Here is a 96,939-nt window from a genome sequence, read left to right on the forward strand (position 1 = left end):
GGGACCCCAACCTGGGGCCGGGGGCCCGGGTCCACCCCCCCACTGGGGGATGGGCGTCGTAACACCCCCCCCTTGGGGCGTTGGGGTCGCTCCCCCCCCCCCCACGCCACATTGGGGTTGTTTCGCTGGCCGGGGACGCTGTGAGGCAGGTCGAGTCAGGCGTCGGGCGGGCCGGGGGAGCGCTCGACCTGCAGGCCCGACCAGCCGGACTCCTCTATCGCCTGCAGCCCGGCCGCGATGATGGACTTCGTCAGCGCCACGGCCAGCGGGGCGTCGCGGTCGCGGTAGGCCTCCAGGAGCCGCTCGTGGTCGTCCACGGAGCGCGTGAGGCGGCCGGGCAGTGACAGGCTCACGTGGCGCAGCTGGAGCGTGCGCAGGCCCAGTGAGCCGAGCAGGCGGGTGAGCTGGTGGTTGCCCGCGACCTCCGCCTCGGCCTGGCGGAAGGTGACGTTGTGCCAGAAGTAGGAGTCCACGTCGCCGTGTTCGGCGTCCTCGCGCAGGTGGGCCTGCCAGTTTTCCAGCACGTCGAGCGCGCTGTCGGGGGCGTTGCGCACGATCAGCTCGCTGACCAGGCCGTGCAGGCTCGCGCGGATCTCGTACATCTCGCGCGCCTGGCTCAGCGTCACCGGAGCCACGCGCGGGCGCCGGCGGGCCGGGATGTCCACGAGGCCTTCGCGCTGCAGAGTCAGCAGCGCTTCGCGCACGGGCGTGCGGCTGCTGGTGTAGCGGCGGGCGAGCTCGACGGAGTTCACGTCGGCGCCCGGCGGCAGGCGGCCGTCGATGATCTGCACCGCGAGGTCCTCGACGATGCGGTCCACGAGCGAGATCTCGGTGCGCCCGTCCCGCAGGATGCGGCGCAGGACGTCGGTGCCGGGCCGTTCGCCGGTTTCGTCCGGCACGGTCACGGGGTCTCCTCGGGGGTCGTGGCCGCGCGCAGGACGTCGAGCATCTGCTGTGCGGCCGGGGGGTGGCTCGCGTTGAGCAGCCGGACGGCCGCGATGCGCCGGCGCGGCGCGGGACCGGCGATGTCCACGGCGACGACGTCGGGCCGCAGCGCCACCAGCGCGAGCCGCGGCGCCGCGCTGATGCCGACGCCCGCCGCCACCAGGCCCTGCGCCGACAGGTAGTCCTCGGTGGCGAAGCCGATGTCCGGTTCGAACCCGGCGAGCCGGCACAGCGTCGTGAACGCCTCGTCGTACGGCGGCCGGTGGCTGCGCACCACCCAGCTCTCGCCCGCGAGCTCGCGCAGCTCCACTTCGGACTCACCGGCCACGGGGTGGTCCACCGGCACGAGCACGCACAGCGGGTCGTCGGCCAGGTGGATCCACTCGATGTCGGCGGGCACCGAGCGCGGGTCGAAGTCGTAGTCCCAGGCCAGGCCCAGGTGGATCGAGCCGTCGCGCAGGTTCGCGGGCATGTCGGAGGCGTGGGCCGAGCGCAGCACGATCTTCGTGTCCGGGTAGCGCTCCTGGTACGTCCGCACCACGCGCGGGATGAGGTCCGCGCCGGCGGTGGGGAACGCGCCGAGGCGCACGTACGACTGCTGCGCCTTGAGGTCCTGCATCTCCTGCTCGATGTTCGCGATCGTGCCGAGCAGGCCCGTGCTGCGCTCGGCGAGGATGCGCCCGGAGTCGGTGAGCTCGATGCCGCGGGGGCCGCGGATCATGAGCGGCACGCCCAGCTGCCGCTCCAGCAGCGCCATCTGCTGCGACACGGCGGAATGGGTCATGAACAGGGCTTCGGCCGCCGCGGTGAACGAGCCGCGTTCGGCCACCGCCGAGAAGATCTGCAGTCGCCGAGCTTCGAGCACCCGAGTCCTTTCCCGACCGCTCGCGCGGTCCCGCCGTCAGCCACCGTGGGTGAGAGCGTCTTTGCGTCTGGTCACGTCACCGTCCCACGCCGGGGGAGCGAGCTCCCACAGGCCCACCCGGGAGAGCGCGCGGCGAGCGGTGAAGTCCACCAGGTCGTCGATCGTCTCGGGTCGAGAATAGAAGGCCGGGACCGGGGGCGCGATGATGGCGCCCGCTTCGGCCGCCGCGGTCATCGACTTGAGGTGCCCGAGGTGCAGCGGCGTCTCGCGCACCATGAGCAGCAGCGGCCGGCCCTCCTTGAGGCACACGTCGGCGGCGCGGGCGACGAGGTCGTCGGTGTAACCGGTGGCGATGGCCGAGAGCGTCTTGATGGAGCACGGGGCCACCACCATGGCCTCCACGGGGAACGAGCCCGACGCGATGGTCGCGCCGATCTCGCCGGGCCGGTGCGTGACGTCGGCCAGCTCGCGCACGTCCTCGGCGGACAGGTCGCACTCGTGGCGCAGCGTCACGATCCCGGCCTTCGACAGGATGAGGTGCGTCGAGAAGTCCGGACGCTCGCGGAGCAGTTGCAGAATGCGCACGCCGTAACACGCACCGCTCGCCCCGGTAATGGCCACGACGACGTTGCGCCGCGGAAGTCCTGTCTCCGTCAACGGGTACCTGCCTTTCGCTGTCACCCGGTTGTGGTGCCGGGCTCGGGTCATCGCATCACGCCGGGCCCCGCCCGCGCGAGGGGGCCGCTGTAAGAACTGCTTACCGGGGCCGACAGCAAAGCGCGCTGGTTGCCCCTGTCCTGGGCACCTAGCGTCGAGGACCAGCGAGTTTTCCCACACGTGGTCTTCGGCACTGAGAGGTGAGTCGGACGGACAGCGACGAGATCGTCCCCTACCCGGTTCTCGACACGCACGCGCACATCGTCCCGCCGTCGCTGCTCGCGGCGCTCGAGAAGGCGCCCGCGTGCGGCTTCAGCGCCCGGCGCACGGAGAAGGGCTGGGTCGTCGACGTGCCCGGCATGGGCGAGACCCGCCCGATCGGCGCGCGGATGAACGAGACCGGCCCGCGGGCCGGCTGGCGCGCGCAGACGGGTGTGGCGACCCAGGTCATCTCGCCGTGGATGGACATCCAGTCGGCGTTCCTGGAGCCGCCCGCCGCGCGCGACTGGGCCCGCACGGTCAACGACGCGATGGCCGAGTCCGTGGCCGAGCTCGGCGGCGGTACGACCGCGCTGGCGTCCGTGGCCACCGACGACGGCGAGCAGGCCGCCGCCGACCTGCTGGAGGCGTGGAAGCGCCCCGAGTTCACCGGCGTCATGCTGAGCACCGACCCGCTCACCGGTTCGGCGCCGCACGAGGAGAACTTCGAGCCACTGTGGACGGTCGCCGCGCGCGAGGAGATCCCGGTGGTGCTGCACCCGCCCACGTACGGGCCCTCGGGTGAGCTCGCCACGCTCGGCACCATGGGCAACGTCCACGGCCGGCTGATCGACAACACCGTCGCCGTGACCGAGCTGATCCTCCACGGCCTGCTCGACCGCCACCCCGGCCTCAAGGTGATCCTCGTGCACGGCGGCGGGTTCCTGCCGTACCAGGCGAGCCGGCTCGACGGCGGCTACCGCACGAAGGAGGCGTTCGCGGGGGAGCTCGAGCGGGAGAAGCCGTCGGACTACCTGCGCGACTTCGTCTACGACACCGTCGCGTTGTCCGCGCCCGCCATCCGCTTCCTCACCGGGCTCGTCGGCTCCGACCACGTGGTGCTGGGAAGCGACTACCCGTTCGCGCTGGGCGACCCGCGCCCCGTGCACACCGTGCTGGACGCCGGACTGTCCGAAAGCGACACCGAGGCGATCCTGCGCACCAACGCCGAGAAGATCTTCCGGAGGCCCGCATGATCCCGTCCACCTCGACCGCGGGTCCGCTGGCGGTCCGCCGCTGGGGCGCGGGCGAGCCCGTGGTGCTGCTGCACCCGCTCGCCACCTCCGGCGAGCTGTGGACGCCGCTGGCCGAAGCGCTCGCCGACGAGTTCCAGGTGTTCGCGTTCGACCTGCGCGGCCACGGCGAGTCCTCGTGGGACGGCAAGCCGTTCTCGATCGCCGACCTGGCCGACGACCTCGGCGCCGCGCTCGACTCGCTCGGGCTCGAGAGCGTGTCGCTGCTGGGCCTGTCGATGGGCGGCAGCGTCGGCGTGAACTTCGCCGGCCGCTTCCCGGGCCGCGTGCGTTCGCTCGTGCTCGCCGACACCACGGCGTACTACGGCGACGGCGCGCCGCAGGTCTGGGCCGAGCGCGCGGAGAAGGCCGTGTCCGTGCCGCGCTCGAAGCAGGTCGCGTTCCAGCTGGACCGCTGGTTCTCCCCGGAGTTCCGCGAGGCGAACCCGAACGAGGCCGACCGGATCGTGAAGATCTTCCTGCGCACCAACAGCGAGGCGCACGCCGCGGCGTCGATCGCGATGGGCGAGATGGACTCCCGCTCGCTGCTTCCGTCGGTCACCGCGAGCACGCTCGTGCTCGTCGGGGAGCACGACTACGCGACGCCGCCGGAGATGGCGGCCGCACTGGCCGAGGGTATCCCCGGCGCCGCGCTGGAGGTCCAGACCGGCCTGCGGCACATGTCCCTGATCGAACGGCCCGCGCTCGCCGAGCGCGTGCGGGCGCACCTCAAGACCGGCAAGACCGGCACGGAGACCGCATGAAACCCGGCAGGTTCACTTACCACTCGCCACGCAGCCTCGACGAGGCGCTCGCGACGCTGCAGGTCTACGGCGACGACGCCAAGATCCTGGCCGGCGGCCAGAGCCTGATGCCGATGCTCAACTTCCGCCTGGCGCGCTTCGAGCACCTGGTCGACGTGAACCGCGTCGGCGCCGAGTACGCCGAGCCGACGTTCGGCGACACGCGCATCACGATCCCGCTGCTCGTGCGGCAGCGCCGCGTCGAGCGCTCGGCCGAGGCCGCCGCCGTGCTGCCGGTGCTCACCGAGGCGTTGCAGCAGGTGGCACACCCGCAGATCCGCAACCGCGGCACGATCTGCGGCAGCCTCGCCCACGCCGACCCGGCGGCGGAACTGCCGAGCGTGCTCTCGGTGCTCGACGCGACGTTCACGATCGCTTCGTCCCGCGGGGTGCGCGAGGTGCCGGCGGAGGAGTTCTTCCTCTTCCACCTCACCACCTCGCTCGAGCCCGACGAGCTGCTGCTGCAGGTCAGCGTGCCGCGTCCGCCGGCGAACCAGTTCTCGGCGTTCAGCGAGTTCGCGACGCGGCGCGGGGACTTCGCGCTCGCCGGCGTGGCCGCGGTGTGCGAGGTCGACGCCGCCGGCGTGGTCACCGCGTGCCGCATCGCCGCGGCCGGCGTCGCGCCCACCCCGCACCGGCTCACCGAGGTCGAGGCGCTGGTCACCGGCGCGTCCCTGAACGACGACCTGTTGCCCGAGGCCGAAGCCGCCGCCCGCGCGCAGGTCGACCCGACGGGGGACATCCACGCGAGCGCCGAGTACCGCAGCCGGCTCACCGGCGTGCTGGTCAAGCGCGCGCTCGCCGACATCCGAGGAAAACTGGAGGCCACCCGTGCGTGACCACGCGACGGAGTTCCCCACCCGCACCCAGGACGAGACGCACACCGTGGGGTGCACGGTCAACGGCCGCGAGTACGAGGCCGTCGTCGACCCGCGGATGACGCTCGCCGACTTCCTGCGCGAGAAGCTGCGCCTCACCGGCACGCACCTCGGGTGCGAGCACGGCGTGTGCGGCGCGTGCACGGTGATCGTCGACGGCGCCGCCACGCGCTCGTGCCTCATGCTCGCCGTGCAGGCCGACGGTGCCCAGCTCGAAACCGTCGAGGGCCTGGCCGAAGACGGCGAGCTGTCGCCGCTGCAGTGCGCGTTCAAGCGCAATCACGCGCTGCAGTGCGGTTTCTGCACGCCCGGTTTCCTGATGAGCGTGACGGCGGCCTTGCGCGAGGAGAGCGTGACGACCGAGGAGCAGGCCCGCGAGGTGCTGTCCGGCAACATCTGCCGCTGCACCGGCTACACCGGCCTCGTGAAGTCCGTACTGGAAGCCTCTGCCGGAAAGGACGCCCAGGCATGAGCGACACCCTGGTCCCCGAAGGCACGATGATCGGCCGGCGCCTGGAGCGCCGCGAGGACGAGCGCCTGCTGACCGGCCACGGCGGTTACCTCGACGACCTCGACCTGCCCGACGCGCTCGCGGCCGCGTTCCTGCGCTCGCCTCACGCCCACGCGAAGATCCTCTCCTTCGACGCCACCGAGGCGCTCGCGCTGCCCGGCGTGATCGCCGTGTTCTCCGGCGCCGACCTGATGGAGATCCAGAAGCCGCTGGCGCCGAAGGTGCAGCACCCGCAGCTGCGCGACTACCCGCGCCTGCCGATGCCGCCGGCCGAACTGCACTACGTCGGCGAGCCGCTCGCCGTGGTGATCGCCGAGTCGCGCTACATCGCCGAAGACGCGATGGAGCTCATCGAGGTCGACTTCGAGGTGCTGCCCGCGGTCGCGTCCACCGCCGTCGCGTTGCAGGAGAACGGCCCGCTGGCCCACTCCGGCGACGAGACCAACGTCGCCGTCCTGCTCAGCCAGAGCGCGGGTGACGCGGCCAAGGCGCTCGCCGAGGCGCCGAACGTGCTGTCCGACGAGTTCTTCGTGATGCGCGGCGGCGGCCACTCGATGGAGACCCGCGGCGTCGCGGCGCGGTTCGAGGCGGCGACCGGGCAGGTCACCATCTGGGACACCACGCAGGCCCCGCACTACGCGCGCCAGCAGCTTTCGGTCATCTACGAGATGGCCGAGGACGACATCCGCGTGATCGCGCCGGCCGACGTCGGTGGCGGGTTCGGCCCGAAGGCCCAGTTCTACGGCGAAGAGGTCGTGATCCCGTGGGTCGCGATGAAGCTGGGCCGCGCGGTGAAGTGGGTCGAGGACCGCCAGGAGAACATGGTCACCTCGATGATGGAGCGCTCGCAGACCCACCGCGTCGACGTCGGTTTCGACAACGACGGCAGGCTGCTGGCGGTCAAGGACGTGATCGAGCACGACCAGGGCGCGTACTGCGCGGGCCTGCAGGTCCCGTCGATCACCACTTCGACCGTGCCCGGCCCGTACCACGTGCCGAACATCGCGATCGAGCTGCGCGCGTGCTACACGAACATGGTGCCGACGTCGTCGGTGCGCGGCGCGGGCCGCCCGCAGGCGGTGTTCGTGATGGAACGGATGATCGACCGGATCGCCGAGCACCTCGGGCTCGACCCGGCGGAAGTGCGGCGCCGCAACCTGATCCAGGCCGACGAGTTCCCGTACAAGGTCGGCATCATGTTCCGCGACGGCAGCCCGCTCACCTACGACAGCGGCGACTTCCCGACGCTGCTGGAAGGCACTCTCGAGCGCATCGGCTACGACGAGGCGCGAGCGCTGCAGGCCAAGCTCCGCCAGGAGGGCCGCTACCTCGGTATCGGCCTGTCGGTGTACATCGAGGGCTGTGGTCTCGGCCCGTACGAGGGCGCGAAGATCCGGCTGACCAACAAGGGCCGCATCCTCGTCACGCTCGCGGCGGCCGGGCAGGGCCAGGGTTACGAGACCGTCTACGCGCAGATCGCCGCCGACGGCATCGGGCTCGACATGGACTACATCGAGGTCAAGACCGGCGACACGGCCCGGATCCCGTTCGGGCAGGGCACGTTCGCCTCGCGCATCACGGCCACCTGCGGGCCGGCCGTGATGGACGCGGCGAAGCAGATGCGCGAGCGGCTGCTCGACACCGCGTCGGTGCTGCTCGGCTGCGACGCGTCCGAAGTGGACTTCGTCGGCGACAAGGCCTGCCTCGGCGGGGACCTGGAGAAATCCGTTTCCCTGCAACAGCTCGCGCAGACGGCGAACATCGGCAAGCACGGCATCACGATGCCGCGCGGCATCAAGGCCGGTATCGAGACGTCGAGCTACTTCTCGCCGGAGCGGGCCGCGTACGCCAGCGGCGCGCACGCCGCGCTCGTGGAGGTCGACCCGGAGACCGGCGAGATCGAGATCGTCAAGTACGTGATCGGCCACGACTGCGGCAACGTGATCAACCCGCTGCTCGTCGACGGTCAGGTGCTCGGCGGCTTCGCCCACGGCATCGGCAACGCGATGTACGAGGAACCGGTCTACGACGTCGAAGGCCAGCCGCAGGCCACGAGCTACCTCGACTACGCGCTCGTGTCGGCCACCGAGGTGCCGCCGGTCGAGCTGTTCCACATCCAGACCCCCAGCCCGCTCAACCCGCTCGGGGTGAAGGGCGCGGGGGAGGGCGGCACGATCCCGGCGCCGGCCACGATCGCCAACGCTGTGGAGGACGCGCTGCGCCCGCTGCGGGCCCGCATCACGCGCGCACCCATCACCCCGGCGCGCATCGTCGACGCCATCGTGGCCGCGGCCGCGGACCAGGACTGAAAGGCACCGGATGCTCATCGAAAACTCCTTCGACGTCTCCGCCGACCCGGACGAGGTCTTCACCTTTCTGCAGGACGCGCACAACGTCGCCGCCTGCTTCCCGGGCGCGGAGCTCGTGGAGGACCTGGGCGACGACTCCTACCGCGGCAAGGTGAAGATCAAGGTCGGCCCGGTCACGGCGGCCTACCAGGGCGTCGCGAAGATCGTGGAGAAGGACGGCGCCGCCCGCGTGGCCGTGCTGGTGGCCGACGGCAAGGACACCCGCGGAGCCGGCACGGCGAAAGCCAAGGCGACCATGCGCGTGACGCCGGCCGAAGGGGGAGCGCACGTCTCCCTCGAGACCGACCTGACCATCTCCGGCAAGCTCGCGCAGTTCGGCCGGGGCATCATGTCCGACGTGTCCGGGCGGATGGTCGGCGAGCTGGCTTCGCGGGTGCGGCAGCGGATCGAAGCCGGGGAAGAAGCCCCGGCCGTGGCTCCCGCTCCCGCCCCGGCCGCCGCGGTCAACGGTTCGGCCGCTCCCACGCCCGCCGCGACCGCTACGGCGACCCCGCCGCGTCCCGCTCCGCAGTTCGACGAAGCACCGCCGATGAAGGCGTCGGTGCTGATCCGCATCGTGCTCGCCGGTTACCTCGAAAGGTGGGCCGCGCGCCTGCGCAAGTCCACCGAAGCCTGACCCGGCCACCGCCCGACCGATCCACGCTCCGCTCCCCGTCCCCCCGCTCGATGGCCGCCGCAGCCGTCCGTCATCGCTTGGAGCTTCCCCCATGGCCGTCACCGCCGCCGCCACGGCTCCTGCCACTCCCGAAACCGAACCCGTGCCGATCTTCGACATCGGGATCGACGACAAGGTCAAGGTCTCGAGCTCGATCGGGCTCGGGGTCCAGAACATCCTCGGCATGGCCGGGCTGCTGATCTTCCCCGCCCTGATCGGCACCGCGTTCAAATTGTCGGCCACCGACACCGCCTACCTCTACGGCGTCACGTTCATGACGTCCGGGCTCGTGGTGATCCTGCAGTCGGTGTTCCTGCTGCGGCTGCCGATCGTGCAGGGCCCGTACGCCGGTTCGCTGGCCGCGCTGCTGGCCGTGGGCCACGGCAAGGGCGGGCTGGGCGCCGCGTTCGGCTCGATGGTCGTGGCCGGCCTGATCTGGTGTGTGCTCGCGATCCCGATCAAGAAGTACGGGCTGGTCACGTACCTGTCGAAGTTCGTGCGCGACCCGATCATCTGCGGTGTGCTGGTGCTGATCCTCGCGACCCAGCTCACCAGCACCGCGTTGCCCAACGTGCTGGGCACCCCTGGCAGTCCCGGGTTCCCCGGCATGAACCTCGTGTCGGGGTTGGTCACGGCGCTGGTCGTCATCCTGCTCACGTTGCTGCCCAAGGGAACCATCCTGCGCCGCGGTGCCGTACTGGTCGCGGTGATCGTCGGGACGGTCGTGTATGCGATCTTCGAACCGACGCATTTCGCGGGCGTGGTGCACAACGTGGGCTTCACGGTGCCGCGGATCTTCCCGTTCGGCTTCTCGGTCGACGGCGAGCTCGTGCTGATCTTTTTCATCACGCTGTTCCCGGCGATCGCGGAGAGCATCGCGACCTACGACATCGTCGCCGGTTGGGGCGGCCAGGAGCTGTCCGGCTACCGCGTCTCGCAGGGCGTGTTCGGCGAGGTCGTGGGCAGCACCGTCGGCGCGGTCTTCGGCGGCATGTCCACGCTGGCCTACCCGGACAACATCGGCCTGCTGCGGGTGACGAAGGTCGGCTCCCGCTACGTGACGCTGGCGACCGGGGTCATCCTGCTCGTGCTGGGCGGTCTCGGCCCGTTCGACCACCTGCTGCAGGCCGTGCCCCTGCCCGTGCTCGCCGCGGCCGGCACCGTCCTGTTCGGAGTGCTGTTCGCGAGCGCCATCGACGCGCTCTCGGGGGTGCACTGGTCCCGCGACAACCTGATGCTCGCGGGCTTCCCCTTCATCACCGCGATCGGCGGGCTGTTCGTGCCGCCCGCGACGATGAAGGTGCTGCCGCAGGTGGTGCAGCTGATCCTGCAGCAGCCGCTGATCCTCGGCACGGTGCTGCTGCTCCTGATGAAGGCCGGGTACGGCTTGCGCCGCAAGGAGTCCTGAGGTTCCTGACGCTCGGTCACAGTGAGCAGGCGGTGGCCAGCTCCGCGGGAGTCGCACCCGCGGGGCGGGCCACCGTCGCCGAGACCGGCGGCTGCACCCCGCGCAGCCAGCCCGCGAGCGCGGTGAACGCCGTGCGGAAACACGGGGCGATCGGCCGGAGCCGGTCCGGGAACGTGTCGACCAGCCCGTCGACGTGGTTGCCGTCCTGGATGCGGTAGTAGCGGTGCAGCGCGCCCCGGCCGGCGCGCTCGACCATCCGGTCGTAGACGTCGGAGTCGCGGCTGATCGGCAGGAGGCTGTCGAGCGTGCCGTGCAGGGTCAGCAGCGGACGGCCGATGCGCCCGGTCAGCGCCACGCGCTCCACCGCGCGGTGCACCGCGGCCGGTCGCGCTGCATAGTCGTAGTCGGCGTCGCATGCCGGGGTTCCGCTGGTGCAGAACGGGATCCCCGCCGCGAGGGTGCCGTCGAAGCCGGGATCGACCTCGGCGCGGTAGGTGCGTTGCGTGAGGTCCCAGTAGACCTGGTCGTGGTAGGGCCAGAGGAACTCCGAGCCCGGCGCGAAGCCCGCGTCGAGGATCGCTTGGTGCGCCTGGGGATCGCCGGCGGCGTAGGCCGGGTATTCGCGCAATGCCGGGGGCAGGAACGTCAGCAGGTTCGGTCCGTCGGCCGTCCAGAGCGTGCCCTCCCAGTCGACACCGCCGTCGTAGAGCCACGGCCGGTTTTCCAGCTGCCAGCGCACGAGGTAACCGCCGTTGGACAGCCCGGCCGCGATGGTCCGCGCCGGTGCGCGGCCGTAGTGCCGGGCCGCGGCGAGCTTCGCGGCGACGGTCAGTTGGGTGACGCGGTCGTTCCACTCGGCGAGCGCGTCGCCGGGACGCCGTCCGTCGGCGTAGAAGTCCACGCCGGTGTTCCCCTTGTCCGTGGCGGCGAACGCGTAGCCGGCGGCGAGCACCTGATCGCCGATCGCGCGGTCGTTGGCGTACTGGCGGCGCGTGCCGGGGGAGCCGGAGACCACGAGCCCGCCGTTCCAGTGGTCCGGCAGGCGCAGCACGAACTGAGCGTCGTGGTTCCAGCCGTGGTTGGTGTTGGTCGTCGACGTGTCGGGGAAGTAGCCGTCGACCTGAACGCCGGGCACGCCACTCGGCGCGGGCAGCGCCGCCGAGGTCAGGCCCGCCCAGTCCGCCTGGACGGTGTGGCCGGTGGCGAGCGTGCCGGTGGTGGTCAGGTCGTCGAGGCACGCCTGTTCCTGGTGTGCCGCACCGGGAACGGGGACCGGCGCGCACCGGGCCGCGGTCGCCGCCGGGGCCGCGAGGACGGTGCCGGCGAGCAGGCCGGCGAGGACGAGGGGGAGCCGCCGCGTACGCATGCCGGAACCGTAGGTCCGGACCACTGCGGGCGGTATCCGGCGGGACCACACAAACCGGGCGCGAGTTGTGGTGGTCGGCACCGTGGGAACGCGGAGTCGGCGTTCCTACGCTGAGCGTGACGGTGCTCACCGAGGTCACAAGGAGGTGGTCGGTGTGCGGAAGGTCCTCACCGGGCTGCTGGTGTCGGCTCTGCTGGTGCTCCTGCCCGGGTTCGCGTCGGCGGCGGCGATCAAGGAGGTCACGGGGTTCGGGGCGAACCCCGGCGCGCTGAAGATGTACGAGTACGTGCCCGACGGGCTGCCCGCCGGGCGGCCCGTGGTGGTGGCGTTGCACGGCTGCACGCAGAACGCGACGGGCTACGGCCAGGGCACTGGCTGGGTCGAGCTGGCCGACCGCTGGCACTTCTCCCTGGTGCTGCCGCAGCAGCAGTCCGCGAACAACATCACGAGCTGTTTCAACTGGTTCCAGGCTTCCGACACCGCCCGCGGGTCGGGGGAAGCCGAGTCGATCGCGCAGATGGTGCGGCGCGCGGTCGCGGACACGGGTGCCGACGCGTCGCGGGTGTACGTCACCGGTCTGTCGGCGGGCGGGGCGATGACGTCGGTGCTGCTCGCCGCGTATCCGGAGTTGTTCGCCGGCGGCGCGGTGGTGGCCGGTCTGCCGTACGGCTGCGCGTCTTCGGCGCTCGACGCGTACTCGTGCATGTACCCGGGCAAGAACCTCACGCCCGCGCAGTGGGGTGCGAAAGTCCGTGCGGCGGCGCCGTTTTCCGGCGCGCGGCCCACGGTGAGCCTGTGGCAGGGCACGGCGGACTTCACCGTCGCGCCGGTGAACCTGCGTGAGCTCACCGACCAGTGGACGAACGTCGCGGGCGTGGCCGCCACACCGTCCACAACGGACACTGTCGGCGGTTTCCCGCACGCGGTCTACCGCGACGGCTCGGGCCGCGCCGCGGTCGAGACCTACTCGATCACGGGTATGGGCCACGGTCAGCCGGTCGCTCCCGGCGCCGGCCCCGACCAGTGCGGGCACGCCGGCGCGTACCTCCTCGCCGTGGGTGTCTGCGCGGCGGCGCAGGTCGGAAAGGCGTGGAACCTGGCCTCCTGACGCGGGGACCGGGTCGCCTCCGCTTGATTCCGCCGCGCCACGGGCGGATGATGGGCGACTCGGTATCCCCGAGGTCAGGGAGGCGCGCGATCGCCGGTAACGCTGCCGAACCCGGGCGCACGGTGCTCAGCCGTGCGTTCGCGATCCTGGATTCGTTCCTCGACGGCCGCCCCGAGCAGACGCACGGCGAGATCACGCGAGCCACCGGGTTCGCGCCCGCCACGGTGTACCGGCTGCTCGCGGAGCTCGTCGGCTGGGGCGCGCTCGAACGCACCGGCCGCGGCCGCTACCGCGTCGGCCTGCGGCTGTGGCAGCTCGGCTCACAGGCGCCGAGCGGGCGGGAGTTGCGAGACGTCGCGCTGCCGTTCCTGCAGGACCTGCTGCAGGTGACCCACGAGGTCGTGCACCTCGTGGTGCTCGACGAGGGCCGCGCGCTCTACCTCGAAAAACTCGAGGCGCACCCGGACGTGGTGGTCACGTCGCGCGTCGGGAAACGGTTGCCGCTGCACGCGACCGGACCCGGCAAGGTGCTGCTCGCGCACGCGCCCGCCGAGTGCGTCGACGAGGTGGTGTCGGCCGGCCTGGACCGGCGCGCCAGCGGCACCATCACCGATCCCGCGCAGCTGCGTGGCGTGCTCGCCGAGATCCGCCGCTCCGGTGTCAGCATCTCGCGCGACGAGATGACCGACGGCGCGTCGTCGGTCGCCGCGCCGGTGCGCGGGCTCGCCGACGAGGTCATCGCGGCCATCTCCGTGGTCGTGCCCAGCAGCACGCCGAACCTCTCGCCGCTGATCCCGGTCGTCCGGATGGCCGCGCTCAACGTCTCGCGCGCGATCCAGACGGCCTGAATTTTCCGTCCAGTGAGAGTAGGGCTGGGCGCGACAGACGGACGTACCGGACACTCCTGAGCCACACACGCCAGGGAGGTTCCTTGCCCGCCACCGTCCGAGACGCCGCGTTCGACGTCCTGCGCCGCTACGGCGCGACGACGTTGTTCGCCAACCCCGGCTCGACCGAGATCACGCTGCTCACCGACCTGCCGAGCGACTTCGAGTTCGTGCTGGCGCTGCACGAGGGCTCGGTGGTCGGGATGGCCACGGGCTGGGCGCTCGCCGCGGACCGGCCGGCGGTCGCGATCCTGCACACCACGGCGGGCCTGGGCAACGCCGTGGGTGCGCTGGCGACCGCGCGCGTCAATCGGGCGCCGCTGGTCGTGCTCGTCGGGCAGCAGGACCGCCGCCACCTCGCGCTGGAGCCGTTCCTCGCGGGCCACCGGCTCGACGACGTCGCCGCGCCCGCACCCGTGTGGGTGGGGGAACCGCCGCGGCCGCAGGACGTGCCGGGCGCGCTGGCCCGTGCGTGGCACGAGGCCCGCGACCACCGCGGCCCCGCGCTGGTGATCGTGCCGATGGACGACTGGCTCGCACCGGCCGCCGACGACGAACCGCTGCCGGCGCCGGCGCGGCTGGTCCGGACCACGGCGGCCGAGCCGGAGGTCGTCGCCGAGCTCGAGAAGTTCTTGGCGGAGGCGGAAAAACCGGTGCTCGTGGTCGGTGCCGGCGCGGACGACGCGGAGACCTGGCACGCGCTGGAAGCGCTCGCCGAGCGGCTGCAATGTCCGGTGTGGCAGGAGGCGTTCGGCGCCCGCGCCGGGTTCCCGCAGGACCACCCGCGGTTCGCCGGGCACCTGCCCGCGGGCCGCGCGGAGCTGCGCAAGGTGCTCGCCGGCCACGACGCGGTGCTCGCCGTGGGCGCGCCGGTGTTCCGGCAGTACCCGCGCGAGCCCGGCCGGCTGATCGGCCCGGGCACGCGGATCGCCGTGGTCACCGACGATCCCGACGAGGCCCACCGCAGCCCGGCCGACCTCGCGGTGCTCGCGCGGCCCGCCGCCGTGTGCGGTCCGCTCGCGTTACGGCTGCCTGCGCGTCCGGCGTCCGCCGAACCGCCGGGACGCAGGATCGACCTGCCCGAGCCACCCGTCGACGGGTTGGCACCGGAGCACGTGTTCGCCGCCCTGGCCCGGCGGATTCCGCGCGACGCGGTGCTCGTGGAGGAGACCCCGTCGAGCCGGCCATTGCTGCACGCGCTCGTGCCCGCTCGCGCGCCGCTCGGTTTTCTCAGCGCCGCCATGGGCGGCCTCGGTTTCGCGGTGCCCGCGGCGATCGGCGTGCGGATGGCGCGTCCGGACCGCCCGGTGGTCGCGGTCGTCGGCGACGGCTCGTCGCTGTACGCGATTCAGGCGCTGTGGAGTGCCGCGCATTACGGCGTGGGCGTGCTCGTCGTGGTGCTCGCCAACGGCCGGTACGCGATCATGGACGAGCTGGCCGCCCGGCACGGTGAACGCTCGGCCGCGCCCGGTGCCGCGCCGTGGCCCGCGTTCGACGAGATCAGCGTGAGCGGTCTCGCGCGCTCGCTCGGGTGTCCCTCCCGGCGGGTCGAGACCCACGAGGAACTGGAGTCCGTTTTGGACGAAGTACTGCCCGCGCTGGCGCGGGCCACCCGGCCGCTCGTGCTCGACGTGGCGGTGGTGCGGTGAGCGCCCCGCCCGGCCCGCTGCTCGGCGGGGTCCGTTGGCAGGGAAGGATCTTCTCCGGCGGCTGGGTGCCCGGGTCCGGCGGCGAGTACGACTCCGTGGAACCGGCGACGGGTCAGGTGCTCGCGCGCGTCGGCGCGGCGTCGGCCGCCGACGTGCCCCAGGCGTCCGAAACCGCGCGGCGCGCACAGCAGGAGTGGGCCGCGCTGCCCTACGACCAGCGGGCCCGGGTGCTGCGCCACGCGGCGCGGCTGTTCGAAGATCACGCCGACGAGATCGATGAGTGGCTCGTGCGCGAGTCCGGGGCCACGCGGCCGTTCGCGCGGTTCCAGACGGGCGCGGTCGCGGCCGAGGAGTGCCACGAGGCCGCGGCGCTGGCGGCCCACCCGTACGGCGAGCTGCTGCGCTCCAACCAGCCGCGGCTGTCGATGGCGCGGCGAGTCCCGGCCGGGGTCGTCGCCGTGATCTCGCCGTTCAACGCGCCGATCATCCTCTCGATTCGCGCGATCGCGCCCGCGCTGGCGCTGGGCAAAGCCGTGCTCATGAAGCCCGATCCGCGCACGGCTGTGTGCGGGGGCGTGGTGCTGGCCCGGGTCTTCGAGGAGGCGGGCCTGCCCGAAGGTCTGATCCACCTCTTGCCGGGCGGGGCCGACGTCGGCGGGGCTTTGGTGGAGGACCCGCTGGTGCGGGTGATCGCGTTCACCGGCTCCACGCGCGCGGGCCGGCAGATCGCCGCGGCGGCGGGGGAGCGGCTCAAGCGCGTCCACTTGGAACTGGGCGGGAACTCGGCACTGCTGGTGCTCGACGACGTCGATGTCGAGCAGGCAGTGTCCGTCGGCGCGTTCGGCTCGTCCAACCACTCCGGGCAGATCTGCATGGCCACCAGCCGCCATCTCGTGGCGGAGAAAATCGCCGCCGATTACGCGGCCGCGCTCGCCGAGCACGCCGCCCGCCTGCCCGTGGGCGACCCGGCGCGGGCCGACGTCGCCGTCGGCCCGATCATCGACGCCGGGCAGCGCGACCGCATCCACGAGATCGTGACGAGCAGCGTCGACGCGGGCGCGAAGCTGGCTACCGGCGGCACGTTCGAGGGCCTCTTCTACAGCCCGACGGTGCTCACCGATGTCCCGCTGACCGCGCCGGCGTACGCCCAGGAGATCTTCGGGCCGGTGGCCCCGGTCGTGCCGTTCTCCACAGTGGACGAAGCGGTCCGCCTGGCCGGCGGTACCGAATACGGCCTGTCACTCGGCATCCTGACCCAGGACGTCTCGAAGGGGCTCGCGCTCGCCGAGCGGATCCCGTCCGGACTCGTGCACATCAACGACCAGACCGTGAACGACGAGGCGCTCGCGCCGTTCGGCGGGGTCGGCGAGTCGGGCACGGGCTCCCGCCACGGTGGTGCGCGGGCCAACCTGGAGGCGTTCACCGAGACCCAATGGGTCACCGTGCGCGGTGACCTCCCGCGCTATCCCTTCTGACGCACCGGTTCCCCAGTCCCCTCCGACGACGCAGGTGATGACATGACGGTCTCCTCCCCGATCGACCCCCGGGCCAAGTACGCGCGCTGGGTCGCCCCGCTCTGCTGGACGGCGGTGGCGCTCGAAGGGTTCGACCTCGTGGTGCTGGGTGTGGTGCTGCCCGCGCTGCTCAAAGTCCCGAGCTGGGGCCTGGACCCCAACTCGGCCTCGCTGATCTCCGTGGTCGGCCTTCTCGGCGTGGCCGTGGGCGCGCTCACCATCGGCCCCGTGAGCGACCTGTTCGGCCGCCGCGGCACGATGCTGCTCACGGTCACGAGCTTCTCGGTGTTCACGTTGCTGTGCGCGGTGGTCGACGGCCCCTGGCTGTTCGGGCTGCTGCGCTTCCTCGCCGGGCTCGGCCTCGGCGGCGTGCTGCCGACCGCGCTCGCGCTGATCACCGAGTACGCCCGCGTGGGCCGCGGCGGCAGCTCCACCACGGTGCTCATGACCGGTTACCACGTGGGCGCGGTGCTCACCGCGTTGCTCGGGATCCTCGTGGTGGAGCGGTATGGCTGGGAGTGGATGTTCGTGATCGGCGCCGCTCCGGCGGTGATCCTCGTGCCGCTGATGGTGAAGTTCCTGCCGGAGTCGGCCGAGTTCCTCAAGGCGCGCGGCACCCGCGCGGCCCGGCCGCCGCGCGAGCGCAACCCGATCGGCATCCTGTTCCGGCACGGCTACGGGCGCGCGACGATCGCGTTCTGGGTCACGTCGTTCATGGGGCTGCTGCTCGTGTACGGCCTCAACACCTGGCTGCCGCAGATCATGCGCGAGGCCGGCTACGAGCTCGGCGCGGCGCTCGCTCTGTTGCTGGTGCTCAACGTCGGCGCCGTGATCGGCCTGCTGATCGGCGGCCGCGTCGCCGACCGCCTGGGCTACCGCCGTTCCACCATCGTCTGGTTCGCCGCGGCGGCCGTCTTCCTCGCGTTGCTGAGCATCAAGCTGCCGGGCTTCACTGTGTACGTCGGCGTGCTGCTCGCGGGGATCTTCACCTTCAGCGCGCAGGTGCTCGTGTACGTCTACGTCGCCCGCGTGTACCCGGCAGCCGCCCGCGGCACGGCCCTGGGCGCGGCCAGCGGCATCGGGCGCTTCGGCGCGATCTCCGGCCCGCTCGTCACCGGCTTCCTGCTCACGGCCGGGCTGGCCTACCCGTGGGGCTTCTACCTTTTCGCCGTGGTCGCGGCCGTCGGCGCGGTCGCCATCGCGATCGTCAACCGCGATCCGGCGCCGGACGCGCCGCTGGAGGTGACGGCGGAGCAGTCGCCTGCTTCGCGGGCGGAGTAGCGGCCTGGGTGTCGTCCGACGACGTTGTCGATGACCGACCCGCGTGCTGACGCGCCGCGCGATCGTCGAGTCAACCGACACCGGCGTGGCCGGCTGGGCTGGTCGGTGGGCCGCTCGAGTACCTGAAGCGGGCGGCCGGGTACTGACCGAGTCCTTTCTGAACGCCTGCGCCGGCGGGAAGGGACGAATCACCCGCCGGCGCAGGCGTTCAGCCGAAGTTCAATCGGTCGCCACCGGCCGGATCACCCGGGGATCAACCGCGGCCGAAAGCCTGTCGGAGCTCCCCGCCGTGCCCGAAGCCGGAAGGATTCCGATGACCGAGACCCCGGAGAACGACAGAGCCGGTTTGACCCGCCGCAGGCTGTTCGGCGCCGCCGCCGCCGGTGGGCTGGCCGCCGCCGCGGCAGTGCTGCCGCCGAACGTCCGCACTGCCTTGGCGTCCCCGCCTCCGGCCGGTGGTCACCTGCGCGACATCAAGCACGTCGTGATGCTGATGCAGGAGAACCGCAGCTTCGACCACTACTTCGGCACGCTGTCCGGCGTGCGCGGGTTCGACGACCCGCACGCCCTGCGGCTGCCCGGCGGGCGTTCGGTGTTCCACCAGCCCGACCCGACGCACCCGGACGGCTACCTGCTGCCGTACCGACTGAACACGAAAATCAGTGCGGCGCAGGCGATCCCGTCCACGAGCCACGCATGGGGCGTGCAGCACCAGGCGTGGAACGACGGGAAGATGGACAACTGGCTGCCGGCGCACCTCGCAGCCGACGGCGCCACCAAGGGTCCTTACACCATGGGCTACTTCACGCGCGAGGACATCCCGTTCCAGTACGCGCTCGCGGACGCGTTCACCATCTGCGACGCCTACCACTGCTCGGTGCTCGGCCCGACCTGGCCCAACCGCTTGATGTGGCTGTCCGGCACCATCGACGCGGACGGCGAGTTCGGCGGCCCGTCGCTGGAGACGGGGAAGGTGCCCGACGGGCACTTCACCTTCAAGACGTACCCGGAGCGGCTCACGGAAGCGGGCGTCAGCTGGAAGGTCTACCACTCGCCGGGCGGCGCGACCGGGCTCCCGCCGTTCAGCGCGATCAAGCAGTACGCCGAGGCGAAACCGGGCACGCCGCTGTACGACCAGGCGATCGCGCCCTCACCGCTGGGCCAGTTCGAGTACGACGCGCTGCACGACCAGCTGCCCACCGTCAGCTGGCTGCTGCCGCCCAGCGCGTATGACGAGCACCCCGCCAACCTGCCGGCTGCCGGAGCCACGTTCGTCGCCGGCAAGATCGACGCCATCGCCGCCAACCCGGAGGTCTGGGCCAAGACGGTGTTCATCCTGTCCTACGACGAGAACGACGGGCTGTTCGACCACGTTCTGCCGCCGACTCCGCCCCCGGGCACGCCCGGCGAGTTCGTCACCGGCACCTCACCCAGCGGGGTCAAGGGCGGCGGCTTGCCGACGGGGCTGGGTTACCGCGTGCCGTGCATCGTCGTCTCGCCGTGGACCGCCGGGGGCTGGGTGAGCTCGGAGGTGTTCGACCACACCTCGCAGCTGCAGCTGCTGGAACACGTCACCGGCGTGCGCGAACCCAACATCACCGACTGGCGCCGGCGCACCACCGGGGACCTCACGTCGGTCTTCCGCTTCCACGACGCGACCAAGCACGCCCCGACCCTGCCTGACACCCAGGGCCAGTACTCCCTGGCGCAGTACGAGGTCGCGCAGCTGCCGAAGCCCGCCGCGCCCGCCGGCGGGCAGGAAGTGCCGCACCAGGAACGCGGCCACCGGCCGCAGGTGCGCTGAGCCCGCGCCCGGGTCTTCCGGTCAGGTGACTGTGTCCCCGTGCCGGTGGGCCACGCGCCACACTCCGTCTTCGCGGCGGTAGACCTGCGTCGCCCGCAGGGTGTACGTGCGTGGCTCACCGTTCACGGACACCGTGGTGTGCTCGAAACCCGTGGTGTAGGCCATGTCGCCGACGACGTCGCAGGCCAGTAGTTCGAAGCGGTAGGCCGTGCAGGCGGAGAAGGTCTCGCCCAGCGCCGTGAAGAGGCCGTCGACCTCGCGCCGGCCGTGGGCGTTGCGCCACGCGCCCAGCACGCTCACGGGCTCGGCCCGCGACCAGATCGCACGCCGGGGCGCCGGGTCTCCGTTGTGCAGCGCGAACTCCGCGTCGTGCAACGTGGTCTCGACCCACGCGAGGAACTCGTCGCGATCGCTCATCGCCTCATGGTGCGCTTCGGCGACGGCGAAAGCACCGGACCGGATTTCACCGGGGGTCCGACGTGGATTCGGCCGGACGGCGGGAAGGCGCCGTCCGGCCGAGGGTTCGGGGAACGCTCAGTTGTAGAAGTGGATGTAGCGGAAGTCGCCCTTGGTGAGGTCGTGGACGAGGTAGTGGCCGTCGCCGGCCCAGTTGTAGTCCTCGACCGTGACGGTGGAGCCGTGGACGCTGTCGACGACGGCGACGTGGCCGAAGCGGCCCGCGTCGGTCTGGGCGATGGCACCCGGGGTGGGTGTGTTGTCGACGCGGTAGCCGTGCTTGCGGGCGTTGTCGTCCCAGTACTTGGCGTCGCCGTAGTTCGAGGCGCTCTCGCCGTGGCGGTCGATGGTGAACGCGGCCCAGGAGACGCACTCGCGGTTGTACATGTTCCAGTCGTCGACGACGGAGTCCTGCGGGATGTTGCGCCACTTCGCGGGGTAGTTGTCGCCGATGAGGTTGACCTCGGCCGACGGCGCGAGGGTGCCGAGCCGGGCGGCCATCGACATCGGGCGCTCGGCCGCGGTCGCCGTGGCCGGCGTGGGCGCGGTCGGCGTTGTCGGCACAGCGGCCGAAGCCGGCACAGCGGCCGCCGCGCCGGTGGCCGTGAGCGCGGCCGCGGCGGCGAGAGTGGTCAGGGTCCGGGTGAGACGGCGCATGGGCGGTGCCTTTCCGGGGAACGGGGGATCGGGGGAGTGCCGTGGCGGACGGTAACCAGCCGCGGACCGCGCGTTCCAGACCGAAGTGGACAGCCGGTGCCCGGCACCGAGGATTCGCAGGTCGGCGGCTCGTGTTCACAGAATTGGCGTCACCACGTCCAGCACGCGCCGTGGATGCCGGGCCGCGCGTCGCGGGTGGCGAAGGTGACGGCGTGGGTCGTGCCGACGCGCAGCGGGTCGCCGGTGTGGCGGGGCCCGTCGGGGCCGCGGCGTTCGAACGAGCGGACCCGTCGCGGCAGCCGCAGGCCGAACTGCACCTGGCACACGTACTCGCGCACCGGCCGTGTGAAACGCCGGCCGTACTCCTGCGCCGGCGTGCCGGGCGGCAGCAGGATCTCGTACTCGACGGCCGTGACCTCACCGGCCGCGAGCACGCGGTCGAGCAGCAGCTCACCGGCCGTCATGCCCGTCTCGCGGTCCACCCGCACGCGCCCGACGCGCGCGAACCGCACGCCCTGGTAGCGCGGTTCGGCCGGCAGGGGGCCGTCGGCCTGGTGGTAGGTCATCATGCGGTCGACGCCGTCCATCGTGGCCTCCGCGACGAGCCGCACGTGCAAGGCCCGCTCGCACCCGTCGTCGTCGATGGCCACGCGGTCGTGCACCGACCAGAACGCGAACTGCCCGTCCGGCGGCGGTTTGAGCTCCACCGTGAGCGGCCGCAGATCGGGCCACAACCGGCGGCGCTCCACGCGGTCGGGCGGGTGGCCGAGCCAGCGTCCACGCGGCGCGCGCGGGCCGAGCAGCGACGTGAGTGACCCGGGGGAGAGCTCCAGCACGGCTTCGAGCTGTGTCACGGCGTTCAGCGACGCCTCGCGCTCGGGCCGGGAGCGGCCGCGGCGCCAGTAGGACAGGGCGGAGCGCGAGAGCGTCACGCCTCGGGTGGCGAGGTGGTGGCGGACCCGGTCGAGGGAGAGCCCGGAGTCTTCGATCGCGGCGTCGAGCGTGACCGCGAACGAGCCGGGGTGCTGCGCAGACACGCTTTCAGCATGATCAACAGGGCCGTTGTCCGGAACCGACGAAAGTCGGGGTCACCGCCCGTGACGTGCCGCTTGGTCTCAACCTTTCGCGCGCCCCACCCGTCGGTCGGGGAGGAACTGTCACCGGAGAGCTGGGGAAGTGCGTGGCGCAGGACGAAACGCGGGCGCGGGAACCGTTGCGTGCCTCGTGGAAACCGTTGCCGGAGCGGAGATCCGCGAGGAGGAAGAAGGGCTTCCTGCACACCTACGGCTGGCGCGTCTACGCGCTGCCGGTCATGGTCGTGGTCACCGTGCTGGTGCTGGTCAACACGGCGACGACGTCGGCCCCGTCGACGGCGGCGCAGCAGCAAGCCCCGGCTCCCGGACACGCCCGCGCCGAGTCCCGGTCCGAGTCCTCCGTGGACTCCCTCGAGCCGGGCGTTCCCGAGAATCCGGCGAAACCGGCCGATCCCAACGCCCCCACCGCCGACCTGCCCGCCGGCGGCCCGTACACGCAGGCCGGCCGGGGCAAGTGGCACGTGATCCCCGGCTCCGGCCCGAAGATCGGCACCGGTCGCCTCTACCGCTACACCGTCGAAGTCGAGGACGGCATCGACCCGGCGAGCTACGCCGGCGACGACAGCTTCGCCACCGCCGTGCAGGGCATCTTGTCCGACCCGAAGAGCTGGACCGCTGACGGCAAGGTCGCACTGCAGCGCGTGGACGCGAGCGACCCGCACCCGGACTTCCGCGTCAGCCTCTCCACCCCCGACACCACGCACCGCGCCGACGCCTGCGGGTTTTCCATCACCTACGAGGCTTCCTGCTTCCGCCGCAGCATGCGCCGCGTGCTGATCAACCTCTCGCGCTGGGTCCGCGGCGCGAAGGCCTATGGGGCGAACATGACCGCCTACCGGCAGTACGCGATCAACCACGAGGTCGGCCACGCGCTGGGCCACTCCCACGTCGGCTGCGGCGGCACCGGCCAGCCGGCGCCCGTGATGATGCAGCAGACCTTCGGCGTCGCCGACGACTACGTCGCCCGCCTCAACAACGTCCCCGGCGGCGACCAGGGCGCCGTGCCGGCCGACCACCGCGTGTGCGCCACGAACTCGTGGCCGTTCCCCTAGGGCCACCGAACTGTATAACGACCTACACGGCGGCCGGTGAGGCAGCGGTCAGCACCGAGCAGTGACCAGCACACAGCAGTGGCCGGCAAACGCGCACCGATCAGAACGGTGCCGTGGTACACGCCGGCGGGCCGATTTCCTTCCACTTTCCGTTCTCGCGTGCCACGAAACGCAGGCACACGAGCTCGTTCTTCACCACCTGCTGTCCGATGTGGATGATCTGCGCCGCGGTGGTGCCCGAGGATGTCGGCCCGCGGCTCCACCCGCGCCCGAAGACCTGGAAGTACCCGTACTTCGCCTTGATCGGCTGTTGCCGCAACGCGATGACCTGGTTCACGTACAGGCCGCTTCCGTCCGTGGTGTTGCAGAACGACGCGGTGCAGTTCTTTTCGGTCTTCGCCGACGCGGTGCCGGTGAACAAGGTTGCCGCCACTGCGGACAGTGCGCCGATCACGGCGATCTTCCTGGTGATGGACATGGTCCCCTCCGGTGTCGCGGTCCACGCCCCTGAGCGAAGTGGACCATCCGGCTGAAACGTAGATGATCACCACCCTCGATGTTGCACTTTGACTCGAAGTGTCACACCATCGTGCGACGACTGAGCGATCACGGGTGCGATAACGGGAGGACGGCGACCGCCACCTTCGCGAGCCGCTCCGGATCCGCGATCACCTCGTACGCGGCGACCTGCCCCGCCGTCACCGACACCTTGAGCACGCCCGTCAGCCGGCCGTAGGGCGCCAGCACCAGCCCGACGGTGCCGTCCACCAGAGCGGGCTCCGCGAGGCGCGCGCGGTCAGCGAACGCGGTGGTGCCGCGCGCGACGGCGTCGGCGCCGCGGAGGACGGCGGCGGCACCCGGCGGCAACGCGGCCGCGTCGGCGTGCCGGACGACGTCGGGTGCCAGCAGTTCGAGCAGCGCGGCGAGATCACCGCCGCGGGCCGCGGCCAGGAACGCCTCCACGACCTTCCGGTGCTCGCCGAGCCCGGACCCGGCCGCAGGAGTGCCGCGCACCCGCAGCCGCGCGCGGCTCGCGAGCTTCTTCGCCGTCGCGGGCGAGCGGTCCAGGATCGGGCCGACGGCGTCGAACGGCACCGAGAACAAGTCGTGCAGCACGAACGCCACGCGCTCGGCGGGCGCGAGCGTCGCCAGCACCACGAGCAGGGCCCGGCCGACCTCGTCGGCGAGCGCGAGGTCCTCCTCCGGGCCCGCGACGCCGCGGTCCGGCAGCCGCTCGAACGGCGTCTCCCGCCGCGCGCGCAGCAGGTCGAGGCAGATCCGCGAAACGACGGTGGTCAGCCACGCTGCCAAGTTGTCGACCTCGGATGCCGACGCCAGCCGCAGCCAGGATTCCTGCACGGCGTCCTCGGCTTCGGCCGCCGAGCCGAGCATCCGCCGCGCCAGCGCGCGCAGCCGGGAGCGTTCCGCTTCGAACCGGGCCGCCAGGGTTTCGGGCATCGGTCACCTTTCCTCTTCGCGGTGCGTCGGGGTGGGTGAGTGAGCCCGACCCGCTGGACCTGACGAGAGGAACCGGATGACCGACATGCTAGCGCCCTTGCTGCGCGTCGACTCGAGCGCCGACGGCGCGGAGTCCGTGACACGGCGGCTGACCTCGCTGTTCGTGCGGCACTGGCACGGCGAGGTGCGCCACCGCGACCTGGCCGCCGACCCCGTGCCGCCGATCCGCGAGCCCTACGCCCGCCTCGGCCGCCGCGTCGAACGCCGGGGGAGCGTGCCACCGGACGACATCGCCGCGCTGGCCGCCGACGACGCCGAACGCCGCGAATGGGCGCTGACCCAACCGCTGGTCACGGAGCTGCGCGAAGCCGGCACCGTGCTGCTGGGCGTGCCGATGTACAACTTCTCCGTGCCCGCCGCGCTGAAGGCGTGGATCGACCGCGTGACGTTCCCCGGCGTGTTCGCGAACGCCTTGGGGGCCACCAGGTTCGTGGTGATCACCGCACGCGGCGGCGCGTACGGCCCGGGTACGCCGCGCGAGGGGTACGACTTCCAGGAACCGTACCTGCGGGCGTACCTCACGAACCTGGGCGTCAGCCCCGAAAATCTCGCGTTCGTGCACGCGGAGCTGACGCGCGTCGGCGACATCCCCGCGCTGGCCGGACTGGAGGACCTGGCGGAGAAATCCCTTGCCCAGGCTCGTGAACGGATTCTCGAACTGACCGCATGACAGTGCTCACCCAACAGTGCTCACCCAACAGCGCGGGGCGCTCGCGGGAGAAATCCCGCGAGCGCCCCGGCGCTCACCTCACGTCAGATCCGAACACTTCACAGCGTCCGGATCTTTCGCTCCGCCTGGCGACCACCTCACGTTCGCGAACGACGCCGAGAACGCGCCGTCGGTGTAGACCAGGAACGGCGTGTTGACGTTCTCGAAGTCGAGCCCGTTCGCGAAGCACGACAGCGGGATCTTCACCGTCGACTTCTGGCCCGCCGGCAGGTCCGTGAACAGCTTGGTGGCGTTGACCTCCGAGAAGCACGGGTAGACGCAGTGCATGCTCACCACGGTGCGGTTCACCGGTGGCGAGTTCACGATCACGTCGAACTCGAGCGCCCCGTCCGCGTTGGGGTACCCGCGCAGGTCGCTGGTCGCGGGGCTCTGCAGGTACAGCTGTGCCGCGCCGGAGCCGGTCCACGTCGTCTTGAGGCCGTCGGCCTGCACGTTGACGTCGGCGGGAGTGACGGTGATCTCCGGGTGCTCCGCGGTGCCGTCGGGGCCGATCTCGGTGCCGCCCCAGTTCGAGGCCGAGCCGATGTAGCTCTTGTACGGCGCGATGTCCGTGCGGTCGAAGATCGACAGGTCCTCGGTCGCGGTGCCCCCGCCGCCGGTCGACCCGCAGGTCGTCGGGCCCTCGGTCTCGTCGAGCTTCGCCACGGTGGCGCGCTGACCGGTCTTGAGGCCGTAGCCGAGCGCGAACAGCGGGTCGTAGTCCGGGCTCCACGGGTTGAGCGGCGTCTGGCACGCGCTCTTCGGCCACGAGTAGGACAGCTTGCCCTGGTACCCCGTGCCGTCCTTGCCCTTGACCATCATGTCCGCCACGCCGCCGCCCTCGGTGCCGGGCAGCCAGGCCGCCACGAACGCGTCGGAGCGGTTGATCTCCTTGTTCAGGTACAGCGGACGGCCGCCGACGTAGGCGGTGACGACCGGGACACCCTTGCCGCTCACCTTGTCCAGCACGGCGAGGTCCTCGGGGTAGAGCTTCGCGGCCTCCAGCGACTTGCGCTGCAGGTCGCCCACGCCCTCGGCATACGGCGTCTCGCCGATCACGGCGATCACCGCGTCGTAGCCGGTCGGGTCGACGTCGCCCTTCTCGCTGAAGGTGACGTTGGCGTCGCCGAGGTCTTCCTTGAGCCCGCCCAGGATCGAGGTGGCGTTGGGGAAGTCGGCGTTGGTGTTGCCCGTGCCCTGCCACGACAGCGTCCAGCCGCCGGTCTGGTTCTGGATGCTGTCGGCGCTCTTGCCGACCACCAGCACCTTCGACTTCGGCTTGAGCGGCAGCACGTTGCCGTTGTTCTTCAGCAGCGTCTGCGACTCGCGCACGGCGTCGCGGGCGAGCCACTTGTCCGTGAGCGCCTCGTCGGAGTTGGCGTAGGAGCGGTCCGACGGCTTCTGCTCGTCGAGGATCCCGGCGCGCAGCTTCACGCGCAGGATGCGGGTCACGGCGTCGTCGATGCGGGCCATCGGGATCTGGCCGTCGTTGACCTGCGCGACGGTGTTGGCGATGAACGCCTTCCAGTCGGCGGGCACCATCACGAGGTCGACGCCGGCGTTGATCGCCTGCGGGCAGCTCGCGTTGGTGCAGCCGGGAACCTGGCCGATGCCGTTCCAGTCCGACACGACGAGGCCGTCGAAGCCCATCTTGCCCTTGAGGATCTGGTTCAGTGCTTTGTCGCTGCCGGTGAGCTTGCCCTCGTTGATGCCGTCCTCGGCGTTGGTCCAGCTGTTGAACGACACCATCACGGTCTGGGTGCCGGCGGCGAGTGCGCCGTAGTAGCCCTGGCCGTGGATGTTGATCATGTCGGCCTCGGACGAGGAGTTCACGCCCTGGTCCTGGCCCTTGATCGTGCCGCCGTCGCCGATGTAGTGCTTGGCGGTGGCGATCACGCCGTTGTAGGTGATGCGCTTGGTGGCGCCGTCCTGCAGGCCGTTGATGGCCTCGTAGCCGTAGGCGCGGGTGATGCGCGGGTCCTCGGAGAAGCCCTCGTACGTGCGGCCCCAGCGGTCGTCCTGCACCACGGCGAGCGTGGGGGCGAAGGCCCAGTCCTGGCCGGTGGCGCGGATCTGGCGCGCGGTGGCGTTCTCGACGTCTCGGACCAGGCACGAGTCGTGGGCGGCGCCGAGCGCGATGTTCTGCGGGAAGACGGTGGCGCCGTAGACGTTGTTGTTGCCGTGCACGGCGTCGATGCCCCAGATCACGGGGATCTTCGTGCGGCTGGTCTTCGACGCGCTCCAGTACGCGTCGGCGAGGTTGAGCCAGTCCTGCTGCGTGGCGTGCTTGTTGCCGCCGGGCCACGAGCCGCCGCCGTTGAGCACCGAGCCGATGGCGTACTGCTTGACCTCGTCGGGGGTGATCGCGTTGATCTCGGGCTGTGTCATCTGCCCGACCTTCTCCTCCAGCGTCATGCCGGAGAGGATCTTCGCGATGCGCGCCTCGTCTTGCGGGTTCTTCTGCATTTTGCTGTCGACCTTCGGCCAGTCCGAAAGCGTCGGCAGGGTGTTCTCGATGCGCGCGCAGCCGTTCTTGTCGAGCGCGGGTTGCCCGATCTCGGGCTGCGCGGCGGCCGGTGCGGCCGGCGTGGCGGGGGCGGGCGCCGCGTTCGCCACACCGCCCAGCAGGGTGAGGCTCGCGAGCGCGGCGAACGTGGTCCTTCGGGCCCGGGACCACCCGGGGGATCTTCTGGCCATCGACAGTCCGTTCTGCAGAGGGCGGCGGGGACGGGCCCAAAGCGGGCCTTGGCGATCCTGACCGGACAAAGAGGATGGCGTCAAGAGGTCCGGACCCTACGGAAGTCCGTTATTTCTCGACTCGAATTAAGGTGTGATCGCACCTGGGTCACGGATGGACCAGACCAGTGCGCGTCCCGGGCAGATTCGGGTGGCCGCGAAGGCAGACTTCGCGGGACCGTCAGCGGATCGCGTCGGTGGGGAGTACCGCGTGCACGCCCCAGGTCTGGTTGGCGATCTGAGTGACGCGCAGGTCGACCACCGGGCTCGCGAGCGCCAGCGCGGTGGGGCGGTCGAGGTCGTAGAGCTTCTCCAGCCACGTGAGCATCGCGCCGAGCGCCTCGGCGGTGGCCTCGTTGAGGTCGGTGTGGAAGCCGAACGTGATGCGCCCGGCGGGCGTCTCGGCGTGGATGCCGGGCACGGGCCGGTCGGTGGTGAGGTCCAGGGTGAGCTCGGTGGTCATCGGGCATTCGATCGCGGTGCCGCCGACCTCGCCGTCGCCCTGGGCCGCGTGCCCGTCGCCGGCGAGCAGCCGCGCGCCGGGCACCGTGACGGGCAGGTACAGCGTCGAGCCCGCCACGAGCTCGCGGCAGTCGATGTTGCCGCCGCCTTCCGGGCGCGGCGGCACGGTGGAGTGGTCGCCCGGCTCGGCCGGCGGCAGGCCGATCACGCCGAGGAAGGGCGCGAGCGCCACGGTCTGGCCGCGGTCGTTGGTGCCGGTGCGCTCGCCGGCGTCGAGCTCCCACAGCAGCCGTCCGGGCGGGCCGCCGGCGACGCCGAGCTTCTGCGTGAGCCAGTTGTCCTTCGACGCCGACACGGTCCAGCCCCAGTCGCCGGGCCGCAGGTCGTCCAGGTGCACGGCGAGCACCGTGCCCGGCTCCGCGCCGCGCACGGCGATCGGGCCGGTGAGGCAGTGGCCGCGGCTCGGGTCGATCATCCGCGGCCGCTGTTCGCCGGGTGTGCGCTGGCGTTCCAGGAACCCGTGGCAGTCCAGCGATCCGACCACGACCGTGTCCCCGGGGTCGACGGTCAGGACGGGCTCGGTGTCCCGGTTGAAGACGTCGATCGTGGTTTCCCGGGTCGGGTCGAGGTGGTGCCGGGCCATGTGCGCGCTCCCTGGGGTCGGTGCTCGCCCCGGATCGTCGCACGGACACTCGTCCGCCGGTGCCGCCGAGTGAGAAATGCCGCCAGGCGGCCGAGGCGTTCGCCGGAGTCGCGGTGGTCGCGGGGCGTCTGATGTTCGAGCTGCCAGGCCAGGTTCGGGGTGATCACGGTGCGCTCCCTTGTCGTCGGGCTGTCGTGGGGACGACAAACCGGAAGGCCCGAAACCGACACCGCACGGCTAACTCGTGCGATTCGCCCGTTCAACGGCGGCGCCGGCGACCACCGACGCGAACACGCTCAGCGCCACGATCAGCTCGGCCCAGAGGAACGCCGTGTAGTCGAGCAGCGTGCCGATCGGCGGCGAGCCCGGAGCGGCGTTGCGGAAGGAGGCCAGCGCGAACAGCGACGCGGCCATGAACCCGAACGCCGGCCACACCAGCCCGCGGCGGCGCGCGACGAGGTGGCGCGCGCCGAGCGCCACCGCGACGGCGATCGCCCACATCGCGAACATCATGAACAGCGCGAACACGAGCACGCTCGTCGCGCGGGTGAGGCGGATGTCGAGGCCGCCGGAGCTGTCGGAGCCGGTCACCGTGAGGCCGAACAGACTGTCGACCTTGACCAGCGTGAGCAGCACCGGCACCGGCTTGCCGTCCTGCACGGCGGCGAACTGGATGTGGCTCTCGTAGCCGTCGAACGGGTAGTCGGTGATCGCGCCGCCCGTCAGCGCGATCGGCAGGTCGGCGCTCGCGATCCGCTCGTGGGCGGGGAACGTCTGGTCACCGCGCAGGCTCGAGGAGTTCAGCAACGTGAGGTCGCTCGCCGGCGCGACCCCGTCGTCCTCGCCGAGCCGCCCGCGCGGCACCACGAGCACCCGCAACGTCACCTCCCGCGCGACGGCGTCGACCTTCTGCACCGTGGCGTTCACGTCGATCCGGTCGGGCTCCTCCGTGCCGATGGAGTGCCACGTGTCCCCGGCCGTGCGCTCGGCGGAGTGCACCCACACCCCGGCCCCCGCCGAGAGCCCGATGCCCACCAGTACGCCTGCGGCCCAGGCCACGCCTTTCCATCTCATGGCGGTGATGGTGACACCGGCGGTCCCGGCGCGCTCCTCCGCTCACGCAGGCGGGTGACCCCGGACAGCAGGGGAGACGAACCGGTTCGTATCCTCAACCCATGGCGTTCTTCACGGTGGCCCGCCACGGGCGGTGGACGTTCTCCGGGCCGGACGGCGAGCCATTCCCGTCGATCGGGGTCGCTCACGCGCACGACACGAACCTCCGATACCCGCACAATCAGGACATCTGGCGCACGCGCTACGGCGGCTCGCGCGAGAAGTGGCTTCGCGACGGCCCAGGCGCGGACCTGCGCGCCTGGGGGTTCACCACGGTCGGCTCGACCGCGGAGTACATCGGCGGCACCGGGCTCGGCGTCACGGGCACCGTGGTGGACCTGGGGCACGCGGAGGACCTGCCGGGCGCGGACGTCGCCGAGGCCGGGTTGCCGTACGTGCAGGCGTTGCGGATCGCGGAGATCGAGTCGTGGAACGGGCACCCGGCCTACCGCGATCCGCGTTCGCCCGCGTTCGCCGAGTACTGCGAGCACCTGGCCCGCACGCTGTGCCGCCCGGAGGATCCGTTGCTGCTCGGGTACTTCCTCGTCGACGGGCCGGCCTGGGCGCGCCACCCGACGGGCGCCGGCTGGCCCGGCCCGCTCGCCGAGACGGCCGAGGCGTACTACGCCACTGCCACTGCGGCGATCCGCCGCCACGACCCGAACCACCTGATCCTCGGCGACCGCTTCGGGACGAAAGCGGGCGCACCGGACGAAGTCCTCGATGCCGCCGCGAAGCACGTCGACGTCCTGTCGGTGCAGACGTTCCCGGGCCCGGGCGCGCTCGACACGGCGCTGGAGACGCTCGAACGCTGGCACTCCAAGACCGGCCTGCCGGTGCTCGTCGCCGACACCGGCAACTGGTGCCCCACGCGGCTGAGCCCGCACCGCACCGGCAGCATGCGCGACCAGGCCGACCGCGCCGCCGGGTACGTCCGCACCGCCGAGGCGTTCGCCGCGCTGGACTGGTGCCTGGGCTGGCACTGGTGCGCCTACGTCGAAAACCCGCAGCGTGGCTGGGGCCTGAAGGATCCGTGGGACGAGCCCTACGCCGACCTCGTCGGCCCGATCACCGAGGTCAACCGGCGCGTGGCCGCCGGTTGGGCGGTGCGCGGTGCCTGACGCCACCCGCCGCAACCCCCAGACCCACCGCGCGATCCTCGACGCCGCCTGGGACCTCACCGTCGCCGGCGGCTGGGCCGCGGTGAGCGTCGACGCCATCGCCGCGCGTGCCGGCGTCGGCAAGCGCACCGTGTACCGCTGGTGGACCGGCAAAGCCGCCGTGGTGCTCGAAGCCTTCCTCGACCACGCCCGCGCCAACCCGGTCACCACGCGCGCCACCACCGCCGAAGGCCTGCTGCGCGCCCACGCCCGCCACTTCGCCGACCTCTACGTGGACACGGTGCTGGGCCGCGTCTTCACCGGCCTGCTCGGCGCCGCTCAGCAGGACCCCGACCTCGCCGCCCGCCTCGACGAGCACTGGTTCGAGCCCCGCCGCGCCCCCGTCCGCGCCGCGGTACGCGAGATCGTCGGTCCCGACGCCGACGTGGACCTGCTGCTGGACTTGGTCTTCGCACCCCTGCACTACCGCTTGCTCACCGGCCGCCGCCCGCTCGACCACGCCTACGCGGACGCCGTCGTCACGGCGGCTCTGCACGGGGTACTAGGTTGACGATCGAGAGCCAGCAAGCTGATCGACAGGAGTGACATGCGCAAGGAGAAGGTGGACGTCCCGGCCGCCGACGGGGTCGCCGACTCGTACCTGGTCGTTCCCGACGGCGGGCCGCACCCCGGGGTGCTGCTGTTCATCGACGCGTTCGGGCTGCGGCCGCGGATCGAGGAGATGGCGGAGCGAATCGCGGAGGCCGGCTACGCCGTGCTCGCCCCGAACCTGCTCTACCGCGGCGGCCCGGCGCCGCAGATCGACGTTTCGGAGCTGGGCGATCCGGACAAGCGGGGCGAGATCTTCGGCAAGATCATGCCGCTGATCCAGGCCCTGGGCACGGAAAACGCGATCCAGCGTGACGCCCAGATGTACCTCGACTTCTTCGCGGCGCAGGAAGGTGTCGCGGAGGGACCGGTCGTGATCACGGGCTACTGCATGGGCGGCACCAACGCCCTGCGCGTGATCGAGGCGTTCCCCGAGCGCGTCAAGGCGATCGCGGCGTTCCACGCGGGCGGGGTGGTCACGGACGGGCCCGACAGCGCGCACCTGGGCGTCGGCTCGATCACCGGCGAGGTGTACTTCGGGCACGCCGACCGGGACCACTCGATGTCGGCCGAGCAGATCAAGACGCTGGAGGCCGCGCTCGACGAGGCCGGGGTCACGTACCGCTCGGAGGTCTACGAGGGCGCGACCCACGGGTACACCATGACCGACACGGCGGCCTACGACGAGGCCGGCGAGAAGCGGCACTGGGAGAACCTGTTCGCGCTGCTGGAGCGCGTGAAGTGAGCCAGGGGCGGGGCGGCTCGCGAAGAGCTGCCCCGCCCGCTGGTCAGTCCCGACTGCGGTGGAAGATCATCCGGTAGCCGACGAGGATGATCAGCGCGCCGAGGATGGCCAGGCCCCACGTGCGCAGGTCGAAGAACGTGCCCAGCTGCACGTGGAACAGCGTCTTGCCGACCCAGCCGCCCACGAACGCGCCGCCGATGCCGAGCAGGATCGTGATGATGCAGCCGCCGGGGTCCTTGCCCGGCATGAGCGCCTTCGCGATCAGCCCCGCGATCAAGCCCAGCACGATCCAGCTGATGATTCCCATGACTGTCCTCCCGGCCGCGGTGCGGCGTCGAACTCCGGCGCGAACCGCGCGTTCTTGAGCGCACAGGATGGCAGGCACCCGAACGGGTGGCGCGGCGAGTGGACCGGACGTGACCTGGATCTCACCCGGAGGCTCGCTGGTGGCCGGATCGAGAGTATCCACAGTGGACACGCGGCCCGCTCGATCGGCGGCGGGTGCGGACATCTGGGACCGTGGAGGTATAGACCCCGTCCGACCCCCCGCACGCGCCGAACAGAGGAGCGGTCCATGACCCAGCCCGTACCGGTCACGAAGAATCCCGACAAAGGATATCTGGCCGTGCTCGGCTGGAGTCTCAACGCGATCGAGGCACTCGACCGATTCGACCGCCGCTACATCGTGGTCGCGCCCGACTGGGCGGAGCAATACTGCGCGGAACACGACATCCCTTACCTGCCGTGGAACTTCGAGAGACTCAACGACCGGTCGATGGAGATCGCCGAGACCCTGAAGCAGGAAGGGGTCGACGTCGCCATCCCGCTGTTCGAGGAGACGGTGGAGTGGGCCGGCGCGATCAACTCCGTGCTGATGGACAACCCGCGCCTGTTCGGGCAGGCAATGTTGTTGCGGGACAAGGCTTTGATGAAGCGCCGCGCGCAGCTGGGCGGCATCCGCGTCGGCATCTTCGAGGAGGCCCACGCGCGTGACGACGTGGTGCGGTTCCTCAAGCGCGTCAACCAGACGCTGCTCAAGCTCGACGGCGACCCCAACGACCCGATCCACCTCAAGGCGTTCGACAAGGCCGGCTGCCTGGGCCACCGCGTGATCCGCACGCCCGACGAGATCGACATGATCCCGGAGGAGGAGTTCCCCGTCCTCATGGAATCCCACCTCGACGGCTGGGAGTTCGCCGTCGAAGCGTGGATCCACGACGGGAAGATCAAGTTCCTCAACATCTCCGAGTACGTCACGCTCGGGTACTCGGTGTTCGTGCCCGCGACGCCGGAGCTGGAGCGCTACCGGCCGCAGATCACCGCACAGATCGAGAAGCTCGTGAAGACCTTCGACATCGAGTTCGGGTTCGTGCACCCCGAGTACTTCGTGACCAGCGACGGCGAGATGTACTTCGGCGAGGTGGCCTACCGCCCGCCGGGCTTCAAGGTTTTCGAGCTGCTCGAACGCGCCTACGGCTTCAACGCCTACCAGGCGTTGGCGCTCGCGTTCGACCCGAAGACGACCGAGGAGGAGATCGACGCGTTCTTCCCGCGCGAGGTCGTCGACGCGGCAGGTGTCGCCGGCTGCTTCGGGGTCTACCCTCGGCGGCGGGTCGTCAGCGAGCTGAGGATCCCGGAAGAAACCGAAGACGACGACTACTACGAGTCCCACGACCTGTCGGCGCCGCCGGAGGAGACGGTGACCAAGCGGACCGCGTTCGGTACCCACTGGGGACTGCTGTACTTCTTCGGTGACGACGCCTACCGGATGCGCGAAACGCTGAAGAAGCAGGAAGAGCTCGACTTCTACGTCTGAGCACCAGACGGGAGAGCCGACCGGGGTAACACCAGTGAATCCGAACGCCGACGCCACGAAGGGCACCACCCTCGCCAAACGGGTGGCTTCGCTCGACGACGCCGTCCAGGCCATGGCCGAGACGCGCGACTTCGGCAAGCACACGAAGCTGCGGCGCGTGCTGGAGGCCCTGCGGCGCGTGCTGCTGCAGCCCGGCGGGGCCGCCGCCGTGCAGGCCCGCGCGCAGGCGCTGGACGAAGCCGGTCTCTACCAGGGCACCGACTGGGCCTCGCCGGAGATCCTCCTGCCGGCGCTGGTCGGCCCCGGGCTGCACAGCGGGGAAGCGGACACCGTCGTGATCGAGGCGGCGAGCGAGCTGCGCATGCTCGCCGTGGCGCTGGGGGAGTACACCCACCCGACGCTGTCCGCCGAGGATGCCCGAGGGTTCCTGTCCCAGGTCCTGGCGATGAACCTGGAGCTGCTGTTCACCCCGCCCACCGAGGCCGAGCGGGCGCACGAGGGCCGCACCGCGCAGCTCATCCGCGCGCTGTTCCGCCACGTGGCCGACGGGATCGGCTACGCCAGCGTGCTCGACAAGCTGGTCGAGGAGATCTGGCGGATCCTGCGCCAGCGCCCGATCCAGGTCGAGCAGGTGCAGTCGCTGATCACGCGGATCTCCGTCTACCGCGGCGACCCCGAGGTCGACCTCGGCCCGAACTCCGGGCAGGGGCTCGACCGGCTCATCACGAGCCTGTTCGGCACCACCGAGGCCTGCCGGGAGGACCCGGGCTTCGAAGTCTTCCGCTCGCGGCTCGAGGCGATGGACGCCGGTGGCCTGCAGTACGAGGCGTCCGGCTTCGCCCGCGCGATGCACGACACCGGGCTGGTTTCGCCGTACCACGCCGAGCTGCTGCGGTTCGTGCGCCACGAGGGCGACTACCTCGTCGCGGAGGCGCTCGGGCTGTCCGACACCGGCCGCAACTGCCTGCTGCGCTACCGCGATCTCGTGCACCAGCTCATCGAGGAGGCCGTGCACCCGGAGACCGCGCAGTGCGTCTACGGCCTCGCGCTGCTGCTCGACCGCGGCATCCTGCACGAGCCCCCGGTGGTTCCCGCGTTGTGGCGCCAGCTGGCCCTCACCCTCGGACCGGCCGCGCGTGAACGGCTCACGGCCGTGTTCGGCCCCGCGCCCGACGCGAAGGCGCGCCTGACCGCCGGCGTGCTGTCGATGCTCGGCCTGCCGCTCGGCGTCGGCCAGGGCGACAACCCGACCTGCCAGTCGGCCCGCGCGCTGTCGATGTGGGCGGGCAACGACCCGGACTACCTGCTGCAGATGGTCGTGTGGGCGGCCCGTGACGACGAGATCACCATGCACTTCGAGGGCCAGCCGATCTCCTCACGCGAAAGCGAGGGCGGCATCGCGCGCAAGCTGCCCGTGGACCTCGACCCGGTGTCGTTGCTCGTGGTGCCCCACCTCGACCGCATCTACGCCGAGATGGGCCGGCGCTGCGTCGACCGGCCCGGCGACCCGCACCGCTGGGTCAACCCCGAGTTCCACGGCTGGTGGGCGTTCCGCGGCTTCCGCATCAACGTCGACGTCGCCACCGGGAACCTCATCGACCTCGACGAGTTCCTGCGCGCCTTCCACGCCAGCTACCACCCGGCCTACAACGGCGACCAGCCGCTGATCCACCCGCAGCCGGCCGGCGTCGCCGTCACCGACAGCGCGGCCCGCTACGTCGGCTGGCACGCGATCACGATCCTGCGCGTCGCGCCCGACCCGCACGACGTGATGCGCGTGTACTTCTTCAACCCCAACAACGACAGCGGACAGGACTGGGGCGACGGCGTGGTCGTCTCCACCGCCGGCAACGGCGAACGCTTCGGCGAGGCCTCACTGGCGTTCGACCAGTTCGCCTCGCGGCTCTACCTCTTCCACGTGGACCCGCTCGAACACGGCGAGCCGGAGAAGGTGCCAGCCGAGGACGTCGAGCGGATCGTCGGGTACCTCGAGCGCAGCTGGGGCGCCGACCGGCTGCCGGCGGGGAGCCTGCAGGCCGCGCCGCCGCCTCACTGAGCCAGATAACCCCCGTCCACGACCAGCTCGGAACCGGTCACGAAGCTCGACTCGTCGCTGGCCAGGAACAACGCGCCGTTGGCGACCTCCTGGGGGTCTCCGGCGCGGCCCATCGGGGTCTGGCCGATCACGAACTCGTTGATCTCCGGGTCCTGCGCCTCGGTGAGCGGCGTGCGGATGAAGCCGGGGTGCAGGGAGTTCACACGGATGTTCTCGCGCGCGTAGGTGATCGCCGCGCTCTTCGACATGTTCCGCACCGCGCCCTTGGTCGCGTGGTAGGCGTGGGCGCCCGCGACGGCGACGGAGCCCCAGATCGACGAGACGTTGATGATCGAGCCGCCGCCGTTGCGCTGCATCAGCGGGACGACCTCGCGCATGCCGAGCCACACGCCGGTCTGGTTGATCGCCACCACCTGCTGCCACTTCTCGAGCGAGAGCTCGTGCAGAGACTCGTACGCGATCACCCCGGCGTTGTTGGCCAGCACGTCGACGCGGCCGTGGCGGTCAGCGACGTCGCCGACGACGCGGGCCCAGTCGGTGTCGCTGGCGACGTCGAGGCGGTGGTACTCGACGCCGTCGGCGAACCCGTTCGCCTCGGAGCGACCGGTGGCGATCACGGTGGCGCCTTCGCGGGCGAAGGTGTCGGCGATGGTGCGGCCGATGCCGCGGCCGGCGCCGGTGACGAGGGCGACCTTGCCCTGCAGACGGTTCATGGTTCCTCGCTCGAAGCACGGAAGAGGGGAGGCTGTCCGGCTCAGCTTCGCCCGTCGCGGGGATGTCGTGGTCGCTCAGTGTGAGACGCGGATGTGTCATTTTGCGACGGCGCGTGGCGGGCGGCTCCCGCGTGGTGATGCTGGGTGGACCGGCGCCCGGACGGGCACCGGACACCCCTGTGACCTCGCTGCCGAAGCGGATTCCCCTCCAGGAGAGCCCATGACGTTGCCCGAGCCGACGGACCTGCTCGGCCAGATCTACGCCGGGTGGGCGGTCGAGATGAACCGCCACCCGGACATGTCGGTGGAGCTGCTGCGGATCGTCTTCGACGACTGGCAGCGCGCGACCGCCGAACCCGAGGGCGTGTCCTACGCCCACACCGAACTCGGTGGCGTGCCCGGCATCTTCGTGACGCCCGAGGGCGCCGACGCAGACCAGGTGCTGTTGTTCTTCCACGGCGGCGGCTTCGCGCTCGGGTCGTCCGCGAGTCACCGCAAGCTCGCCGGCCACCTCGCGAAAGCCTGTGGCACCACGGCTTTCGTCGCCGACTTCCGCCTCGCGCCCGAGCACCCGTACCCGGCGGCGCTGCAAGACGGCGTCAAGGCGTTCGACGCGCTGCTCGCGCGCGGCCACCGCGTCCGCGACATCACGCCGGTCGGCGACAGCGCCGGCGCGAACCTCGCCGTCGCCACCGTGCTGAAGCTGCGCGAAGACGGCCGCGAGCTGCCCGCCCAGGTCATCACGCTCTCGCCGTGGCTCGACATGGAGAACAGCGGGACCACGATCGAGACCAACAACGACACCGATTTCCTCATCGCGCGCGAAGGCCTGCAGGCCAACATCGACCGCTACCTCAGCGGCGGTGCCGACCCGCGCGACCCGCTCGTGAACCCGCTCTACGCCGACCTCACCGGCTTCCCGCGGCTCTACATCAGCGCCGCCGACACCGAGTCGCTCTACGAGGACAGCGTGCGGTTCCACGCGCTCGCCACCAAGCACGGCGTCGACGTCACCTTCGTCGTCGGCGAGGGGATGCAGCACGTCTACCCGTTCCTCGCGGGCCGCCACCCGCGCGCGGACCAGGAGATCCGGACCATCGCGGACTTCTACCGCGCGGGCCGCTGAGACTTTTCCACCATCACCGAAGGGATCACCATGCCGTCCACTCAGGACACCAGCTTCGACGCCATCGTGATCGGCGCCGGCTTCTCGGGGCTGGCGATGTTGCACCACTTCAACCAGCTCGGCCTGCGCTCGGTCGTGCTCGACTCCGCGGACGGCGTCGGCGGCACGTGGTACTGGAACACCTACCCGGGCGCCCGCACCGACAGCGAGTTCTACTACTACTCGTTCTCCTTCTCGAAGGAGGTCCGCGAGGAGTGGACGTGGCAGGAGCGCTACCCGTCGCAGCCGGAGGTGAAGGCGTACCTGGAGTTCGTCGCGCGCCGGCTAGACCTGTACAAGGACATCCGCTTCGGGACGAAGGTCGAGACGGCCGCCTACGACGAGGACGCGAACCTGTGGTCGGTGACGACCGCCGACGGCCAGGTCCTCACCGCGGAGTACCTGGTCAGCGGCATGGGTGTGCTGTCCGCGCCGAACCTGCCCGACATCCCGGGCGCGAGCACGTTCGCCGGCGAGAGCTACCACACCTCGCGCTGGCCGCGTGATCGTGAAGTCGACCTGCGGGGCAAGCGCGTCGGTGTGCTCGGCCTCGGCGCGTCGGGCGTGCAGCTGGTCCCGGTGGTCGCCGAGACCGCCGGTGAGCTGTTCGTGTTCCAGCGCACGCCGAACTACGTCGTCGCGAGCTCCAACCGGGCCGTCGACGAGCAGTGGATGAACGAGGTCCGCGAGAACTACGACGAGAGCTTCGAGAAGGCGTTCGACCACGGGTTCGCCGTGCCGTTCGTCAAGCCGGAGCTCGGTGCGAAGGACGCGAGCGCCGAGGAACGCGAGCGCGTGTTCGAGCAGGGCTGGGCCGAGGGCGGCTTCCACTTCATGCTGGAGACGTTCAACGACCTGGCCGTGGACCAGGAGTCGAACGACCACGCGTCGGACTTCATCCGGCGCAAGATCCGCGAGACCGTGACGGACCCGGCGACCGCGGAGCTGCTGTGCCCCAAGGACTACCCGTTCAACGGCAAGCGCCCGCCGGGCGGCCACAGCTACTACGAAGCCTACAACCGCGAGAACGTGCACCTGATCGACGTGAAGACCCGCGGCATCGACGAGATCACGCCGGACGGCATCGTGGTCGGCGGCGAGCTGTACGAGCTCGACGTGCTGATCTTCGCGACCGGCTTCGATGCCATGACCGGCACGCTCACCCGCATCGACATCGTCGGGCGCGACGGCGAGGTGCTGCGCGAGCACTGGGCCGACGGCATCAAGACCAACCTCGGCCTCTCGGCCCACGGCTTCCCGAACTTCTTCATGATCCTCGGGCCGCAGACGCCGTACGCGAACCTGCCGGTGGCCATCCAGGCCGGCGTGGGCTGGATCGCCGACGCCGTCGAGTACGCCCGTGAGCACGGAATCGAGCGGCTGGAGTCCACGGCGGAGGCCGAGCGCGAGTGGGCCGAGGAGGTCAACCGCGCCGGCTCGGCGACGATCATGGCCAGCGGCGCCAAGGCCAACGCGTGGTTCATCGGCGCGAACATCCCGGGCAAACCACTGGAGTTCAACGTCTACATGGGAGGCGCGGACGCGTACTTCCGCCGCTGCGCCGAGATCGCCGACGCCGGCTACCCGGGGTTCGTGCCCCAGACCGCCGACGCGTGAGACAGGAGACGGCCATGCCCCGCTTGGCGGGCAAGACGGCGATCGTGACCGGTGCGTCGTCCGGGATGGGCCGGGCGACCGCGGAGCTGTTCGCCGCGGAGGGCGCGCGGGTCGCGCTCACCGACGTGGACGCGGACCAGGGCGTGGCGGCGGCACGGGAAATCGGCGCCGCCGCTCGGTTCTACGCGGTGGACGTGCGCGACGAGAAGTCGATCGAGCGCGCCTACACCGAGATCGTGGCGGAGTTCGGCAAGCTCGACATCCTGGTCAACTGCGCCGGCGTGATCGGCGTGGACAAGCCCACGCACGAGGTCACCGAGGCCGAGTGGGACGCGCTGTTCGCAGTGGACGTGAAGGGCGTGTTCTTCTCGACCAAGCACGCCGTGCCGCACCTGATCGAGAACGGCGGCGGCAGCATCGTCAACTACTCCTCGATCTACGGCCTCGTCGGCAACGACGAGTTCACGCCGTACCACGTGGCCAAGGGCGCGGTGACGATGCAGACGCGCCAGGACGCGGCGATGTACGGCAAGTACGACATCCGCGTGAACTCCGTGCACCCGAGCACCGTGCTCACCCCGCTGGTCGAGGGGATCGCCGAGGCGTACGAGGGCGGCCTGCCCGCCTACGAACGCATGATGACCGCGAACCAGTCCCTGCGCCGGCTCGGGCGCCCGATCGACGTTGCCTACGCCGTGCTCTACCTCGCCTCCGACGAGGCCGCCTGGGTCACCGGCGTGAACCTCCCCGTCGACGGCGGCTACACCGCGCGCTGAGCGCGCCGAGAAAGGACGACAACCATGACCGCACTGGCCGAATCCCCGGCCGGGCTCTTCGCCGGGCACGAAGTACCGCTCGGGCTCTACCTCAACGGCGAGTGGACGCACCCGGGCAAGACCTTCGAGGTGCTCAACCCGAGCACCGGGAAGCCGCTCGCCGAGGTCGCCGACGGAGGCCCGGAGCACGCGCTGGCCGCGCTCGACCACGCCGTGGCGGCGCAGGACGCGTGGCGGCACTGGTCGCCGCGCGAGCGCGCCACGCTGTTCCACCGCGCCCACGCGCTGCTCGCCGAGCGGGCCGACGCGTTCGCCGACGTGATGGTGCTGGAGAGCGGCAAGCCCCGCACCGAGGCGGCGGGGGAGTTCGCTCTCTCGGCCGGGTTCTTCCTCTGGTACGCCGAGCAGATCGCGCACCTGCACGGCACGTACGCGCCCGGCTCGCCCGGCGGGTACCGCGTGGTCACCACCCACCAGCCGGTGGGTCCGAGCTTCCTCGTCACGCCGTGGAACTTCCCGCTGCTGATGGTGGCGCGCAAGGGCGGCGCGGCGCTCGCGGCCGGCTGCACGGTCGTGGTCAAGTCGGCCAAGGAGACGCCGTTGACGGCGGCGCTGTTCATCCGGACGCTGCACGACGCCGGCTTCCCGCCCGGCGCGGTGAACCTCGTGCACACCAGCGACTCCGCCGCGGTGTCCGACGTCGTGCTCGCCGACCGGCGGCTGCGCAAGATCAGCTTCACCGGGTCGACCGGCGTCGGCAGCCTGCTGCTGGCCAAAGCGGCCCAGCACATCGTGAACTCCTCGATGGAGCTCGGCGGCGACGGGCCGTTCGTGGTGCTCGACGACGCCGACGTGGACCTGGCCGTGCGCGAGGCGATCGCGTGCAAGTTCCGCAACGCGGGGCAGGCGTGCGTCGCGGCCAACCGGATCATCCTGCACCGCGCGATCGCCGACGAGTTCACGGAGAAGTTCGTCGCGGCCACGCGGGCGCTGCGCGTCGGTGACGGGTTCGAGGACGGCGTTGACGTCGGCCCGATCATCACGCCGCTCCAGCTGGAGCGTGTGCAGTCGCTGGTGGACACCTTCACCGCGGCCGGCGCCGAGCTGCTCGCCGGCGGAAACCGCATCGAGTCGGCCGGCAACTTCTACGAGCCGACCGTGCTGCGGCTGCGCGAGGCGGATCCCGCGCTGTGCAACCAGGAGCTCTTCGCCCCGGTCGCCGCGCTGTTCACCGTGGACTCGGTGAGGGAGGCGCTGGACTTCGCCAACGACACGACCTACGGACTCGCGTCGTACCTGTTCACGAAGGACCTGTCGCGCGCCTTCGCGATCGCCGAACGGCTGGACTTCGGCATGGTCGGCATCAACCGCGGCATCATGGCCGACCCGGCCGCCGCGTTCGGCGGCGTCAAGGAGTCGGGCCTCGGGCGCGAGGGCGGCCACGACGGCATCTACGAGTTCCTCGAGCCGAAGTACCTGGCCGTGACCGTGAACGAAGAGGAGGTGGGCGTGTGAGCTCCGAAACCCTGGGCCTGCTGCGCCAGCCCAAGACCGTCCTGTTCGGACCCGGCCGCCGCGCGCAGCTGCCGTACCTGGTGAAGCCGCTGGGCCGCACGGTGCTGGTGTGCACCGACGAGCGGATGGCCGGCAGCCCCGAGTTCGCCGGGATCCGCGACTCGCTGACCGGCCAGGGTCTCGACGTGCGCGTGTTCTCGCGCGTCGAGCCGGACCTGCCGCGCGAGAACGTGGAGGCGCTGCTCGCGGAGGTGGACGGCGGGGAGATCGACGCGGTGATCGGCCTGGGCGGCGGCAGCTGCCTGGACTTCGCCAAGGTCGCGTCGATCATGCTCAAGCGCGGCGGGAACGTCGCGGACCTCTACGGTGAGAACCTCGTCGAGGGCCCGGGCCTGCCGCTGGTCACCGTGCCCACCACGGGCGGGACCGGCGCCGAGGTCACCTGCATCGCCGTGGTGTTCGACGCGGACAAGGGCATGAAGGTCGGGGTGGCGAGCCCGTACCTCGAACCGTACGCGGCGGTCGTCGATCCGGAGCTCACGCTGAGCTGCCCGCCGGGGCTGACCGCCGCCACCGGTGCCGACGCGCTCTCGCACCTCGTCGAGTCGTTCACCGCGCGCGAGAAGCACCCTGACGCCGAGCACCTGCACCGCCACCTCTACGCCGGCAAGAACGTGCTGACCGACCTGTACGCGTTGCGCGGCTTCACGTTGCTGGGCAGCTCGCTGGAGCGCGTCGCGAAGGACCCGGCGGACCTGGCCGCGCGGACCGACACGATGCTCGGCGCGCTGAGCGCGGGCATGGCCATCAACACCGCGGGAACGGCGGCCGCGCACGCTATCCAGTCCCCGATCGGAGCGCTCACGCACACCGCGCACGGCTTCGGCGTAGGGGCGCTGCTGCCGTACGTGATGCGCTTCAACCTCCCCGGGCGGGAGGCGGAGTTCGCCGAGATCGGGCGGGCGTTCGGCATCGCCGATCCGGCGTTGTCGCAGACGCAGCGCGCGCGGGCGGCGATCGAGCGGATCGAGGAGATCCTGGGTGCGCTCGGCGTGCCGCTGAACCTGAAGGACCTGGGCCTCGAACCGGACCGCTTCGGGTTCGTGGCCGAGCAGGCGATGCTCGCCACGCGGCTGACCGCGAACAACCCGCGCGAGCTCACGGAGTCCGCGATCGTCGAGATCCTCAAGCGGGGATACGCCGACGACCGCACGTGGTGGGAGCTGTGACCGATGACCCCGTCGAACCGGTCGCGGTCATCGGCACGGGCGCGATCGGCGTCGGGTTCCTCGTGCTGTTCGCCCTGGCCGGGGTCCCGGTGCGGGCGTGGGACGCGGACGCGGCGGCCTACGACCGGGCCCGCGCGGCCGTGGCCGATCGACTGGCGCTGCTCGGGAAACACGGCCTGCTCCCCGGGAAACTCGCGGAGATCTCCTACTACGAGCAGCTGGACGAGGCTGTCGACGGCGTCGCGCTGGTGCAGGAATGTGCGGCCGAGAATGTGGTGGTGAAGCGCGCGTTGTTCGCCGACCTGGCCGCTCGCGCCGGTCCGGACACGGTGCTCGCCAGTTCCAGCTCGGCGCTGGTCCCGAGCTCGTTCGGCACGGGCTTCGGCGGCCGGGTGCTCGGCGCGCACCCGGGCAACCCGCCGTACCTGCTGCCGGTCGTCGAGCTGATCCCGGCGCCGGACACGCGCGCGGACATCCTGGCCCGCGCGCGGGCGCTGTACGAGCGGGCGGGGATGAGACCCGTGCTGGTGCGCAAGGAGGTCGAGGGTTTCGTGTTCAACCGCCTGCAGGGCGCGCTGCTGCGCGAGGCGTACTGCCTGCTGCGCGACGGCGTGGCCGACGTCGAGGACATCGACGAGGTGGTGCGCAGCGGGCTCGGTCCACGGTGGAGCGTGATCGGTCCGTTCGAGACCGTCGACCTCAACACCCGCGGCGGCATCGCCGCGCACGCCGCGCGGATGGGCCCCGCCTACGCGCGGATGGGCGCGGAACGCGGGCAGGACGATCCGTGGACCGACGAACTCGTCGCGCTCGCGAGCAAGCAGCGCAGAGCCCTCGTGCCGCTGCACGAGTGGGACGCCCGCGTGAGCTGGCGCGACGAGCGGTTGATGCGGCTGCGGGCCGCCATGAGACCGCGCGACTGAACACGGCGAAAAACCAACAAGGCGAAAAAGCCGGAGCCGCCCCGACAACCGGGGAGGCTCCGGCTTTTTCGTGTGCGCCGGAGATCCTTTACCCCCTCGCGCGGAAAACGGTCGGGAAATCTCCGCGGCGTGTGTCAAATTGACACAGCCGCGTCTCACACTGACCGGGTCCGCACCCCCTGCGGTAGCCGACACTTTTGCCAACTCGGGGGCGGAATATCGGGAAGGCGAACATGGCGATCAAGAAGAAAACCGCGGTTGCGGCCGTTTCGGCCGCGCTGTTCCTGGGCGGCTGCGCCACGGGCGCTCCCACCGGCCAGGGCGGGAGCGAGGCCGGCGCGGACAACGCGGCCCTGCAGCAGAAAGTCGGGGTCGTCGGCACGCAGGACCAGATCCAGGACGTGGGCAAGTTCTGCGGCACGAAACCGCTCACCGTCGCGTTCGCCGACGGGTTCGGCGGCAATTCCTGGCGCAAGATCACGCGCAAGCTGTTCGAGGAAGAGGCCGCGAAGTGCCCGAACATCAAGAAGGTGCTTTACACCGACGCGCAGGGTGACACGCAGAAGGCCATTTCCGACCTCAATTCCCTCGTCGCGCAGAAGGTGGACGTGATCGTCACCTTCGTCGACGGCGGCGAGGCACTGCTGCCGACGATCAAGAAGGCGACCGCGGCCGGGGTCAAGGTCGTGCCGTTCGTGGGTTCGCCCGGTGGGGTGCCCGGCAAGGACTACGTGGACTTCGTGTCCGAGGACATCAAGACCTACGGCTCCGCCCTCGCCGAGTGGACGGTGAACGCGATGCACGGCAAGGGGAACCTGGTGATGCTCGGCGGCATCGCCGGCAACTCGTACTCCCAGGGCGTGTACCAGGGCGTGCTCGACGCGGTGAAGAAGCACCCGGACGTGAAGCTGCTCAACACCGACGGCCCCGTCGCCACCGACTGGGAGCCGGGCAAGACCCAGCAGGTCGTGGCCGGGCTCATCACCAAGTACGGCACCATCGACGGGATCGTGTCGGACTACGGCGGCGGCTCGGTCGGCGGGGTGCGGGCGTTCATCGCGGCGAACAAGCCGCTGCCGGTGTGGTCGGCCAACGACTCCAACGAGTTCGGCTGCCTGTGGTACCAGTACAAGGACTCCCAGCCGGGCTACCAGATCGCCACGGAGTCCTCACGCAACTGGATCGTCAACGTCGCCCTCCACAAGGGACTCGCCGCGGCCAACGGCATCGCCGACGACGAACCGTCCACTTACGACCTGAAGATCATCGAGGACTCGACCGATCCGGCCAAGCAGCCGAAGTGCGAGAAGTCGCTGCCGCCGGACGCGATCCTCTCGTCCGGGCTGTCGATGCCCGACCTGCAGGCGCTGTTCAAGTGAGCGCACCGGCCCGAGGAGAAGAGGGGCGACCGTGACGCAGTTCGAAGTTCCCGTCGTCGGAGAACGCGCCGGCGAGCCGGCCGGGACCGTCGGCGCGGCCGCACCGGCGGTACTGAGCCTAACCTCGATCTCGAAGTCGTTCGGCCCCGTCCGGGCGCTGTCCGACGTGGACCTGGAGATCCGGGCCGGCGAGGTGCACGCCCTGGTCGGTGAGAACGGCGCGGGCAAGTCCACGTTGATGGCCGTCGCGTCGGGGGTCCTGGCCCCCGACGCGGGGACTGTGGTCATCGGCGGCGAGCGGCTCACGTCGGCCTCGCCCCAGCTCGCCCGCGAACTCGGTCTCGGCATCGTGCGGCAGGAGCCGGCGCTGCTGCCGGACCTGACCGTCGCGGAAAACATGGCCGTGGCGGTCGGCTACGCGCGCGTCGGAGGTCTGCGGCGCGCCCCGGCGTGGGCGCAGGAGCAGCTCGACCCGTGGGGCATGGGCATCCGCGCCCGCAGCCGCGTGGCCGAGCTGAGCGTGGAGCAGCGGTTCGTGGTCGAGATCGCCAAGGCGCTCGCGCTCGGGCCGAAGGTGCTGATCCTCGACGAGCCGACCGAGCACCTCAGCCTCGACGAGGTGCAGACGCTCTTCGACCGCGTCCGCGAATGCGTGCGCGCCGGCGCGGCCGTCGTCTACATCTCCCACCGGATCCCCGAGGTGAAGCTCATCGCGGACCGGATCACGGTGCTGCGCGACGGAGCCGTGCGCGGCACGTTCGCGGCGTCCGAAGTGGACGAACAGCAGATCGTCGAGCGCGTGATCGGCCGGGCGCTGGAGACGGTGTTCCCGCCGAAGGGCGGCGGCACCGGGGAAACCGGGCTGCTGCGGGTCGAGGGACTGTCCGGCGCGGACTTCGCCGACGTGGCCTTGACCGTGCGGGCCGGCGAGATCGTCGGCCTCGCCGGCGTGCAGGGCAACGGGCAGAGCTCGGTGCTGCGCGCGCTGGCCGGGCTGGAGCCCGCCACCGGCACGGTCACGGTCGCCGGCCGGCAGGTGCGGCTCGGCAGCAACGCCGCGGCCGCGCGAGCCGGGGCGGTGTACGTGCCCGCCGACCGGCACGGCGAGGGGGTCTTCGGGCCGCTCGCCGTCGGGGAGAACACCGTGCTGGCGACGCTGGACGAGGTCACCACGGCCGGGCTGGTGTCCGGCCGGCGCGTCGACGCCGTCGCGCGCGGCGAGGTGGAGCGGCTCGGGGTGAAGACCCCGGGCGTCGCCACGCCGATCTCCGCGCTGTCGGGCGGCAACCAGCAGAAAGTCGTGCTGGCGCGCGCGATGCTCGCGAAACCACGCCTGCTGCTGGCCGAGGAGCCCACGCAGGGTGTCGACGCCGGCGCCCGCGTGGACATCTATCGGATCCTGCGCGAAGCGGCCGACGCAGGCGCGGCGGTCTTACTGCTCTCCTCGGACGGCGTCGAGCTCGAAGGGCTCTGCGACCGCGTGCTCATCATGTCGCGCGGCTCGATCGTCGCGGAGCTGGCGGGCGACGAGGTCTCGGAAGCCGCGATCACGCAGGCGGCCCTGACCGCGACCACCGTCCGGGCGCGCGTCGCGGCGCGGGCCGGGCGGTGGCTCACGGCGCACCGGTGGCTGCGCGGCGACCACACGCCCGCGGCCGTGCTCACGCTCGTGTTCCTCCTGCTCGGCCTCGTGGTCGGGGCCGGGAGCACCAGCTACTTCTCCGAGTTCAACCTCTACAACCTGCTGTTCGCCGCGGCCCCGCTGATCCTGGTCGGGACCGCGCAGCACGTGGTCGTGCTCGGCGCCGGGATCGACCTGTCCGTCGGCCCGCTCGTCGGGCTCCTGGTGGTGATCGCGTCGTTCTGGGTCGTCGCCGGGGGACCGGCGGGCATCGGGTACGCGCTGATGTTCGGCGCCGCGCTGCTCGTGGGCGTGGTCAACGGCCTGCTCGTCACCAGGTTCCGGATCAACGCGGTGGTGGCGACTTTGGCCACGTACATGGCGCTGCAAGGCGTGTATCTGACGCTGCGCAGCACCCCGGGCGGGGTGTTCCCCGACGGCGTGACGGCCCAGATCTCGCTGCGCGTCGGGGTGCTGCCGGTGGTCACGATCGGCGCGGTGGTGCTGATCGTGGTCCTGGAGTGGGCGCTGCGGCGCACGCGCTGGGGCGTGGAGCTGCGGGCGGCCGGCTCGAACCGCACGGCGGCCGAGCAGCTCGGCGTCCGCGTCGGGCGCACACAGCTGCTGTCCTACGTGGCCTCGGCGCTCCTGTGCTTCCCGGCGGCGGTGATCGTGATGGCGCAGATCGGCATCGGCGACGGGCGGCCCAGCCTCACCTACACGCTCTCGTCGATCACGATCGTCGTGCTCGCCGGGGCCAGCGTGTTCGGCGGGCGCGGGTCGTTCCTCGGCGTGCTGGCGGCGGCGCTGCTCGTGCAGCAGCTGGTCACGGCGTCGCCGTTCCTCGGGCTGTCGCAAGCCTGGTCGTACTGGCTGCCGGGACTGATCACGCTGGGCGCGGCCCTGCTCTACGCCCGGCTGCGCGGCGGAAGGAGCCGGGCATGACTCGACATTCGAGTGTGGACACTGTGGACACCACGCCCGTGGACCGGGTGTGGACGCGCCTTCTCAGCGGCCGGTCCGCAGCCATCTGGGTCGCGTGCGTCGTGCTCTTCGCGATCAGCCCGCTGGTGGCCCCGGGCAGCCTGGGCGCGGCGCCGATCCTGAGCATGCTCCCGTTCGCGGCGGTGCTCGCGATCGCCGCGGCGGGACAGACGCTCGTGGTGCAGCAGCGCGGCCTGGACCTGTCGGTACCGGGGATGATCGCGCTGGCAGCCGCGCTCGGTACCGGGCTGCCGCAGAACCACGGCTGGCCGGTTTCGGCCGCCGTCGCGGCCGGGGTCCTGGTCCCGGCGGTGGCGGGCCTGATCAACGGCCTGCTGGTGACCGTCTTCCGCGTGATGCCGCTCGTCGTCACGCTCGGGATGAACGCCGTGCTGCTCGGCACGGTGTTCGCGGTGGCCAACGGCACGCCCGCCGGTGCCCCGGAAGGGCTGAACCAGTTCGCGCTCGACCGCACGGCGGGCGTGCCGAACACGGCGCTGATCGCGATCGTGGTCGTCGGCGTCACCGGTGTGGTCGCCCAGCGGTCGGCGTTCGGGCACCGGCTCACCGCCGTCGGGGTGAGCGAGCGCGCGGCCGCCGCCACCGGCATCCGCGTGCCCTCGCACCAGCTGCTCGCCTACGGGTTCGCCGGCGTCTGCTACGGCCTCGCGGGCGTGCTGCTGGCCGGCTACACGAAAACCCCGCCGCTGTTCCTCGGCGACTCGTACCTGCTGCCGACGGTCGCGGCGGTGGTGCTCGGCGGCACGGCGCTCACGGGCGGGCTCGCCAGCGTGGTCGCCTCCGGTGCCGCGGCGCTGTTCCTGACACAGCTCGGCCAGCTGCTGCGCGCGGTCGGCTGGCCCGACTCGACGCAGCTGATCGCGCAGTCGGTGGTGCTGGTGGCGGTGGTGCTGGCGCGCGAGCTGGTGCCGGAGTTCGTGCGGCGGTTGCGTCGGCCGGGCCCGGCGCTGCCGGCGGTGATGTGATGGTGGTGGGTGGGTTGTGGGCCGGCCCCGGTCGCGAGGTGCAGCTGATCGCGCAGTCGGTGGTGCTGGTAGCGGTGGTGTTGGCGCGCGAGCTGGTGCCGGTGTTCGTGCGGCGGTTGCGCCGGTCGGGCCCGGCACTGCCCGCGGCGGTCTGACCGTGATGCACCGGGGCCTGCCGGCTCGCGGCGGGCCCCGGTCACGCCGTGAGCCGGTAGGCCTTCATCTTGCGGTACACCGTGGCGCGCGAGATGCCGAGGATCTCGGCCGCCTTGCCGCGGTTGCCGCCCGCCTCCTGCAGTGCGCGCTGGATCGCCTCGAGCTCCATCCGCTCGATCATCGTGAGCGTCTGCGCCTTCTGCAGCGCCCGCGGCAGGTCTGCCGGCTCGACCGGGCCCTTGCCGCGGCTCTTGACCGCCTGGGTGAACACCGACTTCAGCTCTCGGACGTTGCCGGGCCACGGGTAGGCGCGCAGCAGTTCGAGGGTCTCGCGGCTCGGCACGAGGCCCGTGCCGGGCGCGGCCGCGAGCGCGAAGGCGTGCCACAGCACGGAAATGTCTTGCGGGCGCTCGCGAAGCGGCGGCACCCACAGGTGAGCGATGCCGAGCTTGAGCGCGAACGCCTCGGCTTCGGCCTCGTCGGCCGCGGTCAGCGTGAGCACCACCGGCCCGCGCGCGGGCGTCGACTCCACCACCGACCGCAGACCCGCCAGGACCTTCGCGTCGAGCGTCTCGACGCCCCGGACGACCAGCGGTCCGGCTTCCGCCAGGCGGCTCGCCACCTGCTGCAGCCAAGGCGAGGCCCCGCAGACGTGCGCCTCGGCGGCGTCGGCGATCCGGCCGCCGCGCGCGTGCGCCTCGGGCCGGAACGGGGTGCCGAGCGCGAGCGAGGTCTTCCCGGCGCCGGGCTCGCCCGCGACGATCAGCGGGGTGCCGGCCTCGCGGTGCGCGGCCACCTCGCGCGCGGTCCGCAGCCAGTCCGCGGAGTGCCCGGCGAGCTCGTCGCGCCGCGGGCGCTCCGGCGCCGGTGCCTGCCGCGCGACCGGCGCGCCCGCCTCACGGGGGAGCAGCACCACGATCCGGTTGCCGGGGTCGAGGTTGGTCACGGAGATCGTGGCCGTGCCACGCGAAAGCGGCACGGAGTGCTTGCCATCGCGCATCCCGTCCTCGCACAGCTCGCGGATGAGCCCGATGTCCTCAGTGGACAGACTGCCCGACTGCGGGTTCTGGATCAGCAGCCCTTCGGGGCCGAACGCGAGCACGGGCGCGGTCTGCGTGCGCGTGGCGCTGAGGAACGCGTTGAACGTGTGCCGGGCCGAGGGCTGCTCGACGTCGAGCACGTGCTGTTCGAGCTGCGTGGTCACCGATCGCAGCAGTGGCCGCAGGAAGTCGGTGCCCGGGCGGACGTCGCACGAGACGGTGACGACCGCGAGGAGCTTGCCCGTGGCCGGGTGCAGCACGGGCGCGCCGGTGCACACGGCGTTGCGGTAGAGCTCGGCGAAGTGCTCGACCCCGCGGATCTGCACGCTCTTGCCGGTGACGGCCACCGTGCCCACGCCGTTCGTACCCACCGCGTTCTCGGCGAGCACCGCGCCGCGCGAGGTGCCGATGCGGTCGAGGTGTGCGGCCGCCGTGGTGTCGTGGCACCAGCGCTGCAGGATCCGGCCGCTGGAGTCGGCGAGCAGCACCGCGAGACCGGTCCCGTCGAGGCTCTCGGAGAACCGCGCGAGCGGCGCCTGGAACATGTCGAGCAGGTGCGCGTCGAGCAGGTCCTCCCGCACGTGGGGCACGTCGATGACGTTCTCCGGCGTGCCGATGGCCAGCTGAGAGCGCTGCCAGGAGCTCATGAGCTCGACGTTGTGCCAGCGTTCGGGTGCTGCCGTGGCGAGGAAGTCGTCCTTCGCCTTCTGGATGCGGCTGACTTCGTCGTCATGGGCCACGGTCGGACTCCGGCGGTAGGCTGGGGACGGGAGCGTAATACGATCACACAATCATACGAGGGGGCGGGGATGAACACAAAGGTGACCGTTCCGAGACCAGGGTGTCACTCCCAGGGATGGAACGAGGTCGGCTGCTCATGAGCCTCGAGCGGCACGCCGCTCCGCTGCGCCAGCAGGTCGTCCGGCAGCTGCGGGGCGAGATCCTGGACGGGGTACGCAAACCGGGGGAACGGCTCGTCGAGACCGCGCTCTGCGAGGCGTACGACGTCTCCCGCACGGTCGTGCGCGAGGCGCTGCGCCAGCTGGAGACCGAAAGCCTGATCACCATGCGGCCCAACCGTGGGCCCATCGTCACGGTCCTGACTCCGGAGGACATCGAAGCACTCTACGAGGTCCGCCAGAATCTGGAAGGGCTCGCGGGGGAAAAATTCGCGCAGCGTGCGTCGGAGTCCGACGCCGAGGCGCTGGTGGCCCAGCTGGACCACATGGAGTCGACGTTCCTCGCGGGCGACGTGACCACGCGCGGCCGGGAGAAGGACGAGTTCTACCGGCTGCTGCTGCTCGGCGCGCACAACCCGGTGCTCGCCGACCAGCTGCGCGGGATCCACTCGCGGATCAGCATCTTCCGGCACTTCGCGTTCGTCGACGACCGGCGGGCGGAGCTGTCGCTGCGCGAGGTGCGGGCGATCGTCACGGCCGCCGCGGTGCGCCGCGACCCGGCCGAGGCCCGGCGCGCCTGCGAGGAGCACATCCGCCTGGCCGGCGAGCTCGCGATCGTCGAGTACGAGACCCGCCGCGAAGGCGGCACGGTCGCGGTCTGAGCCCGGCCACCGTGACATCATGGACAGGCGGAACACTGTTCCGTTCAGGCCGGCGAGGAGAGCTGTGGTGAACGAGGAGCCCGTCGCGCGAACGAAGCGGGCGGACGCGCGGCGCAACGAGGAGTCGCTGCTGGCCGCGGCGGCCGCGGTGTTCGTCGCGTCCGGGGTCGACGCGCCGGTGCGCGACATCGCGGCGAAGGCCGGCGTCGGAATGGGCACGATCTACCGCCACTTCCCGACGCGGGCGGAGCTGATCGTCGCCGTGTACCGGCACCAGATCGAGGCGTGCGCCGAGGCCGGGCCGGAGCTGCTCGCGGCGGGCCCGACGCCGCACGTCGCGCTGGGGCGCTGGATCGAGCTGTTCGTCGACTTCCTCGTCACCAAGCACGGGCTGGCCGGTGCGATGCAGTCGGACGAGGTCGGGTTCGAGGCGCTGCACTCGTTGTTCCTCGATCGCCTGATGCCGGTGTGCGCGCAGCTGCTCACCGCGGCGGCCGAGGCCGGCGAGATCCGCGCCGACGTCGAGGCCTACGAGCTGATGCGCGGCGTCGGCAACCTCTGCATCGGCGCGGAGAACGACGACCGCTACGACGCGCGCCGCCTGGTCTCGCTGCTGGTCGCGGGGCTGCACACGTAGTCCTCCGGTGCCGGCTGGACCGGCCCGGCGCCCGGCGCTACGCTCCGCGTGGCCCGAGTCGGGCCGATGCGGAAAGGTGCAGATGACTGCGTCGACGACGATCCCGCACCGGGAGAAGCTGCTGCGCGAGGGCATGCGCCGGCTCTACGTCCACGGCTTCCACGGAACCACGATCGACGCGATCCTCGAGGGCGCCGGCGTGCCGAAGGGCTCGTTCTACCACCACTTCGGCTCGAAGGAAGGCTTCGCGAAGCAGGTGCTCGCGCGGTACGTGCAGTTCCAGCTCGACCAGCTCGGCGAGTGGAGCGGCCGCGCGGACCTGACCACACCCGCTGTGCTGTCGGGGTATTTCCGCGCGATGGCCGGCCGGTTCATCGCCTCCGGGCACCGGGACGCCTGCCTGGCGGGCAAGCTCGCCACGGAGCTGTGCGCGGAACACGAAGCGTTCCGCGCACAGCTGGCAGAGGACCTGGGTGTCTGGAAAGGACGGATCGCCGAGCTGCTGCGCCAAGGGCAGCGGCGCGGTGACGTGCGGGCGGACCAGCCGGCCGAGGTGCTCGCCGACGCCGTGCTCGCGTTGCTGCAAGGGGCTTTTGTCGTCGCGCTGGCTTCGCGCGACGACGCTTCGCTGGCGTCGGTGAGCACGGCGCTGGAACTCTTGGTCGCTCCGCCCGGCTGACGTCCTTTGTGGACTCAGAACACGAGCACGCCCTGCGCGGCGGGCTGTAGCGTGCCGACCTCCACGGACTTGATCGGGAACTGGGGCACCTGAACGGTTTGACCGTCGAGGCCGATGAGGTCGATGTTCGTGGTTCCCGTAGCGCCGGGCGGGGTCGCCTCGAAGTTGCTGGCCACGAACGCGTCGGAGTCGGCCTTGTCGCCGAGGGTCCACTTCACGCCGGCGAACGCGGTCGTGCCGGGCTTGAGGGTGACGGGGATGGCCTCGCCCGGGATCTCGACGTCGTGGATCGGGAAGTCGAGCGGCGAGCCGTCGGCGCCGAGGAACCGCAGCTTGGGCCAGCCTTTGAGCGTCACGGTGGTCTTGCCGCGGTTCTCGAGCGTCAGGAGGGCGACGTTCTGGTCGGGCTGCAGGGTGAGCTCCGCGTGGAACGTCTCGGCCGCGGTGGCGCTCTGGACGGGCGGTTTCGCGGACGTCGAAGGGGCTCGGGTGGTGGCCGGAACCGTGACGGGCGCGGTGGCCGACGCCGTGGCGTTGCGGGCGACGAGCGGGTCGGGCGAGGCCGCGCCACCCGTCGAGCCGCTGCACGCGGTGAGGGACACGGCGAGCGCGGCGAAGGAGACGACGGTGGCCACGGTGGTGACGCGCATGGGGTACGAACCCTTTCTCGAGGTGCCGGATCGTCCGTCCGGCTCAACGCCCATCACGGACGCCGGAGGAATCCGGTTCACCGCAAGGGTTTCCCGGTCTGTGACCAGGCACGACGCGCCGATGGACCAGGGTCGGGAGGTGGGCGTGGGCGAATGCGCCTACGCTGTACGGCCATGGCGGATCGCGCGCTGTGCCTGGAGCCACTGGAGCTGTCCGGGCGGGAACGATCGGTCCTGCGGAGCGTTGCGGTCCGCGGGGCGTCCTCGTCGTTGTACTGCGAGCTCGAAGCAGAACACGGCCACGAGCACGTCGCGGGCGTCCGCGGTGACGGGCCGGGCGGCCCGAGGTGGTGGTTGCGCTGGTGGCCGGGCCGGCGCGTGCTGGAGGCCCGCGCGGAGTGCGGCGCGCTCGCCGAAAACGGCGCGGTGTGCCGCGTACCCGGTGGGCACGAGGGCGGTCATCCGTCTGACCTCGTGAACCTCGAGCACGTCGAGGAACTGGCCGACGCGGCGAGGCCGGGCGGACCTCGGTAGAGTCGCGATTCATGCGCGAAGGTTTCAAGGACGACCTCGACCGGCTCGACGAACGGCTCGCCGGGATGGGTGATGCCGCGGCCGCGGCGATGCGGTCCGCGACTCGCGCGTTGCTGACCGCGGATCTCGCGCTCGCCGAGCAGGTCATCGGCGCCGACTCCGCCCTCGACGGCCAGCGCGCCGAGTGCGAGGAAGAGGCGTACTCGCTGCTCGCCCTGCAGGCCCCCGTCGCCGGTGACCTCCGTGGCGTGCTCGCGGTGGTGTACTGCGCCGAGAAGATCGAGCGGATGGGCGACCTGGCCGCCCACATCGCCAGCACGGCCCGGCGCAGCCACCCGGAGCGCACCGTGCCCGCCGACCTGGAGCCGGTCTTCGCCGAACTGGGTGACGTCACCGCCCGCATGGCCGACCGCCTCACCCAGTTCATCCGCGGCGGCGGCGTCGAAGGCGGCTACGCGGAGCTCAGCCGCTCCGACGAAACTGTCGACGCCCTCCACGCCCGCGTCCTCGCCACGATCACTTCGGCGCAGTGGACCCACGGCCAGCGCACCGCCGTCGCGGCCACGCTGCTCACCCGCTTCTACGAACGCTTCGCCGACCAGACCGTGTCGGTCGCCAAGCGCCTCGAATTCGCCGCGACCGGCGCGCTGCCGGGCCCGCGCTGACCCTTCAGGCCGGCGGTCCCTCGCACTGGGCGCGCCAGCCGTCGCCGCCCGCTCGCTGCCGTGTCGGTGAGCGCGTTGCCGACGCAGCCGGCTCGGTCGGCACGCGCCCGCAACTCGCGGCGACGAATGCTCTGCCGTGCCCTCGATGATGCGCCCCGCAGCGGCCGGCGCTTCCTCACGCCGAGCGAAGCCACACCGGCCGCCGGTGGTGTCCGATGTGGACTTTCAGCCGGGCAGCCCGGTCAGCCCAGGCACTCGCGCAGCGCGGTGACGAGGTTGGTGGCCCGCGCGTCGCCGTGGCCGACCATGCGGTTGGCAACGTAGGCGAAGCCCACCCCGCGCTCGTCGTCGGCGAAGGAGAACTGGCCGCCGGCGCCGTCGTTGCCGAAGCTGCGCGCGCCGAGCATCGGGCGGAACGCCGAATCGAGCAGGAAGCCCGAGCCCCAGCGGGCGCCCGCATCGAAGCCGAACCAGTCCTTGCCGGACGAGACCTCGCGGACGGCGTCAGTGACGGTCTCCGGAGACAGCAGCCGCGGGCTGCCGTCGAGGCCGGTGACCGCGGCCGCGTACAGGCCGGCGAGCCCGCTCGCCGACGCGGTCGCCCCCGCGCCCGGCAGTTCCATGCCCAGCAGCGCCGGGTCGTTCCAGCCGCGCGGTTCGTCGAGGCCCGGGAACACGAGCGCGCCGTTCATCGTGACGATCCGGGTCAGGATGTGCTCGGGCGGCGGCATGGGCGGGCGACCCTCGGCTTCCGCCAGCCGGGCCCGCGCGGCCATCTCGGCTGCGGGAAGGCCGAGCCACGCGCGCAGCCCGAGCGGCTCGCCGACCACCGAACGGAAGTACGTCCCCGGCGTCAGCCCGGTGAGCCGCCGCACGAGCTCGCCGAGCAGGAACCCGAACACGTGGCCGTGGTAGGCGTACGTGGTTCCCGGTTCCCACAACGGTTTCTGCTCCTCGATCGCGCGGATCACCGGCGTCCACCGCGCGATCTCCTCGAACGGCACGGTCTTGTCGAGCACGGGCAGCCCCGCTCGGTGCCCCAGGACCATCCGCGGCGTGATGTCCTCTTTGCCCTCCGGCGCGAACTCTGGCCAGCACCGGCTGACCGGCGCGTCGAGGTCCAGCTGCCCCTCCTGCGCGAGCAAGTGCGCGCACAGGCTCACGATCGCCTTGGCGCAGGAGAAAACCGGCACCACGGTGTCGGGTTCCCACGCGCGTCCCGTGGCCTCGTCGGCGACGCCACCGCAGAGCTCCACGACCTTGCGGCCGCCCACGAACACCGTGACCGCGGCGCCGAGTTCGGGGAACTCGGCGAAGTTCCGCGCGAACGCGTCGGCGACCGCTCCGAACCGCTCGTCGGCTTCCCCGTGGTAGGTCGTGCTCACTGTCCCGCTCCTTCGCGCTCGATGCCGACGCGGACGCTACGGCGGGAGCCCCGGTCCGACCACCGAATTTGCCGCCGGTCACCCGGCGGTGCCAAGATCCGCGCATGCCGACCTTCGCCGCGCCGGACGGGACCACCCTCGCCTACCGCGTGCTCGGTTCGGGCACACCTGTCGTCTGCCTGCCGGGCGGCCCGATGCGCGACGCGGCCTATCTCGGCGACCTCGGGGGCCTGGCCGCGCACCGCAGCCTGCTGGTGCTCGACCTGCGCGGCACGGGCGCGTCCGCGGAGCCCGCAGACCCGGACACCTACCGCTGCGACCGCCAGGTCGGCGACGTCGAGGCCCTGCGCGAGCACCTCGGCCTCGAAAGCCTCGACCTGCTCGGCCACTCCGCGGGCGCGAGCCTGGCGATGCGATACGCGGCCACGCGGCCCCAGCGCGTCGGCCGGCTCGCGCTGATCACCCCGAGCGCACGGTCCGTCGCCTTCGAACAGACACCCGACCAGCGCCGGCACTCGATCGCCCGCCGGGCCGCGGAAACCTGGCACGCTGCCGTCGCGGCGGCGTACGAAGAGATCGCCGCCGGCCGCGCCACGAGCGCCGCCTGGGCCGCCCTCGCGCCGATGTACTACGGCCGCTGGGACGACACCGCGAAAGCCCACCACGCCACCGAATCAGCCCAGCGCAACGCCCGGGCCGCCCGCGGCTACAACTCCGAAGGCGCCTTCGACCCGCCGCGCACGCGAGCCGAACTGGCCGCCGTCACGGCCCCGGTGCTCGTGCTCGCGGGCGAGCTCGACTGGATCACCCCGCCCGACGTCGCCGCCGCCATCGCGGCCCTCTTCCCGGACGCGCACACCGTGACCCAGTACGGCGCGAGCCACTACCCGTGGATCGACGACCCGGTCGCCTTCACCGAGACTGTCGCGAAGTTCCTGTCCTGACGCGGTTCCTGGCGCGGCTCAACGCCGCTTTCGCCGCGCCGCCCGCTGCCACTCTTGGTCCTTGACGCGCAGCCCGAACGCCGCCTTCACCTCGGGCCGCTGCAGCGGCCGCAGCACGGCCTGCGCCAGGAGCAGCCACAGGAAGATGCCGACCGGCGCGGCGCCGCCGCCCGCGTCCGAGAGCAGAGTGATGACGCCGCCGACCACGAGGATCAGCGCGAACCCGAGCTCGACGCCGAGCGTCGTCCACCACACCGCAGGCCGGCGGCGACCGAGGAGCACCGCGCAGACCGCGACCGCCACGGCCAGCGCGGCGTCGAGCGAGGCCAGCGCGAGGACGCCGCCCAGGCCGTCGGTGTCGGCGGTGCTCGTCACGAGGACCCAGATGAACACCGACAGTGCGAGGTAGAGCGTCGCCTGCGCAGCCATCGCCCACCGGGCCGAGGAGATGGCGCGACGGATGTCTTCGTCGTCGTACGGATACTGCTGAGCCGGCAGCTCGAAGGGACTCGGGTCGGACACGGCGGGCACCACCTCTCGGGGACGTCCGCCGAGCAAACCCCCGCGGGGCGTTTCCGGTGGACAGCGGCAGGAACCGGCCAAGACCACCACACCCGGGCGGGACCGGTCCCGACGTCACCGATCAGCGCGGCCGGTGAAGCCGCCTCAGTCGTCCGTGGTCTTGCTGCACGTCACCGGCTTGCCGGGCGCGGGCGAAGTCGCCTTCGCGAGCTCCCTCTGCTTGTCCAGCAGGATCCGGCACGTCAGCGTGACGTTGCCGGCCGGCGTGGCGGTGACCGAGGCGTCGCGGCCCGCGCTGATGATCACGTCCTGCTTCCACGGCAGCCCGAGCGGGCCGGTGAGCTGGTGCTGCGTCGAGTCGTCCTGGTAACGGTCGACCGACTCCGAGTAGGTGATCCCGCTCGTGGTCCCGCTGCCGGTGACCTCGTAGCTGATGGCCCACGACTTCCCGGTGGGGTTGGTGCAGGCGACGAGACCGAGGAGCGCGGCGGGCACGACCGCGGCGGAGAGTGCCTTCTTGATCACGCGGCGACTGTACTGGGTGTCCGGTTCGCCCGCCGGGCAGGTGAGGGGCAGGATCGGGGCATGACGGCGTTGACGACGACCAGGCGTTCCCTCCACGGCGTGGCCGAGTTGCTGCTGGCCGGACCGCAGTTCCGCACGTCCGAGCGCATCGAGCTGCGGGTGGTGGGTGAGGGGTTCGCGACAATCGCCGAGCCCGGCCTGGCGGTGGAAGGAACCCGGCTGCGTACGGCTACCGGGGCAGTCGAGCTGCCCGGCCGTACCTACCGCGACGTGGCGGCGTCGATCGGCGTGGAGCCGAGCGACCTCGCCGACGTCTACTCCGACGGACCGTCGGTGCGCGCCGACGAGACGATCGAGCTCGATGCCGAAGCGGTGGCCACCCTGCTGTCCGCCTTCGCCGCCGGCGACCGGGCGCTGCGGGAGTTCGCGCCGGACGAGACCCCGGTGCTGTGGCCGGAGCACTTCGACGTCGCGATCACGCTCGGCGCGGTCAACTACGGCGTCTCGCCCGGCGACGGCTACCTGCCCGAGCCGTACGCCTACGTCGGCCCGCACGAGCCGCGCGAGGGCGAGTTCTGGAACGCGCCGTTCGGCGCCGCGCACCCGGTGCGGGAGCTCGACAACCTCCTCGCGTTCTTCCGCGAAGGCCAGGCGCTCGCGGGATGACCGCGTGTCGCTGACTTCGGAGCTGGCCGACCCGGCGAGCGTCCTCACGTCCTGGTGCACCCGGGTGTTCACCGGCACCCCGGCCGTGGCGGCCCAGGTCGAGGCGGCGGTGCAGGACGTGCGGCCGGTCCGCCCGGCCACCCACGACGTCCCGCGCCGCCACTGGGCCGAGATCGGGGGCGCGTTCGGCCAGCGTGTGGCCGATCTCGTGCAGCCGGCGCCGCCGTACTACGCGCTGCTCGGGCTCATCGGCGCGCAGTGGGCCACCGGGGTGTGGGCGCACGCGCAGGCCGCGGAGTACCCGACGCACCGCGGGTTGCCGGCCGAGTTCCGCGCCCGCGCGCTCGGCGTGCGGCCCGCCGCGGCAACGTGGCTGGATCTCGGCGACCAGCTCGGCGGTGCGAGGGCCGAGCCGCTGCCCGGCGTCGCCGAGGCGTGGGCGGAGTTCTTCGGCCGCACCCGCTCGTACCAGGACCGGTACGCGCCGCCGGGCACGCTCGGGTCGCCGGGAGTCGAGGCCGGCCTGGCGCGGACGAACTTCGTGCTCTCGGCGTGCGAGGACGTCTACCGGTCGGGCGGGATCGACCCGCGGCTGGCGCGAGTCGTCGACGGCGGTGGGGCGAGCGTCGACGCGCTGCGCGGGCTGGCGACCGACGACCAGGTCTCGGAGCTGGCGGAAATCGCGAAGCGGCTGCACGACCGGGGCGCGTTGTGGGAGCTGCGCCGCAGGGGCGGGAACCCGCCGGACGGTACGCAGCTCGGCATCGCCGGGCCCACGATCGTGCCCGGCTGGGCCGACGGCGACGTGCTGCTGGGCGCGATCGACCCGGCCGGCGGGATCGGCGAAGGCACGGCAACGCTGCTCGACGTGAAGACCGTGGTCGGCGTCCGCGATCCGGACCGCGTCGGCCGCTGGCTGTGGCAGCTGCTGCTCTACGCGTGGCTCGACGTGGGGGACATCTACCGGATCCGCGACGTCGGGCTGCTGCTCGCGCGGCACGGCACCGTCGTGACGTGGCCGGTGGAGCAGCTCGAAGAGGAGCTGCTGGGCACGCCGGACGTCATCGAGTTCCGTCGCGACGAGGCGCGTGAGCTCGTCGGCGCGATCCTCGCGTCGGTGGGGCTGGCGTTCCCGGAGAGCTGACCCCTCGCGGTGCGCGGCCGGCGAAACACACCGCCGCCACGACGACCGCGCAGCCGGCCAGCTGCAGCACTGTCGGCTCCTCGCCGAGCAGCACGATGCCGTAGACGACCGCGCCGATCGGCTGCAGCAGCATCAGGACCGAGCCCGTCGCGGACGTCATCCGCGGCAGCCCGGCGGCGATCAGCAGCCAGCCGACGACCTGGCCCACGAGCGCGAGCGCCACCAGCCAGCCGAACGCGGGCCACCCCGGCGTGAAGTCGAGCCGGTGGGTGGGCACGCCGAGCGCGACGGCGACGACGCCGGCCGAGACCGTCGCGAGCAGCAGCGACCGGATCTGCGTGGCAGGGCCGCTGCTGAGCCGGATGAGCAGCAGGTAGCAGGAGTACCCGGCGCCCGCGGCCAGCGCGAGGAGCGCGCCACTGAGCGGGTCGGAGCCGACGGCGCTCTTGCCGAGGAACCCGCCGCTCAACACGATGCCGACGAGCAGCGCCGGGGCCGTCAGCAGGAAGCGGCGGCCCGGGCGCTCGGAGAGGAACAGCAACGCCAGCAGCGGCACGATCACGACCTGCACGCCGAGCAGCACCGTCGCGATCCCGGCGCCGACGCGCGGGATCGACTCGCCCCACAGCACGAAGTCGAGGCCGAGACCGAGGCCACCCAGCAGCGGGAACAGGATCTTGGGCCGCACGCCCGTGCGCCGCCACTCCCAGAAGGCGAGCGCGGCCAGCACGGGGATCGAGAGCACGCACCGCCAGAACGAGCTCGTGGAGCCGCTCGCGCCCGACACCTTGATGAACACCGACGACAACGCGATGCAGAGGCTGCCCGCCGCCGCGAGCAGGCGCGGGTCGACCCGATCGGTGAGAACGGTGATCGGCCCGGCCACCGGGGGACGGGACGGGAGCTCGGTCGTGGTCACCCCTCAAGCCTGCGGTGCTCGACTGTCAAGGACAAGCGAATGTTCCTGAGCGGAATTCGGTAGCATCACTACCGTGTTCAGTCTCGACCGGATGCGCGCCCTGCACTCGGTCTCCCAGCACGGCTCGGTGGCCGCGGCGGCCGCGGCGCTGCACGTCACGCCGTCCGGGGTATCGCAGCAGCTCGCGAAGCTGGAACGCGAGGCCGGCCAGTCGCTGCTCGAACCCCGCGGCCGCGGCGTGCGGCTCACGCGCGCGGGACAGGTGCTCGCCGGGCACGCCGGCCGGATCCTCGCCCAGATCGCGCAGGCGCGGTCGGATCTGGAGCTGCTCAACGAGGACGTGCTGGGCCCGCTGCGCCTCGGCGCCATCCCGACGACCATCCACGCCCTCCTGCCGCCCGCCCTCGCGACGCTCGCCGCCCAGCACCCGCGCCTCGAGGTGACCCTGCGCGAGGGCGAGGCCGAGCAGACCCTGCCCCAGGTCGTGGCGGGCGACCTCGACATCGCCGTGGCCGAGAGCTGGGCGGACCGCCCCACGGTGCTCCCGCCGACGGTCACCGCCACCACGCTGTTCTCCGACGTCGCCGACCTCGCCCTTCCTGGCACCCACCGCCTGGCGCACCGCCGCACCGTCGACCTCGCCGAGGTCGACGACGTACCGTGGATCGCCTGGACCGCCGGCTCGGGCTGCTACGAATGGCTCGTCCACGTCCTCCGGGCGCAACAGCTGGAGCCGAAGATCAGCTGCACCGTCGGCGGCTACCCGACGCAGCTCGCGCTGGTTGCCGGCAACGCGGGCGCCGCGCTCGTGCCCCGCCTCGCCCGCGGTACGCCGCCCGCCGGAGTGCGCATCCTGACCACCCGACCCGCGTTGTCGCGCACGATCGTCGCGATCTGCCGCGCAGGCGAGGAAGAACACAGCGGGATCCGCGCCGCACTGGACGCCCTGCTCGCCGCCTCCGCCCGCTTCGCGACGGGGGCGCAGCCGATCCGCTGAGGCCCGACGTCGAGGGCGCTCTGGGTGCGGTGCAGAAGCGGCCCGGACGTGCGGCGGGAGCTTCCCGCAGCCGTCGATCGGCGCTCCGCCTGCGCGGAGTTGGGCCGGGGCGCCGGCGGTCGGGTTCAGGCCTTCGGGCCCGGGTCGTTCGGATGCGGTTCGAGGGCCGTGATCTCGAACGTCATCCAGTCGTGCAGCGGGAGTTTGCCCAGGACGTCGCTGCGGAGGGCGGCTTCGGTGTCGGCGCGCCAGAGGCCGATGCTGCGCAGCTCGCCGACCGGGCGCCACAGACGGCCGAGGTGGCCGGTGGCGGCGAGCTCGCGGGCGCGCACGGCTTCGGCGGCGCGGCGCCGGTCGACCTCGGCCGGGTCGGTGCCGTCGGGGACGGTGGTGGTGATGCGGACCAGGAACTCCTGCATGACTGTCTCCTCGGGAAGCCGTTCCGACAAGGAGATCTTGCGCCGTGCCGGCCCACGGGCGCCACGACCGGATCGCTCGTAGGTCGGAGGCCGCGGCTCACACAGGGTCGGCGGTGCGCCGGGAGTACGGGTCGGTGGCCGGCAGCCACGTGGAGTCGTCGAGGCCGAAGGTGCCGAGGTCCGCGGTCAGAGCGTCGACGACGGCTTGTACGGAAGCGCGGGTGTCGTCGCGGCGGGTGACGAGCGACCAGGTCCAGCACGGCGTCGGGGAGACGATGGGGCGGCGCACCAGGTCCGGCGGCAGGGGAGTGGTCTGGCCCTTCGGCGAGTTGACGACGGGCCGGCGCAGGCGGCGGACGTGCTCGAAGAACGCGGGGCCGGTGACGCCGCCGTCGTCGGTCTGCACGACGGTGGCGCCCGTGTCGCGGGCGAACTGACCGGCGTAGAGGTTCCACGACGACCAGCTGAGCGTGTCGGAGTCGACCAGCACCACCACGTCCTTCGCCGCGACGGGTGAGGTGTCGGTGCCGGTGGCCACGGCGTAGAGGTGGTCGGCGCCGATCAGCCGCGCGGTGAGGTCCTGGTCGGCGAGGTCGGGCGTCTGAACCCAGCAGATGGCCAGGTCGATGCTGCCGTCGGCGACCCGCCCGGCCTGCGCGTGCGAGGGCAGCACCCACGCGTCGACCTGCACGCGCGCGACGCCGGCGGTGCGTTCGACGAGGTCGGCGGGGCGCCAGTTCACGTAGCCGAGCCGCACGGCTTCGGTGCCCGACAGCCCGGTGGCCTGGCGGCGCAGGTCGTCCGCCTGCTGCAGCAGCGCGCGGGCGCCCGGCAGCAGCGACTCGCCGATCGCGGTCAGCGCCACCGAACGGCGGTCCCGGTCGAACAGGCGCACGCCCAGGTCGCGCTCGAGCGCCTTGATCTGCTGGGAGAGCGACGGTCCGGCGATGTGCAGCCGTTCCGCGGCCCGTCCGAAGTTCATCTCCTCGGCGACGGCGACGAAGTACCGCAGCTGGCGCAGTTCCACCAGCGCATCGTAGTTCCCGCGTCACCGCCCGCTGACGAACGCCGGCGTGAGCGACACGTCCAGCCGCACCGAGCCGCTCTCGAGCCGCACGGAGACGGGCGCACCGAAGGCGTCGACGGCAACCACCTCGGGCGCGGTCCACGGCAACGTCACCGGGACCGGCGGCTCCTGCTCCCCGTCCACCGGGTCGCGCTGGTCCCACACCACCACCAGCGGACCACGCCCGGCCCGCTCGACGGCGTAGGCCTGCACCCCGGCGTCCATTCGCGACACTCGCTCGGCCCCCGCGAGCTGCTCGGCGACCAGCGAAAACGTGTCCGCCATCGGCCGCCGCACCTCCAGCGAACGGCCGCGGTAGCCCAGCAGCGGCAGTTTGCCGAACAGCAGGTGCATCATCTGCAGCGGGTCGACGGGTCCTGGGACCTCGGGTGCGAGGTTCCAGTACGCCGTGCGCCGGATCCCCGCCGCGAGCGCCAGCACCGTCCGCACCACGAGCTGCCGGCAGCCGATCCGGTCGCGCAGCGCGTCGAGCTCGGGCGGGCAGCCGTCGAGGAACATCCGCAGCCGCGGCGGCAGCTCGGCCATTCGCGAGTACAGCGATCGCATCGCGGCGCGCTCCGGTGTCTCCCGCGCCGCGCGTTCCTGCAGCTCGCCCGTGCTCTGAGTGGCCGGCGCGTCGGCGAACGCACTCAGGAACGCCTGCTGCATCACGGATTCCAGCTCCGGGAACTCGAACGGCACCGGCCCGCCGTGCTCACCCGCCACGATCGGCTTGGGTTCCCCGTACGCCGCCATCATCGCGCGCGCCGCGTCCACAGAGGACGGCACCGTCAGCGGGTCGCCGTAGAGGTGCGCGCTGAACACGTCGAAATGTTCGCGTCCCGCCGACACGAGGTGGTCGAAGAACCGCCGCGGCTCACTGCCGGGTTCGCTCGAGAACACGTCGTACCCGCAGCCGCCGAGTACGACCAGCGCGGCCGGATCGACGTCCTTGACCACCTCGTGCAGCACCTTCAGCTGAGTGACGTACTCCTCGGCCGTCCCGGCCCACAGCAGCCCGGTGTTGCTCGGTTCGTTGTCGCACTGCCAGAACTTGACCCGGCCCGCGCACCGCCGCACCAGCTCCCGGACGAACCGCCCGTAGACCGCCGGATCGTGTGCCGGCGAAGGCGGCAGGAAGTCCGTGGACACCTTCGTCGCCCACGGAGAGCTCGAACAGACGGTCAGCCACACCTCTTCGTCGCCGTCGAGCTGAGCCAGCAGTGCGTCGACGGCCGTCCAGTCGTGCTCGCCGGGCCGCGGCTCGACCTGGCTCCAGAACACGTAGGCGCGCAGCAGCCCGGCACCGAGTGCGCGAGCCTGCGGCACGAACTCACCCGGTTCACCGAACAGCCCGTAACTGATGCCCCGCACCACACCCAGCCGGACGCCCGGCAGCGCTTCGGTCACCACATCCCCCTGAAAGTTTCACTGATAAACTCGAACTATATGCGATAAACTCCGGGCATGCCAGCAGAGCCCCCGTTGATCTGGACGCTGCCCCCGCCTCCGCCGCGCCAGCGCTCCCTCGGCCGCGAAGAGATCGTCGCCGCGGCGATCGCCCTGGCCGACGAAGGCGCCGCGGTCACCATGAAGTCCGTGGCCGCCCGGCTCGGCCCCTACACGTCGATGGCGCTCTACCGCTACGTCCACAGCCGCGAAGGCCTCAGCGACCTCATGCTCGACGCGGCGGTCGCCGAGGTCCCCGTGCCGGCCGCCCCGAGCGGCGACTGGCGTGAAGACCTCCGCGCCCTCGCGCTCGACACGCGCGGCATGCTGAGTCGCCACCCGTGGTCCGCCCTGCTCGCCCACACCCGCCCGCCCGCCGGCCCGCACCTCATGCGGCGTCTCGAGTTCATGCTCGCCGTCCTCACCACGCGCGGCGCCACGCTGCCCGACGCGATGACCTACGCCGCGCTGATCGACCGCCACGTCCTCGGCAGCGGCGCGCAGGAAGCCGAAGAAGCCCGCCACGAACCCACCGGCGAAGCTTTCACCGAGGCGCTGGCGTCCGTGCGGGACCTCGCGGCCGCGGACCCCGCCGTGCCGCTGCTCACCGCGTGGCTCACGAACCCCTCCGGCCCGCCCCGCGACGCCCAGTTCGACCTCGGCCTCGGCTTCCTCCTCGACGGCATCGAGTCCCGGCTGCCGGCGAGGTGATCCTCAGCCGCCGCGCCGCTGCGCGAGCCACGCCGGGATCCGGCTGCGCGAGCTGAAGCCCAGCTTGCCGAGGATGTGGTCCACATGGGACTCCACCGTCCGGCGGCTGATCACCAGCCGCTGCGCGATCTCTTTGTTCGTCAGGCCCTCGGCGACGAGCTCGGCCACTTCGAACTCGCGGCTCGTGAGCTCCGGCTCCGACGTGTCCCGGGAGGGCGCGACCGGCGCGGGAGGGGCGACATTTTCACCGAGCAGGTGGGCGAGCGCGGCCTCGAACCCGGTCGACGCCTCGACGCCGCGCTTGAACGCCGTGCGAAAACGGGCATCGCCCAGGGCTTCCCGGACCTCGCGTTCGCAGGCGCCGTGCGCGTCGATCATGCGGCACAGCCCGAGCATCGCCTTGCCGCCGACGAGCGGCCACACTCGGTTCGCCACGCCGAGGCGTTCGGCCGCCAGCTCGGTCCGGCCGGTCGCGGCGGCGACCCAGGACAACAGCTCCACCGACAGCGACGCTCCGAGGATGTCGTTGAACAGCCGCGCCGTGCGAAGTCCGCGCAGCAGTCCAGTTTCCGCCGCCCCGTGCTCGCCGAGCATCCACTGCGCGAGCGAGCGTGCATACAGCAGGTGCGTGCGGGCGCGAAGCTCACCGGTCGCGTCGCATGCGGCCAAACCCTCGTCCGCGAGGGTCACAGCCGTGGCAGGGTCGCCGCCCCACGCCTCGGACTGCGCCACCGTGCCGAGGCTGAGGACTTTGATGCTGGTGTAGCCGGGTATCGCGGCGAACCGGGTGTTCGCTTCGCGGAACAACACCGTGGCGGTGGCGAAATCGCCCTCGAGGAAGCGGCACGCGGCCGTGAGCATCTCCGTGTAGCCGAGCACGACCTGGTCGCCGCTGCGGCGGCCCCACTCCTCGGCCTCGCGGATGAGGGGCAGCGCCGCCCGGGGCTCGCCCATCAGGCACGCGGCGTACGCGCTGATCCACAACGCCCGCGCGCGAGCGCGGCTCGGCTGCGGGTTCACGCCCAGAGCCCGGGCGAGCCACAGCCGCCCCTCGGTGAGGTGCCCGCAGTGGAGCCAGAAGAAGTGCAGCGTCACCACGAGATCGAGGCCTGCGGCGAACCGCTCCGGGGTGCTCAGGTCGTTGTCGATCGCCGTGCGCAGGTTGGCGTGGTCGCGCAGCACCGTCGCGTACACCTCGACCTGGTCGGCGCCCGTGTCCCAGTCGTTCTGCGCGCGCCCGGCGAGGCGGTGGAAATACTCGCTGTGCTGGTCGCGCAGCGTCGCTTCGCCGCCCGCTTCGGCCAGCTTCTGCCGGCCGTACTCGCGGATCGTCTGCAGGAGGCGGTAGCGCGTCGGCGCCCGGTTGGCCGCGGTCTGCACGATGGACTTCTCGACGAGCCCCGCCACCAGGCCGAGCACGTCGCCGGCTTCGATGCCGTCGCCGGAGCACACCTCCTCGGCCGCGGAGAGGTGGAAGCCGCCGGCGAACACGGCCAGGCGCGTCCACAACACGCGTTGACGCGGGGTGCACAGCAGGTAGCTCCAGTCGATCGTGCCCGTCAGCGACTTCTGCCGCTGCGGCGCGACCGGGTTGGGGCTCAGCAGCTGGAAGGTGTCGTCGAGCCGGTCGAGCAGCTCGTCGATCGCCAGGGTGCGCAGCCACACGGCGGCGAGCTCGATCGCGAGCGGCAGCCCGTCGAGGCGGCGGCACACCTCGACGACGATGGACCAGTTGGTGCTGTCGAGGGCGAACCCGCTCGACACGGCGGTGGCCCGTTCGGTGAACAGCGTTACCGCGTCGAGCCCGATCGCGTCGGCGAGCTCGTGGACCTCCGGCACCGCCAGCGGTGCCACGGGGTACACGCGTTCGCCCTCGATGCCCAGCACGTGGCGGCTGGTGGCGAGGATCCGGAGGTCGGGCGCACTGGCGAGGAGGTCGCGCGCGAGTCGCGCGCACGCTTCGGCGAGGTGCTCGCAGTTGTCGAGCACCAGCAGCGGGCTCTTGTCGCGCAGGTACTCGGCGAGCCGGCCCGGCGGATCCTCGTCGGCGTCGCGGATCCCGAACGTCGCGCCGACCGTCTGGGCGAGCAGCGCGGGATCGTGGAGGTCGCCCAGCTCGATCAGCCAGACGTCGTCGGGGAACGTGTGCGCCACCTGGTCGGCGATGCGGACGGCGAGTCGGGTCTTGCCCACGCCACCGGCTCCGGTGAGCGTGACGAGGCGCCCCGCCGAGAGCAGCCTGCGGATCTCGGCCAGTTCCCGCTGCCGACCGATGAAGCTGGTCAGCTCGGCGGGCAGCGTCCCCATCGAGACCACCTCCACGACTTGGTGTGAGACTACGTCGCGCGGTGGCCGATGTCAGGTTGTTCCGTTTTATCCGGACAGCACTGAACCCCGTATCACGTCGTGTGCCTCCGTGATACGGGGTTCAGCGGGTCGGCTCACTCCATCGGGGGGAGAGTGAGCACCTCCTTTCGGCGGGAACGGCGAAATTCGGTTCAGGCAGCCAGATCCGATGAGGGCGGTCTGGTGTCCGGTGCCGGGGAGTGGAACGCTTCCCGGTCGCGCCCGGCCGGCTCACAGCCCGGCCGCCAGGTACCCACGTGCGTCCACTGCCGGCCCCACCAGTGGCTGATGAGGACCGTGGACCGGAAGCAGGCCGGACACGGCTGGCGAAGGGAGTCGATCGCCATTGCGGGACCTCCGTGTCGGTTGTGCTTCTTGTCCTTCGACGATGGCGGGTCCGAGCCGAGAGCACATCGGGAGTCCTACGGAGAAATTACGTACGCACCCGGTTCGGCAGAGGTTCACCGGCGCTCCAGCCGACGGACAGGTCCGGGTCGACCGCAGCGAGTGAACTCACCCGGATCCGCTTGAGGCAAGGGAGAAACCCACAGTGTTCACCTCGTCACGCGCTCGGCGCGTGCTCGCGGCAGCCGTCGTCGTCGCAGGGGCGGCGGCGGTTCTCACGCCGGCAGCCGACGCTTCGGTGCCCGGTCCCGCCGGCTACACCTGGACCACCGACGTGGTCGCGCCGGGCGTCACCGTGCGCACCGGCGTGCTGAGCCGCACGGCTCACCCTCCGTTCTGGACGGTCACGATCACCGCGCCGGCCAAGAACATCCTCACCGGCGCCGCGACGACCGCCGAACTCGGCACGGCGGCGTGGGCACGCGACACCGCCGCCCGGCTGCAGGCGGCGGGCTACCCGGCGCGCCAGGACACCGTCCGCTGGCCTGCCTTCTCCGACACCCCGCACGGCGTCGAGGGCGTGCGCGTGCGCACCGGCTCCTACCCGACGCAGGCGGCGGCCACCGCGGCCGCGACAACACTCAAGGCGGCCGGGTTCAGCGCCGTGGCGGAGTGGACGGGCTACGACGCCGATCAGGCGCCCGACGCCGAACGCGTCCACGTCGCCGTGATCGACCGCGACCGCTTCCACGGCGGCATCGAGGCGACGCACGACGGCACGGTGGCACGGCGGGAAACCACGTCGTCGATCGCGGCGAAGACGGGTGCGCTCGTGGCCGTGAACGGCGGGTTCTTCGTGACCGCTGACGCCGACGGTTTCCAGGGCGTGCCCGCCGGGCTCGCCGCGTACGACGGCAAGCTCGAGTCGCAGTCGTCCGGCGCCCGCGCCGCGCTGGTCCTGGGCCACCGCGGCGACGTGTCCATCGAGAACCTGACGTCCACGGTGACCCTGCGCTCCGGCGCGGCGACCCACGCGGTCGAAGGCGTGAACCGCAAGCCCGGTGTCGTGCGCGACTGTGGCCGGCCGGGCCTGACGCCCACCACGAAGCCGCGGCAGGACTTCACCTGCACCACTGCCGACGACCTCGTGCTCTTCACCGCCGAGTTCGGCGCCGCCCTGCCCACCGGCACGGGCACACAGGTCACGCTCGACCGCAACGGCCGCGTGCTCACCGTGGGCGCGCGTGGTGGCGCGGTGCCCGCAGGCGGTTCCGCCGTGCAGGGCATCGGCCCGGCCGCCGGCTGGCTCGCCGCCCACGCCGCGATCGGCCGCAAGCTGTCCGTCGACGAGCGCGTGCGCACCGCGTCGGGCCGGCCGGTCGACCTCCGCGCCGGCGACGGCATCGTCAGCGCGGCGCCGGTGCTGCTGCGCCACGGCCGCCAGGCCATCGACGCCGCGACCGAGGGCGTGCTCGACCCGAAGGACCTGTCGTTCGGCTACGCCTGGGCCGAGCAGCGCCAGCCGCGCACGATGGCCGGGCTCGACGCGCAGGGCCGCCTGCTCCTCGTGACCGTCGACGGCCGTCAGCCCGGCGTCAGCGAAGGCGTGACGATCGAGGAGGGCGCGCAGCTGATGCGCAGCCTCGGCGCGGTCGACGCGCTCAACCTCGACGGCGGCGGCTCCACCGCCATGGCCGTCGCGGGACAGCTCGTGAACCACCCGTCGGACGCCACGGGCGAGCGTCCGATCGGCGACGCGGTGCTCGTGCGCTGACGCGCCCGGCCGGGCGCCTCCGCTCCACCCGGACGCGCCCGGCCGGACAAACCGGGCACCTCGGCTTTCACTCCGGCTCTTGACGACCGGCGCCCTCCCGGGTCCCGACATCGATGTCATCCCGGCCGATTCTTGTCTCTCTTGTCTTCTTGACGAGCGGGTGACCGGCCGGGAAGCTTCCTGGCAACGTTGTCACCCGTCGACGTCGACGCCTGCGGTCCCCGCGTCATGTGGACGGGTTTTGTCACGAGACCGGGAGATCCCATGACGTTGGACCAGAGCGGCGCGCCGGGCGCGGATTCGGCACTGTCGCGACGGGGCGTACTGGCCGCAGGCACCGGGTTGCTGGCCGGGTTCGGCCTGACGGCGGTGCTGCCCGGCGTGGCGTCGGCGGCGCCCGCGTCCCCCGCGGTGACGGACGGGCGCACCTCGACCGACCTGGCGCTGTTCCGCCCCGTGCAGGTGTCCTCCACCGACTACGCGGCCACCCCCGCCGAGTTCGCGGTGGACGGCCTCGCGCAGGTCGGCGTGCAGGGCTCCGGCTGGCGCGCGGCCGAGGGCGACTCGCAGTGGATCATCGTGGACCTGCAGGGCCGCTGCCAGGTCGACTCCGTGGTGCTCACGTTCGAGGCCCGCCCGGGCGACCCGGCGTTCGACACGACCGCCTCGCGCAGCAACACGAAGGGCACCGAGGTCCAGTCGAGCTATGCGACCGTGTTCGACCTCGACATCTCCCAGGACGGCAAGTCCTGGCGCACCGTCCACAGCACCGCGCAGGGCACCGGCGGTGTGGTGACCATCCCGCTGAAGCCGGCCGTCACCGCACGCTGGGTCCGCCTCACGAGCTCCGCGGGCTCGACCACCAACCCGTTGGGGCTCAACGGGTTCCAGGTCTACGGCTCGACCGGCGACAACCGCCCGGCCGTTCGCGGCTGGACGTCGTTCCCCGTGCGCGGGCACGACAACCCGCCCGCGCTGGCGGTGGCCGCCGACGGGTCCGTGCCGCTGGAGTCGGGCTGGGTCCTCACCATGCAGGACTGGGCGCCGAGCACCGACGGCGCCGTCCTGTCGGGCACCGCGGTCGACACGCGCGGCTGGCTGCCGGCGTCCGTGCCGGGCACCGTGCTCGGCTCGCTCGTGGAGCAGGGCCAGCTGCCCGACCCGGCCAAGGGCATGGGCAACATGCACATCCCGGAGGCCCTGTCGCGGCACTCCTGGTGGTACCGCCGCACGTTCTCCGTGCCGCGCGGTCTCGACACTTCCGCGGGCCGGCACGTGTGGCTCGAGTTCGACGGCGTCAACCACGAGGCCGACATCTGGCTCAACGGCGCCCACGTCGGCAACCTGGCGCACCCGTTCGGCCGCGCCGCCCTCGACGTCACGGCCGCGCTGCGCCGCACCGGCGACCAGAACGTCGCCGTGAAGATCGCGCCGATGCCGTTCCCCGGCAGCCCGGGCGACAAGGGGCCGGCCGGGCAGTCCTTCGTGGACGCCGGCGGCACGATGTTCGCCAACTCGCCCACGCTCGTCGCGGTGTCCGGCTGGGACTGGATGCCCGCGGTGCGCGACCGCGCGTCCGGCATCTGGAACCACGTCCGGCTGCGCTCGACCGGCGCGATCGTGGTGGGTGACACCCGCGTCGACACCAAGCTGCCCAACCTGCCCGCGACCGACGTCGCCGAGGTGACCATCACGGTCCCCGTCCGCAACGCCGGTTCGGTGGCCCAGCGGGTGAAGGTCACCGCAGCGTTCGACGGGATCTCGTTGTCCAGCACCGTCACCGTCGCGCCGGGTGAGGAGGGCGCGGCCGTCTTCGCGCCGTCGGCGTTCGGCCAGCTGCGGATCAAGAACCCGAAGCTGTGGTGGCCCAATGGCTACGGCGACGCCACCCTTCACGACCTCACCGTGACCGCCGCCATCGGCTCCGCGGTGAGCGACCGCAAGAGCCTCAAGTTCGGCATCCGCCAGATCACCTACACCTACGACCAGCCGGTGACGCCGGTCGACGGCGTCGCCTCCCAGACCGTGGACCTCGCGCCGCAGCAGGCGCGCTACGTCCGCGTGCAGTGCGACAAACGCGCCACCGGCTGGGGTTTCTCGCTCTGGACGATGTCCGTGGTGGACAGTGCGAACGCCGGCACCGACCTGGCCCAGGGCAAGACGGGCACCAGCTCCACGGTCGCCGACGGCAACCCGCCGCCGAACGCCTTCGACGGCGACCCGAAGACGCGCTGGACCTCCGAGTACGCCGACAACCAGTGGCTGCAGGTCGATCTCGGCGCCACGACGTCGTTCGATCGCATCGTACTGGCGTGGGAGACCGCGTACGCGCAGACGTTCCGGATCCAGGTCTCGGCTGACGGCGACGCCTGGACGGACGTGGCGTCGGTGGACAACTCCGCGAAGCCGCTGACGTTCATCGTCAACGGGGTCAAGGTGTTCTGCCGCGGCGGCAGCTGGGGCTGGGACGAGCTGCTGCGCCGGATGCCGCCGGAGCGCGTGGACAACGTCGTCGCGATGCACCGCGACATGAACTTCACCATGCTGCGCAACTGGATCGGCTCCTCCTACCGCGAAGAGCTGTTCGAAGCGTGCGACCGCTACGGCATTCTCGTGTGGACGGAGTTCTGGGACGGTTTCTCCACCGACCCGGCCAACCACGACATCTTCCTGGCCCAGGCCAAGGACACCGTGCTGCGCTACCGCGCCCACCCGTCGGTCGCGGTGTGGTTCGGCTGCAACGAGGGCACCCCGCCGGCGGTGATCGACCAGGCGCTGCGCTCGATCGTCACGGAGAACACAGACCTGCTCTACCAGAGCAACTCCGCCGGTGGCGTGATCACCGGCGACGGCCCGTACCGCTGGCTCGACCCGAAGCAGTACTTCACCGGTGAGGCGACGGGCGGCAAGGCCGGCTTCTGGAGCGAGATCGGCATCCCCACCGTGTCCGTGGTGGAGAGCATGCGCAACCTCGTCGGCGAGGGCGACGCGGGCTGGCCGATCGGCGCGCCGTGGTTCCTGCACGACTGGTCCACGCAGGGCAACCAGTCGCCGCAGACCTACCTCGCGGCGATCGACGCGCGGCTCGCGCCTTCGTCGAGCCTGGAGGAGTTCTGCCGCAAGGCGCAGTTTGTGAACTTCGAGAGCATGCGCGCGATCTTCGAGGCGTGGAACTCCAAGCTGTGGAACGACGCGACCGGCGTGCTGCTGTGGATGTCGCACCCGGCCTGGCACAGCACGGTGTGGCAGACCTACGACTACGACCTCGACGTGAACGGCAGTTACTACGGCTCGCGCAAGGGCTGCGAGTCGCGGCACGTGCAGGCGGATCTCACGACCTGGCAGGTGCGGGCGATCAACCACACGCCCGACGCGATGAGCGGCATGACCGTGACCGCGCAGCTGCACGGGCTCGACGGCAAGCCGCTGGCTGCGGCGCAGACGCAGAAGGTCGACGTGGCCCCGATCTCGGGCACGGCCGCGTTCACGGTGCCGTTCGGTGCGGACCTGCCTGCGCTGCACCTGCTGCGCCTGACGATGACGGACTCGCACGGCGCCGTCGTCTCGGAGAACACGTACTGGCGCTACCAGGCGGACACGGCGATGCGCGCGCTCAACCAGCTGGGGCGCACGCAGCTGTCGACCAGCCTTCGTTCGGCGGGCAAGGACGGTTACACCGCGACGATCCGCAACACGGGCAAGACCGTGGCCGCGATGGTGCGGCTGTCGCTGCGCGAGAACAACGGCAAGGACCGCGTGCTGCCGACGATCTACGGCGACAACTACTTCTGGCTGCTGCCAGGGGAGTCCCGCACGATCACTGTCGCGCCGCGGCGGTCCGTGAAGTCCCCGCGGCTGTCGGTGGAGGCGTACAACGTCCCGGCGAAGCTGAGCTGATTTCCGGTTGCCGGAGCCGGCCGTAGGGCGGCTCCGGCAACCGGTCCCCGGCTTTCAGGCTTCTTGCGTGACGGTTTCGCGAAGCCGTTCGGTGAATGTCTTGTCGTCGAGGCCGTCGGTGAGGTGCGTGGCGTAGGCGCCGTCGGGGTCCAGCACGTAGGTGATGGCGGTGTGCGGCACCGCGTAACCATCGGGGTCCTCGGGATCATCCTTGCGGCGCGCGAAAACGCGGAAGGCGCGCTTGGCCCGCTCGATCTGCTCCGGCGTGCCGGTGAGGCCGGTGAAGCGCGGGTGGTCGCCTTCGAGGTAGGCGCGCATCACCTCGGGACTGTCCCGCTCCGGGTCGACGGTGATGTACAGCGGCTGCACCTTGTCCGCCGTCGGCCCCAGCTCGTCCAGCGCGGTCGTCAGGCGGCCGAGCGCACGCGGGCACACCATGCGGCAGTGGGTGAAGCCGAAGAAGACCGTGACCCACTTGCCTCGGTAGTCCTGCTCGGTCACCGCCGCGCCGTGGTGGTCGACGAGGCTGAAGGTGGCGTCGATCGGCGTCACGCCGGGTCCTCCCTGTCGTGCTGGCTGTCGCGCAGTGTGACGCTACTCCGTCGTGAACGTGCGTTGGCGCCCCGGATTACCCTGGTTTCGTGGCCACCGACGCGCTTCACCGCGCTCTGACCGAACCTGGCGATCCACCCCTCCGGGTTCTGCCACCGGAGGCCGCGCGGCTGCTGACTTCGCTGGCCGCGCACGGGCGATTGGCCATGTCGTGGGTCGCCGCGCCGAACAGGACCGCGGCCCGGTAGAAGGCGACCGTCGGGCAGGACCAAGGGAGCCACGCGGTGAGGTGGCGGGGGCCGATCACCGGCTGGACTTCCAGAACCAATACCCCGTCGCGATGTAGCCGCCCCGTCAGTCGAGCCGGTGGATCACGGGCAGGATCCGGAAGTCGACGGTCGCCTGGTCGATCATCGCGTGCACGGGGGAGCCGGCGAGCTCGGTCATGATTCCGGCGGCGCCCGCGCGCGCGTCGGCTTCGCTGTCCCACGCGACGACGTCGACCACCGTGCCGTCCTCGTCCTGCGTGATGCGCCGCCAGCGGAAGCCGGGGCGGGTTTTGAGGTAGGCGTCCACGTCGGAGTTCACGGCGATGAAGTCGGTGCCGCCGAAGTCGCCGGTGAGGTGGAACGTGGTGATCTCGAGTGCTTCGGTCATGGTCGCCTTCCTGAGGGGTTCGCCGCCCAGCATTCGGTGGGTGTCGTGCGCGCGGAAGGACGCGACTTCCTGGGTGCCGCACACCCTGGGTTGAATTCAAGCGCTTGACTTAACTCGCGAAGATCGGGTTGACTGATCACGAACCGCAGGTGCGGCGCGGGGAGGAGCAACGGTGGCCGGAGAGACCGGGAAGGCGATCCGCGCGGAGTCGACGCGGGAGCGGATCCTCGCCACGGCCGAGCGGCTGTTCGCCGAGCACGGCGTGTACGCGGTGTCCAACCGGCAGATCAGCGAGGCCGCGGGCCAGGGCAACAACGCCGCCGTGGGCTACCACTTCGGCACGAAAGCCGACCTCGTCCGCGCGATCGCCCGCAAGCACGCCGAGGGCATCGAGACGATCCGGACGCGCATGGTCGCGCGGGTCGCCGAGGACGCCGGCGTGCGCGACTGGGTCGAGTGCCTGGTGCGGCCCGTCACCGACCACCTGACCGCACTGCGCGCCCCGACGTGGTTCGCGCGCTTCGCCGCGCAGGTGATGACCGACCCCGCGCTGCGCGGGATCATGATCGAGGAGGCCCTCAGTGCCCCGGCGCTGCACCGCATCCTCCACGGCCTCGACACCTGCCTGCCCCACCTCACCCCCGCCGCCCGCACCGAACGCGACGCCATGGCGCGCCTGCTGATGGTCCACACCTGCGCCGAACGCGAACGCGCGCTCGCCGAAGCCACCCCCACCCCGCGCCCCGACTGGCCCACCGCCGGCACGGGCCTCGTCGACGCCATCGTCGGCCTCTGGCTCGCTCCGGCCACGGTGACGACACCCGATGCCCGCTGACGCTCGAGCCGGTCGCGCACGTGTGCTGGGTTGCCCGGGCAAGCGCCCCGGCCCCGCGGGCGGCAGCCGATGGCGGATGGCGTTCGCCCCGGTTGCACGCGCGCATGCGCGCGCCGGGTAGGCGCGACAAACACCCCGGCCCCGCGCGTCGTGGGCGCGGGCTGGGGCAATACCGCCGCCGGGAGCCGACGTCGCCGCGGTCTTGCGGCACCCCCGCCGCGGCGCGCGGCAAGTACGGCTGACCACCCCACCACCGTCCACTTCAGACCAACGAACCGACCCGCCGCGGAGGAACACATGACGAGCACGCTGGACCAGGCCACCCCCGGCGCCGACGAGGTGCCCGAGTTCCCGATGGCTCGGGCGGCCGGGTGCCCGTTCGACCCGCCGCCGCGGGCGCGCGAGCTGCAGGAGGCCGGGCCGCTGGCGCGGGTGCGGCTGTGGGACGGCAGCACGCCGTGGCTGGTCACGCGGTACGCGGACCAGCGGGCGCTGCTGGCGGACGCACGGGTGAGCGCGGACATCACGCGGCCGGGCTACCCGAGCCCCGCGCCGTTGCCGCCGGGTGGGTCGGCGATCAGCTTCATCCTGATGGACAATCCGGAGCACGCGCGGTTACGCCGGATGGTAACGGCGCCGTTCACGGTGCGGCGGATCGAGGCGCTGCGGCCGGCGGTGCAGAAGATCGTGGACGACTCGCTCGACGCGATGCTCGCCGGGCCGAACCCGGTGGACCTGGTGGAGGCGTTCGCGCTGCCGGTGCCGTCGCTGGTGATCTGCGAGCTGCTCGGCGTGCCCTACTGCGACCACGACTTCTTCCAGACCAACAGCAAGGTCATCATCAAGCGCGACGCCGACCCGGCCGAACGGGCCGCCGGGCACAGCGCGCTGCTGGGGTACCTCGACCAGCTGATGGGGGAGAAGCTCGCCCACCGGCAGGACGACCTGCTGTCCGGCCTCGCCGACCGCGTAGAGGCCGGAGAGCTCACGCGCGCCGAGGCCGCGCAGATGGGCGTGCTGCTGCTGATCGCGGGCCACGAGACCACGGCCAACATGATCGCGCTCGGCACGCTGACCCTGCTGCGCCACCCGGAGCAGCTCGCCCTGGTCCGCGAGGCCGACGACCCGGCCGTGATCGCCGGCGCGGTCGAGGAACTGTTGCGCTACCTCACGATCACGCACAACGGCCGCCGCCGCGTGGCGATCGAAGACATCGAGATCGCCGGCGAGACGATCCGCGCGGGCGAGGGCCTGATCATGGCCAACGACATCGCCAACCGCGACGAGAGCGTGTTCCCCGATCCCGACGGGCTCGACGTGCGCCGCCCGGACTCGCGCCGGCACGTGGCGTTCGGGTTCGGCGTGCACCAGTGCCTCGGGCAGCCGCTCGCGCGGGTGGAGCTGCAGGTCGTCTACAACACGCTCTACCGGCGCGTCCCGACGCTCGCCCTCGCGGCCGGCTTCGACGAGATTCCCTTCAAGCACAACGGTTCCGTGTACGGCGTGTACGAGCTGCCCGTCACGTGGTGATGCGAAGCCCTTCCAGCACGACGTCGAGGTAGGGCTCGGCGGTGCGGCCCGTCGCCGGGTCCTTTGGCAGGGCGCCGACGAGGGTGAGCACCTGCGTCGCCGTCACGTCGGGCCGCACGTGGCCCTCGGCGCGGGCGCGGTCGAGCAACGCGGCGAAGCTCGCCTTCATCGGGGCGCACGTGGTGGCCACGGGGGAGCCGTCGTCGGCCAGCCCGTCGCCGACGTGCCCGCTCATCCCGGGGTACTCGGTGGCGGCGCCGTCGTAGAGCCGCAGCCACTCTGGAAGCCGGCCGGCGCCGTCGGGTGCGTCGAGCAGTTCGCGGGCGCGCGCGTCGAGCAGCTCCGCGCTGTCGCGCATGATCGCGGCGAAGACGTGCTCGCGCGACGGGAAGTGCCGGTACAGCGTGCCGCGCCCGACCCCCGCTTCCTGCGCAACGACCTCCAGCGGCGCGTCGGTGCCCAGGCGCGCGAAGACGTCCTTCGCCGCTTCGAGGAGCACGTCGTAGTTGCGGCGCGCATCGGCGCGCCGGCGTTTGGCCGGACCGGTCACGCCGCCAGTGTATCCGGACGCCGTGTCCGCTATCACCGTGACATCCGGACGCCGTGTCCATATCGTCGGTGACAGGAACCGGACACGACGTCCGGATGGAGAGGAGATCCCATGGCTCCCGTGATCGCCGTGGTCACCGGCGCGAGCCGCGGCGCCGGCAAGGGCATCGCCCTGGCGTTGGGCGCGACCGGCGCCACGGTCTACGTCACCGGCCGCAGCGCGAAACCCGGCGACTCGCGCCACGGTGGCACGGTCGCCGACACCGCGGCCCTGATCGACGAGGCCGGCGGCACCGGCGTGCCCGTGGTCGTGGACCACGCCGACGACGAAGCCGTCGCCGCGTTGTTCGCCCGGGTTGCGCGGGAGCACGGAAGGCTCGACATCCTCGTGAACAACGCGGCTAACGTCGCCGAGCCGATGCGACCCGGCGGGTTCTGGGCCAATCCGATCCAGGCGGCCGACCTGATCACCGTCGGCCTGCGCTCGCACTTCGTCGCCGCCCACCACGCCGCGCCGCTGCTGCTGGCCAACGGCCGCGGCCTGATCGTCCACACGGGCCACTACGGCGCCGTGTCCTACCACCAGGGCCCGGCCTATGGTGCACAGAAGGCGGGCGCGGACAAGATGGCCGCGGACATGGCGAAAGACCTGCGCCCGCACCACGTCGCCGCCGTCTCGATCTGGATGGGCGGCCTGCGCACCGAACGCGCCGAGGCGCACCTCGCGACGCTTCCGCCGGCCGCCCGCACCGCCGTCCCGCGTGAGTCGCCGCAGTTCACCGGCCGCGTGATCGCCGCGCTCTACGCGTCGCCCGACCTGATGGCCTACTCGGGCCGCGCGCTCATCGGCGCGGAGCTCGGCGCGCGGCTCGGGGTCACCGACGTGGACGGCACCGCCCCGCTCAGCCGCCGCGACGAGCTCGGCGCGCCTCCCGAGCCGCACCCGTCGCTGCTCGGCTGAACGGGCCCGAAGAAACTTTTCGCCACGCTCGCCGCGTCGTGTCGAGTTACGGTCGGGCTGTTCGTCATCCTCTTCGGACGACCTGGACTAGATGAGGCGGAGGACACGTGCAGTACATGCTGCTGATCTACAACTGCGTACGCCCCGAACCGGGCGACCCCGGGTTCGAAGAGGCGGTGGCGCGGGTGAACGCGTTCGCCGACGAGTGCCGGCGCCGCGGAGTGTGGGTGGAGGGCAAGCCGCTGCAGCCGGAGTCGACGGCGACCACCGTGAGCGTGCGGGAGGGGCGCACGTTGATCACCGACGGCCCGTTCGCGGAGACCCACGAGCACCTCGGCGGGTTCTACCTTTTCGACTGCCGCAACCTCGACGAAGCCCTCGAGCTCGCCGCGTTGTGCCCGATGGCGGAGGAAGGGTCGATCGAGGTGCGGCCGGTGGTCGGGATCCCGGGTGTGAGCCACGCGCCGGTCGACGTGGCGGCCCCTGCTGAGTGAGCCGGCGGCCGCCGCGGTGGAGCGGGTCTACCGCGCGGACCGCGCGCGGATGCTCGCCGCGCTGATCCGCGCGCTCGGCGACTTCGAGCTCGCGGAGGACGCGTTGCAGGAGGCGTGTGCACGCGCCCTGCGCAAGTGGGGTGCCGTACCCGACGACCCGGTCGCGTGGCTGCTCACGGCGGCGCGCAACAACGCGATCGACCGGCTGCGCCGCGCCCGCCTGGGCCGGGAGAAGCTCGCGGCGATCGGGGTCGAGCCGGAGGAGGTGCCGATGTCCGACTTCTCCGACCGGCGCCTGCTCGAGGTCGGTGACGAACGGCTGAGCCTGATCTTCACCTGCTGCCACCCGGCGCTCGCCGAGCCGGCGCGCGTTGCGCTGACCCTCCAGGCCGTGGTCGGGCTGACCGCCGGGCAGATCGCGCGGACCTTCCTGATCGGCGAAGCCACGCTCGCGCAGCGGCTGGTCCGGGCCAAGCGCAAGATCCGCGACGCCGGCATCACGCTCGAAGTCCCGCCGGACCACCTGCTGCCAGAACGGCTCGCGGGCGTACTTGCCGTGGTGTACCTGATCTTCACCCAGGGCTACACCGCCGCGGCCGGCTCACCCGAGCACACCGCGTTGCGGCAGGAAGCGATCCGGCTCGGCAAGCTCGTGGCCACGCTGATGCCGGACGAACCGGAGGCGCTCGGCCTCGTCGCCGTGCTACTGCTGCACGATTCGCGCGCGGCCGCGCGGCACGACGGCGACGGTGACGTGGTGCTGCTGGAAGACCAGGACCGCATGCTGTGGGATCGGGCCGAGATCGCGGAAGCCCTCGGGCTGCTGGACCGCGCGTTGCGCCACGGCGAGCCCGGGCCGTACCAGGTGCAGGCCGCGATCGCGGCGCTGCACGCGCAGGCGCCGTCGGCCGAACTCACGGACTGGGCGGGCATTGCGGGCCTGTACACGCGGCTGCTGGAGCTCACGCCTTCGCCCGTCGTCGCCCTGAACCACGCCGTGGCGGTCGCGATGGCGCAGGGCCCGGCCGACGGGCTCGCGCTGATCGACCGCATCGACGGCCTTGAGCTGTACCACCTGATGCACGCCGCGCGCGCCGATCTGCTGCGCCGCCTCGACCGGCGAGCCGAAGCGGCCACCGCCTACCGGCGTGCCCACGAACTGGCCCACACGCCGGCGGACCGGCGGTTCCTCGCCCGCCGCCTGCTCGACCTCGACGCACTCGACCCTGGGGAGGCACCGTGAGACTGTCCATTCTGGAGCGCGGCCACCGCCGTCGCGCGAAGCTGTTCCTGTCGGCCACGTCCGCGGTGTCCCGTGTGGACAGTCCCGACATCGTGCTGACGCTGCTGTACCGTCCGGAGTTCATGACCCGCGCGCTGCTGGACCTCACGGCGCCGGCCATGCGCGGCCCGTCGTCCTGGACGGCCGGCGAGCGCGAGTACCTGGCGATGGGCACGGCGAAGCTGCACGAGTGCCCGTTCTGCATCGTCACCCATGCGGAGCTCACGCGCATCGCCGGGGAGGGCGAGGTCGACCCGGACGAGCCGGCGTCCGCCCGCCCGGAACTGCGGGCGGTGCGCGCCTTCCTCGACACCGTTTCACGGCCGGGCGGCGAGCCCGACGCGTCGCTGGTCGCCGGCGTGCCCGCACCGGCCGTGCTGGAGGCGCTGCGGGTGAACCTGGTGTGGGACGTGGTCAACCGCCTGGCCAACGCGTTCGGCTTCGAGCTGCGCGACGGCCAGCTGGAGAGCGGCACGCGGTCGCTGCACCGCTTCGGCTACCGCTTCCCCGGCTTCCTGCTGTCGGGCGGCCCGCGCACCGACCACGGCGACGTCGTCTCGAACCTCCGCCACACGGTGACTGAGGCCGGCGGCGTCACCGACCGGGCCCTGCGCGCGGCGCTCGTCGCGGGCGACCCGGTGGCTGAACCGTGGCAGACCTACGCCGGCGCCGTCCGCACGGCGTCCTACCGCGTGACCGACGCGGACGTCGCCGCGCTGCTGGCCGCGGGCCACACCGAGGACCAGGTCTTCGAGGTCACGGTCGCGGCCGCGGTCGGCGCCGCACTGGCCGCGTTCGACCGGGGCCGGAAGGCGGTCGGGGAGTGACCCGCGCCCGCCGTTCGCCGGTGCCGCGTCAGGAGAGGGAGACCCACAGCGCGGTGATCGGCTCGCCCAGCCCCCGGTCGTCCCCGCTTCCTGACCGTTCTTGCCGGGTTGCTGCCACCCACCGAAATCGGGCAAGCACACCGATTACTCGATCTGCTGACCGGGCTGGTTGCCGAACAGCTCGACTTGACCTGGCGCGGCGCCGACTGCCGTGCCGGTGGGCGTGACCACATCGGACACACCCACCGGCCGGCGTCACGCGGCGACCGGCTCCCACGCGGCCCGGCCGAGGAACGCGAGCATCCGCGTCTGGTCGTCCGACCCGGGCGGCGGCGCGAGTTCCGGGCCGAAGAAGCCGGGGGCGCGCACGGCGTGCGCGCGGGCCCAGTCGAAGGCGGCCGCGACTGTGGCGGGATCGAGGCGCACGTCGGCGCCCAGGGCGTGGCCGATGTCCCACGCGTGGGCCACCAGGTCGGTGGTCAGCAGGCTCACCACGGCGGCGACCGGTATCTCGCCGAGGCCCGGGATCGTGGTGGTCCGCGCGAGCGCCGCGGGGGTCAGCGCGGCGAGGCAGGCCGTGCGGGCCGTGCGCCAGCTCGTGAGCGGGTCGTCGCCGGCGACCGGCGCGGGGTGGGGCGAACCCGGTGCGCCCGAGCGGTCGGCGTAGTCCTCGCCGGTGGCCCAGGCGCGCAGCTGGTGCTGGCCCCAGACCGCGTGGCCGGTGAGGTCGCGCACCGACCACTCGGGGCACGTCGAGCGCGCGTCCCAGCGCTCGGCCGGCACTGCGGCGAGCACCGCGTCGAACCCGTCCTGTGCCTGCCGGTACAACGCCAAAGTGTCCATCATCCGTCCTTTCCACGAGGTCCTTGCACCCCGAGGACGAACGGGCGCGTCCCGGCTCGACAGTGGCCTGGGAACTGGCTCACGGACTGGCGGCGAGGAAGACGAAAGCCGCCAGCAGCGCGAGGTGGACGCCGCCCTGCAGGCGCGTCGCGCGGCCCGGCACCACAGTGAGGGCGCCGACCACGACGGTGATCACCAGCAGCACGATCTGCGTGGCGTCCAGGCCCAGCAGCAGCGGTCCGCTGAGCCAGATCGACGCGAGCGCGATCGCCGGGATCGTGAGGCCGATGCTGGCCATCGCCGAACCCAGCGCGAGGTTCAGGCTCACCTGCACGCGGTCGCGCCGCGCGGCGTTGGTGGCGGCGAGCGTCTCGGGCAGGAGCACCAGCAGCGCGATCACCACGCCGACGAACGACTGCGGGTACCCCAGCGCTGCCACGCCGGCTTCGATTGCCGGTGACTCCACTTTGGCCAGCCCGACCACCGCCACGAGCGCCACCAGCAGCAGTCCGAGGCTGAACAGGGCGGTGCGGGTGGTCGTCGGCTTCGCATGCGAATCCTCTTCGACCACGGCGCCTTCGTCGTCGATCGGCAGGAAGAAGTCGCGGTGGCGCACGGTCTGCGTGACCACGAAAAGCCCGTAGAGGATCAGCGACGCGATGGCGGCGAACGCCAGCTGCCCGGGAGAGAACTCCGGGCCGCTGCGGGAAGTGGTGAACGTGGGCAGGACGAGGCTGAGGGTGGCGAGCGTCGCGACGGTGGCCAGCGCGGAGCCGGTGCCCTCCGCGTTGAACACCGCCGTCTTGCGCCGCCACGCACCCACCAACAGCGACAGGCCGAGGATGCCGTTGCACGTGATCATCACGGCCGCGAAGACCGTGTCCCGCGCGAGCGAAGCCGTCTTCGGGCCGCCGGAGATCATCAGCGTGACGATGAGCGCCACCTCGATCACCGTGACGGCCACCGCCAGCACGAGCGACCCGAACGGCTCGCCGACCCGGTGCGCCACCACCTCCGCGTGGTGCACCGCTGCGAGCACCGCGGCCGCCAACACCACCGCGACGATGATCACCGGCACCGTCCCGAGCACCCGCCCCCACGTCACCGCCAGCACGACCACCGCGACCACCGGGGCGATCGTCGTCCAGCGCAACCAGGGAGAACTCGTCCGGGAAGCCATGAAAGGCAGCTTCGCAGATCACCCCGGGAAACGCCCCCGGAGCGCGCCGCGCCAGGTGACGGCGATCCGGTGACCAGGCGGTGCACCGGTTCGCCGCGCAGGCCGACGTGATGATCGCGGTCGAGCCCGACCCGGCGCTGTGCGGCGAGTGGGACGCCACCCGCCTCGGCCGGCCGACGCGCAAGGTCGCCCAGCTGCCGGTGTGCGGGAATCCCGACCGGGACGCGGCGATCCGGCGAGCGCACGACCAGTTCCGCTGGTTCAGCGGGGGTGGAAGGTCAACTCGGAGCTGCCGGGGCCGGCCGGGTTCGCGGGTGCGACGCAGTTCGTGCGCCAGGACGACGTAGCCGTGGGTATCCCGTGAGGTCCGGAGGTGGGGCCGATCCGGGAAGCGGTGCAGCAGTTCGTGGATTCGGGGTTCACGGACCTGGCGCTGATCCAGATCGGTGGCGGCCGACAGGAGGAGGTCCTGGCTTTCGCGGAGAACGAGCCGTTGCCGGCTCTGCGGGCGTAGCCCCGGTGAAAAACCGGCTGATTTCCCGGTGTTCGCCCGGGGTATCCGGCGGACATGAGCCGTAGCCGTGGAAAAGTGGAGATCTCGGCCCGGGTCCGCCTCGACGGACCCGAGGACCTGGCGAAGGAGTACACGCCCGGGGTCGCCGAGGTGGCCGAGCGGGTGGCCGGCGACCCGTCCGCGCTGATGCGCGAGACGGTGAAGGCCAACTCGGTCGCGATCGTGTCCGACGGTTCGGCGCTGCTCGGCCTGGGCGACCGCGGCCCGGCCGCCGCGCTGCCCGTGATGGAGGGCAAGGCGGCGTTGCTGAAGCGGCTCGCCGACGTCGACGCGTGGCCGATCTGCCTGGTCAGCCGGGATCCGGACGACCTGGTGCGGACGGTGAAGGATCTCGCGACCTCGTTCGGCGCGATCAACCTCGAGGACATCGCCGCGCCGAGGTGCTTCACCGTCGAGCGCCGCCTGCACGACGAGCTCGACATCCCCGTCTTCCACGACGACCAGCACGGCACCGCGGTCGTGGTGCTCGCCGCGCTGCACAACGCGATGAAGCTGACCGAGCGCGAGCCCGCCGGCACTTCCGTGGTGATCTCCGGCGCGGGCGCGGCGGGCAGCGCCACGGCGCGGCTGCTGCGCGAGGCCGGGTACGAGCGGATCGCCGTCTGCGACAGCCAAGGCGTGCTGCACCCCGACCGTGACCTCGTCGGCGAGAAGCGCTGGCTCGCGGAGAACACCAACCGCGACGGTGCCGTCGAGGGCAGCCTGCGCGACGCGCTCTCCGGCGCCGACGTCTTCATCGGCGTCAGCGCCGGCGGCCTGCTCGGCGAAGACGACGTCGCCGCGATGGCCGACCGCGCGATCGTGTTCGCGCTGGCCAACCCGGACCCCGAGATCGACCCGGACATCGCGGGCAAGCACGCGGAGATCGTCGCCACAGGCCGCAGCGACTACCCGAACCAGATCAACAACGTGCTCGCTTTCCCGGGCGTCTTCCGCGGCCTGCTGGACTCCGGCGCGCCCCGCGTCACGAGCCGCATGCTCCTCGCCGCGGCCCGCGCCCTCGCCGACGTCGTCGCCGACGACCTCACCCCGCAGCGCATCGTGCCGACCGTCTTCGACGACGGCGTGGTGGAAGCCGTCGCGGGCGCGGTGACGGGGGCTGCGAACGAGGATTGAGGCAGCGCAGAGGGCCGGCCGGAACGTCGCGTCCGGTCGGCCCTTCGCGTCGTGGTGTGGAACGGGCGTTCGGCCCGCTCCGTGTCGCGGATCGTGCCCAGCGTGCCCGGTGACGGCTGTCGCCGGGGCGTCGGGGGATCGCCGTGCTGGCGCCGTGGCCTGCAGCGGTGGGGTCGTGCCTGTGCGGCGGGGCTGCGAAGGAGGACTGAGGCAGCGCAGAAGGCAGTGCGGAGGGCCGACCGGCCCTCCGCACTGCGATGTCTGGCGGGGGATGCCTGACTCCGCCGTGGTGTCCGGGCGGTGCGGGCACACCCCGCCGCCTGCCCGCACCGCCCGGGGGTCAGAGGGCCACGGGGTCACGGGTGGCGCAGCAGGGCGGCGAACCCGCCGGGCAGGTCGAGGCGCTCGTCCATCACCACCACGTCCGCGCCGACGGCCACGGCGGCGTAGGGGAGGGCCTCGTCGGCACGGTGACGTGCGGGTTCGGAAGCGCCGAGCGCCGCCAGCCGGGGCGCGGCGACGCCGACCTGGGTGGGTTCGCGGCCGGTCAGCACCTCGGCGTCGCCGGGGTCGCCGACGAGCAGGGTGGCGACGTTGGCCTCGGACAGCGCCGCCGTGACGGCCTCCAGGCCGATGACGGCGAGGCCCGAACCGCGACCGGCCTCGGCGCGGAAGCGTTCGGCGAGGTCGTCGAGCTCGCCGAGGTGGCGGCCGGCCAGCAGCTCGTGGACGTGTTCGTCCAGCTCGGCGCGGTCGGCGCCGGCGGCGCGGCCCCCGGCGTCGGTCTCCTCGGTGACCGCGCGCACGGGCTCCGGCAGCAGGCCGAGCAACTCGGCGCGGGCCTGCACCTCGCCGGCGAGCACGACCAGGCGGGTGTTGGTCCGTTCGACCGTTTTGGCCACGGCTGCGGCGACGCCCTCGAGGTTGTGCCGCACGGCTTCCTCGGTGCGGTGCTGCAGGTTCCGGCGCGCCGGGCCGCCGCCGCGGACCTTGTGCACGTCGTCCTCGGGGCCCTGCACCGTTTCCGTGCGCACGGTGCCGTCGGGGTGGTGCACCTCGACGTCCGCGCCGTGGCGATCGACGAGCACCACCACGTGCTCGGGCGCGTCCTCGGCGTGTGTCACCACCGGCAGGAAGTACGGCAGGTCCGAGTACCGCGCCTCCTGCGCGGCGGGAGGCGCGGCGAGCCGGCGGTCGGCCACGATCTCGCCGTGCGCGGCGATCAGGCTCCGCCCGGCCTGCCCGACGGGCGGGGGAGCGGCCTCGATCGCGGCGGTGATCGCGGCGACCGTCGCCGGGTCGGCGTCCTGTTCGGACAGGGTGGCGTTGATCTCCTTGAGTCGCAGTCGAAGCTGCTTCGCCGCGTCTTCCGTGTCGTGTGACTGGTCGAAGTGGACCGAGGCGAACGGTCCGGTCGTTGTCGTCAGGGGACGCAGGTCGTGCGTGTCCACAAGGGGCTCCTTTCTGGTGCGCGGGATCAGGTGCGCGTCGGCAGGAGCTCCTGGACCTTGGTCTTGAGGCCCTGGGCGACCAGGTGCCACGCGTGGGGGTCGCCCTTGAGCACCGATTCGGTCATGGATTTGATCTGCTCGAAAGTCGCGTGCGGCGGGATCGGCGGCACTTCGGGGTCGCACCGCACGTCGAGGACGGTCGGGACGTCGGCGTTGAGCGCCGTGGTCCAGGCGTCGCCGAGCCGCTCGGGGTCGTCGACCGCGATGCCGCCCAGCCCGATGCCGCGGGCGAAGTCCGCATAGGACACTTCGGGCAGCGACTGTGACGGCTCGAACTTCGGCGCGCCGCCCATCGCGCGCAGCTCCCACGTGACCTGGTTGAGATCACCGTTGTGGAAGACGCAGATCACGCACCGCTGGTCGGGCCAGAGTTCGCGGTAGCGCGCGAGGGTGAGCAGCTCGGCCATGCCGTTCATCTGCATGGCCCCGTCGCCCACGAGCGCGACCACCGGGCGGTCGGGATGCGCGAACTTGGCGCCGATCGCGTACGGCACCCCCGGGCCCATCGTCGCGAGAGTCCCCGACAGCGAAGCGCGGATCCGCCCGCGGATGCGCAGGTTGCGGGCGTACCAGTTGGCCGTCGAGCCGGAGTCGGCGGTGACGATGGCGTCCTCGGGGATCCGCTCGGACAGCTCGTGGACGATCCGCATCGGGTTGATCGGGTCCGCCGCCAGCATGGCCTGCCGCGTGACGGTGTCCGTCCACTCGGTCACGTTCTTCTCGATCCGCTCACGCCACGCGCGCTCGGTCTTGCGCTCCAGCAACGGGAGGAGCTGTTCCAAAGTGGACTTGGCGTCGCCGAGGAGGGTGACCTCGGTGGGGTAGCGCAGGCCCAGGTACCGCGCGTCGAGGTCGATCTGCACCGCGCGCGCCTGCCCGAACGGGGGCAGGAATTGGCTGTACGGGAACCCGGAGCCGATGATCAGCAGAGTGTCGCAGTCGTGCATGAGCTCGTAGCTCGGGCGCGTGCCCAGCAGGCCGATCGCACCGGTCACGTACGGCAGGTCGTCGGGCAGCACGTCCTTGCCCAGCAACGCTTTGGCCACCCCCGCGCCCGTCAGCTCGGCGACCTCGCGGACCTCGGTCACGGCGTTGCGCGCGCCCTGGCCGAGCAGGATCGCGACCTTCTCGCCGGCGTTGAGGACCTCGGCCGCCCGCGTCAGCTCCTCGTCCGGCGGCACGACCTTCGCGCGCGGGTGGCCGGGCGGGCTGGAGGGCACGTGCTTGAACTCGTGCCCGGGCGGCGAGTACGGCAGCTCCTGCACGTCCGCCGGGATGATCACGGCCGTGGGGGCGCGCTGCGCGAGCGCGGTACGGATGGCGCGGTCGAGCGCGTTGGGCAGCTGCTCGGGCACGTTGACCTCGACGAGGTACTCGCTCGCGACGTCCTTGAACAGCGCCTGCAGGTCGACTTCCTGCTGGTAGCTGCCGCCCATCGCGCTGCGCGCGGTCTGGCCGACGATCGCCACCACGGGCACGTGGTCGAGTTTGGCGTCGTAGAGGCCGTTGAGCAGGTGGATCGCGCCGGGCCCGGACGTCGCCGCGCACACGCCGACGCGTCCGCTGAACTTCGCGTACCCGACGGCCTCGAACGCCGCCATCTCCTCGTGCCGCGCCTGCACGAACCGTGGCTCGTTCCCCGCGGCGCCGAACGCGGTGACGAGGCCGTTGATCCCGTCCCCGGGATAGCCGAACACCTGCTCGACGTCCCATTCGCGCAGCCTCTGCAACACGTAGTCCGCAACGGTTGTGGTCATGCCGCCCGGGTACCGCGGGGCCGCGGCGGGCAAACATCCTTGGCGCCACTCAATCTTCGTGCGAGCGCCGGCGCAGGATGAGCCGCAGCACGACGATCAGGCCGAGCAGGCTCGCGAAGACCGGGACCGGGTTCGCGCGCACGGTTTCGGCGCCCTGGCGGAACTTCGCGGCCGTCGGTTCGCCGACGACCGTGCCGACCTTGGCCTCTGCCTGGTCGAGCCGGTCGCCGATGCCCTGCTTGATCTTCGGACGCACGTCGAGCTTCTGCTCGAGGGTTTCCAGCGTCTGCGCGAGCTCGGCGCGCGTGGCGTCGCGGTCGATGCGGACCTCGTCCGGGGTCTCCGGGAACTCGCGGTTCACGAGCGCACCTCCTGCTTGACGACCTCGACGTCCTTGCGGACGCCCTCGATGGCTTCCTGCGGCACGGGCGGCGTCGCGTTCTTGATCTGCGTGCGCCCGACGAGCGCCGAGATCCCGGCGACGACGAACAACGCGCCCGCGACGACCAGCGCCGCCGCCCATCCGGGCAGCACGAGAGCGAGCGCCATGATCGCGGCGGCCACCAGCGCTCCCGCGCCGAACAGCGCGACGAGCCCGGCGGCGCCGAACAACCCGGCGCCCACGCCCATCCGCGTGCTCTTCTGCTTCAGCTCCAGGACTCCGAGCCGGACCTCGTCGCGCACCAGCCGCTTCACCTGGTCGGTGAGGTCGGAGACGAGCTCGCCGAACGAGCGTTCCGTCGGCGGAATCGGCTGCACCTCTTCGATCACCACAGCACCTCCATCGTCGCGTCGCCCTGCGGCGCGGGCCGCCGGGTGGTCCCCGGGTTCCCGCTCTCGCGGCGGCTCAACCTTCAGCGGACGCGGTTCGCTGTGAGCGCAGCAGCCGTACCAGGACCCGAAGTACGTGGTGGTCCCGCAACGCGAGCGGCCGGCGGAACCGTCAGGCGGTTGGTTGGCGCGGCGGCCCGCGGGTACCCGGCGGGCCAGGAGGTGTTCCCATGACCGACTACCGGCACAGCGCCACGGTGGACCTGCCCGCCGATGAGCTGTTCGACTACCTGCGCGAACCGCGCAACTTGCCGCACTACTTCTCGCAGATGCAAGCGGCGCGTCCTGAAGGCGGCGACACCGTCCACGTCGAGGCCGAGGTCCACGGCCGGCACGTCGAGGGTGACGCCTGGCTCAAGGTGGACGAAGGCACCCGCACCCTGTCCTGGGGCGCCGAAGGCCCGGACGACTACCACGGCACCCTCTCGATCGACGAGGCCGGACCCGCGGCCAGCCGCGTGGAGGTGACCCTGAGCAGCGTCCGCGAGGGCTCCGGCGACGAGATCCAGCGCGGCCTCGAGGAGACGGTCGCGGCCCTGGCCCACACCGCGGTCGCCGACTCCACTGTGGACCCGTGACTGTGGACCCGTGATCGAGACGACGTTGCCGGGCGCGAGACCCGGCAGCGTCGGTTCTCAGTCCTTCTTGGCGTGGATGTTCACCTGCACGAGGGCGCCGGCGAGCCGGGCCACGTCGTCGCCGGCCACGAGGCCCGCGAGCTTCTCGGGATCGGCCGGCAGCCCGGCCTTCTTCGCCCCGGCCAGCGCCCGTTTGTCGAAGTACGGACGCACCCACGGCCACACGGCCTGGACCTCCTGGCAGAAGATCTGCGCGCCGGTCGGACCGATGCGGGGCAACTCAGTGACCAGCTTCTCCAGCCGTTCCGGCGAGCGGCCGGCGGCTTCGGCGAGATTGCGCAGGTCGTCCTGGTAGCGCTCGTGCAGGACCTCCGCGCTGTCCACGAGGTAACGGGCGGTGCTCTCGTCGTAGCGCACGTAACGGCCGCGCCCCAGCGCGTGGACGCGGTCGGTCCATTCGGAGTCCCGCATGGCCTTCGGGGTCCGCCAGCCCGCCTGCCACAGCTCCTTCGCCGCGGCCACGGCGATGTCGGAGCCGATGCGCGCCGACATCAGCGTGGTGAGGACGAGCAGCTGGTACAGCGGCTGCGGCTTGTCGGCGAGCTTGATGCCGGCCTGCTCGGCGTGGGTGGTGCCGTACTCGGCCAGCACGTCCTCCACTGTGGTCATTCGCGGGTTCCTCCGGTTCGAAGCCGGTAGCGCACCGTCCTCAGCGGACGGAGGTCAGCACCGCCCGGACGCGGTCGACGAACCCCGGCCCCGTTCGCAGCAGCGCGTTCGGGGGTGTTCGGTCGGCGATCGCCGGGTGGGGCAGTGCAGATCCTGCTCAACCCCAGGTGGTCCTCGGCGAGGACGGAGACGAGGTCATCGGTGCTCATGGCTGTGCTCCCAGCGTCATCGCCCCGTCGGGTACCCAATCCGAAGGGGGTCAAGCGCCCGGGTGAAGTGTCACTTCCCGTGGTTGTTGACCCGCGCGATCGTGACCTCGGGGCGCTCGCCGGTGCTGTCGAAGGCTTCCTGGGCCTTGGTCACGGGTGACGCTCCATTCAGCGGTCGGCGACGCGGTTGACGACCTCGGCGACGAGCTCCGGCTCGTCGACCGTCACGGTCAGGCCGGGGTGGCGGACCAGGCCCCACGGGTCGAGCCCGCGGACCGGCCCGCGGAAGCCGAGGCAGACGCCGCGTTCGGTGGTCGTGCCGAGGGTGAGGCCGCGGTCGGCGAGGGACAGGTGCGGGCCGAGCGCGCGCCACGAGCGGTAGGGCCCGGTGACCCGGGCGCCGGCGAGGTTGTCCAGTGGCGTCGTGACGAGCCAGGGGCCGAGGCGCACGTACAAGCCGTCTGCGTCGAGGCGGAGGCCGTTGCGATCGCCGAGGAGGCGGCGCAGCCACGCGGGGCCGGCGAAGCGGGCCCACAACCGGTAGTGCACCTCGGTGAACTGCGGGGGTTCGGCGGACTGCCTCGGGTCGGTCGTTTCCAGGACCGGCTGTCGTTCGCGCTGCATGGACCCTCCTCGGTACTCGCGTCGGAACCCGGCCGAGGTCAGCGCCGCGGCAGGACACAGAACTCGTTGCCCTCGGGGTCGGCCAGGACGATCCAGTGCTCGTCGTCCGGGTCGTCGAGGATCTTCGCGCCGAGGGTGACGAGGCGTTCGACCTCGTCGCGCTGCTCGACGGTGGTGGGCGCGACGTCGAGGTGCAGCCGGTTCTTGACGGTCTTGCCCTCGGGCACGGGCTGGAACAGCAGCGACGCCCGGCCGGGTGCCTTGAGCTCGACGTAGGTCAGCCCGTGGTGGTCGGTCCAGCGTTCGGTGGCCGGGTAGTCCAGGGCCTCGCGCCAGAACTCGGCCAGTGCCTCGGCGTTGCGGCAGTCGATGGCGACGGCGATCAGCCGGCTGTTCACGGTCCGCCTCCCTCGCCAGGCGAAAAAAGTCCAGAGTGGACGCGCCGATCCCGTCGGCAGGGGGCCGCCGACGGGATCGGGCCCAGGGCGGGAGTCAGCGACCCAGGGCTTTTTGCAGTTCCTTCTTAGTCATGCTCGAGCGGCCCTTGATGTTGCGCTGCCTGGCCTCGTTGTACAGCTGATCCCTGGTCGGCCCGCCCGGCCCGAGGCCCTTGCCGCTGCGTTCCCCGCCGCGCTGCTGCGGGCTCTTGTCGCGGATCGAGGTCTTGCTCGCGGTGCGGGACTCGCCGGAGCGGGCGCGGTTCTTGTTCACCGTGCGGGCGGCGATCTCCTCGGCCCGCGAAGTGCTGGCGCCGCGGTCTTTCTGCGCCGACTTGATGTGCTCGTACTGGCGCTCGCGCTTGTCGCTCCAGGTTTCGTCAGGCACGGCTCCTCCTTCGCTCGTGAGCGGCGGATACCCGTTGCGGCGCAGGTGAAACCGGTCAGGAGCCCGACTGCGGGTCGGTGTCGTCGTGCGGGTCCTGCGAGGTGCCCTGTTCGCCGCGGACGGTCTCGCGCTGCGCCTCGGCGGATTCGCCGTAGGGATCGTCGCGTTCTTCGTGCTTTTCCGGGTCGCTCATTATGAGTCCTCCTCCCGCTCGCCGGGATCCGCCGACCCTGACCCGGCGCCCATGGCGTCCGGGCGCGAGTCGCGGGCTTCCTGAGCGGCGTCCTTGGCCTCGCTGATCGCGTGGCGCACTTCCTCGAGCTGCTCGTCCAACTGCTTCTCGTCGGCAGTCATGGGTGGCTCCCTTCCTGCCTCACGGTTACCACCGCGCACGGGCGGTGAAACCGGGTCAGCGCTGCGGCGGGGGAGCGACGTCACCGCGCCACGTGCCGGTTTCGCGGCCGTCGCGGTGTTCGATGAACGTCTTGAACCGCTGCATGTCGCCCTTGACCCGCCGGTCGAGGATGCCGAGCTTGTCGGCCGCAGTCTCGGCGAAGCCGTCGGGGTCCAGCTCCATCTGGGCCGTCACCCGGGTGGTCTCGTCGTCGAGCCGGTGGAACGTGATCACGCCGGCGTGCGTCGGCCCGGAGTCCGACGCCCACGCCACGCGCTCGTCGGGGTGCTGCTCGGTGATCGTCGCGTCGAACTCCCGCGTGACCCCGCCCAGCGCGATCTTCCAGTGCGTGTGCGTGTCGTCGACCTGGCGCACTTCCTCAACGCCGTCCATGAAGCGCGGGAACGACTCGAACTGCGTCCACTGGTTGTACGCCGCGGAAACCGGTGCGTGCACGTCGACGAACTCGGTGATGGTGCTCATGGGGCTCCCTTCGTCGTCTCTGCGTTCCTTCGCGGCTTACCCCGTGTGGAGGGACCGAAACGGACACGGGCGGGTTGACTCTTTCGGAAGTTACGTCGGAAGCCTGTGCGTCACAGTTCGATTTGTGGTCTGATGTGCCTCGCTATCCGATATGACGCAGCGGGGGATGAATGAAAAGCGTGGTTTGGTGGTCTGTCGGCCTGCTGTTCGGGCTGGGGTTGATGGCGCTCGGCGTGTTCGGCACCGGGTCGTCCGGCAAGGTGCTGTGCGGCGGCGACGAGATGCGGCCGGGGCAGACCTGCGACAGGACCCAGTACGGCGTGACGTCGAGCGAGACCTACGAAGAGAAACTGCAGGAGTCGATCGACGACGCGAACACCTTCAAGGGCGGCGGCCGGTGGGTCACGTTCGGGATCGGCGCGGGGATCGCGGCCGCGTGCGGTTGGCGGCTGGTGGTCGCGATCCGGCGCAGGGCCAACCAGGGGTCCGGCCCGGTTTCCCAGCCTGTGACCGGGCAGCAGTCCGCCTTCGCTCCGCCGCCGGGATTCGCGCCGGCGCCGGCGTACCAGCAACAGCCGGGATTCGCGCCGCAGCCTGGATACCAGGAGCCGCCGGGGTATCAGCAGCAGCAGGGATACCAGCAGCAGCCGGGATTCCCGCCGCCGGGAGGGTTTCAGCAACCGCCGCCGGGATACCAGCAGCAGCAACGGCCGCATCAGCAGTAGCGACTCAGACAGCCGCGGGCAGGAACTCCCGCAGTACTTCGGCCAGGCGATCCGGCCGATCCTCGGGGACGAGCGTCCACGAGTCGGCGATCTCGACGAGCCGGCCGCCCGGGAAGATTTCCGCCAGGCGGCGGCCGTGGGACACCGGCATCATGCGGTCCTCCGGCGCCCACACGACCAGCACGGGGCGGTCGAAGTCGGAGAGCCGCGCCGTCCACCGCAGCAGGACGTCGCGGTTTGGCGTCGAGACGGCGAACTTGGCGAGGTCGCGGCGGATGGCGCGGTCGCGGGTGGCCGGGGCGAACCAGTCGTCGAGCACGGTGTCGGGGATGCCGTGCTTGGCGAGGCCGCCGTAAGTCTTTTCGTTGTGGCGGAAGAACTTCGTGCGCAACAGTCGCATGAGGAGCCAGACGCCGCCGGGAACTTCGGCCAGCCGCGCCAGCGGCCGGGCGGGTGGCGGCGGGAAGTTGTCGAACGCCTCGCACGCGACGAGCACCAGGCGGCCGACGCGGTCGGCGCGGCCTTCGGACACGAGGAACTGCGGGCCGCCCCAGTCGTTGAGGACGAGGGTGACGTCGGCGAGGCCGAGGCGTTCCAGGAACTCGGCGAGCAGCAGCGCCTGGCCGCGCTGGGAGAGGTCCGCGTCGCGCCGCATCGGTTTGCGGTGGGCGCCGAGGGGGAGCGTCGGCAGCACGCAGCGGTAGCCGGCCAGCAGCGGGACGACCTTGCGCCACTGCGTCTCGTTCATCGGAAAGCCGTGCGTGAACACGACCACAGGTCCGGGGCCGCCGGTGTCGACGTAGTCGATCGGCCCGGCGGACAGTTCGATCGTCGGCATGGCGCCTCCCGCTAGAGCGATCGCTCTAGTCAGGCTAGGGGCGCGGGGCGGTCCTGTCGAGCGCGGGCGCTTCGCCGATCTGTTCTTCGTCGGCGGCCTTCAGTACCGCGTCCAGGAGGCCGGGAAACCGCTGGTCAAGCGCGCCACGGCGGAGAGTGACGAAGCAACGGGTGCCGTCTTCGCGGGTTTCGGTGACGCCGGCGCCGCGGAGGGTCTTCAGGTGGTGGCTGAGCGTGGACTTGGCGACGGGCGCGCGCAGGTCGCCCCACTTGCGTTCTGCGCCGTCGGCGAGCTGGCGCACCAGGCCGAGGCGGACGGAGTCACTCAACGCGGAGAGCACCTCGGCCAGCTTCATGTCCTCGGGCGCCGGCGGGGGCGTCGGGTGCCTCATGCGGATCCGTTCGTCGGGGGAGTGTCGCCCGTCATTCTACGATGGCCGAACAACGTGCTACGTTCGACGTTCGCAGAACATCGAACGAAGGAGTGAACCCGTGGACCCGACGTCGAGCGACCTGTCCGGACACGTCGTGATCGTCACCGGTGCCGGATCGGGCATCGGCCGCGCGAGCGCCGAGGCGTTCGCGCACGCGGGGGCGAAAGTCCTCGTCGTCGGCCGGCGGGCCGAAGCCCTCGCCGAGACCGCCGCCCGGCATCCGGCGATCGAGGTCCACGCGGCCGACCTGGCGCGAACCGGGGCCGCGGAGTCCGTTGTGGACGCCGCACTGCACCGCTGGGGCCGGCTCGACGTGCTGGTCAACAACGCCGGCATCTTCACCGGGATGCCGCTCGCCGACACCACCGCCGAGGGTGTCGAGCGCCTGTTCGCCGTCAACGTCGTCGCCCCCAGCCTGCTCGCGCGCGCCGCGCTGAAGCCGTTGCGGGAAAGCCGGGGCGCCATCGTCAACGTCTCCAGCACCTTCGGCCACCGCCCGCTGGCCGGCGCGGCCCACTACGGCGCCTCGAAGGCGGCCGTCGAATCCCTCACGCGCAGCTGGGCACTCGAGCTGGCGCCCGACGGAGTGCGCGTCAACGCGGTCGCTCCCGGGCCGACGGAGAGCGAAGCGCTGGTGTCGGCAGGCCTGTCACCGGAGGAGGTCGACCGCGTCAAGGCCGCCGAGGCCGAGCGCATCCCGCTGGGCCGCCGTGGTCAGCCGGAGGACGTCGCCGCCTGGATCGTCCGGCTGGCCGACCCGCACTCGGCCTGGCTCACCGGCCAGGTCCTCGCTGTGGACGGCGGGCTGGCGCTGGCCGCCTGACCCGTTGAGTCCGACGACTCCGGCCGGATGGTCGCGGCACCCGGCCGGGGACGTCGCCGCCTCAGGAACTAGTGTCCTGAGTCGTAATTTCGTGGCCAGTGGTTAGAGTGTGAGGGTGCCGAGTTCGAAGCTGCCGCCAGTGTCGTTGACCGATGAAGAACGG

Annotated in this window: 94 protein-coding genes and 1 pseudogene; 53 read left to right on the forward strand and 42 right to left on the reverse strand. The window is 71.8% G+C overall.

Going from position 1 to position 96,939, the window contains the following annotated elements:
- Nucleotides 1-155 precede the first annotated feature (155 nt).
- The 3 genes from ABZU76_RS41000 to ABZU76_RS41010 are packed head-to-tail and all read right to left on the reverse strand — an operon-like array spanning nt 156 to nt 2,467.
- Nucleotides 156-905: a GntR family transcriptional regulator gene (locus tag ABZU76_RS41000; protein ID WP_354880482.1), complete on the reverse strand. Its 750-nt coding sequence runs from the start codon at nt 903-905 to the stop codon at nt 156-158.
- A complete protein-coding gene (locus ABZU76_RS41005; protein ID WP_220241177.1) occupies nt 902-1,810 on the reverse strand; it encodes a LysR family transcriptional regulator in 909 nt (302 codons plus the stop codon). The genes ABZU76_RS41000 and ABZU76_RS41005 overlap by 4 nt, the downstream gene beginning before the upstream one ends.
- A gap of 36 nt (nt 1,811-1,846) precedes the next feature.
- The gene (locus ABZU76_RS41010; protein ID WP_255638063.1) at nt 1,847-2,467 is read right to left on the reverse strand and encodes a UbiX family flavin prenyltransferase; all 621 of its coding nucleotides are present in this window, start codon (nt 2,465-2,467) and stop codon (nt 1,847-1,849) included.
- Between the two features lie 200 nt (nt 2,468-2,667).
- Between ABZU76_RS41010 and ABZU76_RS41015 the strand changes: the two genes are divergently transcribed.
- The 7 genes from ABZU76_RS41015 (at nt 2,668) to ABZU76_RS41045 (ending at nt 10,362) form a co-directional block, all read left to right on the forward strand.
- Complete coding sequence (locus ABZU76_RS41015; protein ID WP_220241173.1) at nt 2,668-3,702, forward strand: amidohydrolase family protein; 1,035 nt, start codon at nt 2,668-2,670, stop codon at nt 3,700-3,702.
- Nucleotides 3,699-4,502 carry an alpha/beta fold hydrolase gene (locus ABZU76_RS41020; RefSeq protein WP_354880487.1) on the forward strand — a complete coding sequence of 268 codons (804 nt, stop codon included), beginning with the start codon at nt 3,699-3,701 and terminating at the stop codon, nt 4,500-4,502. Before ABZU76_RS41015 ends, ABZU76_RS41020 begins: the two co-directional genes overlap by 4 nt.
- Nucleotides 4,499-5,380, forward strand: a complete 882-nt coding sequence (locus ABZU76_RS41025; RefSeq protein ID WP_354880490.1) for a xanthine dehydrogenase family protein subunit M — start codon at nt 4,499-4,501, stop codon at nt 5,378-5,380. The genes ABZU76_RS41020 and ABZU76_RS41025 overlap by 4 nt, the downstream gene beginning before the upstream one ends.
- 46 nt (nt 5,381-5,426) lie before the next feature.
- Nucleotides 5,427-5,891, forward strand: a complete 465-nt coding sequence (locus tag ABZU76_RS41030; RefSeq protein WP_255638853.1) for a (2Fe-2S)-binding protein — start codon at nt 5,427-5,429, stop codon at nt 5,889-5,891.
- Nucleotides 5,888-8,239, forward strand: coding sequence for a xanthine dehydrogenase family protein molybdopterin-binding subunit (locus ABZU76_RS41035; RefSeq protein ID WP_354880493.1), 2,352 nt, complete (start codon nt 5,888-5,890; stop codon nt 8,237-8,239). Before ABZU76_RS41030 ends, ABZU76_RS41035 begins: the two co-directional genes overlap by 4 nt.
- Nucleotides 8,240-8,249: 10 nt before the next feature.
- The gene (locus ABZU76_RS41040) at nt 8,250-8,915 is read left to right on the forward strand and encodes an SRPBCC family protein (RefSeq protein WP_354880495.1); all 666 of its coding nucleotides are present in this window, start codon (nt 8,250-8,252) and stop codon (nt 8,913-8,915) included.
- A 91-nt stretch (nt 8,916-9,006) separates the two neighbouring features.
- The gene (locus ABZU76_RS41045) at nt 9,007-10,362 is read left to right on the forward strand and encodes a solute carrier family 23 protein (RefSeq protein WP_354880498.1); all 1,356 of its coding nucleotides are present in this window, start codon (nt 9,007-9,009) and stop codon (nt 10,360-10,362) included.
- 16 nt (nt 10,363-10,378) lie between these two features.
- On the opposite strand, the gene ABZU76_RS41050 is transcribed toward ABZU76_RS41045, so the two are convergent.
- Entirely contained in the window at nt 10,379-11,728 is a 1,350-nt protein-coding gene (locus ABZU76_RS41050; protein ID WP_354880501.1) for a tannase/feruloyl esterase family alpha/beta hydrolase, read from the reverse strand.
- A 154-nt stretch (nt 11,729-11,882) separates the two neighbouring features.
- On the opposite strand from ABZU76_RS41050, the gene ABZU76_RS41055 reads away from it, so the two are divergent.
- The 6 genes from ABZU76_RS41055 to ABZU76_RS41080 all read left to right on the forward strand — a co-directional run bounded on the left by ABZU76_RS41055 (nt 11,883) and on the right by ABZU76_RS41080 (nt 19,971).
- On the forward strand, nt 11,883-12,836 hold the full coding sequence (locus ABZU76_RS41055) for a PHB depolymerase family esterase (RefSeq protein ID WP_354880503.1): 954 nt from the start codon (nt 11,883-11,885) through the stop codon (nt 12,834-12,836).
- A 122-nt stretch (nt 12,837-12,958) separates the two neighbouring features.
- Nucleotides 12,959-13,684, forward strand: a complete 726-nt coding sequence (locus tag ABZU76_RS41060; RefSeq protein WP_354880506.1) for an IclR family transcriptional regulator — start codon at nt 12,959-12,961, stop codon at nt 13,682-13,684.
- Between the two features lie 83 nt (nt 13,685-13,767).
- Nucleotides 13,768-15,372 (forward strand): thiamine pyrophosphate-dependent enzyme, encoded by a 1,605-nt coding sequence (locus tag ABZU76_RS41065; RefSeq protein WP_354880509.1) that lies wholly within the window; start codon nt 13,768-13,770, stop codon nt 15,370-15,372.
- Nucleotides 15,369-16,847 carry an aldehyde dehydrogenase family protein gene (locus tag ABZU76_RS41070; protein ID WP_354880512.1) on the forward strand — a complete coding sequence of 493 codons (1,479 nt, stop codon included), beginning with the start codon at nt 15,369-15,371 and terminating at the stop codon, nt 16,845-16,847. Before ABZU76_RS41065 ends, ABZU76_RS41070 begins: the two co-directional genes overlap by 4 nt.
- A 42-nt stretch (nt 16,848-16,889) precedes the next feature.
- On the forward strand, nt 16,890-18,167 hold the full coding sequence (locus ABZU76_RS41075; protein WP_354880515.1) for an aromatic acid/H+ symport family MFS transporter: 1,278 nt from the start codon (nt 16,890-16,892) through the stop codon (nt 18,165-18,167).
- A gap of 313 nt (nt 18,168-18,480) precedes the next feature.
- Nucleotides 18,481-19,971, forward strand: a complete 1,491-nt coding sequence (locus ABZU76_RS41080) for an alkaline phosphatase family protein (protein ID WP_354880518.1) — start codon at nt 18,481-18,483, stop codon at nt 19,969-19,971.
- A 21-nt stretch (nt 19,972-19,992) separates the two neighbouring features.
- On the opposite strand, the gene ABZU76_RS41085 is transcribed toward ABZU76_RS41080, so the two are convergent.
- The 3 genes from ABZU76_RS41085 to ABZU76_RS41095 all read right to left on the reverse strand — a co-directional run bounded on the left by ABZU76_RS41085 (nt 19,993) and on the right by ABZU76_RS41095 (nt 22,121).
- Nucleotides 19,993-20,388, reverse strand: coding sequence for a nuclear transport factor 2 family protein (locus ABZU76_RS41085; RefSeq protein ID WP_354880521.1), 396 nt, complete (start codon nt 20,386-20,388; stop codon nt 19,993-19,995).
- Between the two features lie 117 nt (nt 20,389-20,505).
- Entirely contained in the window at nt 20,506-21,084 is a 579-nt protein-coding gene (locus tag ABZU76_RS41090; RefSeq protein ID WP_354880524.1) for a CHAP domain-containing protein, read from the reverse strand.
- A 149-nt stretch (nt 21,085-21,233) separates the two neighbouring features.
- A complete protein-coding gene (locus tag ABZU76_RS41095) occupies nt 21,234-22,121 on the reverse strand; it encodes an XRE family transcriptional regulator (protein WP_354880527.1) in 888 nt (295 codons plus the stop codon).
- Between the two features lie 143 nt (nt 22,122-22,264).
- Between ABZU76_RS41095 and ABZU76_RS41100 the strand changes: the two genes are divergently transcribed.
- Nucleotides 22,265-23,230 (forward strand): DUF3152 domain-containing protein, encoded by a 966-nt coding sequence (locus ABZU76_RS41100; RefSeq protein ID WP_354880530.1) that lies wholly within the window; start codon nt 22,265-22,267, stop codon nt 23,228-23,230.
- 100 nt (nt 23,231-23,330) lie between these two features.
- Here ABZU76_RS41100 and ABZU76_RS41105 read toward each other — a convergent pair whose 3' ends face one another.
- Nucleotides 23,331-23,708: a hypothetical protein gene (locus ABZU76_RS41105; protein WP_220241150.1), complete on the reverse strand. Its 378-nt coding sequence runs from the start codon at nt 23,706-23,708 to the stop codon at nt 23,331-23,333.
- Between the two features lie 128 nt (nt 23,709-23,836).
- Nucleotides 23,837-24,688, reverse strand: a complete 852-nt coding sequence (locus ABZU76_RS41110; protein ID WP_354880534.1) for a sigma-70 family RNA polymerase sigma factor — start codon at nt 24,686-24,688, stop codon at nt 23,837-23,839.
- Between the two features lie 76 nt (nt 24,689-24,764).
- Between ABZU76_RS41110 and ABZU76_RS41115 the strand changes: the two genes are divergently transcribed.
- Nucleotides 24,765-25,418, forward strand: coding sequence for an NAD(P)H-dependent oxidoreductase (locus tag ABZU76_RS41115; RefSeq protein ID WP_354880537.1), 654 nt, complete (start codon nt 24,765-24,767; stop codon nt 25,416-25,418).
- 78 nt (nt 25,419-25,496) lie between these two features.
- Here ABZU76_RS41115 and ABZU76_RS41120 read toward each other — a convergent pair whose 3' ends face one another.
- From ABZU76_RS41120 to ABZU76_RS41130, 3 genes are all read right to left on the reverse strand, one after another.
- Nucleotides 25,497-28,154 (reverse strand): exo 1,3/1,4-beta-D-glucan glucohydrolase, encoded by a 2,658-nt coding sequence (locus tag ABZU76_RS41120; RefSeq protein ID WP_354880540.1) that lies wholly within the window; start codon nt 28,152-28,154, stop codon nt 25,497-25,499.
- 220 nt (nt 28,155-28,374) lie between these two features.
- Nucleotides 28,375-29,298 carry an acetamidase/formamidase family protein gene (locus ABZU76_RS41125; RefSeq protein WP_354880543.1) on the reverse strand — a complete coding sequence of 308 codons (924 nt, stop codon included), beginning with the start codon at nt 29,296-29,298 and terminating at the stop codon, nt 28,375-28,377.
- A 237-nt stretch (nt 29,299-29,535) separates the two neighbouring features.
- Nucleotides 29,536-30,372 carry a DUF4436 family protein gene (locus ABZU76_RS41130; protein WP_354880546.1) on the reverse strand — a complete coding sequence of 279 codons (837 nt, stop codon included), beginning with the start codon at nt 30,370-30,372 and terminating at the stop codon, nt 29,536-29,538.
- Nucleotides 30,373-30,473: 101 nt separating this feature from the next.
- Here ABZU76_RS41130 and ABZU76_RS41135 point away from each other — a divergent pair, with 101 nt between their 5' ends.
- The 3 genes from ABZU76_RS41135 to ABZU76_RS41145 are packed head-to-tail and all read left to right on the forward strand — an operon-like array spanning nt 30,474 to nt 32,865.
- Nucleotides 30,474-31,532, forward strand: a complete 1,059-nt coding sequence (locus tag ABZU76_RS41135; RefSeq protein WP_354880549.1) for an agarase — start codon at nt 30,474-30,476, stop codon at nt 31,530-31,532.
- Nucleotides 31,525-32,082, forward strand: a complete 558-nt coding sequence (locus tag ABZU76_RS41140; RefSeq protein ID WP_354880552.1) for a TetR/AcrR family transcriptional regulator — start codon at nt 31,525-31,527, stop codon at nt 32,080-32,082. The genes ABZU76_RS41135 and ABZU76_RS41140 overlap by 8 nt, the downstream gene beginning before the upstream one ends.
- 36 nt (nt 32,083-32,118) lie before the next feature.
- Nucleotides 32,119-32,865, forward strand: coding sequence for a dienelactone hydrolase family protein (locus ABZU76_RS41145; RefSeq protein ID WP_354880555.1), 747 nt, complete (start codon nt 32,119-32,121; stop codon nt 32,863-32,865).
- A 43-nt stretch (nt 32,866-32,908) separates the two neighbouring features.
- Here ABZU76_RS41145 and ABZU76_RS41150 read toward each other — a convergent pair whose 3' ends face one another.
- Nucleotides 32,909-33,172, reverse strand: coding sequence for a GlsB/YeaQ/YmgE family stress response membrane protein (locus ABZU76_RS41150; RefSeq protein WP_220241131.1), 264 nt, complete (start codon nt 33,170-33,172; stop codon nt 32,909-32,911).
- A 267-nt stretch (nt 33,173-33,439) separates the two neighbouring features.
- Here ABZU76_RS41150 and ABZU76_RS41155 point away from each other — a divergent pair, with 267 nt between their 5' ends.
- Nucleotides 33,440-34,681: a carboxylate--amine ligase gene (locus tag ABZU76_RS41155; RefSeq protein WP_354880558.1), complete on the forward strand. Its 1,242-nt coding sequence runs from the start codon at nt 33,440-33,442 to the stop codon at nt 34,679-34,681.
- A 34-nt stretch (nt 34,682-34,715) separates the two neighbouring features.
- Nucleotides 34,716-36,737 (forward strand): hypothetical protein, encoded by a 2,022-nt coding sequence (locus ABZU76_RS41160; protein ID WP_354880561.1) that lies wholly within the window; start codon nt 34,716-34,718, stop codon nt 36,735-36,737.
- Here ABZU76_RS41160 and ABZU76_RS41165 read toward each other — a convergent pair.
- Complete coding sequence (locus ABZU76_RS41165; protein ID WP_354880564.1) at nt 36,731-37,450, reverse strand: glucose 1-dehydrogenase; 720 nt, start codon at nt 37,448-37,450, stop codon at nt 36,731-36,733. The genes ABZU76_RS41160 and ABZU76_RS41165 overlap by 7 nt on opposite strands.
- Nucleotides 37,451-37,670: 220 nt before the next feature.
- On the opposite strand from ABZU76_RS41165, the gene ABZU76_RS41170 reads away from it, so the two are divergent.
- The 10 genes from ABZU76_RS41170 (at nt 37,671) to ABZU76_RS41215 (ending at nt 49,800) form a co-directional block, all read left to right on the forward strand.
- Nucleotides 37,671-38,576, forward strand: a complete 906-nt coding sequence (locus tag ABZU76_RS41170; protein ID WP_354880566.1) for an alpha/beta hydrolase — start codon at nt 37,671-37,673, stop codon at nt 38,574-38,576.
- Nucleotides 38,577-38,606: 30 nt separating this feature from the next.
- Complete coding sequence (locus tag ABZU76_RS41175) at nt 38,607-40,232, forward strand: NAD(P)/FAD-dependent oxidoreductase (protein ID WP_354880569.1); 1,626 nt, start codon at nt 38,607-38,609, stop codon at nt 40,230-40,232.
- Nucleotides 40,233-40,246: 14 nt separating this feature from the next.
- Entirely contained in the window at nt 40,247-41,008 is a 762-nt protein-coding gene (locus ABZU76_RS41180; RefSeq protein ID WP_354880572.1) for an SDR family oxidoreductase, read from the forward strand.
- A 24-nt stretch (nt 41,009-41,032) separates the two neighbouring features.
- Nucleotides 41,033-42,523 (forward strand): NAD-dependent succinate-semialdehyde dehydrogenase, encoded by a 1,491-nt coding sequence (locus ABZU76_RS41185; RefSeq protein WP_354880575.1) that lies wholly within the window; start codon nt 41,033-41,035, stop codon nt 42,521-42,523.
- Nucleotides 42,520-43,752, forward strand: a complete 1,233-nt coding sequence (locus ABZU76_RS41190) for an iron-containing alcohol dehydrogenase (protein ID WP_354880578.1) — start codon at nt 42,520-42,522, stop codon at nt 43,750-43,752. The genes ABZU76_RS41185 and ABZU76_RS41190 overlap by 4 nt, the downstream gene beginning before the upstream one ends.
- Nucleotides 43,749-44,675 (forward strand): 3-hydroxyacyl-CoA dehydrogenase, encoded by a 927-nt coding sequence (locus ABZU76_RS41195; RefSeq protein WP_354880581.1) that lies wholly within the window; start codon nt 43,749-43,751, stop codon nt 44,673-44,675. Before ABZU76_RS41190 ends, ABZU76_RS41195 begins: the two co-directional genes overlap by 4 nt.
- Before the next feature lie 233 nt (nt 44,676-44,908).
- Nucleotides 44,909-46,054, forward strand: coding sequence for a substrate-binding domain-containing protein (locus tag ABZU76_RS41200; protein WP_354880583.1), 1,146 nt, complete (start codon nt 44,909-44,911; stop codon nt 46,052-46,054).
- Between the two features lie 31 nt (nt 46,055-46,085).
- Nucleotides 46,086-48,620, forward strand: a complete 2,535-nt coding sequence (locus ABZU76_RS41205; protein ID WP_354880585.1) for an ATP-binding cassette domain-containing protein — start codon at nt 46,086-46,088, stop codon at nt 48,618-48,620.
- Complete coding sequence (locus ABZU76_RS41210; RefSeq protein WP_354880588.1) at nt 48,617-49,645, forward strand: ABC transporter permease; 1,029 nt, start codon at nt 48,617-48,619, stop codon at nt 49,643-49,645. The genes ABZU76_RS41205 and ABZU76_RS41210 overlap by 4 nt, the downstream gene beginning before the upstream one ends.
- A complete protein-coding gene (locus ABZU76_RS41215; protein ID WP_354880591.1) occupies nt 49,645-49,800 on the forward strand; it encodes a hypothetical protein in 156 nt (51 codons plus the stop codon). The genes ABZU76_RS41210 and ABZU76_RS41215 overlap by 1 nt, the downstream gene beginning before the upstream one ends.
- A gap of 41 nt (nt 49,801-49,841) precedes the next feature.
- Here ABZU76_RS41215 and ABZU76_RS41220 read toward each other — a convergent pair whose 3' ends face one another.
- Nucleotides 49,842-51,581, reverse strand: a complete 1,740-nt coding sequence (locus tag ABZU76_RS41220) for a helix-turn-helix domain-containing protein (RefSeq protein ID WP_354880594.1) — start codon at nt 51,579-51,581, stop codon at nt 49,842-49,844.
- A gap of 137 nt (nt 51,582-51,718) precedes the next feature.
- Between ABZU76_RS41220 and ABZU76_RS41225 the strand changes: the two genes are divergently transcribed.
- The 3 genes from ABZU76_RS41225 to ABZU76_RS41235 all read left to right on the forward strand — a co-directional run bounded on the left by ABZU76_RS41225 (nt 51,719) and on the right by ABZU76_RS41235 (nt 53,718).
- Entirely contained in the window at nt 51,719-52,402 is a 684-nt protein-coding gene (locus ABZU76_RS41225; protein ID WP_354880597.1) for a GntR family transcriptional regulator, read from the forward strand.
- A gap of 67 nt (nt 52,403-52,469) precedes the next feature.
- Nucleotides 52,470-53,039 carry a helix-turn-helix domain-containing protein gene (locus ABZU76_RS41230; protein ID WP_354880600.1) on the forward strand — a complete coding sequence of 190 codons (570 nt, stop codon included), beginning with the start codon at nt 52,470-52,472 and terminating at the stop codon, nt 53,037-53,039.
- A gap of 82 nt (nt 53,040-53,121) precedes the next feature.
- Nucleotides 53,122-53,718 (forward strand): TetR/AcrR family transcriptional regulator, encoded by a 597-nt coding sequence (locus tag ABZU76_RS41235; RefSeq protein ID WP_354880603.1) that lies wholly within the window; start codon nt 53,122-53,124, stop codon nt 53,716-53,718.
- 14 nt (nt 53,719-53,732) lie between these two features.
- On the opposite strand, the gene ABZU76_RS41240 is transcribed toward ABZU76_RS41235, so the two are convergent.
- The gene (locus tag ABZU76_RS41240) at nt 53,733-54,368 is read right to left on the reverse strand and encodes a DUF4232 domain-containing protein (RefSeq protein WP_354880606.1); all 636 of its coding nucleotides are present in this window, start codon (nt 54,366-54,368) and stop codon (nt 53,733-53,735) included.
- A 174-nt stretch (nt 54,369-54,542) separates the two neighbouring features.
- Between ABZU76_RS41240 and ABZU76_RS41245 the strand changes: the two genes are divergently transcribed.
- A complete protein-coding gene (locus ABZU76_RS41245; RefSeq protein WP_354880609.1) occupies nt 54,543-54,902 on the forward strand; it encodes a hypothetical protein in 360 nt (119 codons plus the stop codon).
- Between the two features lie 11 nt (nt 54,903-54,913).
- Nucleotides 54,914-55,567 (forward strand): phosphate uptake regulator PhoU, encoded by a 654-nt coding sequence (locus ABZU76_RS41250; RefSeq protein WP_220241106.1) that lies wholly within the window; start codon nt 54,914-54,916, stop codon nt 55,565-55,567.
- Between the two features lie 242 nt (nt 55,568-55,809).
- Here the strand turns inward: ABZU76_RS41250 and ABZU76_RS41255 are convergent, their stop codons facing one another.
- Nucleotides 55,810-56,952 carry a serine hydrolase domain-containing protein gene (locus ABZU76_RS41255; protein ID WP_354880612.1) on the reverse strand — a complete coding sequence of 381 codons (1,143 nt, stop codon included), beginning with the start codon at nt 56,950-56,952 and terminating at the stop codon, nt 55,810-55,812.
- A 104-nt stretch (nt 56,953-57,056) separates the two neighbouring features.
- Between ABZU76_RS41255 and ABZU76_RS41260 the strand changes: the two genes are divergently transcribed.
- On the forward strand, nt 57,057-57,896 hold the full coding sequence (locus ABZU76_RS41260; RefSeq protein ID WP_354880615.1) for an alpha/beta hydrolase: 840 nt from the start codon (nt 57,057-57,059) through the stop codon (nt 57,894-57,896).
- Nucleotides 57,897-57,914: 18 nt separating this feature from the next.
- On the opposite strand, the gene ABZU76_RS41265 is transcribed toward ABZU76_RS41260, so the two are convergent.
- A complete protein-coding gene (locus ABZU76_RS41265; RefSeq protein WP_354880618.1) occupies nt 57,915-58,418 on the reverse strand; it encodes a hypothetical protein in 504 nt (167 codons plus the stop codon).
- Between the two features lie 144 nt (nt 58,419-58,562).
- A complete protein-coding gene (locus tag ABZU76_RS41270; protein ID WP_354880621.1) occupies nt 58,563-58,943 on the reverse strand; it encodes a hypothetical protein in 381 nt (126 codons plus the stop codon).
- Nucleotides 58,944-59,003: 60 nt separating this feature from the next.
- Between ABZU76_RS41270 and ABZU76_RS41275 the strand changes: the two genes are divergently transcribed.
- Together ABZU76_RS41275 and ABZU76_RS41280 are read left to right on the forward strand one after the other, a co-directional pair.
- The gene (locus ABZU76_RS41275; RefSeq protein ID WP_354880624.1) at nt 59,004-59,609 is read left to right on the forward strand and encodes a hypothetical protein; all 606 of its coding nucleotides are present in this window, start codon (nt 59,004-59,006) and stop codon (nt 59,607-59,609) included.
- Nucleotides 59,610-59,613: 4 nt separating this feature from the next.
- Complete coding sequence (locus ABZU76_RS41280; protein WP_354880627.1) at nt 59,614-60,753, forward strand: hypothetical protein; 1,140 nt, start codon at nt 59,614-59,616, stop codon at nt 60,751-60,753.
- On the opposite strand, the gene ABZU76_RS41285 is transcribed toward ABZU76_RS41280, so the two are convergent.
- A complete protein-coding gene (locus tag ABZU76_RS41285) occupies nt 60,671-61,672 on the reverse strand; it encodes a DMT family transporter (RefSeq protein ID WP_354880630.1) in 1,002 nt (333 codons plus the stop codon). The two genes, ABZU76_RS41280 and ABZU76_RS41285, sit on opposite strands and share 83 nt — an antisense overlap.
- A gap of 73 nt (nt 61,673-61,745) precedes the next feature.
- On the opposite strand from ABZU76_RS41285, the gene ABZU76_RS41290 reads away from it, so the two are divergent.
- On the forward strand, nt 61,746-62,669 hold the full coding sequence (locus tag ABZU76_RS41290; RefSeq protein ID WP_354880633.1) for a LysR substrate-binding domain-containing protein: 924 nt from the start codon (nt 61,746-61,748) through the stop codon (nt 62,667-62,669).
- A 125-nt stretch (nt 62,670-62,794) separates the two neighbouring features.
- Here the strand turns inward: ABZU76_RS41290 and ABZU76_RS41295 are convergent, their stop codons facing one another.
- From ABZU76_RS41295 to ABZU76_RS41305, 3 genes are all read right to left on the reverse strand, one after another.
- A complete protein-coding gene (locus ABZU76_RS41295; RefSeq protein ID WP_354880636.1) occupies nt 62,795-63,088 on the reverse strand; it encodes a muconolactone Delta-isomerase family protein in 294 nt (97 codons plus the stop codon).
- 97 nt (nt 63,089-63,185) lie between these two features.
- Nucleotides 63,186-64,115: a LysR family transcriptional regulator gene (locus tag ABZU76_RS41300; protein WP_354880639.1), complete on the reverse strand. Its 930-nt coding sequence runs from the start codon at nt 64,113-64,115 to the stop codon at nt 63,186-63,188.
- Between the two features lie 21 nt (nt 64,116-64,136).
- A complete protein-coding gene (locus ABZU76_RS41305) occupies nt 64,137-65,564 on the reverse strand; it encodes a hypothetical protein (RefSeq protein WP_354880642.1) in 1,428 nt (475 codons plus the stop codon).
- 57 nt (nt 65,565-65,621) lie between these two features.
- On the opposite strand from ABZU76_RS41305, the gene ABZU76_RS41310 reads away from it, so the two are divergent.
- Entirely contained in the window at nt 65,622-66,314 is a 693-nt protein-coding gene (locus ABZU76_RS41310; RefSeq protein ID WP_354880645.1) for a TetR/AcrR family transcriptional regulator C-terminal domain-containing protein, read from the forward strand.
- 3 nt (nt 66,315-66,317) lie between these two features.
- Here ABZU76_RS41310 and ABZU76_RS41315 read toward each other — a convergent pair whose 3' ends face one another.
- Nucleotides 66,318-68,621: a LuxR C-terminal-related transcriptional regulator gene (locus ABZU76_RS41315; protein WP_354880648.1), complete on the reverse strand. Its 2,304-nt coding sequence runs from the start codon at nt 68,619-68,621 to the stop codon at nt 66,318-66,320.
- A 589-nt stretch (nt 68,622-69,210) separates the two neighbouring features.
- Here ABZU76_RS41315 and ABZU76_RS41320 point away from each other — a divergent pair.
- Both ABZU76_RS41320 and ABZU76_RS41325 read left to right on the forward strand, forming a co-directional pair.
- On the forward strand, nt 69,211-70,779 hold the full coding sequence (locus ABZU76_RS41320; protein WP_354880651.1) for a phosphodiester glycosidase family protein: 1,569 nt from the start codon (nt 69,211-69,213) through the stop codon (nt 70,777-70,779).
- 264 nt (nt 70,780-71,043) lie between these two features.
- On the forward strand, nt 71,044-74,676 hold the full coding sequence (locus ABZU76_RS41325; protein WP_354880654.1) for a discoidin domain-containing protein: 3,633 nt from the start codon (nt 71,044-71,046) through the stop codon (nt 74,674-74,676).
- Between the two features lie 54 nt (nt 74,677-74,730).
- Here ABZU76_RS41325 and ABZU76_RS41330 read toward each other — a convergent pair whose 3' ends face one another.
- Nucleotides 74,731-75,228, reverse strand: coding sequence for an SCO family protein (locus ABZU76_RS41330; RefSeq protein WP_354880657.1), 498 nt, complete (start codon nt 75,226-75,228; stop codon nt 74,731-74,733).
- 354 nt (nt 75,229-75,582) lie between these two features.
- Nucleotides 75,583-75,885: a hypothetical protein gene (locus ABZU76_RS41335; RefSeq protein WP_354880660.1), complete on the reverse strand. Its 303-nt coding sequence runs from the start codon at nt 75,883-75,885 to the stop codon at nt 75,583-75,585.
- Nucleotides 75,886-76,057: 172 nt separating this feature from the next.
- Here ABZU76_RS41335 and ABZU76_RS41340 point away from each other — a divergent pair, with 172 nt between their 5' ends.
- Both ABZU76_RS41340 and ABZU76_RS41345 read left to right on the forward strand, forming a co-directional pair.
- Nucleotides 76,058-76,720, forward strand: a complete 663-nt coding sequence (locus tag ABZU76_RS41340) for a TetR family transcriptional regulator (protein ID WP_354880663.1) — start codon at nt 76,058-76,060, stop codon at nt 76,718-76,720.
- Nucleotides 76,721-77,017: 297 nt separating this feature from the next.
- Nucleotides 77,018-78,250: a cytochrome P450 gene (locus ABZU76_RS41345; RefSeq protein ID WP_354880666.1), complete on the forward strand. Its 1,233-nt coding sequence runs from the start codon at nt 77,018-77,020 to the stop codon at nt 78,248-78,250.
- On the opposite strand, the gene ABZU76_RS41350 is transcribed toward ABZU76_RS41345, so the two are convergent.
- Nucleotides 78,240-78,800 (reverse strand): TetR/AcrR family transcriptional regulator, encoded by a 561-nt coding sequence (locus ABZU76_RS41350; protein WP_354880669.1) that lies wholly within the window; start codon nt 78,798-78,800, stop codon nt 78,240-78,242. The genes ABZU76_RS41345 and ABZU76_RS41350 overlap by 11 nt on opposite strands.
- Nucleotides 78,801-78,911: 111 nt before the next feature.
- On the opposite strand from ABZU76_RS41350, the gene ABZU76_RS41355 reads away from it, so the two are divergent.
- From ABZU76_RS41355 to ABZU76_RS41370, 4 genes are all read left to right on the forward strand, one after another.
- On the forward strand, nt 78,912-79,760 hold the full coding sequence (locus ABZU76_RS41355; RefSeq protein WP_354880672.1) for an SDR family NAD(P)-dependent oxidoreductase: 849 nt from the start codon (nt 78,912-78,914) through the stop codon (nt 79,758-79,760).
- 107 nt (nt 79,761-79,867) lie between these two features.
- Entirely contained in the window at nt 79,868-80,254 is a 387-nt protein-coding gene (locus ABZU76_RS41360) for a YciI family protein (RefSeq protein ID WP_354880675.1), read from the forward strand.
- 16 nt (nt 80,255-80,270) lie between these two features.
- Nucleotides 80,271-81,497, forward strand: a complete 1,227-nt coding sequence (locus ABZU76_RS41365; RefSeq protein WP_354880678.1) for a DUF6596 domain-containing protein — start codon at nt 80,271-80,273, stop codon at nt 81,495-81,497.
- The gene (locus tag ABZU76_RS41370) at nt 81,494-82,363 is read left to right on the forward strand and encodes a hypothetical protein (protein WP_354880681.1); all 870 of its coding nucleotides are present in this window, start codon (nt 81,494-81,496) and stop codon (nt 82,361-82,363) included. The genes ABZU76_RS41365 and ABZU76_RS41370 overlap by 4 nt, the downstream gene beginning before the upstream one ends.
- A gap of 255 nt (nt 82,364-82,618) precedes the next feature.
- On the opposite strand, the gene ABZU76_RS41375 is transcribed toward ABZU76_RS41370, so the two are convergent.
- Nucleotides 82,619-83,206 carry a TIGR03086 family metal-binding protein gene (locus tag ABZU76_RS41375; RefSeq protein ID WP_354880684.1) on the reverse strand — a complete coding sequence of 196 codons (588 nt, stop codon included), beginning with the start codon at nt 83,204-83,206 and terminating at the stop codon, nt 82,619-82,621.
- A 79-nt stretch (nt 83,207-83,285) separates the two neighbouring features.
- Nucleotides 83,286-84,386, reverse strand: a complete 1,101-nt coding sequence (locus tag ABZU76_RS41380) for an ionic transporter y4hA (protein ID WP_354880687.1) — start codon at nt 84,384-84,386, stop codon at nt 83,286-83,288.
- 65 nt (nt 84,387-84,451) lie between these two features.
- Between ABZU76_RS41380 and ABZU76_RS41385 the strand changes: the two are divergent.
- Both ABZU76_RS41385 and ABZU76_RS41390 read left to right on the forward strand, forming a co-directional pair.
- A pseudogene (locus tag ABZU76_RS41385) lies at nt 84,452-84,900 on the forward strand (LLM class F420-dependent oxidoreductase); the annotation flags it as partial.
- Nucleotides 84,901-84,954: 54 nt separating this feature from the next.
- A complete protein-coding gene (locus ABZU76_RS41390; RefSeq protein WP_354880690.1) occupies nt 84,955-86,076 on the forward strand; it encodes a malic enzyme-like NAD(P)-binding protein in 1,122 nt (373 codons plus the stop codon).
- 356 nt (nt 86,077-86,432) lie between these two features.
- Here the strand turns inward: ABZU76_RS41390 and ABZU76_RS41395 are convergent, their stop codons facing one another.
- The 4 genes from ABZU76_RS41395 to ABZU76_RS41410 are packed head-to-tail and all read right to left on the reverse strand — an operon-like array spanning nt 86,433 to nt 90,115.
- Nucleotides 86,433-87,527: a Vms1/Ankzf1 family peptidyl-tRNA hydrolase gene (locus tag ABZU76_RS41395; protein ID WP_354880693.1), complete on the reverse strand. Its 1,095-nt coding sequence runs from the start codon at nt 87,525-87,527 to the stop codon at nt 86,433-86,435.
- Nucleotides 87,528-87,553: 26 nt separating this feature from the next.
- Nucleotides 87,554-89,344 carry a thiamine pyrophosphate-requiring protein gene (locus ABZU76_RS41400; RefSeq protein WP_354880696.1) on the reverse strand — a complete coding sequence of 597 codons (1,791 nt, stop codon included), beginning with the start codon at nt 89,342-89,344 and terminating at the stop codon, nt 87,554-87,556.
- A gap of 49 nt (nt 89,345-89,393) precedes the next feature.
- Nucleotides 89,394-89,705 carry a DUF3618 domain-containing protein gene (locus ABZU76_RS41405; protein ID WP_354880699.1) on the reverse strand — a complete coding sequence of 104 codons (312 nt, stop codon included), beginning with the start codon at nt 89,703-89,705 and terminating at the stop codon, nt 89,394-89,396.
- A complete protein-coding gene (locus ABZU76_RS41410; RefSeq protein ID WP_354880734.1) occupies nt 89,702-90,115 on the reverse strand; it encodes a phage holin family protein in 414 nt (137 codons plus the stop codon). The genes ABZU76_RS41405 and ABZU76_RS41410 overlap by 4 nt, the downstream gene beginning before the upstream one ends.
- Before the next feature lie 230 nt (nt 90,116-90,345).
- Here ABZU76_RS41410 and ABZU76_RS41415 point away from each other — a divergent pair, with 230 nt between their 5' ends.
- Complete coding sequence (locus ABZU76_RS41415) at nt 90,346-90,753, forward strand: SRPBCC family protein (RefSeq protein WP_354880702.1); 408 nt, start codon at nt 90,346-90,348, stop codon at nt 90,751-90,753.
- 57 nt (nt 90,754-90,810) lie between these two features.
- Here ABZU76_RS41415 and ABZU76_RS41420 read toward each other — a convergent pair whose 3' ends face one another.
- The 7 genes from ABZU76_RS41420 to ABZU76_RS41450 form a co-directional block, all read right to left on the reverse strand.
- Nucleotides 90,811-91,422 carry an endonuclease gene (locus ABZU76_RS41420; RefSeq protein WP_354880705.1) on the reverse strand — a complete coding sequence of 204 codons (612 nt, stop codon included), beginning with the start codon at nt 91,420-91,422 and terminating at the stop codon, nt 90,811-90,813.
- A 377-nt stretch (nt 91,423-91,799) separates the two neighbouring features.
- Nucleotides 91,800-92,255 carry a hypothetical protein gene (locus ABZU76_RS41425; protein ID WP_354880708.1) on the reverse strand — a complete coding sequence of 152 codons (456 nt, stop codon included), beginning with the start codon at nt 92,253-92,255 and terminating at the stop codon, nt 91,800-91,802.
- A 38-nt stretch (nt 92,256-92,293) separates the two neighbouring features.
- Nucleotides 92,294-92,653 (reverse strand): VOC family protein, encoded by a 360-nt coding sequence (locus tag ABZU76_RS41430; RefSeq protein ID WP_354880711.1) that lies wholly within the window; start codon nt 92,651-92,653, stop codon nt 92,294-92,296.
- Nucleotides 92,654-92,747: 94 nt separating this feature from the next.
- Entirely contained in the window at nt 92,748-93,080 is a 333-nt protein-coding gene (locus ABZU76_RS41435) for a plasmid stabilization protein (protein WP_354880714.1), read from the reverse strand.
- A gap of 55 nt (nt 93,081-93,135) precedes the next feature.
- On the reverse strand, nt 93,136-93,273 hold the full coding sequence (locus ABZU76_RS41440) for a hypothetical protein (RefSeq protein WP_220241051.1): 138 nt from the start codon (nt 93,271-93,273) through the stop codon (nt 93,136-93,138).
- Nucleotides 93,273-93,434: a hypothetical protein gene (locus ABZU76_RS41445; protein ID WP_354880717.1), complete on the reverse strand. Its 162-nt coding sequence runs from the start codon at nt 93,432-93,434 to the stop codon at nt 93,273-93,275. Before ABZU76_RS41445 ends, ABZU76_RS41440 begins: the two co-directional genes overlap by 1 nt.
- 55 nt (nt 93,435-93,489) lie before the next feature.
- The gene (locus ABZU76_RS41450) at nt 93,490-93,957 is read right to left on the reverse strand and encodes an SRPBCC family protein (RefSeq protein WP_354880719.1); all 468 of its coding nucleotides are present in this window, start codon (nt 93,955-93,957) and stop codon (nt 93,490-93,492) included.
- Between the two features lie 221 nt (nt 93,958-94,178).
- Here ABZU76_RS41450 and ABZU76_RS41455 point away from each other — a divergent pair, with 221 nt between their 5' ends.
- The gene (locus ABZU76_RS41455; RefSeq protein WP_354880722.1) at nt 94,179-94,682 is read left to right on the forward strand and encodes a hypothetical protein; all 504 of its coding nucleotides are present in this window, start codon (nt 94,179-94,181) and stop codon (nt 94,680-94,682) included.
- Nucleotides 94,683-94,686: 4 nt separating this feature from the next.
- Here the strand turns inward: ABZU76_RS41455 and ABZU76_RS41460 are convergent, their stop codons facing one another.
- Entirely contained in the window at nt 94,687-95,520 is an 834-nt protein-coding gene (locus ABZU76_RS41460; protein ID WP_354880725.1) for an alpha/beta hydrolase, read from the reverse strand.
- A 34-nt stretch (nt 95,521-95,554) separates the two neighbouring features.
- Nucleotides 95,555-95,911, reverse strand: coding sequence for an ArsR family transcriptional regulator (locus ABZU76_RS41465; protein WP_354880728.1), 357 nt, complete (start codon nt 95,909-95,911; stop codon nt 95,555-95,557).
- Between the two features lie 100 nt (nt 95,912-96,011).
- Here ABZU76_RS41465 and ABZU76_RS41470 point away from each other — a divergent pair, with 100 nt between their 5' ends.
- The gene (locus ABZU76_RS41470; protein WP_354880731.1) at nt 96,012-96,776 is read left to right on the forward strand and encodes an SDR family oxidoreductase; all 765 of its coding nucleotides are present in this window, start codon (nt 96,012-96,014) and stop codon (nt 96,774-96,776) included.
- The last annotated feature ends 163 nt before the right edge of the window (nt 96,777-96,939 follow it).

Origin of the sequence: Amycolatopsis sp. NPDC005232 (assembly GCF_040607795.1) — a bacterium.
In the GTDB taxonomy this organism is placed as follows: domain Bacteria; phylum Actinomycetota; class Actinomycetes; order Mycobacteriales; family Pseudonocardiaceae; genus Amycolatopsis.

What these genes read in the sequence shown, in the direction of transcription:
- ABZU76_RS41020 (WP_354880487.1), top strand. Translation starts at nt 3,699, where the DNA reads ATGATCCCGTCCACCTCGACCGCGGGTCCGCTGGCGGTCCGCCGCTGG.
- ABZU76_RS41025 (WP_354880490.1), top strand. Translation starts at nt 4,499, where the DNA reads ATGAAACCCGGCAGGTTCACTTACCACTCGCCACGCAGCCTCGACGAG.
- ABZU76_RS41035 (WP_354880493.1), top strand. Translation starts at nt 5,888, where the DNA reads ATGAGCGACACCCTGGTCCCCGAAGGCACGATGATCGGCCGGCGCCTG.
- ABZU76_RS41040 (WP_354880495.1), top strand. Translation starts at nt 8,250, where the DNA reads ATGCTCATCGAAAACTCCTTCGACGTCTCCGCCGACCCGGACGAGGTC.
- ABZU76_RS41045 (WP_354880498.1), top strand. Translation starts at nt 9,007, where the DNA reads ATGGCCGTCACCGCCGCCGCCACGGCTCCTGCCACTCCCGAAACCGAA.
- ABZU76_RS41050 (WP_354880501.1), bottom strand. Translation starts at nt 11,728, where the DNA reads ATGCGTACGCGGCGGCTCCCCCTCGTCCTCGCCGGCCTGCTCGCCGGC.
- ABZU76_RS41075 (WP_354880515.1), top strand. Translation starts at nt 16,890, where the DNA reads ATGACGGTCTCCTCCCCGATCGACCCCCGGGCCAAGTACGCGCGCTGG.
- ABZU76_RS41080 (WP_354880518.1), top strand. Translation starts at nt 18,481, where the DNA reads ATGACCGAGACCCCGGAGAACGACAGAGCCGGTTTGACCCGCCGCAGG.
- ABZU76_RS41085 (WP_354880521.1), bottom strand. Translation starts at nt 20,388, where the DNA reads ATGAGCGATCGCGACGAGTTCCTCGCGTGGGTCGAGACCACGTTGCAC.
- ABZU76_RS41090 (WP_354880524.1), bottom strand. Translation starts at nt 21,084, where the DNA reads ATGCGCCGTCTCACCCGGACCCTGACCACTCTCGCCGCCGCGGCCGCG.
- ABZU76_RS41105 (WP_220241150.1), bottom strand. Translation starts at nt 23,708, where the DNA reads ATGTCCATCACCAGGAAGATCGCCGTGATCGGCGCACTGTCCGCAGTG.
- ABZU76_RS41110 (WP_354880534.1), bottom strand. Translation starts at nt 24,688, where the DNA reads ATGCCCGAAACCCTGGCGGCCCGGTTCGAAGCGGAACGCTCCCGGCTG.
- ABZU76_RS41115 (WP_354880537.1), top strand. Translation starts at nt 24,765, where the DNA reads ATGACCGACATGCTAGCGCCCTTGCTGCGCGTCGACTCGAGCGCCGAC.
- ABZU76_RS41120 (WP_354880540.1), bottom strand. Translation starts at nt 28,154, where the DNA reads ATGGCCAGAAGATCCCCCGGGTGGTCCCGGGCCCGAAGGACCACGTTC.
- ABZU76_RS41125 (WP_354880543.1), bottom strand. Translation starts at nt 29,298, where the DNA reads ATGGCCCGGCACCACCTCGACCCGACCCGGGAAACCACGATCGACGTC.
- ABZU76_RS41130 (WP_354880546.1), bottom strand. Translation starts at nt 30,372, where the DNA reads ATGAGATGGAAAGGCGTGGCCTGGGCCGCAGGCGTACTGGTGGGCATC.
- ABZU76_RS41135 (WP_354880549.1), top strand. Translation starts at nt 30,474, where the DNA reads ATGGCGTTCTTCACGGTGGCCCGCCACGGGCGGTGGACGTTCTCCGGG.
- ABZU76_RS41145 (WP_354880555.1), top strand. Translation starts at nt 32,119, where the DNA reads ATGCGCAAGGAGAAGGTGGACGTCCCGGCCGCCGACGGGGTCGCCGAC.
- ABZU76_RS41150 (WP_220241131.1), bottom strand. Translation starts at nt 33,172, where the DNA reads ATGGGAATCATCAGCTGGATCGTGCTGGGCTTGATCGCGGGGCTGATC.
- ABZU76_RS41155 (WP_354880558.1), top strand. Translation starts at nt 33,440, where the DNA reads ATGACCCAGCCCGTACCGGTCACGAAGAATCCCGACAAAGGATATCTG.
- ABZU76_RS41165 (WP_354880564.1), bottom strand. Translation starts at nt 37,450, where the DNA reads ATGAACCGTCTGCAGGGCAAGGTCGCCCTCGTCACCGGCGCCGGCCGC.
- ABZU76_RS41170 (WP_354880566.1), top strand. Translation starts at nt 37,671, where the DNA reads ATGACGTTGCCCGAGCCGACGGACCTGCTCGGCCAGATCTACGCCGGG.
- ABZU76_RS41175 (WP_354880569.1), top strand. Translation starts at nt 38,607, where the DNA reads ATGCCGTCCACTCAGGACACCAGCTTCGACGCCATCGTGATCGGCGCC.
- ABZU76_RS41180 (WP_354880572.1), top strand. Translation starts at nt 40,247, where the DNA reads ATGCCCCGCTTGGCGGGCAAGACGGCGATCGTGACCGGTGCGTCGTCC.
- ABZU76_RS41185 (WP_354880575.1), top strand. Translation starts at nt 41,033, where the DNA reads ATGACCGCACTGGCCGAATCCCCGGCCGGGCTCTTCGCCGGGCACGAA.
- ABZU76_RS41200 (WP_354880583.1), top strand. Translation starts at nt 44,909, where the DNA reads ATGGCGATCAAGAAGAAAACCGCGGTTGCGGCCGTTTCGGCCGCGCTG.
- ABZU76_RS41210 (WP_354880588.1), top strand. Translation starts at nt 48,617, where the DNA reads ATGACTCGACATTCGAGTGTGGACACTGTGGACACCACGCCCGTGGAC.
- ABZU76_RS41215 (WP_354880591.1), top strand. Translation starts at nt 49,645, where the DNA reads ATGGTGGTGGGTGGGTTGTGGGCCGGCCCCGGTCGCGAGGTGCAGCTG.
- ABZU76_RS41225 (WP_354880597.1), top strand. Translation starts at nt 51,719, where the DNA reads ATGAGCCTCGAGCGGCACGCCGCTCCGCTGCGCCAGCAGGTCGTCCGG.
- ABZU76_RS41235 (WP_354880603.1), top strand. Translation starts at nt 53,122, where the DNA reads ATGACTGCGTCGACGACGATCCCGCACCGGGAGAAGCTGCTGCGCGAG.
- ABZU76_RS41240 (WP_354880606.1), bottom strand. Translation starts at nt 54,368, where the DNA reads ATGCGCGTCACCACCGTGGCCACCGTCGTCTCCTTCGCCGCGCTCGCC.
- ABZU76_RS41245 (WP_354880609.1), top strand. Translation starts at nt 54,543, where the DNA reads ATGGCGGATCGCGCGCTGTGCCTGGAGCCACTGGAGCTGTCCGGGCGG.
- ABZU76_RS41250 (WP_220241106.1), top strand. Translation starts at nt 54,914, where the DNA reads ATGCGCGAAGGTTTCAAGGACGACCTCGACCGGCTCGACGAACGGCTC.
- ABZU76_RS41260 (WP_354880615.1), top strand. Translation starts at nt 57,057, where the DNA reads ATGCCGACCTTCGCCGCGCCGGACGGGACCACCCTCGCCTACCGCGTG.
- ABZU76_RS41275 (WP_354880624.1), top strand. Translation starts at nt 59,004, where the DNA reads ATGACGGCGTTGACGACGACCAGGCGTTCCCTCCACGGCGTGGCCGAG.
- ABZU76_RS41295 (WP_354880636.1), bottom strand. Translation starts at nt 63,088, where the DNA reads ATGCAGGAGTTCCTGGTCCGCATCACCACCACCGTCCCCGACGGCACC.
- ABZU76_RS41310 (WP_354880645.1), top strand. Translation starts at nt 65,622, where the DNA reads ATGCCAGCAGAGCCCCCGTTGATCTGGACGCTGCCCCCGCCTCCGCCG.
- ABZU76_RS41315 (WP_354880648.1), bottom strand. Translation starts at nt 68,621, where the DNA reads ATGGGGACGCTGCCCGCCGAGCTGACCAGCTTCATCGGTCGGCAGCGG.
- ABZU76_RS41325 (WP_354880654.1), top strand. Translation starts at nt 71,044, where the DNA reads ATGACGTTGGACCAGAGCGGCGCGCCGGGCGCGGATTCGGCACTGTCG.
- ABZU76_RS41335 (WP_354880660.1), bottom strand. Translation starts at nt 75,885, where the DNA reads ATGACCGAAGCACTCGAGATCACCACGTTCCACCTCACCGGCGACTTC.
- ABZU76_RS41345 (WP_354880666.1), top strand. Translation starts at nt 77,018, where the DNA reads ATGACGAGCACGCTGGACCAGGCCACCCCCGGCGCCGACGAGGTGCCC.
- ABZU76_RS41355 (WP_354880672.1), top strand. Translation starts at nt 78,912, where the DNA reads ATGGCTCCCGTGATCGCCGTGGTCACCGGCGCGAGCCGCGGCGCCGGC.
- ABZU76_RS41375 (WP_354880684.1), bottom strand. Translation starts at nt 83,206, where the DNA reads ATGGACACTTTGGCGTTGTACCGGCAGGCACAGGACGGGTTCGACGCG.
- ABZU76_RS41380 (WP_354880687.1), bottom strand. Translation starts at nt 84,386, where the DNA reads ATGGCTTCCCGGACGAGTTCTCCCTGGTTGCGCTGGACGACGATCGCC.
- ABZU76_RS41390 (WP_354880690.1), top strand. Translation starts at nt 84,955, where the DNA reads ATGAGCCGTAGCCGTGGAAAAGTGGAGATCTCGGCCCGGGTCCGCCTC.
- ABZU76_RS41400 (WP_354880696.1), bottom strand. Translation starts at nt 89,344, where the DNA reads ATGACCACAACCGTTGCGGACTACGTGTTGCAGAGGCTGCGCGAATGG.
- ABZU76_RS41415 (WP_354880702.1), top strand. Translation starts at nt 90,346, where the DNA reads ATGACCGACTACCGGCACAGCGCCACGGTGGACCTGCCCGCCGATGAG.
- ABZU76_RS41420 (WP_354880705.1), bottom strand. Translation starts at nt 91,422, where the DNA reads ATGACCACAGTGGAGGACGTGCTGGCCGAGTACGGCACCACCCACGCC.
- ABZU76_RS41425 (WP_354880708.1), bottom strand. Translation starts at nt 92,255, where the DNA reads ATGCAGCGCGAACGACAGCCGGTCCTGGAAACGACCGACCCGAGGCAG.
- ABZU76_RS41440 (WP_220241051.1), bottom strand. Translation starts at nt 93,273, where the DNA reads ATGAGCGACCCGGAAAAGCACGAAGAACGCGACGATCCCTACGGCGAA.
- ABZU76_RS41445 (WP_354880717.1), bottom strand. Translation starts at nt 93,434, where the DNA reads ATGACTGCCGACGAGAAGCAGTTGGACGAGCAGCTCGAGGAAGTGCGC.
- ABZU76_RS41450 (WP_354880719.1), bottom strand. Translation starts at nt 93,957, where the DNA reads ATGAGCACCATCACCGAGTTCGTCGACGTGCACGCACCGGTTTCCGCG.
- ABZU76_RS41455 (WP_354880722.1), top strand. Translation starts at nt 94,179, where the DNA reads ATGGCGCTCGGCGTGTTCGGCACCGGGTCGTCCGGCAAGGTGCTGTGC.
- ABZU76_RS41460 (WP_354880725.1), bottom strand. Translation starts at nt 95,520, where the DNA reads ATGCCGACGATCGAACTGTCCGCCGGGCCGATCGACTACGTCGACACC.
- ABZU76_RS41465 (WP_354880728.1), bottom strand. Translation starts at nt 95,911, where the DNA reads ATGAGGCACCCGACGCCCCCGCCGGCGCCCGAGGACATGAAGCTGGCC.